This is a genomic window from Phnomibacter sp. (assembly GCF_036803085.1).
In the GTDB taxonomy this organism is placed as follows: domain Bacteria; phylum Bacteroidota; class Bacteroidia; order Chitinophagales; family Chitinophagaceae; genus Phnomibacter.
Genome location: NZ_DAIRUZ010000009.1, coordinates 115,343 through 227,334 on the forward strand (window position 1 = coordinate 115,343; position 111,992 = coordinate 227,334).

General features: G+C 46.3%; 90 protein-coding genes, 1 tRNA gene and 1 CRISPR repeat array (1 of these 92 cut by a window edge). Of the genes, 54 read left to right on the top strand and 37 right to left on the bottom strand.

Annotated elements, in window-relative coordinates; all coding sequences use genetic code 11:
- The 3 genes from V7Q13_RS15945 to V7Q13_RS15955 all read right to left on the bottom strand — a co-directional run.
- Nucleotides 1-4,021, bottom strand: the 5' portion of a protein-coding gene (locus V7Q13_RS15945; protein WP_333801666.1) for a beta strand repeat-containing protein. Its footprint begins 1,190 nt before the window's first position; the window shows 4,021 of its 5,211 coding nt (coding positions 1-4,021); its start codon is at nucleotides 4,019-4,021; the stop codon falls past the left edge of the window.
- Nucleotides 4,022-4,394: 373 nt separating this feature from the next.
- Nucleotides 4,395-6,227 (bottom strand): T9SS type A sorting domain-containing protein, encoded by a 1,833-nt coding sequence (locus V7Q13_RS15950; RefSeq protein WP_333801667.1) that lies wholly within the window; start codon nucleotides 6,225-6,227, stop codon nucleotides 4,395-4,397.
- A 110-nt stretch (nucleotides 6,228-6,337) separates the two neighbouring features.
- On the bottom strand, nucleotides 6,338-7,156 hold the full coding sequence (locus V7Q13_RS15955; RefSeq protein WP_333801668.1) for a hypothetical protein: 819 nt from the start codon (nucleotides 7,154-7,156) through the stop codon (nucleotides 6,338-6,340).
- Nucleotides 7,157-7,436: 280 nt separating this feature from the next.
- On the opposite strand from V7Q13_RS15955, the gene V7Q13_RS15960 reads away from it, so the two are divergent.
- Together V7Q13_RS15960 and V7Q13_RS15965 are read left to right on the top strand one after the other, a co-directional pair.
- Nucleotides 7,437-7,892 (top strand): PaaI family thioesterase, encoded by a 456-nt coding sequence (locus tag V7Q13_RS15960; protein ID WP_333801669.1) that lies wholly within the window; start codon nucleotides 7,437-7,439, stop codon nucleotides 7,890-7,892.
- 61 nt (nucleotides 7,893-7,953) lie between these two features.
- Nucleotides 7,954-9,042: an amidohydrolase family protein gene (locus V7Q13_RS15965; RefSeq protein ID WP_333801670.1), complete on the top strand. Its 1,089-nt coding sequence runs from the start codon at nucleotides 7,954-7,956 to the stop codon at nucleotides 9,040-9,042.
- 2 nt (nucleotides 9,043-9,044) lie between these two features.
- Here V7Q13_RS15965 and V7Q13_RS15970 read toward each other — a convergent pair whose 3' ends face one another.
- The 5 genes from V7Q13_RS15970 to V7Q13_RS15990 all read right to left on the bottom strand — a co-directional run bounded on the left by V7Q13_RS15970 (nucleotide 9,045) and on the right by V7Q13_RS15990 (nucleotide 13,878).
- Complete coding sequence (locus V7Q13_RS15970; RefSeq protein ID WP_333801671.1) at nucleotides 9,045-9,440, bottom strand: DUF6265 family protein; 396 nt, start codon at nucleotides 9,438-9,440, stop codon at nucleotides 9,045-9,047.
- Between the two features lie 106 nt (nucleotides 9,441-9,546).
- Nucleotides 9,547-9,945 (bottom strand): VOC family protein, encoded by a 399-nt coding sequence (locus V7Q13_RS15975; RefSeq protein WP_333801672.1) that lies wholly within the window; start codon nucleotides 9,943-9,945, stop codon nucleotides 9,547-9,549.
- A gap of 122 nt (nucleotides 9,946-10,067) precedes the next feature.
- The gene (locus tag V7Q13_RS15980) at nucleotides 10,068-10,442 is read right to left on the bottom strand and encodes a hypothetical protein (RefSeq protein WP_333801673.1); all 375 of its coding nucleotides are present in this window, start codon (nucleotides 10,440-10,442) and stop codon (nucleotides 10,068-10,070) included.
- A 37-nt stretch (nucleotides 10,443-10,479) separates the two neighbouring features.
- Nucleotides 10,480-12,417 (bottom strand): peptidylprolyl isomerase, encoded by a 1,938-nt coding sequence (locus tag V7Q13_RS15985; RefSeq protein ID WP_333801674.1) that lies wholly within the window; start codon nucleotides 12,415-12,417, stop codon nucleotides 10,480-10,482.
- Between the two features lie 21 nt (nucleotides 12,418-12,438).
- On the bottom strand, nucleotides 12,439-13,878 hold the full coding sequence (locus tag V7Q13_RS15990) for a redoxin domain-containing protein (RefSeq protein ID WP_333801675.1): 1,440 nt from the start codon (nucleotides 13,876-13,878) through the stop codon (nucleotides 12,439-12,441).
- 293 nt (nucleotides 13,879-14,171) lie between these two features.
- On the opposite strand from V7Q13_RS15990, the gene V7Q13_RS15995 reads away from it, so the two are divergent.
- The 3 genes from V7Q13_RS15995 to V7Q13_RS16005 all read left to right on the top strand — a co-directional run bounded on the left by V7Q13_RS15995 (nucleotide 14,172) and on the right by V7Q13_RS16005 (nucleotide 16,899).
- Nucleotides 14,172-14,675 (top strand): Crp/Fnr family transcriptional regulator, encoded by a 504-nt coding sequence (locus tag V7Q13_RS15995; RefSeq protein WP_333801676.1) that lies wholly within the window; start codon nucleotides 14,172-14,174, stop codon nucleotides 14,673-14,675.
- A gap of 101 nt (nucleotides 14,676-14,776) precedes the next feature.
- The gene (locus V7Q13_RS16000) at nucleotides 14,777-15,463 is read left to right on the top strand and encodes a hypothetical protein (protein ID WP_333801677.1); all 687 of its coding nucleotides are present in this window, start codon (nucleotides 14,777-14,779) and stop codon (nucleotides 15,461-15,463) included.
- Nucleotides 15,464-15,876: 413 nt separating this feature from the next.
- Nucleotides 15,877-16,899, top strand: coding sequence for a hypothetical protein (locus V7Q13_RS16005; protein ID WP_333801678.1), 1,023 nt, complete (start codon nucleotides 15,877-15,879; stop codon nucleotides 16,897-16,899).
- A gap of 129 nt (nucleotides 16,900-17,028) precedes the next feature.
- Here V7Q13_RS16005 and V7Q13_RS16010 read toward each other — a convergent pair whose 3' ends face one another.
- The 4 genes from V7Q13_RS16010 to V7Q13_RS16025 all read right to left on the bottom strand — a co-directional run bounded on the left by V7Q13_RS16010 (nucleotide 17,029) and on the right by V7Q13_RS16025 (nucleotide 25,826).
- A complete protein-coding gene (locus V7Q13_RS16010; RefSeq protein WP_333801679.1) occupies nucleotides 17,029-18,996 on the bottom strand; it encodes a DUF3857 domain-containing protein in 1,968 nt (655 codons plus the stop codon).
- A gap of 11 nt (nucleotides 18,997-19,007) precedes the next feature.
- Nucleotides 19,008-20,927, bottom strand: a complete 1,920-nt coding sequence (locus tag V7Q13_RS16015) for a transglutaminase-like domain-containing protein (protein ID WP_333801680.1) — start codon at nucleotides 20,925-20,927, stop codon at nucleotides 19,008-19,010.
- A gap of 4 nt (nucleotides 20,928-20,931) precedes the next feature.
- Entirely contained in the window at nucleotides 20,932-24,252 is a 3,321-nt protein-coding gene (locus V7Q13_RS16020) for a hypothetical protein (RefSeq protein ID WP_333801681.1), read from the bottom strand.
- A gap of 212 nt (nucleotides 24,253-24,464) precedes the next feature.
- On the bottom strand, nucleotides 24,465-25,826 hold the full coding sequence (locus V7Q13_RS16025) for a M20/M25/M40 family metallo-hydrolase (protein ID WP_333801682.1): 1,362 nt from the start codon (nucleotides 25,824-25,826) through the stop codon (nucleotides 24,465-24,467).
- A 143-nt stretch (nucleotides 25,827-25,969) separates the two neighbouring features.
- Between V7Q13_RS16025 and V7Q13_RS16030 the strand changes: the two genes are divergently transcribed.
- From V7Q13_RS16030 to V7Q13_RS16045, 4 genes are all read left to right on the top strand, one after another.
- Nucleotides 25,970-27,313 (top strand): M16 family metallopeptidase, encoded by a 1,344-nt coding sequence (locus V7Q13_RS16030; RefSeq protein WP_333801683.1) that lies wholly within the window; start codon nucleotides 25,970-25,972, stop codon nucleotides 27,311-27,313.
- A 51-nt stretch (nucleotides 27,314-27,364) separates the two neighbouring features.
- Nucleotides 27,365-29,434 carry a M16 family metallopeptidase gene (locus V7Q13_RS16035; protein WP_333801684.1) on the top strand — a complete coding sequence of 690 codons (2,070 nt, stop codon included), beginning with the start codon at nucleotides 27,365-27,367 and terminating at the stop codon, nucleotides 29,432-29,434.
- A 64-nt stretch (nucleotides 29,435-29,498) separates the two neighbouring features.
- The gene (gene selD, locus V7Q13_RS16040) at nucleotides 29,499-30,563 is read left to right on the top strand and encodes a selenide, water dikinase SelD (protein ID WP_333801685.1); all 1,065 of its coding nucleotides are present in this window, start codon (nucleotides 29,499-29,501) and stop codon (nucleotides 30,561-30,563) included.
- An 11-nt stretch (nucleotides 30,564-30,574) separates the two neighbouring features.
- Entirely contained in the window at nucleotides 30,575-31,342 is a 768-nt protein-coding gene (locus V7Q13_RS16045) for a hypothetical protein (RefSeq protein WP_333801686.1), read from the top strand.
- On the opposite strand, the gene V7Q13_RS16050 is transcribed toward V7Q13_RS16045, so the two are convergent.
- Genes V7Q13_RS16050 through V7Q13_RS16060 form a run of 3 tightly spaced genes read right to left on the bottom strand, consistent with a single transcriptional unit; the run spans nucleotide 31,343 to nucleotide 33,718 of the window.
- A complete protein-coding gene (locus V7Q13_RS16050; RefSeq protein WP_333801687.1) occupies nucleotides 31,343-31,576 on the bottom strand; it encodes a 4a-hydroxytetrahydrobiopterin dehydratase in 234 nt (77 codons plus the stop codon). It lies immediately after the preceding gene.
- A 24-nt stretch (nucleotides 31,577-31,600) separates the two neighbouring features.
- Nucleotides 31,601-32,038, bottom strand: coding sequence for an IPExxxVDY family protein (locus V7Q13_RS16055; protein WP_333801688.1), 438 nt, complete (start codon nucleotides 32,036-32,038; stop codon nucleotides 31,601-31,603).
- Nucleotides 32,039-32,050: 12 nt separating this feature from the next.
- A complete protein-coding gene (locus V7Q13_RS16060; protein WP_333801689.1) occupies nucleotides 32,051-33,718 on the bottom strand; it encodes a M28 family peptidase in 1,668 nt (555 codons plus the stop codon).
- A gap of 155 nt (nucleotides 33,719-33,873) precedes the next feature.
- Between V7Q13_RS16060 and V7Q13_RS16065 the strand changes: the two genes are divergently transcribed.
- Nucleotides 33,874-36,357, top strand: coding sequence for a DUF5686 family protein (locus V7Q13_RS16065; RefSeq protein WP_333801690.1), 2,484 nt, complete (start codon nucleotides 33,874-33,876; stop codon nucleotides 36,355-36,357).
- 89 nt (nucleotides 36,358-36,446) lie between these two features.
- A complete protein-coding gene (locus V7Q13_RS16070; protein ID WP_333801691.1) occupies nucleotides 36,447-37,205 on the top strand; it encodes a Bax inhibitor-1/YccA family protein in 759 nt (252 codons plus the stop codon).
- A 79-nt stretch (nucleotides 37,206-37,284) separates the two neighbouring features.
- On the opposite strand, the gene V7Q13_RS16075 is transcribed toward V7Q13_RS16070, so the two are convergent.
- Nucleotides 37,285-38,151 (bottom strand): GLPGLI family protein, encoded by an 867-nt coding sequence (locus V7Q13_RS16075; RefSeq protein WP_333801692.1) that lies wholly within the window; start codon nucleotides 38,149-38,151, stop codon nucleotides 37,285-37,287.
- Nucleotides 38,152-38,291: 140 nt separating this feature from the next.
- Here V7Q13_RS16075 and V7Q13_RS16080 point away from each other — a divergent pair, with 140 nt between their 5' ends.
- Both V7Q13_RS16080 and V7Q13_RS16085 read left to right on the top strand, forming a co-directional pair.
- On the top strand, nucleotides 38,292-39,716 hold the full coding sequence (locus tag V7Q13_RS16080) for a sensor histidine kinase (protein ID WP_333801693.1): 1,425 nt from the start codon (nucleotides 38,292-38,294) through the stop codon (nucleotides 39,714-39,716).
- 9 nt (nucleotides 39,717-39,725) lie between these two features.
- Complete coding sequence (locus V7Q13_RS16085) at nucleotides 39,726-40,412, top strand: response regulator transcription factor (protein ID WP_333801694.1); 687 nt, start codon at nucleotides 39,726-39,728, stop codon at nucleotides 40,410-40,412.
- 16 nt (nucleotides 40,413-40,428) lie between these two features.
- Here the strand turns inward: V7Q13_RS16085 and V7Q13_RS16090 are convergent, their stop codons facing one another.
- Nucleotides 40,429-41,649: a hypothetical protein gene (locus V7Q13_RS16090; protein WP_333801695.1), complete on the bottom strand. Its 1,221-nt coding sequence runs from the start codon at nucleotides 41,647-41,649 to the stop codon at nucleotides 40,429-40,431.
- 84 nt (nucleotides 41,650-41,733) lie between these two features.
- Here V7Q13_RS16090 and V7Q13_RS16095 point away from each other — a divergent pair, with 84 nt between their 5' ends.
- A complete protein-coding gene (locus V7Q13_RS16095) occupies nucleotides 41,734-42,174 on the top strand; it encodes an ABA4-like family protein (RefSeq protein ID WP_333801696.1) in 441 nt (146 codons plus the stop codon).
- A 9-nt stretch (nucleotides 42,175-42,183) separates the two neighbouring features.
- Complete coding sequence (gene murI / locus V7Q13_RS16100; RefSeq protein WP_333801697.1) at nucleotides 42,184-43,014, top strand: glutamate racemase; 831 nt, start codon at nucleotides 42,184-42,186, stop codon at nucleotides 43,012-43,014.
- A 7-nt stretch (nucleotides 43,015-43,021) separates the two neighbouring features.
- Here murI and V7Q13_RS16105 read toward each other — a convergent pair whose 3' ends face one another.
- Complete coding sequence (locus tag V7Q13_RS16105; RefSeq protein ID WP_333801698.1) at nucleotides 43,022-43,519, bottom strand: SRPBCC family protein; 498 nt, start codon at nucleotides 43,517-43,519, stop codon at nucleotides 43,022-43,024.
- Between the two features lie 133 nt (nucleotides 43,520-43,652).
- Between V7Q13_RS16105 and V7Q13_RS16110 the strand changes: the two genes are divergently transcribed.
- The 7 genes from V7Q13_RS16110 to metH all read left to right on the top strand — a co-directional run bounded on the left by V7Q13_RS16110 (nucleotide 43,653) and on the right by metH (nucleotide 51,889).
- Nucleotides 43,653-45,065, top strand: coding sequence for an Ig-like domain-containing protein (locus tag V7Q13_RS16110; protein ID WP_333801699.1), 1,413 nt, complete (start codon nucleotides 43,653-43,655; stop codon nucleotides 45,063-45,065).
- Nucleotides 45,066-45,321: 256 nt separating this feature from the next.
- Nucleotides 45,322-45,939, top strand: a complete 618-nt coding sequence (gene recR, locus V7Q13_RS16115) for a recombination mediator RecR (RefSeq protein ID WP_333801700.1) — start codon at nucleotides 45,322-45,324, stop codon at nucleotides 45,937-45,939.
- A complete protein-coding gene (locus tag V7Q13_RS16120; RefSeq protein ID WP_333801701.1) occupies nucleotides 45,926-46,237 on the top strand; it encodes a hypothetical protein in 312 nt (103 codons plus the stop codon). Before recR ends, V7Q13_RS16120 begins: the two co-directional genes overlap by 14 nt.
- A gap of 224 nt (nucleotides 46,238-46,461) precedes the next feature.
- Nucleotides 46,462-47,373: a DUF5777 family beta-barrel protein gene (locus V7Q13_RS16125; protein ID WP_333801702.1), complete on the top strand. Its 912-nt coding sequence runs from the start codon at nucleotides 46,462-46,464 to the stop codon at nucleotides 47,371-47,373.
- A gap of 342 nt (nucleotides 47,374-47,715) precedes the next feature.
- Nucleotides 47,716-48,732, top strand: a complete 1,017-nt coding sequence (locus V7Q13_RS16130) for a homocysteine S-methyltransferase family protein (RefSeq protein WP_333801703.1) — start codon at nucleotides 47,716-47,718, stop codon at nucleotides 48,730-48,732.
- A gap of 62 nt (nucleotides 48,733-48,794) precedes the next feature.
- Nucleotides 48,795-49,169 carry a GxxExxY protein gene (locus V7Q13_RS16135; RefSeq protein WP_333801704.1) on the top strand — a complete coding sequence of 125 codons (375 nt, stop codon included), beginning with the start codon at nucleotides 48,795-48,797 and terminating at the stop codon, nucleotides 49,167-49,169.
- A gap of 53 nt (nucleotides 49,170-49,222) precedes the next feature.
- Nucleotides 49,223-51,889, top strand: coding sequence for a methionine synthase (gene metH / locus V7Q13_RS16140; protein WP_333801705.1), 2,667 nt, complete (start codon nucleotides 49,223-49,225; stop codon nucleotides 51,887-51,889).
- 57 nt (nucleotides 51,890-51,946) lie between these two features.
- Here the strand turns inward: metH and V7Q13_RS16145 are convergent, their stop codons facing one another.
- Entirely contained in the window at nucleotides 51,947-54,676 is a 2,730-nt protein-coding gene (locus V7Q13_RS16145) for an AsmA family protein (protein ID WP_333801706.1), read from the bottom strand.
- A 138-nt stretch (nucleotides 54,677-54,814) separates the two neighbouring features.
- Between V7Q13_RS16145 and V7Q13_RS16150 the strand changes: the two genes are divergently transcribed.
- Nucleotides 54,815-55,714: a diacylglycerol/lipid kinase family protein gene (locus tag V7Q13_RS16150; protein WP_333801707.1), complete on the top strand. Its 900-nt coding sequence runs from the start codon at nucleotides 54,815-54,817 to the stop codon at nucleotides 55,712-55,714.
- On the opposite strand, the gene V7Q13_RS16155 is transcribed toward V7Q13_RS16150, so the two are convergent.
- Complete coding sequence (locus V7Q13_RS16155) at nucleotides 55,711-57,969, bottom strand: hypothetical protein (protein WP_333801708.1); 2,259 nt, start codon at nucleotides 57,967-57,969, stop codon at nucleotides 55,711-55,713. The two genes, V7Q13_RS16150 and V7Q13_RS16155, sit on opposite strands and share 4 nt — an antisense overlap.
- A 34-nt stretch (nucleotides 57,970-58,003) precedes the next feature.
- Nucleotides 58,004-59,089, bottom strand: coding sequence for a COX15/CtaA family protein (locus V7Q13_RS16160; protein WP_333801709.1), 1,086 nt, complete (start codon nucleotides 59,087-59,089; stop codon nucleotides 58,004-58,006).
- A gap of 125 nt (nucleotides 59,090-59,214) precedes the next feature.
- Between V7Q13_RS16160 and V7Q13_RS16165 the strand changes: the two genes are divergently transcribed.
- The 5 genes from V7Q13_RS16165 to V7Q13_RS16185 all read left to right on the top strand — a co-directional run bounded on the left by V7Q13_RS16165 (nucleotide 59,215) and on the right by V7Q13_RS16185 (nucleotide 63,249).
- Nucleotides 59,215-59,823 (top strand): ribonuclease HII, encoded by a 609-nt coding sequence (locus V7Q13_RS16165; protein WP_333801710.1) that lies wholly within the window; start codon nucleotides 59,215-59,217, stop codon nucleotides 59,821-59,823.
- 77 nt (nucleotides 59,824-59,900) lie between these two features.
- Complete coding sequence (locus V7Q13_RS16170) at nucleotides 59,901-61,388, top strand: DUF3375 family protein (RefSeq protein WP_333801711.1); 1,488 nt, start codon at nucleotides 59,901-59,903, stop codon at nucleotides 61,386-61,388.
- A gap of 217 nt (nucleotides 61,389-61,605) precedes the next feature.
- Nucleotides 61,606-62,235, top strand: coding sequence for a DUF4194 domain-containing protein (locus V7Q13_RS16175; protein ID WP_333801712.1), 630 nt, complete (start codon nucleotides 61,606-61,608; stop codon nucleotides 62,233-62,235).
- A 159-nt stretch (nucleotides 62,236-62,394) separates the two neighbouring features.
- Nucleotides 62,395-62,790, top strand: a complete 396-nt coding sequence (locus tag V7Q13_RS16180) for a hypothetical protein (RefSeq protein WP_157480337.1) — start codon at nucleotides 62,395-62,397, stop codon at nucleotides 62,788-62,790.
- A 186-nt stretch (nucleotides 62,791-62,976) separates the two neighbouring features.
- Nucleotides 62,977-63,249, top strand: a complete 273-nt coding sequence (locus V7Q13_RS16185; protein ID WP_333801713.1) for a hypothetical protein — start codon at nucleotides 62,977-62,979, stop codon at nucleotides 63,247-63,249.
- A gap of 83 nt (nucleotides 63,250-63,332) precedes the next feature.
- A CRISPR array of direct repeats spans nucleotides 63,333-68,524; the repeat unit is 47 nt; unit sequence GTTGTGATTTGCTTTCGATCTTTGAATTACATTCGACTCATAACAAC.
- Nucleotides 68,525-68,702: 178 nt separating this feature from the next.
- Here V7Q13_RS16185 and cas2 read toward each other — a convergent pair.
- The 4 genes from cas2 to V7Q13_RS16205 form a co-directional block, all read right to left on the bottom strand.
- Nucleotides 68,703-69,008 (bottom strand): CRISPR-associated endonuclease Cas2, encoded by a 306-nt coding sequence (cas2, locus tag V7Q13_RS16190; protein WP_333801714.1) that lies wholly within the window; start codon nucleotides 69,006-69,008, stop codon nucleotides 68,703-68,705.
- Nucleotides 69,009-69,145: 137 nt separating this feature from the next.
- A complete protein-coding gene (gene cas1, locus V7Q13_RS16195; protein WP_333801715.1) occupies nucleotides 69,146-70,039 on the bottom strand; it encodes a type II CRISPR-associated endonuclease Cas1 in 894 nt (297 codons plus the stop codon).
- 4 nt (nucleotides 70,040-70,043) lie between these two features.
- Nucleotides 70,044-74,297, bottom strand: coding sequence for a type II CRISPR RNA-guided endonuclease Cas9 (cas9, locus tag V7Q13_RS16200; RefSeq protein WP_333801716.1), 4,254 nt, complete (start codon nucleotides 74,295-74,297; stop codon nucleotides 70,044-70,046).
- A gap of 424 nt (nucleotides 74,298-74,721) precedes the next feature.
- Nucleotides 74,722-74,850 carry a hypothetical protein gene (locus tag V7Q13_RS16205; protein ID WP_333801717.1) on the bottom strand — a complete coding sequence of 43 codons (129 nt, stop codon included), beginning with the start codon at nucleotides 74,848-74,850 and terminating at the stop codon, nucleotides 74,722-74,724.
- 9 nt (nucleotides 74,851-74,859) lie between these two features.
- On the opposite strand from V7Q13_RS16205, the gene V7Q13_RS16210 reads away from it, so the two are divergent.
- Together V7Q13_RS16210 and V7Q13_RS16215 are read left to right on the top strand one after the other, a co-directional pair.
- Complete coding sequence (locus V7Q13_RS16210; protein ID WP_333801718.1) at nucleotides 74,860-78,258, top strand: ATP-binding protein; 3,399 nt, start codon at nucleotides 74,860-74,862, stop codon at nucleotides 78,256-78,258.
- A 4-nt stretch (nucleotides 78,259-78,262) separates the two neighbouring features.
- Nucleotides 78,263-79,450, top strand: a complete 1,188-nt coding sequence (locus tag V7Q13_RS16215) for a Wadjet anti-phage system protein JetD domain-containing protein (protein WP_333801719.1) — start codon at nucleotides 78,263-78,265, stop codon at nucleotides 79,448-79,450.
- On the opposite strand, the gene V7Q13_RS16220 is transcribed toward V7Q13_RS16215, so the two are convergent.
- Together V7Q13_RS16220 and V7Q13_RS16225 are read right to left on the bottom strand one after the other, a co-directional pair.
- The gene (locus V7Q13_RS16220) at nucleotides 79,440-80,309 is read right to left on the bottom strand and encodes a glycerophosphodiester phosphodiesterase family protein (protein WP_333801720.1); all 870 of its coding nucleotides are present in this window, start codon (nucleotides 80,307-80,309) and stop codon (nucleotides 79,440-79,442) included. The two genes, V7Q13_RS16215 and V7Q13_RS16220, sit on opposite strands and share 11 nt — an antisense overlap.
- Before the next feature lie 67 nt (nucleotides 80,310-80,376).
- Nucleotides 80,377-83,694 (bottom strand): TonB-dependent receptor, encoded by a 3,318-nt coding sequence (locus V7Q13_RS16225; RefSeq protein WP_333801721.1) that lies wholly within the window; start codon nucleotides 83,692-83,694, stop codon nucleotides 80,377-80,379.
- A 431-nt stretch (nucleotides 83,695-84,125) separates the two neighbouring features.
- Between V7Q13_RS16225 and rpmH the strand changes: the two genes are divergently transcribed.
- The 6 genes from rpmH to V7Q13_RS16255 all read left to right on the top strand — a co-directional run bounded on the left by rpmH (nucleotide 84,126) and on the right by V7Q13_RS16255 (nucleotide 87,699).
- A complete protein-coding gene (gene rpmH, locus V7Q13_RS16230) occupies nucleotides 84,126-84,281 on the top strand; it encodes a 50S ribosomal protein L34 (protein ID WP_137261727.1) in 156 nt (51 codons plus the stop codon).
- A 97-nt stretch (nucleotides 84,282-84,378) separates the two neighbouring features.
- Nucleotides 84,379-85,662 carry a serine hydrolase gene (locus tag V7Q13_RS16235; protein WP_333801722.1) on the top strand — a complete coding sequence of 428 codons (1,284 nt, stop codon included), beginning with the start codon at nucleotides 84,379-84,381 and terminating at the stop codon, nucleotides 85,660-85,662.
- 25 nt (nucleotides 85,663-85,687) lie between these two features.
- Entirely contained in the window at nucleotides 85,688-86,125 is a 438-nt protein-coding gene (rnpA, locus tag V7Q13_RS16240) for a ribonuclease P protein component (protein ID WP_333801723.1), read from the top strand.
- A gap of 5 nt (nucleotides 86,126-86,130) precedes the next feature.
- Complete coding sequence (gene yidD / locus V7Q13_RS16245; protein WP_442958264.1) at nucleotides 86,131-86,409, top strand: membrane protein insertion efficiency factor YidD; 279 nt, start codon at nucleotides 86,131-86,133, stop codon at nucleotides 86,407-86,409.
- A 33-nt stretch (nucleotides 86,410-86,442) separates the two neighbouring features.
- Nucleotides 86,443-87,360 carry a methylmalonyl Co-A mutase-associated GTPase MeaB gene (gene meaB / locus V7Q13_RS16250; RefSeq protein WP_333801724.1) on the top strand — a complete coding sequence of 306 codons (918 nt, stop codon included), beginning with the start codon at nucleotides 86,443-86,445 and terminating at the stop codon, nucleotides 87,358-87,360.
- Between the two features lie 51 nt (nucleotides 87,361-87,411).
- Nucleotides 87,412-87,699, top strand: a complete 288-nt coding sequence (locus V7Q13_RS16255; RefSeq protein ID WP_333801725.1) for a CDGSH iron-sulfur domain-containing protein — start codon at nucleotides 87,412-87,414, stop codon at nucleotides 87,697-87,699.
- Between the two features lie 69 nt (nucleotides 87,700-87,768).
- Here V7Q13_RS16255 and V7Q13_RS16260 read toward each other — a convergent pair whose 3' ends face one another.
- Nucleotides 87,769-90,303, bottom strand: coding sequence for an ATP-dependent helicase (locus V7Q13_RS16260; RefSeq protein ID WP_333801726.1), 2,535 nt, complete (start codon nucleotides 90,301-90,303; stop codon nucleotides 87,769-87,771).
- Between the two features lie 98 nt (nucleotides 90,304-90,401).
- Between V7Q13_RS16260 and V7Q13_RS16265 the strand changes: the two genes are divergently transcribed.
- Nucleotides 90,402-90,749: a Rieske (2Fe-2S) protein gene (locus V7Q13_RS16265; protein WP_333801727.1), complete on the top strand. Its 348-nt coding sequence runs from the start codon at nucleotides 90,402-90,404 to the stop codon at nucleotides 90,747-90,749.
- A gap of 28 nt (nucleotides 90,750-90,777) precedes the next feature.
- On the top strand, nucleotides 90,778-91,398 hold the full coding sequence (locus V7Q13_RS16270; RefSeq protein ID WP_333801728.1) for a hypothetical protein: 621 nt from the start codon (nucleotides 90,778-90,780) through the stop codon (nucleotides 91,396-91,398).
- A gap of 35 nt (nucleotides 91,399-91,433) precedes the next feature.
- On the opposite strand, the gene pnuC is transcribed toward V7Q13_RS16270, so the two are convergent.
- On the bottom strand, nucleotides 91,434-92,063 hold the full coding sequence (gene pnuC, locus V7Q13_RS16275) for a nicotinamide riboside transporter PnuC (protein WP_333801729.1): 630 nt from the start codon (nucleotides 92,061-92,063) through the stop codon (nucleotides 91,434-91,436).
- Nucleotides 92,064-92,122: 59 nt separating this feature from the next.
- Between pnuC and V7Q13_RS16280 the strand changes: the two genes are divergently transcribed.
- Both V7Q13_RS16280 and V7Q13_RS16285 read left to right on the top strand, forming a co-directional pair.
- Nucleotides 92,123-92,533, top strand: a complete 411-nt coding sequence (locus tag V7Q13_RS16280) for an OsmC family peroxiredoxin (RefSeq protein ID WP_333801730.1) — start codon at nucleotides 92,123-92,125, stop codon at nucleotides 92,531-92,533.
- 187 nt (nucleotides 92,534-92,720) lie between these two features.
- Nucleotides 92,721-93,203 (top strand): DUF4199 domain-containing protein, encoded by a 483-nt coding sequence (locus tag V7Q13_RS16285; RefSeq protein WP_333801731.1) that lies wholly within the window; start codon nucleotides 92,721-92,723, stop codon nucleotides 93,201-93,203.
- Between the two features lie 116 nt (nucleotides 93,204-93,319).
- Here the strand turns inward: V7Q13_RS16285 and V7Q13_RS16290 are convergent, their stop codons facing one another.
- The 3 genes from V7Q13_RS16290 to V7Q13_RS16300 all read right to left on the bottom strand — a co-directional run bounded on the left by V7Q13_RS16290 (nucleotide 93,320) and on the right by V7Q13_RS16300 (nucleotide 95,334).
- Entirely contained in the window at nucleotides 93,320-93,487 is a 168-nt protein-coding gene (locus tag V7Q13_RS16290) for a hypothetical protein (protein ID WP_333801732.1), read from the bottom strand.
- A 142-nt stretch (nucleotides 93,488-93,629) separates the two neighbouring features.
- Nucleotides 93,630-94,235, bottom strand: a complete 606-nt coding sequence (locus V7Q13_RS16295) for a NifU family protein (RefSeq protein ID WP_157480804.1) — start codon at nucleotides 94,233-94,235, stop codon at nucleotides 93,630-93,632.
- Between the two features lie 307 nt (nucleotides 94,236-94,542).
- Nucleotides 94,543-95,334 carry a phosphatase PAP2 family protein gene (locus tag V7Q13_RS16300; RefSeq protein ID WP_333801733.1) on the bottom strand — a complete coding sequence of 264 codons (792 nt, stop codon included), beginning with the start codon at nucleotides 95,332-95,334 and terminating at the stop codon, nucleotides 94,543-94,545.
- A 100-nt stretch (nucleotides 95,335-95,434) separates the two neighbouring features.
- Here V7Q13_RS16300 and V7Q13_RS16305 point away from each other — a divergent pair, with 100 nt between their 5' ends.
- The 6 genes from V7Q13_RS16305 (at nucleotide 95,435) to V7Q13_RS16330 (ending at nucleotide 101,127) form a co-directional block, all read left to right on the top strand.
- The gene (locus V7Q13_RS16305) at nucleotides 95,435-96,049 is read left to right on the top strand and encodes an L-threonylcarbamoyladenylate synthase (protein WP_333801734.1); all 615 of its coding nucleotides are present in this window, start codon (nucleotides 95,435-95,437) and stop codon (nucleotides 96,047-96,049) included.
- Between the two features lie 128 nt (nucleotides 96,050-96,177).
- The gene (locus V7Q13_RS16310) at nucleotides 96,178-96,528 is read left to right on the top strand and encodes an MmcQ/YjbR family DNA-binding protein (RefSeq protein ID WP_157480304.1); all 351 of its coding nucleotides are present in this window, start codon (nucleotides 96,178-96,180) and stop codon (nucleotides 96,526-96,528) included.
- A 133-nt stretch (nucleotides 96,529-96,661) separates the two neighbouring features.
- Nucleotides 96,662-98,185 carry a M20/M25/M40 family metallo-hydrolase gene (locus V7Q13_RS16315; RefSeq protein WP_333801735.1) on the top strand — a complete coding sequence of 508 codons (1,524 nt, stop codon included), beginning with the start codon at nucleotides 96,662-96,664 and terminating at the stop codon, nucleotides 98,183-98,185.
- A gap of 24 nt (nucleotides 98,186-98,209) precedes the next feature.
- Nucleotides 98,210-99,631, top strand: a complete 1,422-nt coding sequence (locus V7Q13_RS16320) for an aldehyde dehydrogenase (protein ID WP_333801736.1) — start codon at nucleotides 98,210-98,212, stop codon at nucleotides 99,629-99,631.
- 43 nt (nucleotides 99,632-99,674) lie between these two features.
- On the top strand, nucleotides 99,675-100,127 hold the full coding sequence (locus tag V7Q13_RS16325; RefSeq protein ID WP_333801737.1) for a DUF1569 domain-containing protein: 453 nt from the start codon (nucleotides 99,675-99,677) through the stop codon (nucleotides 100,125-100,127).
- Between the two features lies 1 nt (nucleotide 100,128).
- Nucleotides 100,129-101,127 carry an MBL fold metallo-hydrolase gene (locus V7Q13_RS16330; protein WP_333801738.1) on the top strand — a complete coding sequence of 333 codons (999 nt, stop codon included), beginning with the start codon at nucleotides 100,129-100,131 and terminating at the stop codon, nucleotides 101,125-101,127.
- A 78-nt stretch (nucleotides 101,128-101,205) separates the two neighbouring features.
- Here V7Q13_RS16330 and V7Q13_RS16335 read toward each other — a convergent pair whose 3' ends face one another.
- Nucleotides 101,206-101,637, bottom strand: a complete 432-nt coding sequence (locus V7Q13_RS16335) for a pyridoxamine 5'-phosphate oxidase family protein (RefSeq protein WP_333801739.1) — start codon at nucleotides 101,635-101,637, stop codon at nucleotides 101,206-101,208.
- A 91-nt stretch (nucleotides 101,638-101,728) separates the two neighbouring features.
- Here V7Q13_RS16335 and V7Q13_RS16340 point away from each other — a divergent pair, with 91 nt between their 5' ends.
- Nucleotides 101,729-102,154, top strand: a complete 426-nt coding sequence (locus V7Q13_RS16340; RefSeq protein WP_333801740.1) for a 6-pyruvoyl trahydropterin synthase family protein — start codon at nucleotides 101,729-101,731, stop codon at nucleotides 102,152-102,154.
- Nucleotides 102,155-102,164: 10 nt separating this feature from the next.
- Here V7Q13_RS16340 and V7Q13_RS16345 read toward each other — a convergent pair whose 3' ends face one another.
- The 3 genes from V7Q13_RS16345 to V7Q13_RS16355 all read right to left on the bottom strand — a co-directional run bounded on the left by V7Q13_RS16345 (nucleotide 102,165) and on the right by V7Q13_RS16355 (nucleotide 106,786).
- Complete coding sequence (locus V7Q13_RS16345; protein ID WP_333801741.1) at nucleotides 102,165-104,150, bottom strand: glycoside hydrolase family 2 protein; 1,986 nt, start codon at nucleotides 104,148-104,150, stop codon at nucleotides 102,165-102,167.
- A gap of 137 nt (nucleotides 104,151-104,287) precedes the next feature.
- Complete coding sequence (locus tag V7Q13_RS16350; RefSeq protein WP_333801742.1) at nucleotides 104,288-106,285, bottom strand: heavy metal translocating P-type ATPase; 1,998 nt, start codon at nucleotides 106,283-106,285, stop codon at nucleotides 104,288-104,290.
- Between the two features lie 213 nt (nucleotides 106,286-106,498).
- Nucleotides 106,499-106,786 (bottom strand): winged helix-turn-helix transcriptional regulator, encoded by a 288-nt coding sequence (locus tag V7Q13_RS16355; RefSeq protein ID WP_333801743.1) that lies wholly within the window; start codon nucleotides 106,784-106,786, stop codon nucleotides 106,499-106,501.
- A 127-nt stretch (nucleotides 106,787-106,913) separates the two neighbouring features.
- On the opposite strand from V7Q13_RS16355, the gene V7Q13_RS16360 reads away from it, so the two are divergent.
- Nucleotides 106,914-107,369 carry a DoxX family protein gene (locus V7Q13_RS16360; RefSeq protein WP_333801751.1) on the top strand — a complete coding sequence of 152 codons (456 nt, stop codon included), beginning with the start codon at nucleotides 106,914-106,916 and terminating at the stop codon, nucleotides 107,367-107,369.
- A gap of 35 nt (nucleotides 107,370-107,404) precedes the next feature.
- Entirely contained in the window at nucleotides 107,405-108,319 is a 915-nt protein-coding gene (locus tag V7Q13_RS16365; RefSeq protein WP_333801744.1) for a ClpXP adapter SpxH family protein, read from the top strand.
- Nucleotides 108,320-108,418: 99 nt separating this feature from the next.
- Here V7Q13_RS16365 and V7Q13_RS16370 read toward each other — a convergent pair.
- Nucleotides 108,419-108,490: transfer RNA gene (locus tag V7Q13_RS16370), tRNA-Arg, on the bottom strand.
- 89 nt (nucleotides 108,491-108,579) lie between these two features.
- Here V7Q13_RS16370 and V7Q13_RS16375 point away from each other — a divergent pair.
- From V7Q13_RS16375 to V7Q13_RS16395, 5 genes are all read left to right on the top strand, one after another.
- The gene (locus V7Q13_RS16375; protein ID WP_333801745.1) at nucleotides 108,580-109,029 is read left to right on the top strand and encodes a VOC family protein; all 450 of its coding nucleotides are present in this window, start codon (nucleotides 108,580-108,582) and stop codon (nucleotides 109,027-109,029) included.
- A 49-nt stretch (nucleotides 109,030-109,078) separates the two neighbouring features.
- Nucleotides 109,079-109,738: a tetratricopeptide repeat protein gene (locus V7Q13_RS16380; RefSeq protein WP_333801746.1), complete on the top strand. Its 660-nt coding sequence runs from the start codon at nucleotides 109,079-109,081 to the stop codon at nucleotides 109,736-109,738.
- A gap of 189 nt (nucleotides 109,739-109,927) precedes the next feature.
- Nucleotides 109,928-110,953, top strand: coding sequence for a phenylalanine--tRNA ligase subunit alpha (pheS, locus tag V7Q13_RS16385; protein WP_333801747.1), 1,026 nt, complete (start codon nucleotides 109,928-109,930; stop codon nucleotides 110,951-110,953).
- A gap of 185 nt (nucleotides 110,954-111,138) precedes the next feature.
- Nucleotides 111,139-111,375 (top strand): hypothetical protein, encoded by a 237-nt coding sequence (locus V7Q13_RS16390; RefSeq protein ID WP_333801748.1) that lies wholly within the window; start codon nucleotides 111,139-111,141, stop codon nucleotides 111,373-111,375.
- 10 nt (nucleotides 111,376-111,385) lie between these two features.
- On the top strand, nucleotides 111,386-111,661 hold the full coding sequence (locus V7Q13_RS16395) for a type II toxin-antitoxin system RelE/ParE family toxin (RefSeq protein ID WP_333801749.1): 276 nt from the start codon (nucleotides 111,386-111,388) through the stop codon (nucleotides 111,659-111,661).
- Nucleotides 111,662-111,992: the final 331 nt, after the last annotated feature.

The window sequence follows — 111,992 nt, forward strand, 5'->3', positions numbered from 1 at the left end:
GCCCGTTTCCGGTAAGATCGAGTTGATCATTTACCCCCACAGTACAGTTCATGGTAATTTCAGCATCAGGGTTTGATTTTTGAACAAATACATAAGGGAATATTTCATCGATAGTGGTGCCAGATGATGCAGGTTGTGGAGGCAATACACGAATGGAACTGTTGTTTGAACCTCTCAAAAAGACAGCTCTATTGTAGCCAGAAAAAATGCTACCTATATGCCTGGTATAATTGCCGTGTAAAATTAAATCACCACCTGGCTGAGAATCTTCGAGGGCTAACACGCTGGTGTTTGCTGCGGCAATTCCATTACCGATTGTTACATCGCCCAGCACTTCCAGCGGCTTGTTCATATTGTTGTTCAGGTACATTCTGCCATAGCCATTGCTACTGCCTAACTGAAGGTTACCACCAATAGCCAACGTAGCTGGAGTTATGCTATTGGTAAACAAATCAACAATGGTATTTCCATCAACTGTAACGTGATGCGGATAGCCGGGTAAGCCAGCGGTATTACCCCACTCAACATTGCGGGCATAGGTTCCATTGGTTCGGTAAATGAGCGTTGAGCCAGATTGATAAGTGGGTGCATTGGTTACAAAGCCATTGCTGCCGATAATGCACTGGTGATAAATAGGGGCATTGTTGGTAAAAGATACGCCTGTGCCACTGTTACCAATGGCTACTATCCAGAGTCTTGGTGTACCAGTAATATTGCCTGCACCCAACATTTGAATGGTACCGCCTTCGCCATTGACGTCGGTAGATACATGGCCGCCACTTCCATTTACCGTACCGCCGGCAGCTATGCGTAAGGTATTGCCGCTACCTGCTCTAAAAATACCCGCCTGCATGTTGAAGGTGGTAGCGGTAGTATTGTTGTTGGAAAGCGCAACAAAATTGTTGCTGGCCGTGCCACTGTTGTTGATGGTGAGCGAACCCACTGTGCCCGCCATTAGGGTACCGGTTGTTTGATTCACCGAGCCATTAAAAATGTAGTTGCTGCCAGAGACAAAAGATTTTGTATCAGTTACTGTAATATTTCCATTTACACCATTGACATGGGCAGAACTAAATGTGGCGCCGGCATTCAAAGTAAAAGAGGCACTACCACTCATGACATAAGTACCAGCCACCAACGTAGAGCCATTGCTCACTGAAACCGGACCACTGTTTGTAATTGTATTATTGAGTATGGTGCAAACGCCGCTTTGAATCACAATTCCACTTCCTGGATTGTTGCGAAGGGAAAGCCAGGAGGTAACACCTAACACAGAGGTATTTCCATTTATTACATATCTGCCACAGTTGCCTGAGTTTTGAATTAATGTACCAGATCCCTGAATACCATTTCTGAAAACTTTATCTCCGGCATTGTTCCAGGTAAATGTTGCACTGCCGGCAATTTCCAATATACCATTGATAGTAGTGGTACCACCAGCTCCGGCATTGGTACTTGCAGATATTCTGAATATGGGAATAGTGCCTTCGGGTGTATTGGGGAAATAAGTAGCAGCCGATGTTTCAAAGGCATTAGTTGTATTCCAATTGTAAAGTGAATTGTGCTGCCAAGAAATAGAAGTATTTCTGGCAAAGTCATCACTGGTACCCGGAGAACCAAAGTTGTCATTTGCTCTCACCTCTGCGTTGGTGTAAATGATTCCTGTGGCTCCTGAATTAAGAGTTGGCTGCTCTCCGTTTATTTCATATCTACCTTGTACCACAATGTCGTGATTGGCGCTGCCATCATCTGCAATGGTAAAAGTGGTTCCAGCATTATGTACTAACACAGCACCAGCTTGAATCGTTAGTAATTTGGCTGATTGTGAAGTACTCACTGTAACGGTACCTGTACGAATGGTAACGCTGCCAGCCGCACTGTTAGGTATTTGTGTAGCCGCCACCCATGTGCTATTGTCGGGCGATGACTCCCAAGTGCTTGTTGAATTCCAGTTGCCTGTGCTAAATCCAGCTGCTGTGCGAAAATGGTCGGTAGTGCCAGCTGTAACAGTAATATTAAAAGGATTACTTACAACACTCGTAAGGCCTGCATAACTTGCTGTGAGTTGTACACCACTTTGGACTGCCGTATGTACTACAGATGTGTAGGTAGATAATCCACTGCCGGCATTTACGCTGATGGGTGCGCCAGTCATGGTACCATAAGAAGTAAGTACAATGCCATTGGCAAAATCAAGATCTCTTTTTCCGTTGGCATCTATGGCCTGTACGGTGGGGTTGGGTGTCATGGTTTGGCCAAAACCAGTATTGCCCGGCTGTTGCACAAATGCCAATGCCGTGGCAATTACTTCGATGCGGTTACGATCGTTTCCGTTATCATTATCTGTTTGAGCACCTCCGCCATTTGGATAATAAAAAGCAGAGCTCCCGGCACCTGTTGTGGCAGAAGCGACGGTAAATACCAATTTTTCATTATCGATGACATTAGCTTCATTGAAGGAAACGCGAAGATGGAGATTGGAGGCAGATTCAGAGTTGTCGGGTACGGTAAATGCAGCATCTGTAAGACCCGTGAAAATAATTTGTGATGCGTTGATACTGGACGTACCAATTACTGTACCGCCACTGGTGGTAAGTATGGCTTGTTTGATAAAATTTATACGATTCGTACCAGATGTATTGGTCACATTGAATGCAATACCCGTTAAAGTAGTGGGTAAATTATCTGCATCATTAAGCATTACTCCGCCATCCCTTATTTTGAATTTCATAGGGATTATTTTGCCAGCTGTTGTAGCAGTACCATCTGTAAATAAAATGTACGATGGGTTACTGTTGAATTCTGCAGAACCGGTTGCATAACTTGTATTATCAATGATGTCGCTGCTGTTACTGGCCGCACCAGGCAAGGCAACTACGTTGCCGTTGAGGGTGAAATCATCAATACGTAGGTTTGTACCCGCTGCAGTAGTGGCAGTTAAATTTAGTACTATAGTTATGTTACCAGAAAGACCATTCAAAGCAACGGAGGGATTTAAGTTTCCTGTATTTGCTCCCGCTAAAGGTGCAGTAATAGTAGCGCCTGTAATAGAGGTACCGTTTACTGTAATAGAACTTATTTGTGGTCCATTATTGCTACTTCTTTGGCGCCAAAAACTATAGGATGTAATACTCAAGGAATAGCCTGATGCAACAGTAAGTGAAAGAGAAATTGTACTTGCTACTCCATTTGCCGGCTGAATAACCATCGACTGTCCGGACGCCCCGCCATAATTTGTGAATGTTCCAGTACTACTTGTCCAAGACGAATTATTCAAATTTGTAGCGAGTACTCCTGTTGGTGTTCCGGTACTTGTAAGTGGACTGACGTTGTAGGGATAGTTAGCACTACTTGGAGGCGGGTTATCGAAATTGTGCACATAAACTGCACTCGGGTTTAATACCGTATAGCTATAATTACTACCGCCATTATTGTTGAGGTTGATGGTAGCTAAATCGGCATCAGCATTGGATGGAGTGTTGGTGCCACTTGTAAATACATAATAGCTTTGAGTACTGCCAGCTGTATTTACAGTACCGGGTATGGTGGCTGTATAATCGTTGCCACTGGTGTATGTCATTTCCAACACCACGGCTGAACTATAATTTCCTCCCGGAGCATATCGTAGATATACTTTTTGACCGCTTGGCAGTGCAGCACCTGTAGTTGCTGTTACAACTACTGCTTGTCCTGCAGTTACAGAACTACTTATTGGTGCCTGTGTTACATTCGTTACAGAGGTTGGCGTTGCACTTGTTTCAAATACATAGCCTTCGGCATTGGTACCAGATGGGCGATCGCTACTGATAAAAGTGTAATAACTGCCAGATGTTTGATTGTATATGCCATCTGAGCCATTGTCATACCAAATGCTCTTAGTATTTAATGAAACACTAGCGCCATTGGCCCATTTCGGATTAAAAGAGGCTCCTACAGGGCTGAATAAAAAACCAGCATTGGCATTGGCAGATCCCGCCTGAACGGTTACAATCCAACTATCAAAACCAGAACGGTATGTCATGGCTGCTTCTGCAAACCCATTTATGCTGCCCCTCAGGGCCATTGAGACATTATCTTGAGCTTGGACAGCGATGGAAGCAGCCAGTGCTACACAATAAAATAATCCAATAATTTTCCGGAGCATGATCAGTGCTGGGGGTTTAAGGGTTGCGGGCTGCATCAAAAAGGAGGCAGCTAAGGGTGGAAATCAACAGGGGTAAGTAACAGGTAAGGACTCTTTAGGAGTCCTTGTTTTTGGGTAGTGATAAAGATAATGGTTGAACCCGGATTTTTACTGCTGTGTAGAAGGGTTATTTTTTTGTAACCTTCTTTCAAATGGAAAAGCCGCTCCACAGGGGAACGGCTTTTACCTCAAAATCAAATCACCAATTGTACTATTCTTTTACAAACCGAAGGCTGCGCTGTACGCCATCCCGGGTACGTACCAGTACTATATAAAGGCCTTTTTGCAGATTGTCCACGGGCAGTAGTATCTGGTTAATTCCCATTTGCAGGACTACTGATTTGCTCAGCAGTTGCTTGCCGCTCAGGTCTATCAGCATTACTTCGGCCAATTGGCTGCCGGCAGACTGAACCAATGCCGTAGCTGTTTGCTGTACCACCGTTTGTTGCATCCCTACTATTACGGTGGCTGCCGCACTGCCATTCAACAGCAGCACCGGGCTGTAGTAGCTGTTGCCAGATTTTTCCTGCACTTTCAGGCGGAGGTAATTGGTACCGGGCTTCAGTTGTACGGTTTGGTTGCTGTAGCTGATGCCCTTGGGGCCAATGGTTTTTGCTGGCAGATACTGCCGGCCATTGCTGCTTTGCTCCAGTACAAAACCGCTCAAATCTTTATCGCTATCTATGCTCCATTTGAGTATGCCCTGCTGGCCCTTGGCACTGCCGGTGAAGCTGAGCAGCTTTACGGGCAGGCTGGCACGACCCAATATATAGTCGTAAGAAAAACCAATGGTAAAGGGGCTAAAGCTCGATAACTCACCGCTGATAAGGTAGCCGCTTTCGGTGGTGGGCCTGGCTTCGGGTGGATTGCCATACACGTCGAATGAATTTGGCATTTTGGTAAAGTTCCAGGTACCTGCACCAATATCGGCACTACGCTTAACCACGGCTACATAACATGTTGGACATTGTACTGCTGCATCTAACGTAGCAGGAGAAGTTATACCATTGGCCGCATCTCTCCAATGATTTCCTGCTCCCGGAAAAGTATAGGCTATGGCTATTTTTCCTTTAGCTGAGTCGCTTCCTTGTATTTTGTCGAATTGCCAGTATTCATCTTTCAAAATGCCCTGAAGGGTATTCAAAAAATACTCACTGGCAATAGTGCTTGGTGTGGTATTGCTTGCTCCAAAAAATTCAGCTTTGTACACCGCACCCGGCGATAGATACAAGGGTTCTGTGGTACTGGTAAATGTAACGGGCCTGTATTTGCTTGCGTCACTCTTACCAATGGGAAAATGATAAGCCCCGGTAATCAGCGGAGAGGTGTACCGGTACAAAGCACCATTTATAAATGAGTTTATGCTTCCACCGGTAGCTCCATCGGCAGCACCATCCGGAGCCGGATTTTTAATGTAGAGCGGATAGGCAATGGCATCCACAATACCATTGATTAAAGTTAATTTTTTATCGATGCCGGTAGAGGTATTTAAAATGACTTTGTAGCCAGCATTTTTGTTTACAACGGCTACGCCAAAATCTTTCACTGTAGGATTACTACCGGAGGCAGGTAGTACAAGGGGCGTATTAATTTCGCTGTGCTTGCTTCCGTTAAAGGTGGTAGTGCGGTTATTATCGTTGTAAGTGCCCTTTACATAGCGGTTAAAATTGCCGTGTAAATCCAGGTTGGCTCCGGGGGTCATGTTCAAATTAAACTGACCATACATAATAGTGAGGTTGCCTTGTATGGTTTGCAGGCCCGTATTGGTTACCGATACATTGTTGTTGCTACCCTCAGTGCCACTGTTTTCAATGAATACATCGCCTACTGTAGCGGGCATACGTGCACCGGTTATTTGGTTGGCAGCACCGTTGAAGGTGAAATGGCAGTAGTTACCATGGGTGTAGGTGTTGTTTTGAATGCTACCCGAAACGCCATTGGCATGTGCTGTTTTTAAATGCGCATTGTCTTGCTGGTGAAAAATGGCAGTGCCGCTCATTTCAAATGTTTGAGCTATAAGGGTGGCATTGCTCATGAGGCGCATGGTGCCATTACTTCCGCTGGTTTGATTAATTGTTTTATTGCTGATAAGGGTGCAGGCTGCCGAAGAAACATCCAGCCCGTTGGCATTGAGTATAATGCTGCCAGTTCCACCTATAACGGAAGTGGCTCAATGATCAATATTTTACCACACCCGGCATTCATGGTGAGGTTTGCGGTACCAATGATGCCGTTGCGGAAAGTTTTTTGACCTGCCAGTTGTAACTGCACCGCTTTGTTTACTTCTAATAAGCCATTTATAACAAGTGGATTTCCCTTACCAATCATACTGAAAGGGTCAGTGCCGGAGCTTCCTGTAATGCGAAAAATGGGAATGGTCCCTTCTGCAGCATTTGGAAAATAGATGGTATTATCATCTTCGAAAGCGAGGTCTACAGCCCAATCAAAAATGGAGCCATGCTGCCAGTTAATTTTCTCTTTCAGTCCATCGTTAATATTATTACTGGCGTAACCATCTTTTTTGTTTTTTTCGACAATTACTCGCAATATTCCACCTGGCGTTACAACAATTCCCGAAGGAGATGTTACTGAGGGAAGGCCAGCACTGTTGCTGGCATCTTCAAACATGCCGATTATAGTTAGTCCGTTATTTGAACTTCCAACTACATTAAGGTTTCCCTTTACCCATCTTAGCGTTCCGCCGATTGCTACCGTGGTTTCATCTATAGAAACACTGCTTTCTATAGTAACTGTATGGCCATTCTGTATGAGAATGCTATTGGCTGTGTTATTAGGCGCAGCAGTTGCTATTGTATAGGTGCCATTAATGGCATTGCTCCATTCCCAGGTACTGGCTACAGCCCATTCTCCGGTTACACGAGAACGATAAAATTGACCCGTTTGGGCTTGGATGATATTCGATTGCAGCAGCAACAGCACTGCGACCAAGCCACCGAAAAATGACTTTGTCATGAGGTTTAAGGGCATGCAACATATACGTTGGCAGCATCATGTACAGATGAAGCTCTCGGATACGTCTAGGGTTTACAGATAAGGGGTTGGTTTAGGGACAATCTACGCTGTGTAGGCGTTGGGTAAAGGGTGTGGTCTACTAATTCAGAAATTAAAGGTATAATATCAAAAGCGCAACAATGAACTTTTAGTGCTAAAATTTTGGGGTGGGTTCCCAACCAATTCAGTTTCATCCTGAAAATCAATGTATTTTTAAAACCGATTCGAAAAAAAATTTGCCATGAACCTTACCCAATTGTATAAATATCGTACGCTGGCCACCACGGGAAAGTGGAAAGAGCTGGAAGAACTCTTCAATAAATCCATTCAACTGCAGCATATTGGTGCCAGCATCAGCCTGAGCAATCCCGAGCAACCTCAGGTGCACATTGCCAAAGTAGAAGACTATCATTTGGGGGGCATTGGCAGCGATGCGGTACACGGCGGCACCATTGCAGCCATTGCCGATTTGGCCCTGGGCCTGCTGGGTTTGCTGCACTATAAAGATGGCATGACGGCCACTGCACAGCTTACCGTTCATTACCTTAAGCCTTTTCGTACCAGCAGCCTTACGGCTACCGCCATTACGCAAAAAGTAGTGGGCAACCGGGTGTTTGGCACAGTAGAACTGTTCAACGATAAAAATGAAATGTGTGCCATTGCTTACGGTGCTTTGGCCAAAGGCATCAGCATGTAAATGAGGATGCTTGTTTTATCAGCGGTTTGCTGTACAGGTAAGCCATATCTATTTTAGTACTATGATGAAGCCATTGTTTTTTGCCGCCCTGCTGTTGGGTTCGGCACTACCGCTTGCTGCACAAACCATCGATTTTGAAAAATACAATCCACCATCAACGCTTGTGGTGCCCGGCCAACCGTTGCAGCGGGCTAAGTTCCCGTTTATTGATGTACACAATCATCAGTGGAATATGGGCGAAGCCGATCTGCAGCAATTGGTGGGCGTGATGAACAAGCTCAACATGCAGGTAATGGTAAACCTGAGCGGTGGCAATGGTGATGCTTTGAAAAAGAAAACCGATGCCATCAGGACCACACAACCGGGACGGTTTATTGTGTTTGCCAATATCGATTTTAACGGTGTTGGCAGTGCCAACTGGACCGAAAAGGCAGTAGCACAATTGAAAGCCGATGTGGCTAATGGAGCTAATGGTTTGAAGATTTTTAAAAACCTCGGATTTAGTGTAAAAGATACCGATGGAAAAAGAGTAACGGTAGATGATGTGCGACTGGATGCCATTTGGCAAACCTGCGGCCAGCTTGGCATTCCGGTGCTCATACACACAGCCGATCCGGCTTCGTTTTGGGAACCGATGGATAACAACAACGAACGGTTGCTGGAGTTGAAAACACACCCCAACCGTAAGCGGGCCGTTGATAACCCCGCACCATGGCAAACACTGATAGACGAGCAACACCGCATGTTTGCCAAGCATCCGAAAACCACTTTTATAGCAGCACATTTTGGTTGGTATCCTAACAATTTGGCCAAGCTGGATTCAATACTTACCAGGCTGCCCAATGTGGTAGTGGAGTTTGGTGCGGTGATAGCAGAGCTGGGCCGCCAGCCACGCATGGCCAAGGCTTTTTTCGATAAATATCAGGACCGCATTTTGTTTGGCAAAGACAGCTGGGTACCTGAGGAATACGCCACTTACTTTCGGGTGTTAGAAACCAACGACGAGTATTTTCCTTACCATAAAAAGTACCATGCATTTTGGCCAATGTATGGCATGGGACTGAGTGATGCAGTGCTGCGAAAAGTGTATTATAAAAATGCGTTTCGCATCATTCCCAACATCGATAAAAGTTTGTTTCCGAAAGAGTAAGTTTACTGCACTCTTTTGTAGTAATAATGCTGCTGCTGAAGGCTGCCATTGATGGGTCCTTCTATCAAAGCATGCAGCGAATCGGTACCGATGAAGTTGTACACAATCCGTTGCGGAAAATCGTGTTGCAGGTTTTCAAATTCAAACCGCATGGCAGTTTGTTTTACAAGTGTGAAATACACCCGTTTCGATTCAGCATCGCCACTGGTGCGGGGTGCATAACTGAGTTTGCCATTGTGTATGCCCAGTATTACATCTTCCAATTGAGTGGTGTCTTTTGCTTTTACAGAAAAACTAACGCCCTTCAATTGCTGTTGTTCTTGCTGCCAGCGTTCCCAAATTTCACCCTTCTGGGTTTGCATTTTCCAGCTGCCTGTAAGTACTCGTAACGCTTGCATTGGTTGCTCAGTTTGTGCTTGTATTGCTTGGTTTGTAACCAGCAACACAAACACAAGACAGATAGCGTGTTGAATTTTCAACTGTATTACTTTTTACAATGAAAAATTAAATGGCCATACCTGGAGGTACCGAGTGCAATGCTACGCGGTTGCCTTCCGAATCGATGAGCACCGCCATATGACCAATCTCTTCTGAGATAAGGGTTTTGGGCACTACAATGCTACCACCTGCGGCAGCTACTCTATCGAGTACCAATTGTACATCGGGGTTGGCATTCAGGTACACCATGCTGCCAATTGCTGCGGGTTCATGAAAACCGGGGGCATGCACCAGGGCGCCGCTTACAGCATGCGGATCCATAGGGTCGTCAACCGGAAACATTCGCATGGGCATACCCGGCATGTTCATGTCTACAAGCTTGGTTTGCAAAATGGTTTCGTAAAATAGTTGGGCACGGTCGAGATTGCTGGCAGGAATTTCAAACCAACTGATGGCGTTTTTCATGTGGTGGCAGATTTAAGTAAAATGGAATGTAGAAGATATAACCTAATAAGCAAGAGCGGTAACCGCTTACATAAAAAATGCCGGACAATTCTGTTGTCCGGCATTTTTTATTCAGTAGCCCTTTATGGAACGTTTTTTCTTTGAGCATCTTCCTCGAGTGCCTTGAGTTTTGCAAACTGAGTGGCTTGCAAAATGGTTTTCAACTTTGCGTCTCTTTTGTCTATCAATTGGGTTCTTTCTTCTGCTGTGGGTTGTTGTACGTTGCTACGCAGTTTATCCATATCTGTATAAAAGTTGCGGTACACCGGTGTCATGTCTTTTACCTGTTGAGGGTTTAAGTATAGTTCTGGTTTTAATCGTTCCAGCGTACGTGAAACTCGCTCTGCCACTGGCAATTGCTGGCCTGGCTTAGGTTGTGCCTGTGCAGCAAATTGAATGCAACAGGCCGTGATGATCAGTATCCATATTTTGGCTATCCGCATGTATAATTTTTTCATGAAACAATACTGAATACCAGCAGTAAGGTATGCATGTTCATTTAGTTTTCAGCAGTGTTTGCCAAACTGCGTCGTTTATTTTTACGGGGTATTTTTTGCGCAAATTGCTAAGCCATTGTTGCTCCAGCACCTGCTGATAATCGTTAATCACCCATCCTTTGACTTCGTCAAAACTTCTGATATCGCCGCCGGGCATGGCTGCAAAAATGTACACAAATGTGTAACTGTTATCCATACTATTGTAAAGCAAGCTACTGCAAGTACCCGGCTTAAAATTGCTGTTTGCCATAGATGGCAGCTGGCTTGTTTCAAAGCGGCTACTATCGGTAATGATTTGCTCATTCATGCTTTCTGCCAATGCTTTCCAGTTGGAAGGTTGCTGCATTAGTTTTGTTTGATAGGCTACGGCTGCTGCTGAATCAGTAGCTGTTATCATCAATGCTGCTGCACCAGCTTGCCATACATATTTTGCCTTATTGCTGTTGTAGTATTGTTGCAGAGCCAGGGTATCGTTGGCGGCCTTCGACCATACTTGTTTTTCCATGGCAGCAAACAGCAGGTTGGCGTCTTTAAACTCCTGCAATTGTTCTGCAAAATCTGGTTCGTACTGTGTAATGTTTTCGCGGTAATAGTTGTTGGCGGTTTGTTGTATGTAAGCCTCGTAACGGGCAGCATAAGCAGCCGTTGGTACAATGCCCGCAGCCCTGTTGTACATCACCCAGTTTTCGGCAAGGGTTTGTTCTTTGCCAATACTAAATAACAATGTGCTGTTTTGAACAGGCATACCCTTGGTGCTACCGTTGCGAATGGCCGAATCTGTAAATAGCCATAACGCATTTTTATTGATGTTTTCTTCGCGGAGCTGCATTTTCTTCATCACCGTTTTCAAAAAAGCCTGACGGGCAATGTCTGCCCTGTCTGTACTGAGTAGTTTTTGTTGTAAGGCCGTTACCGCTTCTTCATCATCGGGGCCGGTGGGTGCAGCAATGCTTTCGAGCAGTTTGAGTATATGCAGGCCATGCGCTGTTTCGAAAGGTGCAGAAAGCTGCCCCGGCCTGGTAAGGGCAAAGGCCTGTTGTTCAAAGGCGGCATCGTATTCGCCTACACCAAATACTGGCAGTACGCCACCGGTGGTATATGAGGTGCGGTCGTTGCTAAAGAGCAGTGCGGCTTGCTCAAAAGATAGCCGCCCATGCTGAAGTTCCCGATGTATGGAATCGGCCCGTTCCCGGGTTGCTTTTTTTTCATCGGCAGATGCAGATGCATGCTGCCATAATAGAATCTGGGCTACTTTTCTTTTGCCTAATGCAGGTCTTTCTTTTTCTACCCAAAACAAGTGGTAGGCATCTGACCCTTTGATGGGAGATGTAGTGGTGCCGGGTTGTATGCTGTAAATTTCTTTTTCGTAAATGTATGGTAGTGAAAATGCGGTAATCCAACCGAGGCTGCCCCCTTGTTGCAAGGTTTCGGGGTCTGTTTCGTATTGCTGCAACACTTTTGTAAATGGTGCTTTGCTTTGCAATTGCTGGCGGGCCGCAGCCGATTGCTGCTTTGCTTTTTGCTCACTTATTGCATCGCCTGGCTGGTAGGCAAATGCAATATGCCGAACCAACCTGTCGTGCTGGCTGTGCCGGAGTGCCTCTGCCACTAACTCATTGGTGTTGCTTTGCCTGTTTATAAAACTTTCGGTGAGTTGGAGTTGATATTGATACAGTTCATCTTGCTGCATGGGCAGTGTGTCTAATTGCTCATCGTAGGCATACTGCACTTTTAGTTTGTAGTTTATGTACAGTGGCAGGTACTCTTGCATGGCTTGCACCACCGGACCATTGCTGGGGTTTTTGCGAAAGGCTTTGAGAAACTCCTGCTGCGAAACGGCTTTTTTACCATAGGTAAAAAGCGTTTGCCCTACGGCTACCTGGCTGGCTGTGCATACTATTGCGGCAGCAATCCATGTTGTCAATACGTGTTTCATAGTTGGGCGTCCAATCCTTATTTACTTCAAAAATTTTTGCTCTAACAATTTATCGAGATCGTTGAGGCCAATGTTTTTAGCAATGATTCTTTTATCGGCATCCAGCAAAAAGAGGGTAGGTGTGCTACGCATATCATACAACTGCCTGAAGTTGGGTGTACCTGCTTTTTCTTCGGCAGCCCGCATGTCGGCAGGCTGGTGTACATGTATCCACTTGCTGTTGAGCTTTTCTATAAAGGGTTTCCAATCGTTCAGGCTCGATTCATTGACCATTACAGCATATACCTGCACATTTTTGGCTTTCCATTTTTGCTGAAAAAGGGTATCCATTTTCGGCATGTCTTCTTTGCACTTGCCGCAGTGCACATCCCAAAAGGCAACAATGGTGTAAGCTGCTTTCAGGTTGTACATACTTTGCATTTTTCCGGTGGGGTCGGGCAGGTTCATATCCCAGGCTTTGGTGCCTAGTTGGTTGGCCATGAGCATGTATGCCCTGTCGCGAATGATTTTCATTTGCTGAGCATTTAAAAAATCGGCCTTTGGTTTATCGCCACTCAGGTACTGCTCGTATACATGCAAAAACACTTTGTCTTGTCCCATTATTTTGGGGTACATGTAGTGGTCTACAAAGTAGCTGATGAGGTACCGGAACATTTCATCGTCGTTTCTGCCGAGGGCAATCATCCAGTTAAATTCGAAGATGACGCTGTCTGCTTCAGGCGACACCCAGTTTTCGAGATAGTCGGCCAGCTTGTTTTCAAACACAGGCGTTCTCACCAGTCGTCCGTCCATAAAGTCTACATCATCCCAATAGTGATCTTTTCCAAAGCGGTATTGGGCTATGGTATCTTGCCGGGTAAGCGGCTGTGCCAGCTTGGGTGGGTAGTTTACGTTTTTGAGTGTTTTAAACATGAGGGCCAGCAGCGATTGCGGGTGTTCATCCATCAGCTTTTGCCGGTATTGCATTATTTGCTGATTGAGCTGCTGCAGGGTATTGCCTGCCTGCTGCGCTGCTTGCGGCGATAAGCTGCCCATTGTTCGCTGCAAGCTGTCGGCCTGTTTGGCACGGGGAGCCAAAAAATTGGTGTAGCTGGCAAACAAATCGTTTTCTGAACTGCCGCTAAACTTAAGTGAGCCTTCAATATCGCTGGTATCGGCTTGTACAGAAAAGGTTTGGTCTTCGCCCATCATCATTTCAAACAAAATGCTTTTGTTGGGAGAGGCCAGCAGGTAAATGCCCTGAGGCAAAGGTTTGCTGGTTTTAATGACGCCTTTGCTGTCGGCATTTAAAAAAGCACTATCAGCCAGCGCCTTGATGCCGCCATAATAGTACGCCAGGTACACCCATTGGTTTTTGTAGGGCTTTACTTCGAAACTAATATGCGTAGCCGGTGCCGGACTTTGCGCCTGTACCAAAGCCACTGCAGCCATACCGGCCACGAATAACACAAATTTTTTCATACCTGTAAACGGATAATTAATACGTCGGGTAAAAATAGCCCGTTGGTTGTTAAAACCTTGGCAAGGTGTAATTAACCATGTGGTGATAACTCATCTTGCAATTCGGCATAGTGTTGGCAGTAACAATTTTGTATCTTCCTTGTATCTAATCAACAGGATTTGATAAAATGTATCTCCATGAGAATTACTGAAAATGTATTTTTAGCCCCATAAAATTATTGAGCGTGATAAACAACCAACTTATCCAGTTGCTTAATTCCATAGTACCCCTGTCTGAGGAGCTACTGGATTTTTTGAATACCAAACTGGAAACAAAGACTTACGAAGCCGGTGAACTGCTGCTGAAAGAAGGGCAGGTGAGCAGCTTTATTGGTTTTGTAGAAAAAGGTATTGTACGGTCTTACTACTACAAAGACGGCGAAAAAATCACCTCATGGTTTATGAAAGAAGGTGATGTAATTATTTCTGTTGCCAGCTTTTTTAGCCAAACGCCATCCAACGAAGTAATAGAAGCATTGGAACCTGTAATGGTGCATGCAATTACATACGATGATTTGCAATATGCCTACCAGTATTTTCCTGAATTTAATATTTGCGGCAGGGTTATTACAGAGAAGTATTATGTAATGAGTGAAGAGCGTTTGTTTATGCTTCGTAAACGCACTTCAAAAGAAAAATATCACTACCTGTTAGAGAAGCATCCCGACATTATGCAACGGGCCAGACTGGGCGATATTGCTACGTTTATCGGCGTTAATCTGGAAACACTGAGCCGCATTCGCTCAGAAAAAATTTGATAATTCGCAACAGGTTTTTTTGACTTTTCTCAACCACCGATTTTGATTTATAACAAGTATTTGTAACCAAGTTTTTACTTGCTTTGATTAAAATTTAAAGCATGCGAAAACTGGTATACATACTCTTGTTGGGGGCACTTACAGCCTGCCATAAAGAGCTGGTGAAATACCCGGTTAATTCGCTGGAATCAAAGGTGGTTCTTACGCTCAAAAAGCAAATCCCCGTTGCTGAGTTCGACCAACTTGATTTTAGTCAACTTGAAAAAATTGCCCATCCTTCGGCCGACATTGTAGCCTGCAAAATTCCTTTTTACAATGAGCAAGACTCACTGTACTCATTTGTGCTGGTAAATGTGAGCAACAACGTAGTGGGTTCGGTTTTTCGAAACGACATTGCTTACACTACCCTGCATGGCGGCAACTTTCCGGTAGCAGTGCGCAACCTCAACTATGCCACCGGCGTGTTGCAGGAGTACTCGCTGCGTGGCGGCCTCAACCCCTCGGCCCCCTCCCAATCTATCATTAACCGGTTGGGCATACCTGCTGTTACCACCAGCGGCGTATACAGCAAAACGGCCACCGGCGGCGCTGAGCGGCTTACCAGCATCGAATCGTACATTTTTTGCGGCCTGCTGGGCATGGCCACCTTTGATGCGGCACTTACCGATTGGAAAACACCCAAAACAAAACTTAAAGTGCAGTACTATAACCCCTATTGTAAAAATGAAGAGCTTCATGATGAAGGCAGTTCCAATTCATTTTTGGAGTGGGATGTACAATTAAAATAAAAACCCCAATTAAGCACTGTATTCATTGGCTGGATGACTACAGAAATATGTAAAAACACTAAACTCTTCGACCAAATGGCCTTTTGGCACCTGCCTGTTCCCCCTGTTGATTTCCCCTCCAACAGCTGGCAGTAACCGCCCGAAATTCCGTATCTGGTCTCTGTTGAACCCCGAAAAAGCTGACAATTTCCAAAATTGATCAGCCTGGAGGCGTATTATCCACACGATTTTGACATTTGTCAAATTTTTGAATGTATATCATGGCGTTGCTTTGAATAAAATAACTCGCCATGCAGAGAGTGGTAGTAATATTACTGTTCTTGCAGGCCGCAGCGTGGTTTACGGGGAAAAAGCCAACACTTGTAACAAAGGGAGCAGAGGGGAAGAGGGGAACGTGGCAGCAAGCAACAAAATTGGAGTACCTCCAGCACAATATTGTGGGGGTACATTTTTATGTTCCTACACCTGCTGTTGGTACCACCACATCTGCTGCATCCGTTTCTGCTGTTTCTACTCCACTTACCACTTCCGCTTCACCTCGTTTACGCCAGCCATCGCCTCGTAGCATTCGGGAAAAGAAACCGGCAGTATTGCTTACCGCCAGTAGTGTAGCAAATACCGCCGGACAGCTGCAAGAAGTAGCCAGCATTGCCAGTCAATTGGTAAATCAGTTTTCCGGTATGGCCGGGGCAAATGCTGAAATGGTTGCAATAGCCGATAGCGCTGCTACCATAAATGATCAATCGGGCCTTGAAGAAATAGAAGAAGAGGACGACGAGGCAGAAACGAATAAAGCTGGCATCAATATAGAAGACTACCTGAAATGCTTTGATAACCTGCCCGATGCCGGCGCCCAGTTTACCATTAAAGTAATGGTAGATATTCCGGTGGATGCCAACCCCAACTCATTAATCAACCTGGCACAAACGGGTTTGAGTGTAGGCCATGTGTTTGTGACCATTTCTAAAACGGTTGGCACTCAAACCATCAGCCAAACACTGGGCTTCTATCCGGCCAGCGATTATAAGTCGGTGTCGCTGTCGCCGGTTACCAGCAAGCTGGCCGACGATGGTTCTTCTGCCACCGGACATGAGTACAATGCCTCCATTACCCTGGATGGTTGGAACGCTGCTGAGTTCAAAGCCTTCCTGAATCAAATTCGGTTCAATGCCCGGATGCGGTATGAAATTGATGCCTTTAACTGCGCCAATTTTATTGGTTCAAGCCTCAATGCAGTACGGCCTAATTCGCTTGCTTCAGTATCTACTACGGGCATCAATCCACTCAATCCTACAGAGCTCATCAACATCCCTTGGTCGCCCAACGGAGTGTACAAATCACTGGTTGATTTGAAAGCCACCAACCCACGGTTAGCGCCAAAGATTGAAGTAAACGTGATTAAATATTGCAAGCCCAGCAAGGGCCCTTGTTCTTAATGTACTTACCGAAAAGCATCGTTAAGAACACTGTATAAAACAGTGTTTTTTTATGCCCCTACTTCTGTAAAAAGAGGCTTTGCAATCGTTATTGCAAAGCCTCTTTTTATGTAAATAATGAAGTGTGGATTACTTCTTTTTTTCCAGCACCAGCACCACTTTATTAAAGTCTGCAGCGGCATTTATCACTTTCTGAAATGCATCAAACTGCTCCATGCTGTACGCTGTTTCTTTGTAATATTCATGTATGTCTATCAGCAGTTTTTGTCCTTCTATTTTGTAGGTAGAAATGAAACCCATGGTACCTTCTTCATTTGCTTTTTCAGTAATGAAAAATTTCAGGTCATCCGGATTTTTGATGCTGTAGCCATCTGGTATGGTGAGTTCAATTTTGCGGTCTAGGGCATGAGGGTACTCTACTGAAACCGGCAACTGGCGTGGCTTTTCCTGATACATCTGCACTTGTGGCCCTATCACATCACCTATTTTCAGTAGCAATTTATTACCGGCTATTTCAAACAGTTCTGCACTACTGATATCGCCTTCAATAGTAAGTGGCTTATTGCTGTATCCATCGGCAAATGCGTCGTTGGCTACTTTAATATTACGGATGTTTTTGCTGTTCGACACACTCTGCATCAGCTCTTGAGTGAAGTCTTGAATTTTATCTTTTGGCAAAAAATGAAAAGCAGGCCGATACATGCTGGCACCATAGCCTGTAAAAATTTGTTTGCTATGCATCAGTACCGAATCGAGGTTGCTGTTAAAGCGTAGTTTAACCTCCATGTTGTGGCTGCTTTGCTCGTACGGAAGAATAGCAATGTTTTTAAAAGATGCATATGCTGTATTGAAATTGCCAATGCTGGTATTTTGCAAAAACAATCCTTTGGTGGCAGCCCAGTTGGGCTGTATGTAAGGGTAGCGAAACGAAATATTTGTTGGCTCCAGATACTTGCCCGTGCCAGGAAAATAAAACACCGGGTCTTCAATCAACCGGTAGTTTTCCAGTTTTTCATCCAGCGGTATGTCATCTCTTTTGCTGGGAAAAACAATTTGATACTTGATATCCATTTGCTGCAAGCACAGGGCAAACAGTTTGGTAAAGCCTTCGTTGCTGGCTACTTTGGTTTTTACTATTTTTTCTATCAGCTCAGCATCATCACCAATACCTTGTTCGTTGATGCTGATGTTGTTTTTCAGATAATCTTCGAGGGCAATGATTTTTGCTTCTTCTGTTTCGCCATTTATCTTACTCGATTTGAGAAAAGCAGCAATGGCCTTCACTTCTTTTTCTTCGGGCTTACTGTAGCGGTCGAAAATGTTTTTTGCCAACTGATTCCAGGTAAACAAACGAACGTCTTTGTCTTTGCTCAGATTGTACGACAGTTTGTACTGCACATTTTTTAAGTGTTGTGCTGTTTGCGCATACTTTTCATTTTCTACTACTGCTATGTTGCTGCAACTGCCATAGCTAATGCGCTGCTCACCAATTACTGTATCGGCGGCCATTTCAAAACCATTGTACCCTTTGCAGGTAAAAACGAGATAAGCCGGAATAGTAAGTGTAAAACGGGCTTCTGCACAGGGTACCGGCGATTGAAATACTTCCAGTCCGAAAAATGAAGCATTGCGTTTGATGCGGGCAATGTATTCCACCTCGCTGCCTTTCTCTACGCCTTCCAGTGCAAACTTTTTGTAGAGCCTGCCATCTTCTTCTTCGTCTAATACTTTATCGGCAGGCAGGTTGATGACTTTGCCAGCAGGCGTAATTACACGGGCTTGTATTTCTTGTACTTCGGCATCGTAAGCCACCGGCACATACACTTTGTTGAACATTTCTACACCCTGCTCCTTGTTTACCCTGATGATTTTATGCAGCGTGGTATACAACAGCAAGCCTTCTTTTTCGTCGGATAAAAATGTGTGTAGCCGCTGATCCATAATGATCACAGCATTTTCGTTGGCATACTGTGCGGGTAGCTCATGCAGTGCTGGAGTGGCTTTCCATTGGTAGGGTTGGCTTTGTGCCACTGCCTGCTGAGTGGCGAATAGTAAAACAGTACAAGTAAATAATGCAAGGATTGCAGATCGTATCATGATGAACGTGTTTAATTTTTTTCGAGAACAATTTGTTCTTTGTAATGTGCTTGTATGCGGGGCATTTGGGTATTCCACTCGGCAAACTGTGCTGGTTCCAGCAGCAGCACTTTTGTGGTAAGTTCTTGTGTGGCAATAATGCTGTTTTGCTGTTTGGTATACCGCACTTTCAGTTTGTAGAATTTCGTTTCCGCTTCAAAGTTTTCAGGATGATAACTTACCTTATACCCCTCCGGAATGCTAAGTATGTGGTGCGAAATAACATGGCCCTGATATTCAAACTGCTTGGGCACTTTACGCTTGGCAGTATCAATCAGTTGGTTTTCAAAAAGCTTTTCCAAATGGAGGTTAATGTAATACTCATTGCCTACTTTTTTACCATAGCCCGGCACTTCAAAATCGGCCACAATACTGGCTTCAAGTGTAGGTGCATCTTGCTTGCTTACCTTGTATTCGCCCAGCATAAACTTATTGCTGGCTTTGCCCATGCGGGTTTTTACATACTCCTTCAGGCGTTTTTCATCGCGGTATAGCAGGGCGTTGTGTACGTCTTCGGCATAGTAGCCTTTGTACAATACTTTTTCTTTACCGGCAATACCATCGGGTGTAAAATGAAAAAACGTGCTGTCTTCTACCATAGATACAACGGGCTCTGCTACGGGCACTGTTAATATTTCATATTTAGTATCGCTGATGCCCACCAGCGCCTGTTTGTTTTGTATAGAACTGGGTGGCAGGTAAATGGTGCTGCTGGGCGATGTGCCATCAATAAAATACCAACGACCATCTATACGGGCAACTGAAATCATGTGGTTATCTACAATGGGTAGCGGCACATCATGATAGGTGTAAGGAATATCTCTGGTGCCTATCCATGTGTAATAAGCTTCTATACCCGCCATACGCAGCATTTGCGTAATAATGCTGCTCATGTCTTTACAATCGCCATAGCGTTTGCTGCATACTTCAGCAGCCTGCCGTGGCCGAAAGCCTTCAAGCCCGTTTTCAAAAGCTACATACCGAATGTGGTTTTGAACCCACTTATAAATGGCTTCTGCTTTTTGCAGAGAAGAGCTCAATGGTTTTACCAGCGAATCGGTAATGGCTTTGAGTGCAGGGTCTTCTGTTTGGTTGAGGGTTTTGGTAAACGATGCATTCCAGCGGTATAAATCATCAACCGATTGTACAAAGGTTTGCTGGCCGGCGCTGTTGTTGTATTTGCTGATGTAAACAATTACATGCGGTTCGTAATAGCGGTCGTCAGGAGCATCGCCATAACTGTCTTCGTTTTTTACATGCTGCATACTCCATGTATAGTAAGTAGTGCCCCGCTTTTTTTCCGTGCTTAATTTCAGCAGGCCTTTGGGGTCATTTTTTACGATGTATTTTATCTCGATGTTTTCCGGCACAATGGCAGTAAACGTTACGTTCCAGCCAGGAATGCCGGCACCATAACTAAAAGGCGTAATGAGATGCGCTTCTTTTAACAGCTGTGTGTATTCGATATGTGCAATGGCTCCTTGTGTAAGTGCCGGATAATCGAAGCTGGTTTCTTTTACATCATCATAAAAAACGGAACGGCTGGTGCTGCTTTGTGTTTTCGTTTGCCCAATGGGTATTCTCTTTTTCGATCCCGGCAGCAAGGTGTACGCCTCCATACCGGTGAGCTCATTAAAGCCACTGTGGTACACTGCGCTTCGTGCAAACAGACCGGCATTTTTTTCGCTCAGAATCATCAGGTCGTTTACCTGCTTGCGTTCGGCAGCGGGGGTGTCGTTTTGCAAAAACAGCCGTAGCTCGGTTTTGTAATTAAGAAATACAGCGGCTTCGTTGGGATAACGGGCCTGCACCTCTTGCAGGGATTGCGCCTGGCTCACACCGGCCATGCTGCACAGCGCTGTGGCCAGTATCCATTGTTTCAATTGCATCATACGTTTATTGTACTGATAAAAGCAGGCCATGAAAATACACCCGTGTTTCGGTTACTAAACCTGCTTCCGAGTAATATTTCCAGGTGCCGTGGGGGTCATCGTTTACAAATGTTTTTTCTGATTTCAACTTGCCTGATGGAAAGTACTCTTTGAGCGGACCTTCATTCCGGCCATGGTAAAAAGATTCTTCTTTCTGCAGTTTTCCATTGGCGAAGTAGGTTTTTCTTACACCATGTACATAACCAATGTGTCGCTGTTCAACGGAATATACGGCACCTGTATTGTGGTACAGCGTTCTTTCGCCATGCTCGTCTTCATTTTCAAAATGCAGCACCGCACTTTTTACGCCGTTTTTGTAGTAGCCAATGGCTGAATCTTTTTCAGGATTGATGTTGATAGCGGGTACCAGTTTGCCATCTTTACCGGTGTAGCTATAGCTTACTACATAGCCATTTTCGTAGTGAATTTGTATCATCAGTTCGCCGGCTGCATTGTACAGGTTGGTGTTGCCGTGCAGGGCACCTTCTTTGTATACCGATGATTTATCGATGCTGCCATCGGGGTGGTAAAAAATATTTTCGCCATGCAGTTCGCCATGTTTGTTGAGCTCGGTTTCTCTTAGCTTGCCATCTTCAAAATAGTACTGCCACTTGCCGTGTTTTTCGTTGTTTACCATCAGTCCGCGGCTTTCAATTTTTCCATTGAAATACCGGGTAATGGCCGAGTCGTATGATTTGCCATAGCGGTACTGCATGCTAAGCCGGGGCTTGCCATTGTAGTAAAATGATTCGTATTTGCCGTGCAATTGATACGCTTCGTAGGCAGCACGAACCATTACACTGCCATTGAAGTGCCTGGTTTCGTAAGCGCCTTTACCAGCCGGAAAATTGGCGGTGCTCAACAGCTTGCCGCTGCTATCGTATTGCTCCCAGCCCATCAGCCAGCTGTGGTCGTAGCGATACACAAACGAAGGCTTATTGTTTGGGTAATACGAAGTGCTGAAACCATTCAGATCATTGTCTAAATAATACTCGTCTACATCGTAGCTGCCGTTGATGTTGTAAAAGCGAAACAATTGTTGTTTTTCATCGGCCACCATCCAGCCTTCGGAAGACAGTTTGCCGCTGGTGAAATAGCTTTTGTAATAGCCATCCTGTTTGCCTTTTTTGTATGTAAGTTCCTTCCAGGGCTGGCCGGTAAACAAGCGTTCTGTACTCAGCCCGTCGAGTTCGCCTTCGCTGTAGGTGGATTGCTCCCGCACTTTTCCGTTGGGAAAAAAAGTAGTGTAACTACCATTGCGATAGCCTTCTTTGTTATAATACCCTTCTGCGTATTTGTAGCCTTTGGCCGAATAAGATACAATCAGGTTTTTATCGCCCTTTGTATTGGTGCTGCTGATCACAGCTCCGGCTTTGTTATAGTAAGTTATTTCACGAAGCCTGCCGTTGTCAAACAAGCTCATGCTGTACAGCTTGCCGTCGCTGGCATAATCGTAGAGTAGTCCGTCTAGTTTTTTCTTACTGTAATTGCCTTTGCGGCTTATGTTGCCGTTGTCGAAGTATTCGCTGAAAGGCCCTGTTACTTCATTATCGCTGTAAGTGGTGCTGTCTTTGGGCTTACCGTTTTCGTGTAGCGAAGTCCAGAGCCCTGTCCGTTTTCCGGCTACATAAGTGCCGGTTTCAAATGGTTGTCCGTCTAAGTAAAAAGACTGGTATTTGCCATCTTCTACACCATCGGTATAGCTCAGATGTTCCCGCACTTTTCCACCCGGATGATACAAGGTGGTTAGGCCCTGCTTTTTGCCTTCTTTGTAATTGGCCTTGGCAAAAAGAATGCCCTGATAGGTGTATTCAATTTCTTCACCGTCTTTTACATCGTTCTTGTATTGCTGCTCACTGCGTGTAAGGCCGTTGTAAAAATAGGTAATGGCTTTGCCTTCGGTTTTGCCCATATGCAGTGTGTATTCAAACCATGGGTTGCCGTTTTCGTGCCATCCTTTAGAAAGGCCATTCAGTAAGTTGTCTTTGTATTGCGATACTTCTTTGAGCTGTCCATTTTCGTGATAGGTTACCCACTCGCCTTGGCGGTTTTGTTGTTCATCAAACTGGCCTTTCTCTTTCAGTTGTCCGTTTTCATAATACAACTGCCAGCTGCCATGGTACTGGCTCAAATCTTGGTTATTGCATGGGCCTTTTCCATTTATGTAGCCATCTTCATACAAGTAGCATTGGGTGCATTGTGCCCGCTTGCTGTACATCATTTCTTGTGTGGTGCGAATGAGGCGTAGGTAATCGTTGGCAAAAGCAAAATAGGGTTCCGTTACTTTTTTGTTGCGTTTGTTCCAGTTTTGAATGTCGGCAATATCGAGCCCGCCAAACATGGTGTACACATGTGGTTCAAAGAAGTTTTTTTCCATCAACTGCTTCAAAAAAGGGACGTATACCTGCTGCGCAAAATCATCGTTGCCGGCATCGTATTGCAGCTGTTCATTTACCACCTGCACCTGCCGCACTATGTTGTCTTCTAAACTTGTTTTGAGCTTATAACTCTTGTCCAGTGCGGCTTTCGAGAGTAGCACCGCTTGTATAGGGGCAAAACTACCCAGCTGGCTATCGTCGGCTTTAGCAGCATATTCCATTACATCGTCTGATGCCTTGGCTATTTTACTCAGCCATTGTATGCTGCTGTTGAGGTAGCGGCCTTCGGGGGCAATGATGAGGTAGGATTGCAGGGCCAGTACACTGGCTACAACATTGCCATTGCGCAGGTAGTGCATGGCCATGAGGTAGTGGCCCGATGCATAAAACGGATTGATGAGCAGGCACTTTTTTAAATCGGCAAATGCACTGTCGTATTGCTTCGTTTGATTGTAAGTAACAGCACGGTTGTAATAGGCGGTGTAGTCAAACACATTGAGCTGAATACATTGTGTATACATTTGAATGGCTTCAGTTTTCTTATCCATATCATCGAGCACACTGGCTTGCAGCAACATAAACCTGCCCTTCATTTCAGGAAAAAGCCGGATGCCTTCTGCTGCAGTTTGCAACGATTTATCGTACTGGCTATCGGCATAGTAAGCGTAGCTCAACTCATACAATGCGTTGTTGTAATTGGTATCGCTTTTAGGAATGCTATTATACAGGCCAATGGCGCCTTTGTAGTTTTTTTCTTCAAACTGCTTGCTGGCATCTTGCATAATATCACCGCTGTTGAAGAGTGCAACGGGGCCGGGCGCTTGTTGTGCAATGGCAAAAAAGGGAATGAAGAAGCAACTGAACACGAGAAAGCACAGCGACCGCCATGCGCAGGAAATTATATGCATAGTTTGACTATAACGGGTACGTAAATGGTCTTGCTAAAGTAGCTGTTATCCCTTCAAAGTACCCGAATAAACAAACCCTGTGCGGCATCTTTTCATAAACCGTGACCAACCACGTATCAATAGTGCCAAAATGTATAAAATATGTGCAGGCAATACAAGCAAAAAGCCACCCCTTGCAGCGTGGCTTTTTGTATAGAAAAAAAGAAAATGGTTTACAAACCATATTCGCTGACCAGCCAGCAAATGGCAACCATGCTGAACGCACCCAACTCCAGCTCCCGTTTATGTACTGCTTCAAACACATCGTTGGCAGCATGGTGATGATCGAAGTAGCGCTGTGTGCCCGGGTTTACACCACTCAGCACTGTGCCCAATGGTTTCAGCGGACCAATATCTGCACCGCCACCACCTTCACTCAGTTCATAAATACCAAAGGGTTTGAATAATTTTTCCCAGCTTTTAATTTTTGCATACTGATGCGGCTGGCCGCTGATACCAAGGGTTTGCACACCAAAACCACCGGCATCGCTTTCTACTGCAAAAATGTGATTTTCATTCAGCTTTTTGGCAAACTCAGCATAAGCATTGCCACCCCGCAGGCCATTTTCTTCGTTCATAAACATTACAGCACGAATGGTGCGTTTGGGTTTGAGCCCCAACGCTTTTATAGCACGTATCACTTCAATGCTTTGTACACAACCTGCCCCATCATCGTGAGCACCTTCGCCCAGGTCCCAGCTATCGAGGTGGCCACCTGCGGTAATAATTTCTTCGGGTTTTTCGCTGCCGCGAATTTCGCCTACTACGTTGTAGCTCAGCACATCGGGGCCTTGCTTACAATTCGATTTTAAAAACAGTTGCACCGGCATGCGCAATTTCAGTTGCTTGCTCAGCCACTCGGCATCCATGGTGCTGCAGGCAAAGGCCGGAATTTTTTTTACGGCATCATCGTAGCGGGTGGTGCCGGTATGCGGGTAATTGTCCAGCGAGTGGGTTACACTGCGAATCATCACGGCTACGGCGCCTTTTTTGGCGGCCGCCACGGGGCCATTGCTGCGGTAGCGAACGGCATCGCCATAGCCACCTTGTATCAGCTCGGGGCGCATGGGGTAGTTAAAGAAAACAATCTTGCCTTTTACGGTAGCATCGGGCAGCTTTTCGAGTTCTTCAAAATTGCGCACCTCAATTACACCGGCTTTGATGCCGGCGGTTGGTGTGCCAATGCTCATGCCCAGTGCACACACATTAAGCGCTTTTTGTTTACCGCCATACGTAACCACGCCTTGCTCTTTGGCGCCCCGCTCCCAATGCGGCACCATGCAGGGCTGCAGGTACACCGTATCTGCACCGGCTTCTTTGAGCATACGGGCAGTGGCTTCTACCGACTTTTGCGCCTGTGGCGAGCCGCTCAGGCGTGGACCAACCTGCTTGCACAAGTAGCGGAGATTTTCATAGGCTGTGCTGTGCAGCATAATTTCGTCAGACAATTGTTTGAGCTTGGCAGCGTCGTCTTGTGCAACTGCTGCGGCAGCCATGCCCAGGCATAACCCAAGCGAATAAATTTTTCTGTTCATGGTAGCTAACCTTTAATAGAATTGGCTGTTTGATAAAAGAGGCTGTTAATGTACCGGTTTTTGTGATGAGTGACATCAGTATTCAGCCGCTTCTACCTAATTTTCGCACCGCTAATTGCACATTATTTAAAACCGGGATATATATGAAATGGAAAAAAGGAGTTATGGCTACTGCCCTGCTCGCCACAACAGCTCTGGCCATTGGCCAGGCGCCTAATATTGCTTTTGAAAAATACACCCTACCCAATGGCCTGAAAGTGATTTTGCATCAGGATAAATCGGTACCCGTTGTGGTGGTATCGGTATTGTACCATGTGGGTTCTAAAAATGAAGACACAGCCCGTACCGGCTTTGCGCATTTCTTCGAGCACCTGTTGTTTGAAGGCAGCAAAAACCTGAAGCGTGGCGACTTTGATAAGTACATTACCAATGCCGGTGGCGATAACAATGCCAACACCAGCCAGGACAGAACCTTTTATTACGACCTGCTGCCAAGCAACCAACTCGACCTTGGCCTGTGGCTCGAAAGTGAACGCCTCATGCATGCAGAAATCACCGATAAGGGTGTAGAAACACAGCGCCAGGTAGTGAAAGAAGAAAAACGCCAGCGTATTGATAACCAGCCATACGGCACCATGGTAGAAAACCTGTTTAAGCGAGCCTTTACCAAACACCCCTACCGCTGGCAACCTATTGGTAGTATGGACCATTTGGAAGCGGCCAAGCTCAATGAGTTTGTATCTTTTTACAAACGTTTTTATGTACCCAACAATGCCGTGCTGAGCATTGCCGGCGACTTTGACGTAGCCAGCACCAAAAAGAAAATCGAACAATACTTTGGCCCCATACCCCGTGGCGCCGAAGTGCCCCGCCCTAAAGTACAAGAGCCACCATTGGCCAAAGAAGTGCGGGATGTGATTCAGGACAATATTCAACTGCCTGCTGTTATTCAGGGTTACCGTGCTCCCAAGCAGGGCTCCGATGAATATTACGCTTTTAATGTACTGAGCACTTTGCTGAGTGGTGGCGAAAGCAGCCGCATGAACAAAGTATTGGTAGATGAAAAAGAAGAAGCCGTAGCGGCAGGCGCCTTCCCTTTCTTTCTGGAAGATGCCGGCCTCTTCATCAACTTCGCCATTACCAATATGGGTGTGAAGCCCGAGGTGGTAGAGCAATCCATCGACTCACTGGTGGCAGAAGTACAAACCAATTTGGTAGACGAACGGGAGTTTGAAAAAGTACGCAATCAGATAGAGAGCAATTTCATCCGGCAGAATTCATCGGTAGCTGGTATTGCTGAAAGCCTGGCCAACTACGAAGTATATTTTGGCGATGCCAACCTCATCAATACAGAAATAGAACGCTACCGCAAAGTAACACGGGAAGACCTGCGCAATGTGGCCAAAAAGTATTTGGTAAAAGACAACCGTGTGGTATTGTACTATGTACCAAAATCGCAGCAGGGTAGCACCAATCCAAAGCCGTAATCTATTTGTGTTGACTTTGTTTTCTTTCTATACTTTAATTGAACTTCAATCATGAAATATACTTTTCTATCGTGCATTGCTTTATGTAGCACCATGCTCCTGCAAGCACAAACCATCGACCGTACCAAAGCACCCAAGCCCGGTCCTGCACCGGTTATTAATATTGGCGATCCGGCCAGCTTTACGTTGCCCAATGGCCTTAAAGTTTTTGTAGTAACCAATACCAAGCTGCCACAGGTTTCTGCCACCCTCACCATCGACCGCGACCCGCTGGTAGAAGGTGATAAAGCAGGGATGCTCAGTATGGCCGGTTCGCTGATGCGCCGCGGTACCAGCAAAATGGACAAAGCCACCCTCGATGAAAGTGTTGACTTTTTGGGCGGCGAACTGGGTGCCAGTGCCACTTCTGTATCTGCTTCATCACTCAAAGGCAATTTTCCCAAACTATTGCAGCTAATGGCCGATGTGGCATTACGTCCGGCATTTAGCAATACTGAGCTCGAAAAAATTCGCACCCAAACACTGAGTGGTTTGGCTCAAGCCAAAGACGACCCAAACAGCATTGCCGGCAACGTAAGTGGCATGCTGGTGTATGGCAAGAGCCATCCTTACGGCGAGTTTGAAACAGAACAAACCGTAAAAAATGTAACCGTTGCCGACATTAAAAACTACCACAGCACTTATTGGAAGCCCAATATTGCGTACCTCATTTTTGTAGGTGATATTACTACCAACGAAGCCATGAAGCTGGCCACCGAACACTTTGGCAGCTGGACCCGTGGCGACGTACCAAAAAAACAATATGCCGAAGTAAAGCAGCCTGCTAAAACCTTGATTGCTGTGGTAGACCGGCCAAGTTCGGTGCAAAGCGTCATCAGCATCAGCTCACCGGTAAACCTGCAACCCGGTACTCCTGATGCCATTCCGACTAGCGTAATGGGCAATGTATTGGGTGGTGGTTTCAGCAGCCGCCTCAACCAAAACTTGCGGGAGAAATATGCCTTCACTTACGGTGCCGGTGGTGGTGTAAGCACCGACCGACTGGTGGGTAGTTTCCGTGCTAGTGCTTCGGTACGCAACGAAAAAACGGACAGCGCCGTTGGTCAGTTTTTGTATGAGTTCAACCGCATACGCAACGAAGCAGCCAGCGATAGTGAAGTGACCGCCTTGAAAAACTACATGAGCGGTGGCTTTGCCCGCAGCCTCGAAAATGCTGGCACAGTAGCCAGCTTTGCCTTGAACGTAGCCCGCTATAATTTGCCCAAAGATTACTACCGTACTTACCTCACCAAGCTCAACGCCGTTACACCGGCCAATGTGCAGGCTATGGCCAATAAGTATGTGCCTGTAAACAATTTGGTGATTACCATAGTAGGTAACGCAAAAGAGATTGCTGCAGGCCTGAGCAAGTATGGCGAAGTGAAATTCTTCGACATCAATGGCAACGAAGTAGCACCACCTACTGAAAAGAAAGTGGACGCAAACGTAACTGCTACCAGTGTTTTACAAAAAGCCATTGAAGCTTACGGCGGCGAAACAGCCATTGCTGCTATTAAAGATGCCACACTCATAGGTAGTGTATCAATTATGGGACAAGCTATGCAGTACGAACAAAAGCATGTAATGCCCGGTGGTTACAGTGCAGCTGTAAAAATGGGCCCCATGGAACTGATGAAGCAAAGCAAAAACGGCACAGAATATACGGTGGCTATGCAGGGCGCCAAACAAGATGTAGGTGCCGATGGAAAAGCACAACTGGATGCTAAAGCCGCGATGTACGAAGAACGTTACTACCTGAGCAACACCGCGGTAAAACTGAACCTCAAAGGCATTGAAAGCGTTGATGGTAAAGATGCTTACGATATTGAAATAGTAACACCTGAAGGTGCCAGTTTCCATGCGTTTTACGATGTACAAACAGGATTGAAATTGAAGGATGTTCGCCAGCAGGATGGCGGCCCCATGGGTAAGCTTAATGTAATTACATTTTACAAAGAGTACAAGGAGTACAACGGCGTGAAAATTCCGGTACAAATTGTGATTGACCTGGGAGTAATGAAACAAGACATCAGCATTACAGAAGTGAAAATTAATGCAGGACTTTCCGCATCGGAATTATAAATAACACCAATCATGTAAAAAGAGGCTTCGGCCTCTTTTTCTTTGCGTCATAAAATCGGTTAACATGAGTGAACAGGAAGCAATCAAACTAACGGCCTTTGCCAGCGGCGCAGGCTGCGGCTGCAAAATAGCACCTGCTGTGCTGGAAGAAATGTTGCAAAGCAAAACGGCTACTACTGCTTTTCCAGCCTTGCTGGTAGGCAATAGCAGCAAAGACGATGCAGCTGTGTACGACCTTGGCAATGGCGATTGCCTCATTAGCACCACAGATTTTTTTATGCCCATTGTTGATGATGCATTCGACTTTGGCCGCATAGCTGCCGCCAACGCCATTAGCGATGTGTACGCCATGGGTGGCAAGCCTTTGATGGCGATTGCAGTGCTGGGTTGGCCCACGCAAAAACTACCTGCAGCAATGGCCGCTCAAGTGCTCGAAGGTGGCCGTGCTGTTTGCGAGGCCGCAGGTATACCGCTGGCTGGCGGCCATAGCATTGATAGCCCCGAACCGTTTTTTGGGTTGGCCGTAAATGGGTTGGTGGCAAAGGCCAACATCAAGCAAAACAACAAGGCGCAAGAAGGCGATGTATTGTTGCTCACCAAACCCTTGGGCATTGGCATTTTATCTACAGCGCAAAAGCGGGGCTTGTTGCAACCAGCACATTATGACTTGCTGTTGCAAACCATTACCCAACTCAACCAGGCGGGGATGGCTTTGGGAAAAATAGACGCAGTACATGCTATGACCGATGTAACGGGTTTTGGATTGCTGGGCCATTTGATAGAAATGTGTGAAGGCAGCCACCTTGGTGCAACGATACAGTACCAACAGCTGTCAGTATTGGAAGGTGTGCCAGCATACCTGCAGCAAAATGCAGTGCCCGATGCTACCTATCGCAACTGGAATGCCTACAGCACACAGGTAAAATTTGAACCCGGTGTAAATGTGATGGAGGCATTCAAGCTGCTGCCCGATCCGCAAACCAATGGCGGTTTGCTGATAGCAGTAGCACCCGATGCGGTAGCACAAGTACAGGAAGTATTAACTGCAAACGGCTTAGCTGCTGCAGTGTTGCAACCCATAGGTGAGCTTACTGCTGCAGGTGAAAAACGAATAGTTGTACAACCATAAAATGAATGGCTATGATGAAGAAAGGTTTGTTGATTGTTACGATGGTTTTTTGTGCTGCTTCAGTTACATGGGCACAATGGAAACCCGTAGGTATTGAAGCCGCCTTTGCACCATCTATCGGTATTCACGCCTACGAAACCAACAACAAACTCATCTTCGACAGAAGGCAGGGCAATGGTACCATCTCATTTTCTATGCACTTGCCGGCGATGATTGAATGGAGCAATGGCAGCCGCCACCGCTTGTACACGGGGCTTGGTTTGCGCTACGATGCTTTTTCTATGAACAGCTCCAATTTGGGTGATGCTTTTTTATCCATACTCATCATTCCGTTTGGTGGTCGGCCGCTGCCCGATACTTTTCGTATCAGTAGTGTGAGTAATAACGTGCTGGCATTAACGATGCCGCTGGCTTACGATTTTAACCTCAATAAAAATCCGAAAACGGCCATACAATTTCATGTGCGGGCCTTACTGGCACCGGGTATTGCTATACACAAGCGTAGCCATGCCGATCCCATTGGTGTGCCGGGCAGTAGCGGTGCACCCACTGTAGCCGAACTACGCATGTTGGAAAATGAATACGAAAAGGAATTGAAAACCTTCAGCTGCCTGTTTGCTCCGGAAATCAACATGACGATTCCTATCATCAAACAAAAGTTCGGTATTAGCATGGGGCTGCAGCCTTTTGCTGTAGACCTGGCTTCTCCGTTTGCCAATTTTTACAACGGGGCTTTGCAGTTTAGAGGCAGCACCAATCTTTACTATCGTTGGAAATAATTACGCCAGCAACGCATCTATACGTGCTGCCAGCGTACGGTCTTTATCCGTTACCACATTGCCCGCATCGTGGGTGCTGAGCCAAATTTCTACCGTGTTCCATACATTGGTCCACAGTGGATGATGATCCATTTTTTCTGCTTCAATAGCCACACGGGTCATAAAGGCGAAGGCTTCACTAAAGTTGGCAAATTGAAATTTGCGGTAGAGTTGATGGTTGGTTTCTTGCCACATACGCTAGTGTGTTGAGGGAAAAGGTTATTGCAGCAGTTGCAGTTTGTTTTTAAACTTATCGTTATTGAGCAAGGTCACCAATTGTACCTGATTTACTTTTCGGAGTTCAGTTCCCAGCAATTCTAAAAATCCTGCGTTGTTGCTTTCATTGATTACCAACCATAAAAAATCGGTGTGTTTCAATTCAGGTAGTAAATACTCACCGTCCGATTTGTTGGAATAGATAAAATGCCTCGCTGCCAAAAATTGTTCGTTGTATTCGTAAAGTGGAAAATTGAATTTCTTAGTTTTTTTATCTACAGTAATGTCTGTGTCTGTTTGAAGTCGAAAGTCGTAGCCAAAATGATTGTTGATGAGCCACACAAATTTATGTGGCGACACGGGGCATTGAATGCCGAATAGCCGGGCGTGTTCGAAAAAGTCTTCCGCAACCTGGTCGTTATCTAAAATCAGCTTAGCCACAGCGAAAAGGTATTAAAAACTAATGGCAAACTCTTTAATCTCACTGCCCCGCTTGATGGTTACCGTGGTTTGCTGTCCTTTATCAAAACGGTTTAGGGCTTGCATGTATGTTTCTACACTGGTAATGAGGTGCTCACCCAACTGAATAATCACATCACCTGCTTGCACACCTGCTTTTTGTGCCGGTCTTCCATCTATAATGCCATCGGCTTTTACTCCTTGTCCGCTAAAAGTATAGTCGGGCATAATGCCGATAGAAACCTTGAAACGGCCACCACCCATTTGTTGTTCTTTGGTTTTGGTAAATGCCAGTTTTTCTGCCACTGGTGTATTATCAATGATGCGGCTGATGTATTGTACAATATGGCGCATACCACTATAGTTAATCAAATGCGCATCGTCGCTGGGCTTATGGTAATCGGTATGCAATCCGGTAAAGAAAAACAGCACAGGCAGATCTTTGCGATAGAAAGAAGTATGATCGCTGGGGCCGGTGCCGCTGCTGTCTATCTTGATGCTGAAATCTGTTTGCTCATTCATTTTTAAAACTGATGACCAGGCAGGCGAAGTACCAATACCACCAATGGTGAGCACTTTGCTTTCGGGGTTGAGGCGGCCCACCATGTCCATGTTTATCATGTAATTCACCTGCTTAAAATCGACCAACGGATGCTCGGTGTAAAATTTACTTCCGTACAGGCCAAGTTCTTCGCCACTAAAGTGCAGCAGCAAATAGTTGAATGATTGATTAGGTTTTTCTTTCAGCAAACGGGCCACTTCCATCAGGGCTGCCGTACCGCTGGCATTGTCATCGGCACCGTTGTGTATAGCGGCATCGCCGGTGTGGCGGCTGTTAGCATCTTCTCCATACCCCAGGTGATCGAGGTGTGCACCTAGTATAATGGTTTGTGCTGCATTGTTGTTGATGAACGCAGCTACATTGGTGCCATTTCTTTTTTGCTGAGTAAATACAGCTTTTGCTTTTACATGAAATGAAGCGTCGGTATCTATTTTGTATTTATGCACCGCCTCTTTTTGAATGTAAAACACAGGAATGGCTGCGGCATCGGAGCGGTCTTTGGCATTGTATTTAATTACTTCTTCACCTACTGCAGTGTTATATACCAGCAGCGCAGTAGCGCCAATTTTAGCAGCAGCTGTTGCTTTATCTCTAATGAGTTGCTCCGGCAGTAAGTGCGGATTGTTTTTGTTGGCTTCGAGGTCTTCTTTCAAATCGTACCACCAAGGGCTACCAATTTCTTGCAGGGCGGCAGCACTTTCTGCATCAATATTTTGTAAGCCACTCCATGGTAGCGGAAAAAAATCTACGCCTGCTTTCAGCACATGGTCATCCAACTGAAGCTGGCTGGCGTTGGGCGTTTTGCCCTCATCTACTACAAATGGCTGCAGGTAGCTGCCATTGTTGGCGCCGGCTATACCCAATTGTTTGTAGTAGTTTTCGATATATGCTACTGCTTTTGCCTCGCCGGTGGTACCGGTGCGGCGGCCTTCGAGGCTATCGCTGGCTAAAATGCCTACAAAGGTTTTGAGGTTATTTTCAATTTGTGTGTTGGCGGCGGCAATGGCCTTGCGTTGTTTTTTTGATTGCGCCTGCACTTGTACGGCAGCAAGCAATACAACTATGCAGGTAATAAGCCGGGCAAATCGGACAATTTTCATGATGAACATCCAGTGATTTTATTGATTGCAAATGTACAGTGGCGCAACTGCAGCTGCTATAGTGGTCTATTTTTTTCAAAACTTTGACTAAACAAGCGGCTTTCCTGTGTGTTTGGTTACAAGTCGGCTTCACCATTCGGTTAATTTTGCACCCTATGAAAATTTTTGGCGCAAAGCTGCTGCTGCTTTTGTGTGTAGGATTTGTTGCACAAGTAGCCTTAGCGCAAACCACACTCATTCGCGGCATTGTGAAAGACAGTCACAATGAAGAGCCCATCCCCTTCGCATCGGTCGAAGTGTATCCTGCCCGCAAAGGCGCAGTTACCGATTCGTTGGGTACATTCAGCATCGACATCACCGGCTTTGCAGCCGACTCGTTGTTTATAACCTATGTGGGCTACTTCCGCAAAGCATTGGCTATTGCGGAGCTCAATTTGAGTAAACCAATCATTGTCAATTTAGAAAGAGAGGTTTCGGGTGGAGTACTGGTAAAAACCAAGGCCAACTGGGGCCTCATTTTGTGGCGTAAAGTTGTGCGGCGCAAACCCTACAACGACCGAAGCCGCTTTAGCAACTTCAGCTACGAAGTACACAATAAACTAGAGCTCGACCTCAACAAGATAAATGCCGACAAGCTCAAAGAAATGAAGCTGCTGAAACCGTTTGCCTTTGTGCTCGATAATTTAGATACCACCGAAGACGGCCCGCCATTTTTGCCCATTTATCTGGCTGAAACCATCAGCGATTATTGGTACAGCAGCAATCCTAAACGCAGAAGAGAAGAAATAAAAGCCAGCAAAACCAACGGCATCGACAATGAAAGTGTAACCCGACAACTGGGTAGCATGTATCAGAATGTAAACGTGTACAACAACTTCATTCCGGTGTTTGATAAGCAGTTTGTAAGCCCGCTGAGTGATAATGGCGATGCGTATTACAACTACCGCATAGCCGATACGGTGATGCTCAATGGCAGGCGCTATTACCACTGGCTGTTTTCGCCAAAGCGCAAAGGCGAAAGCACTTTTGAAGGCGATGCCTGGATACACGATTCCACCTTTGCCGTGCAGCGTATCCAACTTCGTATTGATGCAACTTCTACTGTCAACTTTATAGAGAACCTGAGCATTTATCAGGACTACCGGCTTATCAATGATTCGGTGTGGTTTTTATCGAAAGATAAATTCATTGCCGATATATATCCCATTGGCAAAAACAAAAGCGGCATGAAGGGCCGCAAAACCACCACATACAGAAATGTGCTGGTAAATAATGATGCGGTACTGCAACAGCTGACCAAAAATACCTTGCCCGAACAGGTGATTGTATTGCCGGGTTCGGAAGCAAAAAACGAAGGTTTTTGGACCGATGCCCGACACGAAGAGCTTAACAAAAATGAGCTGGCCATTTACAAAATGATTGATACGCTGCAGCAAATGCCCATCTTCAAACAGTATTACAACACGGTGTCGTTTCTTACCACAGGTTACAAGCCCCTTGGCAATTTTGAAATAGGCCCGTGGTTTAACTGGATAAGCCTGAATGCCTGGGAGGGCCTGCGTACCCGCTTTGATTTGGGCACTACGCCGGGCTTCAATAAAAACATGTATCTGCACGGCTATCTGGCTTACGGCTTTGGCGATAAAAAACTCAAGGGCAAAGCGGAGATGTATTATTTCTTCGAAAAAAATCCGCGGAAGATGCTGCATGTATCTTACCTAAATGATTTGGACAACGGACAGAATTATTACGATGAAGTAAGCCTCGACAACATTTTTACACTGGCCATTCGCAAGCCCGATATTCCCATCAAGTTTATGCAGGTGGAGCGGCAGGAAATTGAATATTTTACCAGCAACGAAAAAGGTTGGTCGCTCAAACTGGAAGCCCGCCGCACCAAGTATGAACCGCTGAAAAACATTCCGCTGAAAAGTAATTTTACAGCTGGCAAAGGCGAAGCACTCAACAATTTTGAAACAACGGTAGCAGTTCGTTTTGCTTACCTCGAACGGTTTTTGAATGGCAATTACCTGCGTACCAGCCTTGGCAGCGATTATCCCATAGCCGAACTCCGTTATTCAAAAGGCTGGGCTGGTGTGCTCAACAGTAATTACGATTACCACAAACTCAATTTCAGGGTAAATGGTTTTCATAAAGTGGCCCCATTTGGCTCCATTGAATACTCGGGGTATGTGGGCAAAGTATTTGGCACCCTTCCTTACATGCTGCTGGATGTAGCGCCGGGCAATGAGATTTATTATTACAACAAATATGCCTTCAACCTCATGAATCGTTTTGAATACATCAACGATCAGTATGCGGGGTTGGGCTTTGAGCAAAACTTTGGCAGCGGCTTGTTTAAGTACATTGGCTTTACCCGAAAAATGAAACTGCGCCAGTTTTGGAACATCAAAACTTTGTGGGGCAGTTTGAGCGATGCTAACCGCCAGCTCAATTTTGTGCAGGGCCATCCTTTTCAGGAGCTGCAAGGAAAAACCTATGCAGAGGTGGGCACGGGTGTCGACAATATTTTTAAAGTGCTGCGCCTCGATTTAGTGTGGCGAGTGGCACCAACACCATTGCCACAAAACCGTACCAGCCGGTTTGGGGTTTTTGGCAGTTTCAGGCTGGCGTTTTAAGCGCCATCGGCTTACGGTGGCATTCGGTTACATTACAGCAGGGTTAACAACAAAACCATTAGTTTAGCAATCTTAAAATTGAAGTGATTATGTCTTTATTCAAATCGGGTAATCCCACTCTGGGCGAAAAATCTTTTCAGGGCTTGTCTATTGCCGGCTCCGGCGGTGGTGCCATGACGGCCCGTGGCACTATGAACAAGCTTGGCTTTATGCTGCTGCTCTTATTGGGTGCCGCATTATTTACCTGGAATGCCTTTTACAAACAGCAAAGCGTAACCACTTACTTGTGGGTAGGAGCTATTGGCGGTTTGGTATTGGCACTGGTTATGACGTTTAAAAAAGAATGGTCGCCATACCTGGCACCGGCATACGCTATACTCGAAGGCCTGTTTATTGGCGCCATATCTGCCATGTACAATTTTGCTTTTTCAGAAAACATGCCCAACATTATAACCAACGCTGTAGGCCTCACCATGGGCACTGCATTGGCTATGTTTTTGCTGTACAATTTCCGCATCATCAAAGCCACAGAGCGTTTCAGGTCTATCATTTTTACTGCTACTGCCGGCATTGCTATTTTTTACCTTATTGTAATGGTAGTACGCATGTTTGGTGTAGAAGTAGCCTTCATGCATAATAGCTCTATGTTGGGCATTGGCATCAGCCTGTTTGTGGTAGCCATTGCTGCGCTGAACCTCATCCTCGATTTCGACATGATTGAACAAGGAGCTGCACAAGGCGCACCCAAGTACATGGAGTGGTACGGTGCATTTGGTTTGATAGTAACGTTGGTTTGGTTGTACCTCGAAATCCTGCGTTTACTGAGTCGCTTCAGCAGCAGAGATTAAGAAAAAAATAAGTCCCATTTAAAAAAAACGGTCGCTCTACATGAGCGACCGTTTTTGTATACAGTGAATATGTAGCAACTTATTGGTTGATGATGATGCGCTGACCGCCGCCGCCACCGCCTGGAGGACGCATGCCCTGAAACTGCTGTTGCATCATTTTCATGTATTCCTGACGGGTAATTTTTTTACCTGAAGTGGGTGTTTTCACATTTGCTTTTGCTTGTGTGTTTACACTCAATGCCGTGTAGGTAATGGTACCTTCATCTACCACTACTTTCAATATTAAACCGGGCAGGCCAAAGTAATTATCGGGGCCGGCGCTGGTTTCAATATCCTGTGTAAACCAGGCTTCTACTTTTTGCTCAGCAGGTATGTTGAAACGGCGCTGCTGATTGCCGGCTTGTGCACTATCGCCACCGGGGCGCTGTTGCCCGGCACCTGCGGGCCGCATACCGCCCATGCCAAAGGCACTGGTTACTGTAGTGGCTTTGTAGCACAGGTACCCGTTAATGGTCATGGTATCTTGCTCCAGCTTCCACTTCATGGGGCGAAGCGTATCGTCAATCAAATATTTTTTTGGCCCCAGCTCACGGCTTTCTACAATCAGTTCTTTATCGTAGTCGCGAAAAGTTTCATCGTTGGGGTTGCCGCCACCAAAGCGAAACATCATACCACCACGCATGCCACCGCCACCTGCACCATCGCCGGTAGGTAGTTCGTTGGTTGGCTCTACCACATTTTTATACAGCGATTGAGTGGTGTTAAAACTCAGCTCCATTTTGCTGGTCTGAAATTCGGGTATCATGGCCCGCATTTGCTCGGCTTCTGGTGGCAGGCGTTTGTGCATGTTTATTTTTCTTTCATAAATCACTGTGCCTTCTTTTACCTGTGCCGTGGCCGATACCGACACAGCCAGTAAGGCAATGCCTATCCAATTACATTTCATAGAATCAATTTTTACCAAAGCTACAGGGCTGCCCCGCACAAACGGGTTAAGAGTGATGAGTGCGTAGTTAATTTAGGTTAAAGGAATGTGCAGCAGGATAACCGGGCGAAATACATTTGAATGACTTAACCTTTTATCAATTGACGCAACAACGAAAAATACGCACTGCCGGCTGGCTGATGGTACTCAGCATTGTACTGCTGGTATTGTTTCAGGGGTATTGGCTACGCAAAACCTACCGCGACGAATACCAGAGTCTGCGCAGGGAGCTGGGTATTGTGCTTCGGGAAACTTCGGTGCGGAGACAACTGCAGTTTTTGTCGAACGATTCAACGCGAAGCAGATTTGTGTTTGCCGACTCCGGCAGCAAAGAACGACGGGCCATTTTTGTTACCGATACTGTGTTGGGTAAAAAAAATGATGGACAAATTCAGGTAAGCATCAACATACCGCCACCCGATACGGGCCGCCGTACAGGTGGGGTACGTATGGTAGCGTTGGATGCGGAGCGGAGAAATGATAACCGCGATGATCTGTCGAAGCTCGTAGTACAGGCCCCTTTTTTTGGAACAGAAAAAGACTTACCGGCTTTGCAAAAATCTTACAGCAAAGCGTTGGATGAAAATGATTTGACTTTTCCATTCAGCATTCGTTTGCTCTCGGCCAAAGAACAACAGCGTCGGGAAAATGACCCCTCGCCTGGTATGCGGCGTGGGCCTTCTATACCGGGAATGAAAATTGTAGCCGCCAGCTTCGACAGTGTTTTTTGGATGGTTATTCCCAAAATGATGTGGCCTATCTTTTTTTCACTGGCCATGCTTGGCATTACCATTACTGCATTTCTGTTTTTGTACAAAAGCTTGAAAACACAACAACGGCTGGCCTTGCTGAAAAACGATTTTATCAGCAACATGACGCATGAGTTGAAAACGCCGATAGCCACCGTAGGTGTAGCCATCGAAGCATTGAAAAGTTTTCATGCACTCAACGATCCGAAACGTACACAGGAATACCTTGATATATCGGCAGGCGAACTGCAACGGCTTAACCTACTGGTAGATAAAGTGCTGCGGGTATCGATGTTTGAGCAAGACAAAATGGAGCTGCAACAAACAGTAACAGACCTGACTGCGCTGGCACAACAGGTAGTGAGCAGCATGCGGTTGCAATTGGAAAAAGCACATGCACATTGTGAGCTGCATGCCGCACCTGCAGTTATGGTAAAAGCAGATGCACTGCACCTGCAAAGTGTGCTGTACAACCTGCTGGATAATGCGCTTAAATACAGTGGCGATCATCCTTCTATCGACATTCACATAACGCAAACCGACGGCCGTGTGCAGCTACGTGTAAGCGATAAAGGCGAGGGGATACCTGCAGAGTATAGCGATAAAGTATTCGATAAATTCTTTCGGGTGCCGCATGGCGATACGCACAACATTAAAGGCTATGGCCTTGGCCTGAGCTATGTAGCCGAAGTGATAAAAAAACATGGCGGTAGCATTCGGGTAGAGCCGGTGCAACCACACGGAGCTTGTTTTGTGATTGAACTGCAGTCGGCGTAAATTCATACCATGATGCCAACCATTTTATATGTAGAAGATGAAGTGTTTCTGGGCAAGATTGTAAAGGAAACACTCGAGAGCCGCGGCTATGCCGTGGTGATGGAAGACGATGGTGCCAAAGTAATGCAGGCTTATCTAAAAGCTCAGCCCGCTATTTGTGTGCTGGATGTAATGCTACCCAACAAAGACGGATTTACGCTGGCACGGGAAATACGCCAGCAAAATGCCACCGTGCCTATTTTGTTTTTAACGGCCAAAACCCAAACCGAAGATGTAGTAAAAGGTTTTGGCGAAGGTGGCAATGATTATTTGCGCAAGCCCTTCAGCATGGAAGAACTGATAGCGAGAATCAACAACCTGTTGCAATTGACAGGCCAGCAGCAAACAGAAAAAGCAGATGCTGATACCATTGCTATTGGTCAGTATCAATTCAACAAACCTAGGCAGGTATTACACTTTCAGCAGGAAGAACGTAAACTATCGTACCGCGAAAGTGAGTTGCTGTTGTACTTGTTTGAGCATCGCAACCACATCATCGAACGACGGGATTTGCTCAATGCCATCTGGGGAAACGACAGCATTTTCAACAGCCGTAATCTGGATGTGTACATCACCAAAATCCGTAGCTATCTCAAAGACGATCCTGCATTGGAAATACTCACCATAAAAGGTGTGGGCTACCGGTTTGTAACGTAAGTGTAAGCACGTTAGGTTATTGTTGTATTAGAATGCCCTGACGGATTGGGCGGTTGCTTTTTAGTTGCGAGTTTTTCATTTTTACCTGCCCCTTTCCAGAGTTGCCATCCACAATTCCGCCAACGGTGCAGCGGTCAAGTTCAAGTGTATAGTCGGCGCCTTTGTCACTCAGATAAATCATATCAAACTGCGAATTGTCTGCCACCACTTTTCCACCGGGCCGCATGATAAGATCTTTAAACCTACTGTTTTTAATGAGTAGTTCGCCTTTGCCGCCGCTCCAAATATCTCCGGTACAGTTTTCAATTATTCCGGAAAACATAATGCCATTTCCGCTATTGTAAAAAGTGCAATTGATGGCCGAAACCTTTGGTACTTGAACACCGGCTGTTGTATAGGGCGCTAGTTGACTGTTGCTGATTTGAATATATCCGGATTTAGGATTCACCATTTCCCAAGCAGCCTTACTTGGAGCAGACACCTTGTTCATTTCTAAGTAACGGGCGGTGTAATAAAACTGCTCATTGCCACCACTAAAATGATGCATGGCCAGCTTGCCCGCTTTTACACTCACCACACTATCAAAACGTAGGCTCACGTTGGGATGAATATAGAGGTTGTGTGATTCGGCAGTGCTCATTTGTACATTGCGCATATGCAAATATTTGCAGGGCCCGTCTTGCGAAAACACAGCAATGGCAATGTACCGTACATTGAAGGTGCTGTTGAGAATAGTAGTGCCGCTCCACGCCAATACACTGTCTTGTTTTTCGTCGTACAAGCCACCGCGGCTGCTGTTGTAGCCATACTGCCCACCGTTGATGTGCACATCATCCAGTGTATTCGTCCACACCAGTTTGGGTTGAATGTTCGATAAAAAAGCACTTGCCTCTGCATGCGATTGTTGCACTGTAAAATGACTGAAATGATGTACACCACTACCTACCACAAACAGCTGCTTGTGCTTATTGTAAATAGTAACGCCAGTGCCCTTTAAGGTAAGGTTGCCTTCAATGATTACAGGTTCGGGCGGTGTTACATCTTTATCTACAATAGCCACCGCATTTTGCCGGATGGCCTGCTGTATAAACTGCGTAAACGAACCCCGGTAGTTGCTCCAACGGATTTCACTTTGTGAAGAAGCTGTTGTAGCTTTTTTATTGCGCTGCGCCGCACAACCCAGCGTGGCCATCAAACCCAATAAAAAGAAAACCTGACGAATGCGAAGGAGAACCATCTGTTGAATATTTTGCATGAATGACAGCCACCTATCTTTACCAGAACTACCGTTGGCTGTTTGTTCAAAGTAAACAATCCTTCCATGAATTACGAATTGGTTTATCAAGTCGTTAACCTGCTGGCCCTTGTGGCATGGCTGTACCTGCTGCTCATGTATCGCCGGCCCGAAACGACTACTGTGCTGGCAGGCAGTGTAGTAGTAGCATTGTGTATTACGTATGTTGTTTGCTTGTATCAAAACCTCGGCCCAACCGATATGCAATCTTTTCAAACGCTGGCGGGCTTGCAGTCGTTGCAAGGCTCAGCAGGTGCGGTACTCACCGGTTGGATTCACTACCTCGCCTTCGATTTGCTGGCTGGTTTATGGATGGTGGGCAATGCGCAGCAGCATGCCGTTTCAAGATGGCAGTTGTCGCTGTGTTTGGTATTTACTTTCATGCTCGGTCCGGTGGGTGTATTGCTTTACTTTGTGGTGCGTTGGTGGCGTACCGGTCAGTATTGGTCGGCGCATACGGCGCAGTAAACAGCAGGTATGCAGGCAAAATCTCCCATTGGTATTTTCGATTCTGGTTATGGCGGGCTCACCGTGTTTAAAAGCATTGTGCAGCAACTGCCGCAGTACGATTACCTCTACCTCGGCGACAATGCCCGAAGCCCTTACGGCCCACGCAGTTTTGATACTGTGTACGAATACACCTGGCAGTGTGTACAGTGGTTTTTTGCACAAGGTTGTCCGTTGGTGATATTGGCTTGCAACACCGCCAGTGCCAAAGCATTGCGTACCATACAACAACAGGATTTGCCCAAAATGCCCGACTCCGGCAACCGTGTGCTCGGGGTAATAAGACCAACCACTGAAATCATCGGGCAGTTTTCGCAAACCGGAAAGGTGGGTATACTCGGTACAAAGGGTACTGTTACTTCCAACTCATACCCAATAGAAATTGAAAAGTTTTGGCCGCAGTTACAAGTATTTCAGCAGGCCTGCCCCATGTGGGTACCACTGGTAGAAAACAATGAACACAACAGTGCCGGTGCCGATTTTTTTGTGCAAGAATATTTGCAGCAACTGTTAGCTCAAGACGCAGCCATAGACACACTGCTGCTGGCTTGTACGCATTATCCTTTGCTGCAACAAAAAATACAACAATACGCACCAACCGGAACACGTATTGTATCGCAGGGCGATATTGTGGCCAATAGTCTGGTGGATTATTTACAACGGCATCCGCAGATGGAGCATCGTATTTCAAAGCATGCGCTGCGGCACTTTTACACTACCGACGATACCCGCAGTTTTGATGAACAAGCCTCTGTTTTTTACGGCACCGCCGTGCAATCGCAGCACGTAAGCTTGGTGTAAAACAGCATTAAGAAAATTGTACATCCATTTTCTGGCCGGGCCATTCGCCAAACAGTTCTGTTGTTTTTTGAAAACGGTGGGCAAAAATTTGCCGGAGCTGTGCTTTTACAAATAAGCCATGCGCTATATCGCCCAGCACCCACATTGGTAATTTGTAATGTACAATGTCCGTCATTTCTACACCACCATCTATGGGTGTAAAATGATGCTGATGATGCCACAGGCTGTAAGGGCCAAAGCGTTGCTCATCTACAAAAAAACGTTGGTCTTGTACATGGGTAATTTCGGTCATCCAGTAGAGCGGTATGCCCAGCACGGGGCTCACGGTGTATTCAATAATCTGGCCCGGATACATTCGCACCCCATGGTGTTTGCTGCGAATAACAAAGCCCAGGTTGGAAGGCGTAATGTCTTTCAGGTTGTCGGGTTTGCTAAAAAAATCCCATGCCTGCTCCAACGAGATAGGCATTTTTTGCACGGTTTTCAGTGAGTATACTTTAGACATGATAGCAATACAAACCAGCGATGCTGAATGTTGAACGCCCGGAAGAATAAACGGGTCATTTAACGCCCGTAAAACATTTTCACACTTTGCTGCAAGCCTTGGCATTGTGTACACCTGTAAGTTTGCAACCTGCATGAACAAAGCTTTTTCTTATTACAAATGGCTGCTGGTGCTGCCGACACTTGCGTGGTGGGCTACATTGGTGCCGGGTTGTGCCAATATTATACCACCTACGGGTGGGCCAAAAGATACACTGGCCCCTGTACTTATAAAGGCAACCCCCATCAACCAAAGCACCCGGTTTGATGGTACAAATATTACCCTTGAGTTTGATGAATACGTGCAACTCGATAACCTGCAACAAGAGTTAATTGTAAACCCGCCGTATGAACGCATGCCCGACATTTATGGCCGGCTGCGCCATGTGTATATTAAAATAAAAGATACTCTGCAGCCCAACACTACCTATAGTTTTCAGTTTGGCAATGCCTTAAAAGATGTAAACGAAGGGAACCCGCTGCGCAATTTTAAATATGTGTTTAGCACGGGCAGTTACATCGACAGCTTGCAGCTGAGCGGTATTGTAACGGACGCAGAAACGGGCTTGCCCGACAGCACTTTATCCATACTGTTGCACTCCGACCCGGATGACTCGGCAGTGGCCAAAATAAAGCCCCGCTTTGTAACCAAACCCAATGGAAAAGGTGAGTTTTTGTTTGAGCAACTGCCAGCCGGTAGCTTTTATCTTTTTGCACTGAAAGACGAAGGCCTGCGCCGCTACAGCAGCAACCGCACCAAGTTTGCGTTTCATGGTAGCCTTGTAACAACTGGCACCAATACTACACCCATAGCATTGCGGGCTTTTGAGGCAGAAAAAGAAGTACCGAAAAAAGCCACCCCTGCTGCCACAGATAACAACAACCGTAAGAAAGAAGACAAGCTGGTACAAGTAACAACTACTGCAAATGAAAATGCGCCACAAGATTTACTGACCAATTTGGAGTTTCGGTTTTCAAAACCCATTGCCACTATTGATAGCAGCAAATTACTATTGGCTGATACCAACGGCGTAGCCAAAACCAACTACCGCCTAACGCTAGATACTGCAGAAAACCGGGTGGTACTGAAATACCCCTGGAAGGAAGAAGAACACTTTTTTTTGCGCATAGGTCGTGGGTTTGTAACCGATACTTTAGGCAACATCAATACAAAAACCGATACGGTGCTGTTTAAAACCAAAAGCGAACGGGAATACGGTTCGCTGAAAATGAATTTTACCAACCTCGATCTTTCGTTGCACCCTGTGCTGCAGTGGGTAGAAGCCAACGCAGTTGTAAATACCACGGTGCTTACCAGCAATAAAGTATCCATTAAACTGTTTAAACCCGGGGAGTATGTGCTCCGTATTTTGTACGACGCCAATCAAAACGGCAAGTGGGATACCGGCGATTACTGGAAAAAAATGCAACCCGAAGTAGTGCTGGCCATTGAGCAAAAATTCAGTATCAAGGCCGGCTGGGAAAATGAGTTTGATATTGAGTTGTAGGCTTAAGGCCGAAGGCTGAAAGCGAAAGGCCAATCGCCAAGGTTAAGGTCAAGGAGTATGCAGTTTGTGGTTGGCAAGAACTCCGTGTTCTTCTGCTCTTACCTCCATTTCCTCTGTGGTAAAAGCTTTGTGCTTCTTGTGTAATCTTTGAGAGTTAGTGGTTCAAAAAAAATCCTCCATGTTCCGCTGTGCCCGCCTCCTTTCCCTCTGTGGTTAAAAACTTGCTATCAATTCAACTTATCTTGCGCCCCAATTCATGAACTTCTCTTCTACCTTATTAGAAAATGCAGTGGCCGAGTTTTCGAGGCTGCCGGGTATTGGCAAAAAAACAGCCCTGCGGCTGGTATTGCATTTACTAAAAACCGACCCCGCACAGGTAGACATGTTTGCCGAAACCATCAGCAAAATGCGGCGGGAAATTCAGTTTTGTCAGCAATGCCACAATGTAAGCGACCATGCCTTGTGTAACATTTGTGCTACACCTGCCCGCAAGCAAGAGTTGATTTGTGTAGTAGAAAGCATCCGCGATGTAATGGCCATAGAAGCCACGCAGCAATACAACGGTACCTACCATGTATTGGGCGGTGTTATTTCGCCACTCGATGGCATTGGGCCTGATCAGTTGAACATTGACACCCTCATACAACGGGCTACCAACAACCACGTCAGCGAAATCATTTTTGCCCTCAACCCCAACATACAGGGCGACACCAGTATTTATTTCATCCAGAAAAAACTGGCCCACTTGCCGGTTAAAGTCACCGCTATTTCGAGGGGCATTGCCTTTGGTGGCGAACTGGAATATGCCGATGAAATGACCTTGGCCCGCAGCCTGCAAAACCGCCTGCCGGTCGAAAACTTTGTTCGGCAGTAAGTTCCTGTTCGGGGCCGTTTTTTCCCTGTTGGGCAAAACAGCCACAGTTACTTACAGTAAATCTGTTGCGCCTATTATCAACACGGCCTGCCTTGGTTGCCATAGCAGTGCCCTTGCCAGTGGTGGTTACAACTTCTCTACACATGCCGGTGTAAAAGCTGCTGTTACCAACGGTCGGCTCATGGGTTCCATCAATTACCTCACTGGCTTTTCAGCCATGCCACAGGGCTACAAGCTCATCAGTTGCCAGCTGGCCACAATAAAAAAATGGGTGGCTGCCGGCGCCCTCAACAACTAAACGATAGCGTATTTATGAAGTATAAATCTTTAATGTTCCTGATGATGGGGTTGGTTGCACTTTTCCTGCCATCTTGCTACTACGATTAGGCAGATATTGTATATCCTCCGGCTACTGCCTGCGATACAACAGGTGCTACTTTCAGCGCCAAAGTATTGCCCCTGTGTACCTGCTTTTGCCCGTATCTCTTCTATACTTTTTTCAAGTCTGAATTGCCCCCGACAATGAAACACATATTGTTAGCTGCTGCTGTATTGCTTACTGCACCTGTATTTGCTCAAGATGTAGACCTGGATAAACTGCTGGAGCAGGAAACTAAAAAGGAAGAAAAGAAAGGACCAGAAGTGGTGTTGGCAACAATTAAAACCACCCGTATTTCCAACGGTCACAGTGTAGAATCATTGCCCGCTGGTGTTCTCGATTTTAAAATTCAACACCGCATTGGTAAGCTCAATAGTGGCATTAAAGAAATGTTCGGTCTCGATCAGGCTTTTATTCGTTTAGGTCTCGATTATGGCATTACTGATAAATTGATGGTGGGCATTGGCCGCACCAGTTATCAAAAGCAACTCGATGGATTTGTGAAGTACAAATTTTTGGAGCAAAAATCTTCGGGCATGCCCGTATCTGTGGCCGTGGTAGTAGCGGGCATGATTCGTACGGATGACTATGCCGCCTCGCTGCCGTACAAACCCAACTTTACCGACCGTATGGCATACACCATGCAACTGTTAGTGGCCCGTAAGTTTACCGAAGGTTTGTCGCTGCAGTTGATGCCTACATTTACGCACTACAATATTGTGCCTACATCTACCGATCCCAACGATATTATTTCACTCGGTGCCGGTGGCCGCTTTAAGCTCACCAAGAGCACCAGCCTCAATGTAGAATACTACTACAACCTGAGCGACTACAAATTTGCCAATACCCGCAACTCACTGGCCATTGGTTTTGATATTGAAACTGGTGGTCACGTTTTCCAATTGATTTTTACCAACGGACAAGGGATTGCTGAAAAGCCCTTCCTGACTGAAACCACCGGCAACTTTTTCGGTGATGATACTCATTTTGGTTTCAACATCAGCCGGGTATTTCAAATTGGCGGCAAAAAGAAATCGAAGCCCCCAAAATGGTAACCTAACTTATAAAACCGTTGTCGCAAGGCAGCGGTTTTCCGTTTTTAGCAAACCCGCCCATTCAGCATTTTGCAATACCTTTGCCATCCGGCAGGCGGATTTGTTTATTGTTCGGCCTGCTGGGTAAGTAGTTTGTTATGCTGAGCTTGTCGAAGCACCACAAACGAAACAGCATCTTCACCGAACTAATAAACGATGTGTACTTCCACTCCGGATTTTCCCTCGTTTATAGTTCAGCATTTTAATACTGTGGTCACAAGCAGTGGTACTACTTTACAGCACCGGTTGTGTCTCCCGATAGCTATCGGGACACTTCAGCTGCAGTGCAAACCTGAACATACTATGAGCAACATACGCGAAGAACTCAGCAAACGCATTTTAGTCATTGATGGCGCCATGGGCACCATGATACAGCGTCACAAACTCGAAGAAGCCGACTATCGCGGCGAACGTTTCAAAGATTGGCCCAGCGATCTCAAAGGCAACAACGACCTGTTGTGCCTTACGCAGCCGCACATCATTGTGGGCATTCACAAGCAATACCTGCAGGCCGGCGCCGATATTATTGAAACCAACACCTTCAACTGCCAGGTGGTATCACTCGCCGATTACGGCATGGAAAGCCTTGCACATGAGCTCAACGTAGCCGCTGCCCAATGTGCCCGCCAGGCCATTGAAGAGTACCGTGCCGAAACCGGCGACACCACGCCCAAATTTGTAGCCGGCGCCATTGGCCCCATGAACAAAACCTTATCGCTCAGCCCCGATGTGAACAACCCCGGCTACCGGGCCCTCAGGTTCGACGAAGCCATGGAAGCCTATTACACACAGGTGCAGGCATTGGTAGAAGGCGGCGTAGACCTGCTCCTCATCGAAACCATTTTTGATACCCTTAATGCCAAGGCGGCTATTGTAGCGGTGAAAAAATATTTCCGCGACAGCGGTAAGCCCGAGCTGCCCATCAGCATCAGCGGTACCATTACCGATGCCAGCGGCCGCACCCTGAGTGGTCAAACGCTGGAAGCTTTTTACACCAGTGTGGCGCATGCCCGTCCGCTGAGTGTGGGCCTCAACTGTGCCCTGGGGGCGCAGGAAATGCGCAGCCACATCGAAGAACTGAGCCAGATTGCCAGCTGCTTCACCAGTGCTTACCCCAACGCCGGCCTGCCCAACGCCATGGGTGAGTACGACGAACAACCACACGAAACGGCTCACTTTATAGAAGAGTGGGCCAAAGAAGGGTATGTAAACATTGTAGGCGGTTGCTGCGGCACCACACCCGACCACATCCGCCACATTGCCCAGCACGTCAAAAGCCTGAAGCCGAGAGAAGTGCCGGTAGTGGAGAAGGCTTTGTAACCATAAAGACATTTAACCACAGAGGCAACTGAGGTTCACACAGAGTCACACAAAGTATTTACATGGAATTCATCAATCAGCTAACAGAAGAAATATTGGGTTGTGCATTTAAAGTACACACAGCATTAGGGCCAGGTTTGTTGGAATCAAGTTATAAAGAGTGCTTGTATTACGAGTTAAACAAAGCAGGTCTTTATACTGAAAAGGAAAAAGGACTACCGCTGATGTATGAATCTGTGAAACTGGATGTAGGATACAGACTAGATCTTTTGGTTGAAAACAAAGTTGTAATAGAAACAAAAGCTGTAGAAGCATTAACGGATGTTCATGTTGCGCAAGTCATCACTTACCTGAAACTTTCTGGTTGTAAGGTTGGTCTCCTGCTCAACTTTCATTGTAAACATTTAAAAGATGGAATCAAACGAATTGTGTATTAAGATTTGCTCTGCGCAACTCTGTGCCAACCTCTGATTCCTCTGTGGTAAAAAACATGACTGTCATCAAACCATACCTCCGCTTAGCCGGCCTCGAACCTTTGGTGGTTCGGCCCGAAACGAACTTTGTAAACGTTGGTGAAAGAACCAATGTAACGGGTTCCAAAATGTTTGCCCGTCTCATACGGGAAAACAAATACGAAGAAGCCCTGAGCGTAGCCCGCCAGCAGGTAGAAAACGGTGCCCAAATCATCGACGTAAACATGGACGATGCCCTGCTCGATGGGGTACAGGCCATGGTTACTTTCCTCAACCTGTTGCAAAGCGAACCCGACATAGCCCGCATTCCCGTCATGATCGATTCTTCTAAGTTTGAGATTATTGAAGCGGGTTTGAAATGCGTACAAGGCAAGTGCATCGTCAACTCTATTTCGATGAAGGAAGGCGAAGCCAAGTTCATAGAGCAGGCATACATCTGCCGCGACTATGGCGCTGCGGTGATTGTAATGGCATTCGACGAAGTGGGCCAGGCTGATACCGAAGACCGCAAAGTGGAAATCTGCCACCGGGCGTATAAAATTCTCACTGAGCAAGTGGGCTTCGATCCGCAGGACATCATTTTCGACCCCAACATTTTTGCCGTAGCCACCGGCCTCGAAGAGCACAACAACTATGGGGTTGATTTCATCAATGCTACCCGCCGCATCAAACAGTTGATGCCTTTGACCAAAGTAAGTGGTGGTGTGAGCAACCTGTCGTTTTCTTTCCGTGGCAACGATCACGTTCGTGAAGCGATGCACAGTGTGTTCTTGTATCATGCCATTAAAGCCGGCATGGATATGGGCATTGTAAACGCCGGCCAGCTGGTGGTGTACGATGAAATAGAACCAACGCTCAGAGATTTATGCGAAGATGTCATCCTGAACCGCAACAACGACAACAACGAAGCCACCGAAAAACTTATTGCTTTTGCCGAAACAGTAAAAGCAAAAGGCAAGGAAGTAAAGAAAGATGAAACCTGGCGCCTGGCTCCTGTGGCCGAAAGATTGAAGCATGCACTCGTAAACGGCATCACCGATTATGTGGATGCGGATACAGAAGAAGCCCGCCAACTGCTGCCCCGTCCGCTGGATGTAATTGAAGGCCCGCTGATGGATGGCATGAATGTGGTAGGCGACTTGTTTGGGGCTGGCAAAATGTTTTTGCCACAGGTGGTAAAGAGTGCCCGTGTGATGAAGAAAAGCGTGGCCTACCTCACGCCTTTTATTGAAGCAGAAAAAGCAGACAACGCCGATACTTCTGCGGTGGCCACCATTTTGTTGGCTACTGTAAAAGGGGATGTGCACGACATCGGTAAAAACATAGTAGGTGTAGTACTGGCATGTAACGGTTATCGCATTGTTGATTTGGGTGTGATGGTGCCTACCGATAAAATATTGGATGAAGCACAAAAAGTGGGTGCCGATATCATTGGCTTGTCGGGGTTGATTACGCCATCGCTGGATGAAATGGTACACGTAGCCCACGAAATGAAACGCCGGGGAATGAAGCAGCCGCTGCTCATTGGTGGCGCTACCACCAGCCGCATGCACACTGCTGTAAAAATTGCCCCGCAGTACGACAATGGTGTAATTCATGTGTTGGATGCCAGCCGCAGTGTAACCGTTGCGGGCAGCCTGCTCAACAACGATACCAAATCTGGATTTTTGAATACCCTGCGCAATGAATATGATAAACTCGCTGAGAGCTTTCATGCCAAAAAAGTGGTGAAGAATTATTTGCCACTGGCTGCAGCGCAGCAAAACAAAGTGGCCATCAACTGGGAAGGCTACACACCACCTACTCCAGCATTTACTGGCACTAAAACAATTACAGATATCACGGTTGAAACACTTCGTCCGTACATCGATTGGAAACCGTTTTTCATAGCTTGGGAAATGCATGGTAACTTCCCCGAAATACTGACGGATAAAGTAGTGGGTACTGAAGCCACCAAGTTGTACAACGATGCCAATGCATTGCTAGATAAAGTAGCAGCAGAACAATGGCTCACACCTAAAGGAGTGGTTGGTTTTTGGCCGGCTATCAACGAAGGCGATGATGTGTTGCTGCAGCACAACAATCAAACCACCAAGCTCAACTTCCTGCGCCAACAGGCACAAAAAGCAGCAGGCCAGCCAAACTTTTCATTGGCGGATTATATTTCTCAAGAACCCGGAGATCATATCGGTGCTTTCGCAGTAACCATTCATGGCCTTGAACAATGGATCAAAAAATTTGAAGCCGAACACGACGATTACAACAAGATTATGCTGCAGGCACTGGCCGACCGTTTGGCAGAAGCATTTGCTGAATACCTGCACGAAAAAGTAAGGAAAGAATACTGGGGCTACCAGCAGCAAGAAAGCCTGAGCAATGAGGAATTGATTAAAGAAGAGTACGTGGGTATTCGCCCTGCGCCAGGCTATCCGGCCTGCCCCGATCATACAGAAAAATACAAGCTGTTTGCATTGCTCAATGCAGGAGAAGCCACGGGCATTACCCTCACCGAAAGCATGGCGATGTATCCGGCATCATCGGTGTGTGGTTGGTATTTCAGCCATCCGCAAAGCCAGTACTTCGGCATTGGCAAAATACAACGCGACCAACTGGAAGACTATGCCAAACGAAAAGGTGAACCGATTGAGTACGCAGAAAAATGGCTTCGTCCAGTGCTGGAATAATAAAAAGCCGCTTCATCATCGAAGCGGCTTTTTTATTAGAACACAAATCAGCACACGTTATTCTATTTCTTCTTCATCCAACTCTTCTTCCAGTTCATCGGCCTCTTTGCCACGGCGCAGTTTTACCACAGGCTTGTCGTTGGTGCCGGTAATGGTCATGGGTATACCAATGATGCCGAAAGGTGGCAGGCCCAATCGAAACTTCAGGTTCATGCGGCCATCTAGCGACACCTGTCCTTCGAAGCGTGGCCGAAAGCCAAACACTTTCATTTTGGTGCGTTCGATGGTCATGATGTTGTTGGCAATGCTGCTCTTGATGACCACTGCTTTGATATTACCCTGACTCAAACTATCCTTACCCGTTTTTTTGCTGATGGCACCCAATATCTTTTGGCCTTTTACTTTCACATTTTCCAGCTTGAGGTAGCCACTGCCTTTGAGGCTCGGCATCACCGGGTACATGGTTTCGTTTAAACGGCCATCGAGTGCATAATCGAGAGATACCTGGCCCTGCACACCCTGCGCCGCACTGGCCATTTCCCGAAAGAGTGGTATTTCGTCGTAAGCTTTTTTTACATCAAAAGAATCGGCTTTAAGCTTGACAGCAAACAAGGCGCTTTTAGTGTGCTGCGGTGAGTAGTTGCCTTCCATTTGCACATTGGCACCGGCAATGCTAAAGCGGGTTTGCCGCATATCGAGCTTGCCTTGCTGCAGTTGCAATTGCCCGCCAAAGTTGCGGATGGTAGATTGGCCGTACACAATTTCATCTACCACAGCGTCGAAGCTAAGCTGCAGGTTGCGGGGCAACAAAACTACACCCGTGCTGGCTGTGGTGCTATCTGCTGCAGCACTGCTGTCGGCTGGCATCAGCTCCATAAAATCATCAACCACCAATTTCTTACTGCGTACACTCAGCTTGCCGGTAAGCGGACTACCCTGCAAATAGTAACCAATAAAATTGCTGGCATATCCCGTGAGCATCATACTGTTGCCACGGTATTGTATTTGTGTATTGCTGAGCCAGGCTTTTTCTCTATCGAAACGAAGTGATGCGGTTGGTACTTCAAACGGATAGGGGTAATCGCGGCTGCGCAATTGCCAGTTGATGGCTTCCAATGTGCCCTTGTTGTTAAGTGCCTGATAGCGGCCTTCCATCAAATCTGCTTGTGTGCCTTGCAACGCAAGATCAGCTTTCAGCATGCCCTTAAAACCATAGTCGGGAATAGCAAATACCTGATACAACCTGCCGAGGTTAAGCGTTCCTTTGGCTGCAATATTATAGGCTACATTGTTGAGGTTGCGTAAATCTGCAGTGAGTGAAAAAGGCTGCTGTTCAAACTGAAAAGAAACCGGTTTCAGTTGAATGTGTAAATCGTTGTAGGTGCCGCTTTGTCCATTAATCGCAACATCTAAATCCAAATTAGAAACGGGCTGTGGGTAGTAGCTGGTTTGTACAAAACCATTGCGGAGCGTAATGCTGGCATTGGTGGGTGGAAACAGTTGATTGTCGCCATCAAAACGGCCATTGATATTGGCCCGCATATTCAGCAGCCCTTTTAATTCCATATTACTAAGGCCCAATGCCTGATCCAGCAACGACAAATCCAGTTGGCTGTTGAGCTTCCCCTTCACCATGGGCTTATGAACGCCCTTGCTGCTGAGGGTGAAAAAAGTAGGGCTTCCTTTCAGCAAAAATTTCAACGAGTCGATACGCAGCTCCATGCTGTCTGCATTCAGCGAGGGCATGCTGAAATCGATGCCGGTATAAAAATGTTCTAGCGGGGCAGGTGCTGCTTTGTGTTGTATCAGTCCGTCATTCACCCACATGTGCATGTGCAGGTTGGGTGCCAGGTGTTGCGCTGCCCGGTATTTGCCTTCTAAATCCAGTTTGATTTGTGAGCGGCCTTTGAATGTAGTGCTGGCAAACCATTCGTTATACTCCGGCGGCAAGGCAGAAAAGATGTTGCCAAAATCGGTAGTGCCCGATATCACATGCATGTCAATATCGTAGCCATCATCTACAATGGTTAAGCTACCCGAAAAATCGACCGGCAGTTTGTTGATGAGAATATCGTTTTTGGCAAAACGGAAACTCAGCGATGAGGTATTGATGCCGGTAATGAGTTCTGCCCGTAGCTGCTTGCGTTGTATATACGGTGTGCCGTCGTATATAAAATCCACACTATCTGCCTGCAATTCAGATTCCAAATCAAACTGGCTGTAGTTAAGGTCGCCCTTGCCTTCATAGTTGAGGCCATCCATTTGAAGCAACATGGGCAATGACTGATCGTTGTAGCGCAGGCTACTGTTGCTGATTACAATGCCTTCAATATTGAGGTGTGCCGAAGCGCTGTCGCCGGTATTGACGGCAGCAGTGGTATCGCTTTTGTAAATGTTATAATTGGCGTTGCCTTCTTTGTCAACCAAAATATTGAACCTCGAAGCATCTACATAAAACTTGTTGACTTCAATCGACTCTTTAAACAACGAAAACAGATTGATGCCCATGGCCAGCTCTTTACCTGCAGCCAATGTGTCTTTGGCAAAGGGAGCACTACCCGTAAGTGAGTAATCATACAAGCTTAGTGTAAGGTTGGGAAAATGCCGGAAAAAAGACAACCGCACTTTCGAAAAGTTGAGTTCACCTTCAATGCTTTGATTGGCCCAGCTCTTGATTTGTGTGGCTACTTTTTCAGGGAAAAGCATGGGCAATAAAAACATGAGCAGGAGCAGTGCGGCTACACTGATGCCAATAATTTTAAACCCTTTGATAAATGTATTTTTCATGTGCTATGGAGTTGCAAGGTACAACCGTATTGCAGCACTCTGAACGGTACGGTCTGGTGAAAATTGACATGATTTTGTCATTTCAGCTGTATGCACAGGCTTACCTTTAAACCCTTCGTAAATAATAGTGGAGCAGGTATGATACGTAGATATTTTTTTGTGATTAATCCGAAGGCCGGTACCCGATCAAAAGACGGGCTGGAAACTTTTTTACGACAACAAGCCGATGCCGATGGAATTGAACATCACATTTTTCATACCTCACCAAACACCAACGCCTACTCACTGCAACATTTTGCCGAAGAATTTGATGCTACCGATGTAATAGCTTGTGGTGGCGATGGTACTGTGAACATGGTAGCTGCTGCAGTGCGCAACACCCGCATGAACCTTGGCATTATTCCGGTAGGTAGCGGCAATGGTTTGGGTAGAACTGCTGCACTTCCACTAAAGCCGAGGCAGGCTTACGAAGTGATACGAGCCGGTAAAGTTGCCAAAACAGACAGTTTTAATGTGAACCGGCATTTTGCCTGCATGCTGTCGGGCATTGGTTTTGATGCGGCCGTAGCCGAACGATTTTCGCATAGCAGCCGGCGTGGGTTAATGACCTATACCACACAAACATTGGTGGAGTTTTTCAAAGCCCATCCGTATCAGTTTGAAGTGTGTATCGAAAATTTCTGCTTTTTTACCGATGCCTTTTTTATCAGTGTGGCCAACAGCAATCAGTTTGGCAACAACGTAACCATTGCCCCACTGGCCAGCATCAGCGATGGCTTGCTCGATATTGTGATTGTACAAAAAATGCCCAAGGCGGGTTTGCCTTTTGCATTGATGCGCCAGATAAGAGGCAACAACAAACTGCGTTCACTGGCAGAAACCATTGGCAAAAATCATGTGCTGTATTATCAGGCCAAAAGCATACAGGTTCGCAACCTGCAACTGGCACCACTGCACATTGATGGCGATCCTGTGCAAACTGAAGAATCGCTTGACTTTACCATGCAGCAAGGCAGCATCAATTTGCTGGTGCCTTAATTTGATTGCATGCTTTGAATGGCTTGTTGCACCCGCTGCAAATGCTCATTGTGTTGAATGCTCAGCACAATATCCTGCTGCTCGCTGCGGGTGAGGTGAAAGCTCAGTGATGCCGCACTTTGCTGGTTGTTCGGGGTGTATTCAAACAGCCATCGTTCAATAAGGCCGGGTTGTTGCTGTTGCAACAATTCCAGTCGTTTTAGCTGGTCGTACTCCTGAAAGCGAAACAGGTTGTTTTGAGTAAGCAAGGCAGGCTTTGTTACCAGATCAAACATGTTGTTGCTTTCATAGGGCATGTCCCAACCACCTTCGGGTTTATCCCGTATTTGCAGTATGAGCACTTTGCTACAGTTGGCTTGCAGCCACTGTCGAAAAAACTGCATAAATCTGAGAGCCGTTTCCAAGCCGGTATTGTCTCTAAAGCCAGCATCCATTACATCAATTACAGGAGAAGTAGGCATCCATACATTCGGCAGCACATACGGGAAAGTGGCATTCATACGCAGGGCCGATAAAAACCGCAAGCTATCGGCATGTTGAGCATCAAAAAAAGAATGGAAATCGATACCATCTGGATGAACTTGCTGCCCGGGCATTTGCCGCTTGGTAAAAAACCGAACCGGATGATTACTAAAATACACGGTGCGACCATCACGGGTAATGACGGCGTTTAAAATCATGTGGGGCAGTTGGCCGCTGGCTTCTGCTGTTTTGTACGCCAGCATGGGTTTGTCGAGCCAGCCCATGGTGTTGCTGTTGAGCTTTTGCTCAAAAGCATACCCACGGTCTTTGATGTAACGCTGCCCGGCATACGAAAAGAATTGTGCAGGCGCCATCAAATCTCGTGTAACGAATGAAGAGAACAACGGATTGAGCAGGTCTTGCCACACAGCCGGCACCAGTTGTGCAGCGGCACTATCGCTGAGTATTTTCTGCTGGCGCCGATGGTACAATTCCCGAATCCATGCAGCACCGAGCATGCCACCCGAAGCACCCGTCATGAGAAAAGTTTGGCGCAACAACCGGCCGCTGCTGGCACTATCCAGCTGCTGCAATACTTGCGAGGTAAAGGTTGCAGCCCTCATGCCGCCACCACTGCTGGCTATGAGTATCATCACGGGTTTGTCGGTGCCTTGTTGTTGTTTCCAGTTGTTGAGCAGCTGTATGTATTGTAAAGAATCGCCGGAAATGTGTTTGGCATCGCTGGCTTGCATCAATGCCTGCTCGTTGTAAGCGGCATGAGTGGTATCGTTGTAGGCAATGCCGTACGCTTTGTTGCGGGGGTCAAATATGTTTTGCTGATACAGGTAATTAAAACCAAGAAACAACAGGCCCAACACAGGCAGCGACCAAGTGCCCATGAAATAAGAAAACCCACCCACCAAGGCTATGAGGATGGCAAAGAAAACCATGATGCTACCGGCTGCTGGCAATTGCAAATAGGCATTGTCTTGCAAAAAACCAGCTACTACCAGCAAGGCAAACACCAGCATGATGGAAAAGATGGCGGCCAGGTGATGCTGACTGAAAATGCGTTCGAGAAAAGCATCGTCATAATGCGACACATTGCGTGGCTGCCGCAACCGCAACGTGGCCGAAAAATACCAGTCTACCCGAATGCGCTGCTTATTGCGCCGCCGAAAATTGTGCAGGCGGTGTTTCTTTACCGCCAGCGTTTCTTTGGCTTGCGGCGTCAGGCGTTTGTAAATGGTTTTATCCGCACCAAAGAAGTATAAAAAGCTAATCAGTAACACCAAGATAAGACCGGCTAAAAACCCACCCGACAAGGCCAGAATATTAGCAGTAGTCAACAACTCTTGTGTACGGGTAAACTCAATGGCCTGCACCAAATAGAATACAATAAACAGCAGCGGCAGTATGGCATTGTTGATGCAATACTTCAGAAAAGGCTGTGCCGTGGCCGCTAAAAATTTAAACTCCCGGCTGTGCAAAATAAAGGTGGTAATGTTCCAGCACATCAGGAAAACAGCAAAGCCGCAACCCACCCAAAAAGTAGCAACCGCATTTACCTTACCCAAATACTCCGGGTACAAAAAGAGCATGTGGGCACCAAACTTATTCATGAAAGAACCACCCACGGTGGCAAACAACATGTACCAGATCAACAACAGTGCCTGATACTTTTTGAAGTGCAGCAAAAACAACTGTACCGGCAATGAAAACCAGGTACCGAGTGCATAGCGTCTCAGCTTTTTTTTAGCGGTGTGTCTGGTGGGTATGGTTGTAGTTGTCATGTTTGTACTTCCTTACACACAAAGACAACCAGCGTTATGCATGTGCTGCCTTGCGTATGCCGCTGGTAAGGTACAGCATCCGCACCATTGCCAGCAGCAAGAGCATGCCGGTGAGCTGGTGCAGCTGAGCCAACCACTCAAAAGTACCCCAGCTTTTGGGCACAATGTCTTTGCTGCTGAGCACGGTAAAAATACCGAGCAGCACCTGCACCAATACAAGTACCATGGGCCACCACGATTGGCGGCGCAGCAAGCCATACTGGCGGCTGGCTTTCCACCAAAACCACACAATCAGCAGCAGCAGCAGGTAGGCAAGGCCGCGGTGCACAAAGTGTACCATTATTTTATTGTCGATGAAATTGAGCCAGCCATGATCGGCTTTGTACAAGCCCGGTGGTTTTAATAAATAGCCATTGATATCGGGCCAGGTAGCAGCGGCGGTGGCTGCTTTGTGCCCGGCCATGAGGGCTCCGTAAATCAACTGTATGGTAAGCACAGCTATAATGTACAAAGCCGCTTTTTGTAACGCAGGGCAATTGGTGCGTTTTTTTTCATCCACACTCAGCTGCAGCGCAAACCAATACACATAGCTCAGCAGGCCCAGTGCAAAAATGAAATGCAACGCCAGCCGGGTGGGCTTTACATACACGGCATCACCCTCCAGGCCACTGGCCACCATTATCCAGCCCACCAAGCCTTGCAGGGCACCCAACACAAACAAAATCACCAATGGCCGAATGATGTTTTTTTCAAATTGCTTTTTTACCAAAAAGTAAATAAAGCCTGCGGCAAACACTACGCCAATGAGGCGGGCCCACAAGCGGTGAAACCATTCCCAGAAAAAGATGAATTTGAAATCACTCAAATCAAAATCGGTATTGAGCAAGCGAAACTGTGGCGTGGCTTTGTACTTATCAAACTCTTGCAACCATGCCGCTTCGTTGAGTGGCGGCAGGCTGCCGGTTACTACATCCCATTCGGTAATGCTGAGGCCGCTACCCGTGAGGCGGGTAATGCCACCCAAGGCAATTTGAATGATGGTCATGCCGAGGCCTATCATGAGCCAACGGTACACGGCTTTGTTGTTGTTGCGCTGTATTTCTTGCTCTATTACTGACATATACTTGGGTAAAACAAATTCGGGCAAAAGTAGTTCTATTAACACAGGCCTTTTTGCAATAAATGCAAATGGACAAATGCTGATGCCTTTGCACATTGACAATGCATTGCCATTACTTTTAACCCGTGTTGCTCCCTTATCATCAGCCAAACAGTATTGAAGCCGGCATCGACGAAGCCGGGCGTGGTTGCTATGCCGGGCCCGTGTTTGCGGCAGCCGTTATCTTGCCCACAGGCTTTACCCACCCGTTGCTCAACGACAGCAAAAAGCTGAAAGAAAAAGACCGCAATCTGCTGCGCCCCATTATTGAGCAGGAGGCACTGGCCTGGAGTGTGCAAATGATGGATCAAACGGTGATAGACAACATCAACATTTTGCAGGCCACTTACCGGGCCATGCATGCGGCGGTGGCAGCTTTATCCATTATGCCGCAAGTATTGCTGGTAGATGGTAATCGGTTTACACCTTACCCCGGCATACCGCACCAGTGCTTTGTAAAAGGCGATGGCACTTATGCCAGCATTGCCGCCGCCAGCATACTGGCCAAAACCCACCGCGATGCCTACATGCTGGCACTGCACCAGGAGTATCCGCAGTACAACTGGGCCCGCAATAAAGGCTACGGCACCGCCGACCACCGGCAGGCCATTGAAACACATGGATTGTGCCTGCACCACCGCAGGAGTTTCAACATTGTGCCGGCGCAGCTCAGGCTGTTTGAGAAAAAGCGTTGAGACCGGGTTTTGCACATTGGCAGCCAAAGCCCTTTATACAACGGCTGCTCCCCTTACTTTGTACCCCCGCTTTTTTCATGACGGATACTTTTTTTCAATATCGTTCGCTACAGCATTTGCTGCACCAGTCGCTCAGTATGAAGCTGCTGCGCAGTGGCCATGCGGCCATGAGCATTTCGTTTTTACACAAAATGTTTCGGCAGCAAAATGTGTTGCAAATTGATTTGGCGGAACTCACCCAAAAGCTGGCCGATTATTTGGCCAACCTTGGCTTTTTGGAAGACAGCGAAGAGCAGCAAACACTCAGCTACATCAGCAGCGATTATTACGAACGGGCCGATACCTACCTCAAGCGTTGGGCCGATGAAGACAACCGGTTCATCTTCATCAACCTTCACGAAAAAACGCATGAACCCTATGTAACGCTTACTCGCCATACCGAAAAAGTATTTCAGGCACTGGAGCTGCTGCGGGAAAAAGATTTTGTAGGCACCGAAAGCAAACTGCTCGATTTGTTTACCAAAGTGCAGGAGTTGGTGCAGCAAACAAACGAAGATCCGGATGAACGCATTAAAGCACTGCAGGAGAAGCGCAGGCAGATGGATGAAGAAATAAAACTCATTAAACAATCCGGTAAAGTACGGGTGTACGAGCCATGGCAAATTAAAAGCCGCTGGGCCGAAATAGAACGGCTGAGCAAAGAGCTGAGTGGCGACTTCCGCGAAGTGGAAGAAAACTTCAAAGAGATTTATAAAACCATCAGCCACCGCCATGCCGATGCTACGCTGAGCAAAGGCCAGTTACTGCGCCTTACGTTTGATGCACTCGAAGAGTTGAAAACAAACGATCAGGGCAAGAGCTTTTATGCCTTCTGGGAGTTTTTGATGGATGATGAAAAGCAGCAACAGTTTACCGACATGTTGCAACAGGTGTACGACCTGCTGGACCATACCGACATTACCTACGAAAGCCGCCAGCTGCTGCAACTGAAATACATGCTGCATGCGGCGGGCATCAAAGTGTTAGAAACCAACCAGCTGCTGGGGTACAAGCTCAGCCGTATTGTAGTAGAAAAAGAAAGAGGCAACCGGCGCAAAACCAGAGACATCATCAACCAGATATTACAGCAGGCCATACAGCAAGCCGACCGCAACGAAAAGAAAGCCCCCATGGCCTATGTAGATGACCGGCCAGACATAAGTCTGCCCATGGACAGGCGCCACGGCGACCGTCCCAGCGACAATGAATTTGGCACAGCACCCAATGCAGCAACCCTCAGCATAGACCAGCTGACGGAATTGCATAAATTGATGGACGATGGCAGCATAGACAAAGCGGTGTTGCAAAGCAACATCAGCAGTATGCTGAAGAAACACAAACAAGTAACACTCAAACAAGTGATAGACAAACATGGCTGTACCCGAGGATTGGCAGAGCTGCTGGCTTACGTGAGCCTGGCCGTACACCTGCGCAACGCCAGCATACAACCCGACACGATTGAAGATATTTTGTTTGACAAGGCACAACAGAAATACCTGCAGGTGCCGCAGATTGTATTTAGTTGATAAAAGGCTGAAGGCGAAACGCTGAAGGCCGAGGTTAAGGAGTTTGCAGTTGGCAGTTTGTCGTTTGCTCCCGATAGCTATCGGGACTCCATTGCCTCTGTGGTTAAAAATTGATGACAGATGATAGTTGACAGTAAATAAAGAAATAAGAACCTGAAAAACACTGTGTTCCTCTGTGTTTACCTCTTTCGCCTCTGTGGTTAAAAAAAATTCTTTCATGAGCAACCTATTTACTGAAGCACACCAAAGCGGCACTGCCTACATGCCGCATGTAGCCCGGGTACAGCCCTGGGCCCGTTGTGCTGCCCGCTTGCTGCGAGGCCCATTATTTGATGATGAAGAAGAACTCTGGCACAAGCTGAGCATTTACAAAACGGAGCTCATCATGTGGTTTGAGCAAATTGCTGTGGAGCTCATCATTGACCAGCGGGATGGCTACGCTTATTTAAAACAACTCGAACTCGATGACAAAGGCAACACCGTAGGTTTGGTGCAACGCCGTCCGTTGAGTTATGAAGTCACGTTGCTGTGTGTGATTCTGCGCAAAATGCTCGACGAGTTTGAGCTCAACGATACCAGCAACCGCAACCTGTACATCACCCGCAAGCTGCTACGGGTAGAGCTCGAAACTTTTTTTAAAGAGAAGGCCAACCGCATGAAACTCATCAAAGAGCTGAACCGCTATATAGAAGAAGTAGGCGAACTGGGCTACCTCAAAAAACTAAAAACGGACAGTAGCGCCAGTGAAGACGATCGCTTTGAAGTACGCCGTATTTTGAAAGCTCGTTTTGATGAAGACACGTTACAATATTTTTTAACACAAATGAAAGGCGATATCGAAGCATAAGCCAGATAACGATACAATATCCCGCAAACGGCCGGCGTTAGTACCACAGTGCAAACGCTGGCCGTTCGGCTGTTTATTGTATTCCAATGCTGTATCACTATCTGTGCAGTTGTGCAGTAGGCGTTTGTATGTATCAAAAACTATAAACCCCTGTATTGCATGAAACAATGGCTGCTGTGCTGTGCCCTTTGCTGTGGCACCCTTTCGTATGCGCAAGTGTGGCGCAAACCCCCTTACAATGCCCAACTCATTTTTGATGTACCCGATGCGCCCAAGCTCACCGCCAAATCGGATACGGTGTATCAGTATTATAAAAACAAAGAGCTACAAGAATTTATGTTGCAATGGGTATTGGTAAAAGATGCATTAGCACAACTCACTGTTTTCTTTCTCAAAGATGGCGACGGCGATGATTACAAAATACGAGGCATTGGCCGGGTGGCTATTGCCGTGTCTAACCCCTTCACCTATGTGTACGAGCCCAACAACCCCGATAACAAACGTGAAGCGGTAAATACCGCCATTCAGCTGTTTCGAAAGGAAGGGCAGGAGTAGTACGATCACAACTGAAAGCATACCGCATACATAGTGCGGATGAGCACTACCTTCATGCCGTAGGGCCTTGCAGTATCCCGACTACGCTTCGACGGTTTGTATTTGCAGCGTCTTATGCTTTTGGTAAAAGTTGGGGATATCAATATTGCTTTGCTGGATATTAACTTTGCCCATGAATAAAAAGGGATGAAAATATTGTCAAAATTAATGATCCCACAAAGTGCCAATCGGCAAATTGAATACGCAAAAATAATGACGGAGAGGGTTAATGAATATCTGGCAAAAACTGGGCAGACCTTTCAGGAGCTGATGGCAGGATCTGTACAATATGGCTCCGAATTTATTCTTACTGAATTAGTAGAACAAGCACTCCAGCAGCACAAGAAAATTGTATGGATACCACATTTAATTGAAGGAACAGATGTTGGATTGTTGAATTATGTATTAGAACCCTGCTGAACTACAAGCACTTCAAAAGAGTTAAGTGTTATGTTAAAGATGCGGATTCTGTGCCAAGGCTCGTGTCACACGAAACTTGTCCTGTTGTGAATTGCTTTCGATCTTTGAATTACATTCGACTCATAACAACGGTTACGTAGGACGGTCTTTCGGGGTCGTGTTGTGAATTGCTTTCGATCTTTGAATTACATTCGACTCATAACAACCAACTGTACCAGCTTTGCTTCGCCATTTACGTTGTGAATTGCTTTCGATCTTTGAATTACATTCGACTCATAACAACGCTGGCCAATAACACCATCAATTGGGAAAGGTTGTGATTTGCTTTCGATCTTTGAATTACATTCGACTCATAACAACAAAGCCGAGCTGGAAGACTGCATTGTTCTCGTTGTGATTTGCTTTCGATCTTTGAATTACATTCGACTCATAACAACAGCGATAAGCGGGCCATCATGCCATTTTAGTTGTGATTTGCTTTCGATCTTTGAATTACATTCGACTCATAACAACAACCCGAAAGTTTAACCAAATACCCTTAGAGTTGTGATTTGCTTTCGATCTTTGAATTACATTCGACTCATAACAACACATCCTGCATGCCAAAGCACCCCGCTTCAGTTGTGATTTGCTTTCGATCTTTGAATTACATTCGACTCATAACAACTTGTTTTAATGGGTTAACACCTTATTACTGTTGTGATTTGCTTTCGATCTTTGAATTACATTCGACTCATAACAACCTGTAGCCATGCCATACCGGCCCAGCTTTAGTTGTGATTTGCTTTCGATCTTTGAATTACATTCGACTCATAACAACCAAAGTGGGCGCCTTTATGACCATCAACTAGTTGTGATTTGCTTTCGATCTTTGAATTACATTCGACTCATAACAACAGTTGGGCAGCTCAATGGTTTCTTTCAGTTGTTGTGATTTGCTTTCGATCTTTGAATTACATTCGACTCATAACAACATGCAGCCAAAATGGATGCAGATGTACTCGGTTGTGATTTGCTTTCGATCTTTGAATTACATTCGACTCATAACAACAGAAAGTGCCGGTGCAAAGCCAATGCAGTTGTTGTGATTTGCTTTCGATCTTTGAATTACATTCGACTCATAACAACTCACCGAAGTAAATGCCGCATTTACCGCCGGTTGTGATTTGCTTTCGATCTTTGAATTACATTCGACTCATAACAACCCAGCGAAGCATACCCGGCACATAGCACCAGTTGTGATTTGCTTTCGATCTTTGAATTACATTCGACTCATAACAACTCAACGTAACCATTAACCAGGGTGTGCCGGTTGTGATTTGCTTTCGATCTTTGAATTACATTCGACTCATAACAACCCTTACCCGTGCATCCCTTACGGGTGAAAGGTTGTGATTTGCTTTCGATCTTTGAATTACATTCGACTCATAACAACTGAAGGCGAAGTTTTAGTGATCGACATCAAGTTGTGATTTGCTTTCGATCTTTGAATTACATTCGACTCATAACAACCCGCTACCGGCACCACCGCCATAGCTGCCAGTTGTGATTTGCTTTCGATCTTTGAATTACATTCGACTCATAACAACCATCTGCACGTTATTCAGGTATCATGGCATGTTGTGATTTGCTTTCGATCTTTGAATTACATTCGACTCATAACAACCTACTACTACTCCCCCTACGAAGTAGCAGGTTGTGATTTGCTTTCGATCTTTGAATTACATTCGACTCATAACAACATTGAAGAAAGCATCTATCAAAACAACCTGTTGTGATTTGCTTTCGATCTTTGAATTACATTCGACTCATAACAACTGATTACCCGTTCTTACGGTATCGCCACAGGTTGTGATTTGCTTTCGATCTTTGAATTACATTCGACTCATAACAACAGGATGGGTTGGCAATGTTTTTATCTCTGTGTTGTGATTTGCTTTCGATCTTTGAATTACATTCGACTCATAACAACGCCGCCTCAAAAAGTACGCCACAGGCCCAAGTTGTGATTTGCTTTCGATCTTTGAATTACATTCGACTCATAACAACGTAAGTCAAGGTCGCATCGTTCACATTCCAGTTGTGATTTGCTTTCGATCTTTGAATTACATTCGACTCATAACAACTATGTTTCTACACCTTTCGACTGGCATCAGTTGTGATTTGCTTTCGATCTTTGAATTACATTCGACTCATAACAACCTATATGTGATTCCAAATTTCCTTTGGTATGTTGTGATTTGCTTTCGATCTTTGAATTACATTCGACTCATAACAACCCGTGTGGGTATTAAGCACACAGTCCTTCAGTTGTGATTTGCTTTCGATCTTTGAATTACATTCGACTCATAACAACTATCGAAATCAAGTTTGTTGCAACCGTTAAGTTGTGATTTGCTTTCGATCTTTGAATTACATTCGACTCATAACAACTCTGTGGCGGCAACGGCGCAAACGCCAAAGGTTGTGATTTGCTTTCGATCTTTGAATTACATTCGACTCATAACAACCGTCAGCGATCTGTTGACAGCTTCCAGCGTGTTGTGATTTGCTTTCGATCTTTGAATTACATTCGACTCATAACAACTATGGTGATCCATATGAGTACATGGCGAAGGTTGTGATTTGCTTTCGATCTTTGAATTACATTCGACTCATAACAACTAGAGGGCTGAATGGTATATGCATTATAAGGTTGTGATTTGCTTTCGATCTTTGAATTACATTCGACTCATAACAACCTGCCGGAAGACTTGCATAACCCGGTTGACGTTGTGATTTGCTTTCGATCTTTGAATTACATTCGACTCATAACAACCGTAGTGCCAGGGTTTTAAACTTGTTGATGGTTGTGATTTGCTTTCGATCTTTGAATTACATTCGACTCATAACAACCCGCAGATGCCAAAACGCAGGTGCTGTGTGTTGTGATTTGCTTTCGATCTTTGAATTACATTCGACTCATAACAACAAGGCAAGTGTGCGGGTTGATACTTTAGGGTTGTGATTTGCTTTCGATCTTTGAATTACATTCGACTCATAACAACATCTACAATCTGTTCGAAAATGCTGCTATCGTTGTGATTTGCTTTCGATCTTTGAATTACATTCGACTCATAACAACCAGTCATCGTTGGCAGTGGCATTGCTAAACGTTGTGATTTGCTTTCGATCTTTGAATTACATTCGACTCATAACAACACCATTATCCCACAGGCTTTCACTCAGATAGTTGTGATTTGCTTTCGATCTTTGAATTACATTCGACTCATAACAACTTAATCGAGCTAGGCAAATGGGCCAAGATGGTTGTGATTTGCTTTCGATCTTTGAATTACATTCGACTCATAACAACCAAGCTGCACCTAATGTGCCAATACCTGTAGTTGTGATTTGCTTTCGATCTTTGAATTACATTCGACTCATAACAACATATGGAACTACGCTACTGCCTGCGTAGCAGTTGTGATTTGCTTTCGATCTTTGAATTACATTCGACTCATAACAACATATCCAAATGACACAAATCAGCAGCACCGGTTGTGATTTGCTTTCGATCTTTGAATTACATTCGACTCATAACAACCTGGCTCAGGTAACCACGCCTGCCGTGGGTGTTGTGATTTGCTTTCGATCTTTGAATTACATTCGACTCATAACAACCATAGACGATCTGCAAACGCATTAACCGCAGTTGTGATTTGCTTTCGATCTTTGAATTACATTCGACTCATAACAACCTACTTCTTGCCGGGCTATGAGTGCTACTGTTGTGATTTGCTTTCGATCTTTGAATTACATTCGACTCATAACAACAGTAGTTGTTGCGGATAATGCTTGTGCCAGTTGTGATTTGCTTTCGATCTTTGAATTACATTCGACTCATAACAACTTTTGTGAACGATACAACACCACCAAACAGGTTGTGATTTGCTTTCGATCTTTGAATTACATTCGACTCATAACAACGCTATATGCCTGCGGAAGTACATCACTCGTGTTGTGATTTGCTTTCGATCTTTGAATTACATTCGACTCATAACAACAGGTGAGGCAATGCACAGTGCTATTGAAAGGTTGTGATTTGCTTTCGATCTTTGAATTACATTCGACTCATAACAACAAAACTGGTCCACGTCTTTCCGTGTTTAGTGTTGTGATTTGCTTTCGATCTTTGAATTACATTCGACTCATAACAACTGTGGATAGCGGACTACAAAGGCAGCAATGGTTGTGATTTGCTTTCGATCTTTGAATTACATTCGACTCATAACAACACCAGCGCATTGCAGCAGCTTGAGCCACCAGTTGTGATTTGCTTTCGATCTTTGAATTACATTCGACTCATAACAACTATTTAGCTTTTCGGTTCGGCAACTTCGCCGTTGTGATTTGCTTTCGATCTTTGAATTACATTCGACTCATAACAACTTCTTCATTGTTATCAATAATCATTTTTCTGTTGTGATTTGCTTTCGATCTTTGAATTACATTCGACTCATAACAACCAAAAGGCCTCCTCCCACCCAGCATGACCAGTTGTGATTTGCTTTCGATCTTTGAATTACATTCGACTCATAACAACTTTTTGTGAACGATACACCACCACCAAACAGTTGTGATTTGCTTTCGATCTTTGAATTACATTCGACTCATAACAACACCGATTACCAGAAAACGGATGGCACAGTGTTGTGATTTGCTTTCGATCTTTGAATTACATTCGACTCATAACAACACTCTATGCATCACTCACCGGCGGTTATGCGTTGTGATTTGCTTTCGATCTTTGAATTACATTCGACTCATAACAACATAAAAAAGCAGCCTTCGGGCTGCTTTGGGTTGTGATTTGCTTTCGATCTTTGAATTACATTCGACTCATAACAACGGGTAAAGAAATGGCCGCAACTGGTGCATGTTGTGATTTGCTTTCGATCTTTGAATTACATTCGACTCATAACAACGGTTTCCGGCAAATGCTGCTTTACATCTTTGTTGTGATTTGCTTTCGATCTTTGAATTACATTCGACTCATAACAACTTCAACATACGGCACCCGGAAGCTGCCACCGTTGTGATTTGCTTTCGATCTTTGAATTACATTCGACTCATAACAACCGACAGCTGTAATGCGACCATGTTTGTACGGTTGTGATTTGCTTTCGATCTTTGAATTACATTCGACTCATAACAACCAGCGATAAACGGGCCATCATGCCTTTTTAGTTGTGATTTGCTTTCGATCTTTGAATTACATTCGACTCATAACAACAGGCTTGGCCAAAAGCCTTGTGCCACAGGGGTTTGCATGAGTTGAACAGGATAAAAAATCCGGCCCCTTTTTTCGCCTGTTGGCGGTTAACAAGGCCGGATTTTTTATTGTGAGGTGGCGGAGAAGAAGAACCCACCCCGGCCTGCGGCCACCCCTCCGCAGGAGGAGAGAAGACCGTTTAAAACATTTCCAACTGCTGGGCACCCGCTGGTGTTTTTTCGGGTTCCTTACCCCTAAAAATTTCCATCATGCCAAACTGCTTATCGGTGATAGTAATGATGCCCACATGCCCATGGGGCGGCAGCAGGCGCTTTACCCGCTTTACATGCACTTCAGCATTTTCGCTGCTGGGGCAGTGCCGCAGGTACATGCTAAACTGAAACATCTGAAAGCCGTCTTTCAGCATGTCTTTTCTAAACTTAGCGGCATTTTTACGGTCGGCCTTGGTGTCGGTCGGCAGGTCGTACATCACTATTACCCACATAATGCGGTAGGCGTTTAAACGATGGCCCCCTCCAGCTCCCCCATAGGGGGAGAGCTGGAGGCTGCATGTTGAAAATTGACTCAAAAAGGAGACCACTTCACCTGTCTTGAAAATTATTGTATGCTATCTGCGAATCACTATCCGTATTGCGGATAAATAATTTTGCGTTGCTCACCGGCAAAGCATTTGGCCAGGCTGCTGGTAGTGCGGGTAACGGCATTCATCAACGGGCTGGTTTGCCCGTCTATCTGCACATCCATGGCGGGTATGGCCAGCAGCTGTTGTTTCATGCCGGGGCTGAGTTCTAAAAAGCGGCCATGGTTACGTACCAGTTGGTAAACCACGCTATCTACATAAGGGCGGTATGGCTCCATAATATCATCGGCCAGGCAGTAGGCATTGTATTGGTTGCGGTGGTGTATGCCCATTACCGGCAGCAGGCCGCTGCTTACCAATGCACGGGCTACTATTGCCCGCAGTATGGCATAGCCATAGTTGAGCAGGTTGTTGGGTGGCGGGCCTTCGCGGTGGCGGGTAAAGTCTAAAAAATCAGGGAAGAAACGGCTCCAATAGTATTGGGCGGCTTTGGCTTCGTTGTTGCCAGTGTCGCCACTTTTTACCGTATCGGCCAGTGTGTGCAGGTATTTGTGTTCTATGCGCCGCTCGGCCAGCAGTGCTGCCTGGTTGCGTATTTTGGCTTCAATGGTTTGTGCCCATAGTTGTTTTTTTAGCGGCACACTGCAATCGAGCTGCTGCTGAAATCGCTGGCTGTGCAGGGTGTGCCCATCCAGCGGAAGCAACAAACCCACCGGATGGTGGGTTTCGTTGCAGGTAATGAGGGCCACATTATTGGCCAGCAGTTTAGCCATAAGTGCCTGGCTGATGGTAATTTGCTGATGATCCAATACCACCAGTCCCACATCTTCAATAGGAATGCTTTTGGGCGCCTCGTCTTTCCGCTCTATCACCAGTTGTTCATTAGTGGTTTTGAGGTAAGCGAGATTGCCGAAGTAGAGGGTGCGTTTGATCATTTGTTCAAAATTTCCAACTTATACTTCCATCTAGGAGTAATGTAAAATCTTTGTCCTCAATTGCCATGTTCAATGCGTTTTTACTCAATCTCAATTTTTGAAAAGGATGATCATAATCCAAAAAAGAAGCTCCCTTTTTAAATCCACGATTTTCCATTTCAGTGGTAATTGATTCTTGAGGAAGAGAACATAAATGATGTATAAAGACAATTCGATCACCATCAAAGTTGTTAATGGTATACATTCGTTTAGACAGTTCTGAATATGAATTATTATTAGATAAGTCTAATAACTCGGCAACAGATTCTTTATAGAAAATCACTTTTTGTCCAGGCCTCAAAATCGCTTTTAACGGTAAGATTAATTTTGTGCCTTTTTTCTGGTAGGCCTCTACAATCCCTGTCGGACCATTAAATTTGAAATTGTGAGCTATTTCAAGAATTGGATAGCTTACTAGTTCTCTTTCAACTTTATTCATTCCATCTAACTCATACAATGCACAAAACGGAATTTCGCCATTAATTGCGTAATACATATTCTTATATGGCTTCAAAGACTCATAGTTTTTCCTAATTCTTATTTCAGCAGGATTATTGATATATGCACCACTACCTTTTGCTTTTACACGAAGGTGTCTAATAGGCGAAATTGGATTCCCATTTTTGTCAAATTTTTTACCGAATGCCCAAAAAGGCTCTGAAATAGCTGCCTTGAATGATTTCCCTGAGCTTATCCTTTCTTTGATTAGATTCTGTAGATAGACTCTGAGGTTAGGATCGATTACTATTTCTAAGTCTTCAAGCTTTGTGAAATTTGAGAGGTTTATTTCCCTCTCTACAAAAAATATAGAGTCATTTCTCTTCTCATTTTCTTGAAAAAGGAAATTACCCTTGCCATCAGATTTTGGAATGTACTTGCCATTTTTTAGCTCATAGATTGGCATTTTAATCGCTCCAAAAAAACTTTCTTTATGTAATTGACCTCTGATGCTATCCCCTTTTGCGATGAGTGGTATTTTCTTGCCATTGATATCATGCTTAAATTGCCACTTCCCATTGGGTAATTTTTCTTTTACATATTGTACTTGACCACGTTTCCTGACTTTTTTGAAAGTAGGCGTAAGCGTACGATGGTCTGGCAAATAATTGATCAGAATGTCTTTTTCTATTGCCTGTATATATTGCTGATGAAAGCTGCTCCAATGGTCTGGCTTTGCATGGTAAGCTTGTTTAGTTTCTTTTGATTCATTGTAACGTAGTAAAATCTTATCCCTTTTTGCAGCCGGAGGAATAAGTGTTAATACGGCAGCATCAATTGCGTGGTGACTATGCTTTGTACGTTCCTTTTTTTCAAGTGGTTGTTGTATTTGATAAATTCTTCGAAAATCTGCAGTAATCGTTCCTTTCTGTACCTCAACTTTATGAAAAACTGTTTTAAGAAAGGGTAAAGCGTATTTCGTAATTGTTTGAGTATCTCTTAATTGACTATTACGCCAGCTGGCTTTGTATTCAGTAGTTGTAAACGTATTTAGTTTGTAACGCCAATAGTCAAGTTCCATTTTAATCAGATGACGCTTGATAATGATATTATCTTTTATTTGTTTGTCATCTGATGTTTTAGCTTTCCACTCCAAATATTGTTTTTCTAATTGTTCGATTTTTTCAAACGATTGCTTGATAATAATTTTACCCTTAATATCAACTTCATTTTCAACCATCCGACCAAAGATGTTTTGCAGTGTTGATAATATTGGAGGATAAGTTTTGCCATCAAAGACAAATTCATCATTATAGTTTGGGCATTCAGAAGGCAGACGTTTTTTCTTTATTTCTCTGTTGTAAAAGCTATCCGCTACGGTTAAATTCTTTAGTTCATTATCGAAGCTCATACTGGCAGGTATGCTGTGCTCAAAGTCATACTTATTGCCACTCAGCAAATCACTAAGTGAAATCGTCTTTCCTGTATAAATGCAAAGTCTGTTTTGTTCTTCCCACAATCTGATTTTGTCAATCAAACTTTTATCTGAGCTATTGAAGGTTGAATTGGTTTTTTCATTTAGCTCATCAATCATTTTCTTATAGTCAGCATTGTGCTTTTCTCTCTCTCTTTGCCACCGTTCAATAGCCTTTCTTTTATTCGCATCATTCAGTTCACGGGCTATTTCAATTGCCACTCTGGTATCTTCATCAATCTTACCAACCTTGATTAAGTAGTTAACAAGTCTTTTCAATTTATGAAGAGTCTTTAAAGCCATTGGATTTTTAAAGCCTTTGCTAATTGGTTCTGGTGTTCTTAAGTATGCTTTCCCGTTTTCGACAATTGCTGGCAAATAGGATTCTTGTTCAGATGGGTGCCAAAGGTGTTTAATATTCTCATCAGGTACATCATAGGTTTCTTTAAGCCAATTAAAAATCTTGGCATGCAACCTTTCCGTTTTTTCAAACACATTTTTTGTGTGTATCCTTTTCCTCAAAAAAGAAAGATATTTTTCACTGACTAATTTCAAAGCTGCGTTCTTAGAATCCGCTTCTAAATTTTGCCAACTGTATTTGCCAAAAACCTCTTGAAATTTGGCATCTATGTCATCGAAATCACTCTTATCTAATTCGTAAGCCGGATCCATTCCAAACCTCGAATCGGAATTAAGTTGATCGTTGATTAGTTCGTTTACTACTTGAATCGTTTTCTTATCGATACTATTCTGCTTGTGTATTCTCTTTACTTCCTCTGCAAAGTGCTCTATTGTGGTATTGTCAACGGTTGTAATACCCAATATTTTTGGAAGATTTGCCAAGTAAACCGCCTCACTATAAAGGAAGCCTTGTTGGAGGTAAGGCAAAATTTTTTTGATTGCATTTAGACTCAAAGTAGCATAACCTTGCTGAAGTCGAATTTTAGAAAATGCTATTGCCTTTTCTTCATCCAATTCAAGCTTTTCCAAACCAAAGCGATGTAAGAAGTCATTACTGCTTTCTCCGCTTTCTTTGTTATCCTTTTTTGTAAAATGTAAATGCCACAAATCTTCTATATCGTACGGAACAACTTTAGACTTTCCCTCTAAACTATCAGTCCATCCAACTTTTTCTTGCCATTCTTTCCCAAATATTTTACCTATTTGATAGATAAACGAAAGACTTAACACCTTAGTGTCTTCAGGGAATTTGGCGGATATTTCAAATCCTTTTTCTTTAAGCTTTGCAATGATGCTTGATAGTTTAAAGTCTGATCCGGCTTTAATAAATTGAGGATACACAACCTGATGTAAAGCATCATTAAGAGGCATCGAATTGATTTCTTTGCCATTCTTTACAATTGGCTTAATCTTAAGGTTGTTGATGAAAACCCAAGTTCTGTATTCTTCATAGAAAGGATGGCTAATTGGACAGCGTCTTTTGTTTTGTTCAAAAGTGCAAACACCTACAAGACCTTTTTGTCCCCTTAATGGTCTTTGCCAAATTATTGCACCCCAAAAAGCTTTGTATAAATGATCAAGCTTTTGAATCCTGCATATTTCTTTTATCTCATTTTGAAAATGACTTCTTAGGTTATATCTCTTGCGGATTCTTGTCTTTTGTTCTTTTTGTAAATAGTACAATGCCGCTCCAAGCGTTTTGTGTTTTTCGAGGTAAGGCAGTATTTCATTTACGCCAACTGCACCAGCCTCTCCGCCACCTTTCATAATTGTTTTACTCAACTCATCTTTCTCAGCTTCATCTATATTCTGTCCATCGTTGTATCCTCGGCGTTGCACCAATTGATACAGTACTCTTCCAATAATGCTTGGTTCCTTTCGAAATATGTCAACTTTGCTTTCATCAACAATTAATGCTCTAAACAAGTAATAACTTTCATGTTTGCTAAAACCCAGCCGTTCAAAATCTGGTTTACCATCTCCATCAAAGTCGAATCTTAACCATTGAATAAACTTTTCGTTTTTTGGATATTTTCTTCCCAGCCTCTTGGTGTAGTAGCGCCATTCGTTTAGCTCTTCAATTGATAGTGGACACATTTGGTTATGAATTAGGCATTCCAGAAGTTCCCATTTTCTATATTTTTCAGCCTGATAATTTCTTCTTTTCCCCCTGCTTTCAGTTCTTTTCTGAACCATGGGGTGTTCTCCTGATTTATCTTCAGCCACTCCCTTATCAAACGTGAGTACCCCTTTATCAATAATTTGATTTTCCAATTCAGGATTAACTTCTCTTATTGCCCATCCGATAGAATTTGTGCCTAAGTCAAGACCTAAAATTTTTTCCATGATTACTTTTTATGTAGATGAATCTTATATTTGAAATTCGAAAGCTTATCACAATAAGGCTATAAGCCGAAGATTTTTCTTAAATCCTGCGTACTCCGTGGGATTTTTTTTAGCGCCTCGCCTATCTGCGGGGCATTTTTTTTATCCGTTTGTTGTTGTGTTGTTGTCAGGTGGATCATGTAGTTACATAGCTTTTATACATGGTGTTGCCACCATGTTGTTTGTTCACGCTATTTCTCACCCGCTCATAGTAGGCCATGGCTATTGCCAGGCTATTGTTTTCCTGTGGGGCAAGCGCATTACTATCGCCATGCTACTTACCAGGAAAGAAATACTAAAATAAGTGCTTTACCAATACAAAATGCCCTGCTGGAGTTCTTTCCAAGCAATCATTTGTTTTCATGTTTATCGCAACATCATTTGTTCAACTGCCGGCATTGTTTATAAATAGCCCGCTGCAACTGGCATATTTGATGGCATGGGCAATATATTCGCCCACTTGCCATACACGCTCTGCATGCACACCCATTATCCCATTAACTGATACACTCATTGCCGATATATGAACCTGAGTTTATTTAGCCTCAATCCTGCCGAAGCCGGCTTTCGCCTGCAGCGGATGGAACTCTGGAACTGGGGCACCTTCGACGAAAAAATTTACCACATAGAACCCGGTGGCGAAAACAGCCTGCTTACTGGCGCCAATGGCAGCGGCAAAACCACGTTTGTGCATGCCTTGCTCACCTTGCTGGCGGCAGAGCGAAGAATGCGCAGCTTCAACATGAGTGCCGAGGGCAAAACCAAAAACGAACGCACCGAAGAAAGCTATGTGCTGGGCGAATACGGCCTTACCGAGGACGACAGCGGTAGTAAAGCTCAACGGCTACGGGAAGACAGAAGCAAGGTGCGCAGTGTGATACTGGCGGTGTTCAAAAGCGAAGATCAATATGTAACGCTGGCACAAATCCGCTGGTTTGCCGGCACCGATCTCAAACGCAGTTTTATTGTGGCTCACAAGCCGCTCAGCATCGAAACAGACCTGCGGTATTTTGATACACAGGGCGAATGGAAAAAGCGGTTGCGCAAAGATTATCCCAAACAGGGCAGCCGCGAAATGATTGAATTTTTTGACGGGCCAAAAGAATACGGCACACGGCTGCGCAGTGTGTTTGGTATGCGCAGCGAAAAAGCACAAAGCCTCTTCAACCAAACCATCAGCCTCAAAATTTTGGGCAACCTCGACGATTTCATCCGCACACAAATGCTGGAAGAAACCGACATGGAAGCCGATTTTGAAAAACTGAAAGACCATTTCAAAACCCTGAGCGATGCACATCGTAATATTGAAAAAACCATCACGCAAATTGCCTTGCTGCAACCCGTACGCCAGCATTGGAACGATTGGAAAAACATTGAAGCCGATAAATACATAGTCGATCAGCACCGGCAAACTTTGCCAGCATGGTTTGCTACGCACCAGCGCAACCTGTTGGAAAAAGACATGAAGCAGCTAGAAGAAACACTGCAACAAACCCGCCTGCGCAAACAGGAAATTGAAGCGGTGATTGATGAAGAAAACCAGCAGCTCATTGCTACCGAAGTGCAAATACAAAGCAGCCAGCCGGGTCGCTTGCTGGCCGAGCTCGACCGGCAAATGAAAGAGCTGGAAACAGAAAAAGAAAAGCGGCAGGCAGCTACACAACGCTACAACGGCTTTGCTGAAAAGCTGGGTTGGGATACGCAGGTAAACGAACGGGAGTTTGATAAAAACCGCCGCAAGGCAGAAGAGAAAGCACAAGAGCTGCGCAAAGACCTGGATGAGAAACGTACCGCCAAAGTACGGATGGAAGATGCCCGGCACCAGGCAGAAGACGATATGGTGCTACTCGAAGGCGATATAGAACAACTGAAAAAACAAAAGAACAATATCACCGGTCGTATTGCACAAATACGACAAGAGATACTGGAATACTGCGGCGCCACTGAAGCTGAAATTCCTTTTGTAGGCGAACTGATACAACTGCGGGAAGGCGAAGAGAAATGGGAATACGCCATTGAAAAACTGCTGCACAATTTTGGTCAGCGGTTGCTGGTGCCCGAGCAGTATTACAAAATGGTGAACAAGTACGTGCAGGGCACCGACCTCAAAGGCCGCATTGTGTACGAACGTTACAAAGAGGGCAACTACCTCACCGATTTGCTGCCTTTGGAACCTGATACGGTGCCCGACAAACTCGACATCAAACACGACAGTGAATATGCCGATTGGGTGGAGTTTCAGCTGCGCAAATACTACAACTACTACTGCACCGACAACCTGAACGAATTTGCCAAAACAGATTATGCCATTACTTCCAGCGGACTGATTCGCCATGGCAACCGGCATGAAAAGGATGACCGCAACAAGGGCAACAGCCGCCAGCATTATGTGCTGGGTTGGGACAACAGCGCCAAGCTTCGCATGCTGATAGCAGAGCTCACCCAACGGGAAGAAAAAGTGCAGCAGCTACGCAAAGAAGAAAGTGTTTTGCGCAGTAAAATAGACAACCTCGAACGGCAGGAAAAAGCACTGGAAGAACTGTTGCGCTTTCAATCTTTTGCAGAGCTCGATTGGGAAGCAACAACAGCACACATTGCTGCCAAAGAAAAAGAGCGGCTAAAGCTGGAAAAAGGTGACCCCACGCTGAAAGAACTGCAACAGAAGAAAGAAGCCCTGCAACAGCGGCTGAAAGAACTGCAGCAAAAGAAAGACGAAAAAATAAGGGAAGAAGAAAAGCAACACAATCAACTGCAGCAGTGGCAGAGTGCACAGCTACGTTGTGATGAAATATTAATGGCTTACGAAGGAGTTGACATCACAACAAAGCTGGCCGAGTTTCAGTTGGAGTACATCAACAAGATTGAGTACAGCATTGATTTGGATGTGATTGAGAAAGTCCGCAATCAGGTAACGGATATCATCCGCAAAAAAATGGATGAGCTCAACAGCAAAACTGAATCGGCCAAGCGGCAGCTGAACACAGCTATCAACCGGTTCAAATATCCAACGGATGAAAAGTTGCTGCAGCGGTTTCCTGACTGGCGGGGCGATACACACCGCCTGCCCGAAAGCGTAGACCTGGCGGGTGAATACATGGACCTACTCGAACGCCTGGAGGGTGAAGAACTGGCCGAGCAGCGGGATCGTTTCAAGAAGTACCTGAACGAAGAAATGATTAACCGCATGAGCAGTTTTGGTGGCCGGTTGGATGAACATTTACAACAAATACGTCGCAGGGTAGATGAGTTGAATATTAGCCTTTCTGGTATCAGCTATCGCCAAAACCCAAAGACATATATTCAGTTGGATGCCAGAGAAGAACTCAGCCCCAACATCAAAGATTTCCGCCATCGGTTGGTGGCATGGAAGCCGAATATTGCCGAGTATCACCGCAGCAAAGACGACTCGATACTCGAAGCCAGCTATGTAAAAATCAAAGAGCTGATTGAGGATTTAGAAAGCAAGGAAAGCTGGCGCCGCGAAGTGATGGATGTGCGGCAATGGTTGCGGTTTGTGGCCCGTGAAGTACGTGCCGAAGACAAGAGTACGTACCGCAGCTACACCGGTACCGAAAAGCTGAGCGGTGGCGAACAGGCACAGCTCACCTACACCATTTTAGGCAGTGCCATTGCGTATCAGTTTGGCATTACCAGCGATGGCCTCAGCCAGCGCAGCTTCCGCTTTATATGTGTGGATGAAGCCTTTAGCCGGCAGGATGAAGAGAAGGCCAGATACCTCATGAATTTATGCAAGCAACTCAACCTGCAGATTATGGTGGTCAGCCCCGATAAAACAGAAGAGTTCAGAATAGTAGAACCATTTGTGGCCCGCATACACTATGTGCAGCGCAGGGCCAACCGCGATAGTTTGATGTACGATATGCCCATCAAACAACTGAAGGAAGCGTTGGAAAAAAATTAGCGTTATGATTTCCTTTGTTGATTTACAAAAGAAGATTACGAAGCTTTATCCTAAAGTGTTGCAAGCACATGTGGAGCAGAAGTCTATTTTTCCACTTATTGTTCCTTTTGATAAAACTTTTCCCAAAGAGTTGTCGCAATGGCATGATTTAATTGAACCCATTATTGCGCATAGCCGAGAGCATCATCAATTTGGCTACAGCATTGCATACACTCAGTTACACATGCGTAAGCATGGTGTGCAAACTGTTATAAAGGAAATAAGTTTTGATAATGAAGCACAGTTGATTGGCTATCTCAACAAACAGGAAGAGTATGCATCCTTTACCAGCAACGTGGCTAAAATATTGCAACATTATCCTGTACTAAAAACATGGATGAGCAATAATACCAGCAGCATACTGGAGTATGAACTTGACTGGGATAGCCTGTTGGCGGTAGTTAGTTATTTTGTTTCCAATGCTTCACCGGGCATTTTTATCAGAGAAATTCCGGTGCCGGTGCATACCAAGTTTATTGAGCAGCATAAAGCTGTGCTGTATGAGCTGCTCAACGAAGTGCTGCCGCCAGCTGCTATTCAACAGCAATACAGTGGCGTAAGCCAGTTTGAATTACGCTTTGGCTTGAAGATCATTCCTGCCCGTATCCGTATTCGTTTGTTAGATGCAACCTTCGCACGTTACTATAACAACGGAATGACTGATATAGAAGCACCCGTAGATGAATTGGCAAATCTTGAGTGGCCATTGCAAAAAGTAATTGTGCTGGAAAACAAAAAGAACTTTGAAAATGCCGAAGTGTTTTTAACGCTTCCCAACATGGAATCCACCGCAGTAATCTTTGGTAGTGGTAAGGCTGTTAGTTTATTATCAAAACTGAAATGGCTGGCGCCAATACCTATCCTATACTGGGGTGATATTGATGCCGAAGGTTTTGAAATGTTGCATCAACTCAGATTGCTTTTTTCGCAAACCATTTCTTTTTGCATGAATGAGGAAACATATCAAGCTTTTAAGGAATTTGAAGTAAAAGGTTCTGGAGCTAAGGAACGAACATTGGATTTGCTTACGGCTACAGAAAAAAAGTTGTATCAACAATGCTGTACCAAAAATATGCGGTTGGAGCAGGAGCGAATTGCACATCCTTTCATGTTGGAGTTACTACGAAAGCACATCAACCACTTTAATGCTTAATCAACCGCATCATGCGGTCAAGGCTATCGGTACAAACAATATCTCCGGCCCGTTGCATCATTTCCTGAAAGGCTGTAGGTAACGCTTCGTTTGATAAGGTATCCATTCCGCCAAAGGCACTGAAGGAGGTGGGAATGTTTTGCTGATGAATACCGCTGTAATAATCGGCAGGTTGTAAGGCTCTGGGTGTAAGGGCAATTAATCGATCTGCATGAATACCACTTTGATGTACCTGTGCTATTTGTGCTGCATCGTTGAAGCCCAACGCTAGCATGAGGTTGGGATACAGTTGATGCAGCCGTTGTGCTTCAGCAATGGTATAGCATATCACCATTACCTGCTCCAGCATGTTGTGTTTAGCTACTTGTTGCATCATGCGTTCGGGATGAGTGCCGGATTTCATATCCAAAGCAAGAAATGCATGGCTGCTGGCCGCAACACGTAGAGTGGCATCTAAAGTAGGGATATGTTCCTGCAGCACATGGCCACGGCTATCCTTTAGCCACAAACCTTGTATTTGTGCAAAAGATTGTTGGTGTAGTTTGCCAGTACCAGTAGTGGTTCTGCTCAGCGTATCGTCGTGCAGTAGTACCAGTACACTGTCGGTTGTCATGCGTACATCAAGCTCAACAATGGCACATGGATAATGGGTGACGCTTCTTTGCAAGGCAGCCAAAGAATTTTCGGCATAGCCCACCGCAGGTGGTGCCATGCGATGCGCCATCCAAACGGGTTCGGTACGGTTAGGCGCATAGGCTACCAACTGTGCCATGGTTTTTTTGCTGCAGGTAGATGAAGATGGTTGCTGTAACCACGCAGTACAAACAATGCTGAGGAAAAGAAGAACGGATAAACGCATGTGTAAAGGAATAAAAAAAGTCGCTTCCATTTCGGAAGCGACTTTTTTTGTAAGAAAGAAACAACGATTAGTTGTTGAAGATGTAACGGATGCCGAGTTGAATTTGGTATACATCGTCGATAGTGCTCGACTTGATGAAAGGATCTTGCAGCAATACAGTGGTACCATTTACAACCTGAGTAGCCAGGCGGTAGATAGGTGCACCAGCTGCAGTGCGACCACGGTAGTTGAGCGGCTGAGAAGTGGTGCTCAGGTTACCTACACCCCAGTCTTTGTTCAGTATGTTGCCTGCATTCAGGATGTCCATACGGAAACGGAAGGTGTTGGCTTTTTTGCTCTTACCAATTTTTACAATCAGGTCTTGCTCTACGCTAAAGTCGAAACGAGTGAGCCAAGGCAATTCAGCACCGTTGCGTTCTGCATAACCACCTCTGCGTTCGCTCAGGTAAGGATGCTTATTGATGTAAGCATCATAAGCAGCCTGCTGCTGTGCAGCGGTAAAGGTAGAAGAACCACTGGTGTATGTCTGGAAGGTCATTTCGCTGGCAGCCTTCGGAACATAAATCAGGTCGTTGATTTGACCGTCGCCGTTCATGTCGTTGCTGGCTGTATAGCTGAGCTTAAAGCCGCTGGCACTTACCATACCCAAGGTAATGGTGGTAGCACCGGCAATGCCTTTGCCATACATGAGGCGATAGCTGATGTTGCCCACAATGCGGTGACGCAGGTCGTTATCGCTAAAGCTGTTGCGCAGGTAGTTTACACCATAAATAGTAGGAACGTTAGCATTTACAGTGCTGGCTACAAATGAGATGTCTTTGGCTACACCGTAAGTATAACCGAGTAATCCACCCCAGTTTTTGGTGATGGGCTTTTCCAACTTAGCAGTAAGAGAGTAGTTGTACCCTTTATTGTTGTTGGTGAGCATAAACAAGTTGCCAATCTGAGGATTCACAAAACGGGCGTTAGAAGCTGCAGCACCACTGAGGTCCAGTGCAGGATAAATCATACGACGATCAGAACCATCTGCAAAGCTGCCGTTAGAGGCACGCATGTTCAGGTCTACATAGTTCAGCGCATTCAGGTTCTTGTTGTAAATGGCTTCAACAGTAGCAATTACACCGCCAAAAGGAAGACGCTGGTCGATGGCCAGGTTGGTACGCCATACCTGAGGGAACTTCAGGTTAGGATCGGTATAGTTTACGTTGTAAGCGGGCAGTGCTGCAATGTTGGTAGTTGCAGGTGTATAGCGGGTAGGATCGAGGGTAAACGGATAGTTGTTGGCGGCAGAACCGGTGAGGTTGAGGCGACCAATGTTTACACCGTTGTTGCCCAGTTGGTTGCTGATGAGTACATAAGGCATGCGGCTCAGGAAGATACCGGTACCACCACGTACTTGTGTTTTGCGGTTGCTGAATACATCCCAGTTGAAACCAACACGGGGAGAAGCATACAAGCGACCCTTAGGCATTTCACCGGTGTTTACTTTAGTGCCGGTACCATCAGGGTTTTGGAAAGTCAAACCACCTACTACAGGATTGGTGTAATCAGCCGCAGTGTTGGTTACGTTCAGGTAATCCAAACGTAAGCCAAATGTGAGGCGCAGGTTGTTGGTGGCTTTAATTTCATCCTGAGCGTATACACTGTAAGTCTGTGTTTTAAACGTTTGCCAAGGCAGCTTACCATCAGGCAGCAGCGTATAGGCATAGTTGAAACGGTTGAGCGTAACAGGAGAAGTAGTCAGGTTAGGGTTGTTCTTATAAGCAAGAGCGGCTGTTTTGAAATCGTCAATGCTGTTGAACGTCCATACACCGTTAGAAGCGTAGAAGAACAGGTTGTTCGACTTGAACGCTTCGAAAGAAGCACCTACGGTAATGGTATGCTTACCACGCAGGAAGGTGAGGTTATTGGTGATGTTAAACGTAGCGTAATCCAAACGGTTGTTGGGTGTAAAAGGATCCATACCCAGGCTGGTATAAGTGCTACCATCTTTCAAAATGTCGATGGTGGGGAACACACCGGCTGTTTTATAGCTGCGGTCTTCAATTTGCTTGTTGTAAGTAACCAGGAACTGGTTAGATACTTTGTTCTTCAGGTTGCTGTTCAATTCAGCTACAATAGAACGGGTATTGTCCTGAATACCATAACCGGTATTTTGACCAGACAAAGCCAGCGCCAGGTTTTGGCGGTTACCGTTACCGGCAGTGTTGCCAGAGTTACTGTTGCTCACAATTACATCACTCTCACTGTCGTGGTGAGAATAGCGAACGGTCAGCTTGTGACGGTCATTGATGTTCCAGTCTACACGGGCCAGCATTTTATTACTGTTCGACTCGTTGTTGAAGTTGTCGATAGCACCGAGGTCGTAGCTGAAGTTGTCCATCATAAACTTCTTCAAGTCTTCCAGATCGGCAGCAGTGGTACGGCTTACACCACCGGTTACACCGGGGCGGTTGGCCTGCCAGTCGAGGGCAGGGCGGGTACCTTTGGTAAATTCACCGTTGATGAAGAAGAACAATTTGTTTTTGATAATGGGGCCACCAAAACGGAAACCATTGGTTTCTACGCTAAAAGGAGTGGCAGGCACTTTGTTTTTACCAGCTTCGGTACCGGCCAGGTCGCGGTTGTTCCAAAAGCGGAACACAGAACCAGAAAAGTCGTTGGTACCACTGCGGGTTACGGCGTTCAGCGCAGCTCCGGCAAAGCCGCTCTGGCGAATGTCGAAAGGTGCAATGTTGATTTGAATTTCTTCGAGGGCATCCAAAGAGATGGCGCCAGAACCGGTACGGCCACCAGCTTGTGCCTGACTACCCAAACCAAAACCGTTGTTGAACACAGAACCATCAATGGTAAAGTTGTTCAGGCGGCTGTCTTGGCCACCAAAAGAACGACCATTGCTGTACGCATTGTACTTGGTAATGTCGTTTACGGTACGGCCAATGGTAGGGGTGCGGTTGAGGGCTTCGCGGCCAATGGTAGCAGAGGCACCGGTAGCTTTTGAGTTCATGATAGAACTGCGGTTGGCTACAACAGTGGCGGTTTGCAATTGGCTGTCGTTGGTACTCAACACCACATCCACGTTGGCGGTGTTACCCAGCGGAGCAAACACGTCATTTTCTACACGCTCCTGATAGCCGGTGTACGAAATGGTGATGCGATAAGGACCACCTACCCGTACAGCTGGCAGTGTAAACTGGCCACCCTTGCCGGTAGTGGTTACATAGCGGGTACCCGATGGTACGTGTACCGCAGTGATGGTAGCACCTTCCAGTGCTTCCTTAACAGGACCTTTTACCATACCTGTAATGGCACTGGTGGTTACCTGGCTAATGGCCATCAAACAAAAAAGGCTTGCCATGGCAGCAAGCAGCAATCTTTTTCCCATAAATGTTTAGTTTTTTGTTGTTCCGAAAAACGCTGCAAAAGTACTGGACACACAAATATGTTAAAAGAATAATAAGGAACCAACAAAATGGCCGTCTAAGCATAGAGCTTCGCAAAAAAGCAGAGGATTTCTTAGTTATAACCAAATGGAATAAAGCATTCGTTTGATGAAACGCAAAAGGCAAAACCATTGCATAACTGAACACATATTAATAAATTGTTACCCGAGTGTGGATGGCTGCTCAGCTAAAACACTTGTTGAAGAAAGCAGCACAGAGATTTTTCCACGCATTATCCTCAACTTCCCTACTTTTGCCGTCCTTTCACAAAACGGCAGGCATGGTGGCCTGTTGGTGAACTTGAAATAAACCGCTGCGCTTCTCCCGCAGCACCTTATTTTAAACCAACCAAAGGGTATAAAAAGTATTAGTCATGAAACGTACATTCCAACCGCACAACCGTCGTCGCAAAAGCGTACATGGTTTCCGTAAGCGTATGCAAACCGCCAACGGTCGTAAAGTGCTGGCCAGCCGCCGTGCCAAAGGTCGTCATAAGCTGACTGTAAGCGACGAACGCAAACTGAAGTAATCCGCTGCCCCGCTGGGGGTACGCCGACAAACGCATATAGCCCTCCCGAAACGGAGGGCTTTTTTGTGCCCATGCCCCGCGGCTGTATCTTTCAGCCGTGCGTATTGTTTTATTCAGTTGTTTGTTGTGGTTGGGGGCTGCGGCCCAGCCCCGTACCGATTCGTTGCTGCACCACCTGTTGCTGGCCAATCCCGCACAGCCACTGCAGCAGGTATTGGCCAATCCGGCCGAATACCGCTGCCAAATCATTTACACTCAAATCAACCGCGACGCTCAAAACCAGCCCCGCTTTACCCATTATTATTTCAACTACGATCCTCAGCTATACTTCAACCCGGCCAGTATGGTAAAAATGCCGCTGGCTTTTTTGTCGTTGGAAAAACTGAACGACCTGAACATTCCCGGTCTTTCGGCGCAAACGCATATGCGAATTGATAGCAGCCAACCCTGGCAGCGGCCCTTTTACAAAGACACAACAGCCACTGATGGATGGCCCAGCATTGCCCATTTTATCAAAAAGGTGTTTCTCATTAGCGACAACGATGCTTACAACCGCCTGTACCAATGGGTGGGCCAGCAGCGCATTCACCAGCAGTTGCGGGCCAAGGGCTATCCCACGGCGGTCATTTCCCGCCAATTTCTGGGCCTTACCCAAGAGCAAAACCGCCATACCAATCCGGTAAGTTTTTTCGATGCCAAAGGCAAACGATTGTATAGCCAGCCTGCACAATACAACCCCGATACTTTCGATTTCAGCCGTAAGATTTTGATTGGCAAAGCTCATCTGAATAAATACGACAGCCTGGTAAACGAGCCTTTCGATTTTAGCTGGCACAACAATATTTCGCTGAAAGATTTTCAGCAAATGCTGCAATCAGTGATGTTTCCGCAGTCGGTACCAACGAGTCAACGCTTTCGGCTTAAGCCGGCCGACTATACCTTTTTACGCACCTGGCTGTCGGCCTACCCCAGCGAAACCGACAATCCCAAATACGACACCGCAACGTACTACGAAAACTATGTGAAGTTTTTCTTTTACGACGGCAGCCACCGAATGCCGCCCGGTGTACGGGTGTTCAACAAAGTGGGCTGGGCCTATGGCTTTCTCACCGATGTGTCTTACGTGGCCGACTTCAACCACAAGGTGGAGTATATGCTGAGTGCTACCATTTATGTAAACAAAGACGGTGTGCTCAACGATGACAAATACGACATCGAAGATATTGGCCATCCGTTTTTGTATCAACTCGGGCAAACCATTTACCAATACGAATTGCAACGCCCCCGCAAGCAGCAGCCCAATTTGGATGCGTTTAAACTGACCTACGGTACCCGCAATGCCAACGATAGCCGGCCGGCCATCAAAATAGCGGACAATTAAGGGCTACCTTTGCGCCGCAATCATTATGAGTACTTCGGCTGTAAAAAATACATTGGGTAAAAAAGAAAAGCTGAAAAGCCGCAAGCAGATCGACAGCTTGTTTGCTAACGCACAGGCATTTACGGCGTTTCCGGTGAAAGTGATTTTTACCATTGCAGACAGCAGTACAGATGCAGCTGCTGTGCAAATAGGTGTAACGGCCAGTGCCCGCAACTTTAAGCATGCTGCCGACCGCAACCGCATTAAGCGATTGCTGCGGGAAGCGTACCGCTTGCAAAAGCATGAGTTGATAGCTACTGCCACCGCCAAGAGCAAAAAGGTTTCCGTATTTTTTTTATACCTCGATAAGCAAATGCCTACGTATGATTTGCTGTACGATAAAATGCGCTACTGCCTCAAAAGACTGCGCAAAAAACTGGAAGAAGAACAAAGCACTGATGTGCCAACAAACGAAACCAAATAAGTGGTATGAAGAGTTGTTGTAAAGAAGCGATGGGTGATGCACCGGTGCAAAAAACCGCCTGGTGGAAAACCGTGCTGGCATTTCCATTTATTGTGCTCATTCGTTTATATCAATTGGTCATCAGCCCATGGCTGGGGCCAAAATGCAGGTACACACCCACCTGTAGTCAGTACGCTTTGGAGGCGTTTAAAAAATTCGGTCCGTTCAAAGGATTTTGGTTGTCGCTCAAGCGGGTGAGCAGTTGCCATCCTTGGGGTGGCAGTGGCTACGATCCGGTACCGTGAGTGATGTTGCCAACACCTAACTTTACCCAGTTCATGAGTGCACATCATTTCAACACATCATTATTGCCGCAGTTGCAGCAGGGCCAGCACAAAGCGGTGGCCCGTTGTATATCGTTGGTAGAAAATGATGTGCCCGGCACAGCTGAATTTTTGGAAGCATTGCCAGCATCGGCTACACCCGTTATCGGCATTACCGGTCCGCCGGGTGCTGGTAAAAGCACACTGGTAGATGGCCTCATCCACCATTGGGTAACGGGTGGCAAAAAAGTAGGCGTACTCTGTGTCGATCCATCTTCGCCTTTTAACCTGGGTGCTTTGCTGGGCGATCGCATCCGCATGAGTGAATGGTACAATCATCCGCAGGTATTTATTCGGTCGCTGGCCAGCCGCGGTTCGCTGGGCGGTCTGCATCCGCACATTGTAGAAATTACAGATGTCATGAAAGCCGCAGGCTTCGACTATGTGCTGGTAGAAACAGTGGGTGTGGGCCAAAGCGAAGTGGAAATAGCGGGCCTGGCTGATTGTACCGTGGTAGTGGTAGTGCCCGAAGCCGGCGATGAAATTCAAACCATGAAAGCCGGCCTGATGGAAATAGCGGATGTGTTTGTGGTCAACAAAGCCGACCGCCCCGATGCGGATATGTTTGTAAAAAACCTGCGCCAAATGCTGGCCCCGGCCTTTATGACCAGGCAGCATGAAATAGCGGTAGTAAAAACCATCGCCCAGCAACGGGAAGGTATTGATGCGCTGACTATAGCCATAACGAATGTGCTACAATTAGGCGCCACCAACGAACGCCGCAGCTGGCTGCTGGCCGAAAAAGCATGGCACCTGATACAGCAGCAACGCATGAAAAACTTGAGCAAGGCGCAACTAAAACAAGCCATTGCCGAAAGCCTGCACAGCGAGTTTAATTTGTATCAATTTGTACGGCAGTACGTGCAGGCATAAACATTCCGTTGCTATCAATTGTATTCACAATAACCAAAACATAAACACAACATGGATTATACTCAATTGCCCAAAGTAGCCAAATGCGAACCCACCGCTGTACAAGTGGAAGCCGGTAAAACCTATGCCTGGTGTACCTGCGGCCTCAGCGAAAAGCAACCGCTTTGCGATGGTGGCCACAAAGCCTGCTGGACGGAAGACGCCAACGGCGAATTGCAAAAGCATTTTGTAAGCCTGAAGTTTACTGCCGAAAAAACAGAAGAAATATGGCTGTGTAATTGCAAGCAAACCAAAAATCCGCCTTTCTGCGATGGCAGCCACAAGCATGTAAAAGCCTGATGAAATTTTTCAGCAATAAAAAAGAGGAACTGGTTGCAGTTCCTCTTTTTGTTTCGGTATACATGCCAATTACAAAATCCTCAGCTTGGCATAGTTCAGCATGATTTTCTTTTCACCATTCTGATCAAACTTCACGGTGGCAATGGGGTTGTGTGCCGCCCCTTCCATTTTGATGACCACGCCAAAACCAAACTTCTGGTGCTCTACTTTATCGCCTTCTTTAAGGCCGCTGGTATCGCTGGCTACAAAGTCGGAGGATGGTGTATGCTCCACCACTTTGGGTGGTTGTGCTGGTCCAACGTAGCTTGGCTTTGTGCTGGCGGCTTGCTTGCCCGGAGGCGCTCCGTAACGACGCTCTGCAGCAGCGGCACTGTTGCTGCCGCCACGGCCGCCACCATGCAATCGTTCAAAGGCACTGGCACCACCAAAGCCCATGCCGCCCTGATTGCGCAGGCCACCACCGGCCATAGTACGATCGGCATATTGGCCGGGTACTTCTTCCAAAAAGCGGCTAGGCTCATTGGCCACCACCTGTCCAAATTTGTAGCGGCTTTGCGCATACGTGAGCCACAGTTTTTTCTTGGCCCTGGTTACGGCTACATAAAACAACCGACGTTCTTCTTCCAGCTCTTCTCTGGTATTGATGCTCATGCCGCTGGGAAACAAGGTTTCTTCCATGCCGCCCACAAACACACAGGGAAACTCCAGCCCCTTTGATGCGTGGATGGTCATGAGCTTTACGACGTCGGCATTTTCATCATCGTTTTTATCGGCATCGGTCAGCAAGGTTATTTGTTGCAGGTAGGTACCCAATGATGCGGTAGCAGCTGCATCTTTTGCAGGGCTGTTGCTATCAGGGGTTGATGCCATTTCGAACAAAGTGCCGCCAGAAGTGGTAGCTGCTGTAGTGTCACGTTCTGGTATTGGTGCAGTCTCTGGTGCCACATAACCTGCGGTTGGTTGGGTAATGCTGTCTTCAATCAGCGTACCGTCTTCATCAATCATGCTGCGGTTTTCGGCATCGTCTACCCATTCTTTAATAGAGTTGAGCAACTCCTGAATGTTTTCGTAGCGGGCCAAACCTTCGGCACTTTTATCGTTGAAGAGTTCTTTTACCAAACCTGTGTGTTTGCCCACCTGAAAGGCTACTTCATACGCATTGCTGGTTTTGAGCATGCTCTGGAAATACTTGATCATTTGCACAAAAGCTTGCATGCTCTCGAGGCTGCCACCACGAATGCCTACGTTTTGCGCCTGCTCCAGCACCTGCCACATCTGCATGTTTTTTTCATTGGCCACAATCACCAGTTTTTCAATGCTGGTTTTGCCAATGCCCCTTGCCGGGTAGTTGATGATGCGCTTCAATGCTTCTTCATCACGGGTGTTCACTATCACCCGCAGGTAGGCAATAAAATCCCTGATTTCTTTGCGCTGATAAAAACTGATGCCACCATAAATGCGGTACGGAATATTGGAACGACGCAGGCATTCTTCATAAGCCCGGCTTTGCGCATTGGTACGGTACAAAATGGCAAAATCGCCATTGCTGAAATGATTGCGCAGTTTGTTTTCCTGAATGGCATCGGCCACATACCGGCCTTCATCGTTGTCGCTAATGACCCGCACAATTTTCACTTTGTCGCCGGCTTCGGCTTCGGTCCACAGCTCTTTGGGTAATTGGTTCTTGTTGTTTTTGATGACCTCGTTGGCAATGTTCAAAATGGTGCCGGTGCTGCGGTAGTTGCGTTCCAGCTTCACCACTTTTACATCTTCGTAATCTTTTTGAAACTGCAATATGTTTTCGATGGTAGCACCACGGAAGCTGTAAATACTTTGTGCATCATCGCCCACCACGCAAAGGTTTTCGTGGGCTGCGGCCAACAGTTTGGTTATCTGGTACTGAGTGGTGTTGGTATCCTGATACTCATCCACCATCACGTATTTGAATTTGTGCTGGTACTTATGGAGCACCGGCGGAAAATCCCGCAGCAGTTCATACATCTTCAGCAGCAGGTCGTCAAAATCCATGGCGCCGTTTTTAAAACAGCGTTTGCAATAGGCATCATAAATGCGGCCGATAGCAGGGCGGTTTTGGCGGGCATCTTCTGCCTGTATGTGGCTGTCGCTCAGGTATTCCTCCGGGGTAATGAGGGCGTTTTTAGCAGCGCTGATGCGGTTGCCCACCACGTTGGGCTTGTATGTTTTATCATCAAGGTTCAGTTCTTGCACCACGGTTTTAATAACGCCGCGGCTATCGTCGGTATCGTAAATGGTAAAGTTGCTGGGGTAGCCCAGGTGTTGTGCTTCGCCACGCAGTATGCGGGCAAACACACTGTGAAATGTACCGATGTACAAATTGCGGGCTTCGCCATTACCCAGTATTTTCTGTATCCGTTCTTTCATTTCGGCGGCGGCCTTGTTGGTAAACGTAAGGGCCAAAATGTTGAACGCATCTACCCCGTGATGCCCCATGAGGTAGGCAATGCGGGTGGTGAGTACTTTGGTTTTGCCACTGCCTGCGCCAGCCACAATCATCAGCGGTCCGTCTTTGTGCGTTACTGCTTCCCGCTGCTGCTCATTCAATCCTGCTAAAATATCCTGCATAAGGGGTGCAATTTACACTGCCTGCATGGGCCCTGCCAGCGGGTGGATAATTTTTTACGCCAAAGGCACGACTGGCATAAAAAAGCTTTCTTTGGTGCATGTCTGCTGTTGATAAACAATACCGCTGGTTTAAAGTAGCCGAAAGTACCGCCGAGTTGTTCAATACCGGCCGCAGCCTGGTGCAGGTATCGGTGGCTGGCAAAGACATTTGCATAACCCGCCACCAGCAAGCATTGTATGGCTGTGCTGCCAAATGCCCGCATGCCAGTGGCCGCATGGCCGATGGCTGGGTAGATGCGCTGGGCAATGTGGTGTGCCCGCTGCACCGCTACAAGTTTTCGCTGAGCACGGGCCGCAATACCAGTGGCGAAGGTTATTTTTTGCGCACCTACCCCGTAAAAGAAACCGATGATGGTTTGTTTGTAGGCATTGAAGTAGTGCTGTAATCGTTGCATTCTGTGCTACCTTTCTACCATGCTGCGTATAGTTTTCTTTTTGTTGGCTAGTGGTGTGGCATCTGTGTCGCTATCTCAAACAGATACAGGTTACTCCCGCCAATGCTCGGCCATTCGGGAAGTGATGTATTTGTTTACCCAACAACACATAACCGAACTGCTCGATACCAAACTGCGCAGCAGCAACGGCTACCAAACCAATGGTGTATGGACGTTTAGCCACGAACGCTACAGCACCCGCCTGCCCTGGGCCGATGCACAAACCACCGAAGTAGAACATGCTACTGATTGTAGAGATACGCTGCAAACAGACAGCTGGCAGTACATCGCCAACTTTGCACCACTAACAGATTTGCAAAATGCCAACCGCCAGATGAATCGGGTACTACAACAGATTAATGGTTGCGTGTTACCATTTTCCGACAGTGTGAGCATTGCACTGCTGCCGGTGGACCCTGCTGAATTGCCGCCCAACAAACCGGACAATCTCGTAGATGCTTTTTTGTTTGCACTGCCGCCCGTACCCCGCACTGCGTGGCAACTCAGCCTGATGATTGGGTTGGAAAAAATGCGTAACGGATACCGTACTGTGCTGATTGTGGAATGGATGGAAGAACTGCGCAAAGCCGCAGGGAAATAGGAAATCTATTGTTTTTTCATTAGCACATTTTCACATTAGCTAATTGGCACATTGTTCTTCGCTTTTGCCCTCCACGCCCACCAGCCGGCTACCGCCAGTAGTAGCAACACCACATATTGCACACTGGTAAACACCAGCCCTTTTACAAAGTACAAGGGTATGCTGGCAATGTTGGTAGCCATCCACCAGTACCAGCTTTCCACTTTCTTTTTGGCCATGAGCCACATGCCGGTAAATGCAGTGGCACTGGCAAAAGCATCAGCCCATGGAATGGCTTCTTTGGCAAACCACTGGCGCATCAGTAATATAAAACCGTAGAGAGCCAAATAGCAAACGGTGGCAAACAACAACTGCTGTTGCCACTCTTTGCGGCTGCTGAAACTCACATGCATTACGGGTTGCTGTTGCTGGTCTTTTTTGGCCCACAACCACCAGCCGTAAATGCTCATGACCGTGTAGTAAAAATTGACCACCGCTTCGCCGGGCAAGTGGTATTTGAAAGAGAGGTAAATGAAAATGATGGTGTTGACCAAACCCACCGGATACACAAGGATGTGCTCTTTGCGGGAAAAAAACACACTGGCTATACCGGCTATCACGGCCACAAATTCGAGGGGCGTGGTTTGCTGCAAACCGCTCCAGACTTGTTGAAATAGTTCCTGCATTCGGCACTTGTTGGGGCACAAATATGCTATCTTACTATTCCTTAAAAAAATGACTTCCCATGAAAAGAAATGCAACTGCCGTTTGGAACGGTTCTGGTAAAGAAGGCCATGGCCACCTCACTACACAAAGCACCGTGCTGCAACAAACGCAATATTCATTCAACAGCCGTTTTGCAGAAGGCGTAGGCACCAACCCCGAAGAGCTGGTCGCCGCTGCCCATGCGGGCTGCTTCACCATGAAGCTCAGCTTTGTGCTCGGTGGTATGGAACTAACGCCCGAATCGTTGGAAACGACCTGTACCATTACGCTGGATAATGGCACGATTACCAACAGCCACCTCGTTGTAACAGGCAAAGTGCCCGGAGCTATAGCAGAGCAGTTTGCTGCCGCCGTAAAAGATGCTGAAGCCAACTGCCCCATCTCGAAGTTGTATAACTGCAGCATTACTTCGGAAGCAACATTGGTATAAATTGTTAGCAACGCGGTGACACGAAGACGTGGAGTTTTTTGCTGACAGATTTTACCGCGGAGATGCGGTGGTCGCATCGATAAATACAAATGATGTATAGTCTGATTCTTCAATCTTCTTCGTGAGCTCTGTGCCCTCCGTGCGAAAAAAACGAAGGCAACCTCATTTTTCAAAACAACCCTTGCGTATGAAAAACATAGCACATGAAATAAAATGGGCCGTCATTTTTATAGTGGCTGGCATGGCATGGATGCTGCTGGAAAAACTAACCGGCCTGCACGACAAACACATCGACATGCATCCCATTGTTACCAACCTGTTTATGATTGTGGCCATTGCGGTGTATTGGTTTGCTTTGAGTGCCAAGCGTAAAGCCAATGGCGGCACCATCACGTTTAAAAAAGCTTTTGTCAGCGGTCTGCTGATGACCTTGTTTATTACAGTACTGACGCCGCTGTGGCAGTATGTGTCGGTAGAAATTATTTCGCCCGGCTATTTTAAAAACGTAACGGACTACAGTGTGGCGCAAAAACTAATGACAGCTGAAGAAGCTGCTGCGTATTTCAACCTGCGCAACTACATCATCAGTTCGCTGATGTTTGCACCAGTTACGGGAATTGTTACCTCGGCATTAATAGCGTTGATTGTCAGCCGCAAGAAATTGGTGTAATAGAGGTCAACGCAAAGGCGCGGAAGAACCAGTAATAGAAGCCAGCACTGTGGTTACATGCATGACAGTTACAATGACAAGGCTGTATGTCATTAGCATGTTAGCACATGAGCATTTTATCTTCCTTGCTTGCGGCGTTTGCGCATGATGATGATAACCACAATAAGTGTGATAAAGAGTAACACGATAAACGGCAACCAGGAGCCAACCTGATAACCGAACTTATACTCAGCACTGGTGGTATCTATCTGCAGCAGCAGCGAGGAGAAAGTAGATTGTAACATGGCACAAAAGTAAAAGTCCTGCGGCAAGTATAACTGCCACAGGACTTTTTATGTAACGCAACGTCCTCTGCGAGAGACGTTGCTGGAAAATACGAACTGTATTGCATTAGCTAATTAGCACATCATCCAATTAGCACATTGCTTATTCAGCATCTGCCACTACTTCTTGTACTTCAGGAATCATGCGCTTCATCATGCCTTCGATGCCGGCTTTGAGGGTAATCATGCTGCTGGGGCAACCGCTACAGCTGCCTTGCAGGGCCAGGTTTACCACGCCGTCGGTATAGCTTTTAAACTGGATGGCGCCACCGTCCATTTCTACAGCGGGCTTCACGTAGTTTTCCAGCAGTTCCTTGATGCGTTTTACCACGTCATCGTCATCGGCAGCCACGGTGTTGCTGGCTACTTTCTGGGCTTTGCTGGCGGCTAGTTCTTCTTCGTTTACCACCACACCGCCGTTTTCGAGGTATTCTTTCAAAAACTGCTTCACGGTAGGGATGACGTCCATCCACTCTTCCGTTTCGTTGGTTTTGGTGAGGGTAACGAAGTTGCTGGCGATGAAAACGCTTTTGATGAAAGGAAAGGTAAACAGCTCTTTGGCCAGGGGCGAAGGAGCGGCGCTGGCTTCATCAGGAAAATCGATGCTTTTGCCCGGGTACAGGAGTTTGTTGGCCACGAACTTCATGGTTTCGGGGTTGGGCGTCATTTCGGTATAAATGCTGATTACGGGATTGCCTGTCTGTATCATAATGAGGTCAAATTTCGAAGGTTTGGCGCAAATGGCCGAAAAATATACGGCGGTAAAGGTAAAACCCTGACCGGCTTGGGCGTGGTAAAGCTTGGTTAAGCTCCCCATTGCGGGGGCTTTTTTCCTGTTTTCGAAAAGAGGATGAAAGAAGATGCACGGCTGTGGTACTTACTTATCAGCATGATGCTGGCAACCAGGAAGTCCTCCTCGGGAGACGATGACCATTCACATCGTCCCCGACTCCTGTCGGGGATGCCGTGCTGCAGCGACAACTGTCGCTAAAAAACTGGATGTGCATGAATGCAGCTCAATAAGTCAGCTTCAACTGATTCCTCGCGGTTCTTCTTTTTTCTTGCTGCTTGTACACCCAGCTGCTGATGGCAGTGCCCATAATGGCGCCCATTACCACATCGCTGCTCCAGTGTTTTTGCTGCTGCATGCGGCTGATGCCCACAGCAGTAGCGGCACCAAAACTCAGTACGCCTACCCACCATTTCTTTTTGCTGTGCAAAAAAATCATGTTGGCCGTACTAAAAGCCATGGCCGTGTGGCCGCTGTAAAAGCTTTCGTTGCCCCAACCGTTGATGGGCCCGTACCAGCGAAAAGCACCACTGCCGGTTTCGGGGCGGGCACGGTGAAAAAGATTTTTGATCAAGAGTGTAACACCGCCGGTCATGGCTTGTGCCTGCAGGTTATCGAGGCCAAATTGCAGCAGGCCGGGTTGTTTGGCCACCGACCCCAGTAAAATGGCGCTGCCGCTAATGCCCAGCTGCACAGGCAATCCTCCGGCCAAATCGCCGGCTTTGCCAAAGTGTACAGCATCGGGGCCATTCCAGGTTTGCAGGGGTATATTAATGGGTTCATCCAAGGCAATCATAGAGCCTGCAAACACCAGTGAGCCACTGACAGTAATCCATTGCTCGGCGTTGTAGTGCAAGGGGCGTTTCAACAGGCCAATGCCATTGTACCAATACGATTGAATATAGTTGGCAGTGTCGCTTTTGCTGAGCTGTGCATGGGCAGTTTGCTGCCAGCCTAGCAGGGCCATGGGCCACAGCAGCCATTTGCTTAAGGGTGCTATCAGGTTGGTTGTAATCACGACCCAACTAATATACAGGCATACCTGCATACCGACCAAAAATTGCCACAGCTTAGGTACAAACGGTTGTAAACCGGGCATTTGAGCTACCTTTCCGGCTATGGCTATTCATGTACGCATTCATCCCGATAATCCGCAGCCCCGGTTGATAGCACAGGTGGTGGAGTGCCTGCTGCGGGATGGCGTTATTATTTATCCCACCGACACGGTGTATGCCATTGGCTGCAGCATGCACAGCCGGGAGGCACTCACCCGAATTGCCCGCATTAAAAACAGCGATCCGGCCAAGGCGCTGCTCAGTTTTGTGTGCCACGATTTGAGCGACCTGAGCAAGTATGCCCGCCAGTTGGATACGCCCACTTTCCGCTTGCTGAAGCAGCACCTGCCCGGTCCGTTTACGTTTATTTTGCCGGCCAGCAAAGAAGTGCCCAAAATGATGCAGAGCAAAAAATCGACTATCGGTTTGCGGGTGCCCGAAAACAACATTGCTCTCGCCATAGCCGAAGCATTGGGGCATCCTATTTTATCGGCCTCCGTACCGGCCGAGCTGCCCGAGGACCTGGCCGACCCCGACCTGATTTTGGAAAACTTTGAACGTTTGGTAGACATGGTAGTAGATGGCGGCATGGGTGAAATAGAACCATCAACCGTAGTAGATCTCACCTCCGACAGCCCCGTGGTAATACGGAAAGGAAAGGGCGATTGGGAAGAGTGAATGTAAACGGCAATAAGGAATAAGAAATAAAGAATAAGAAATAAGGAATGAGGAAGTGGTAAGGCGCCATCTAATTTTTACCAATCAACTTGTGAACTAGTGAACACGTTAACCTCCCAACCTCCAAAATGCACCTCGAACAATTTCGCCAATACTGCCTCTCGCTACCGGCTACAGAAGAAACCCTGCCATTTGATGAAGACACGCTGGTGTTTAAAGTAGCTGGCAAAATGTTTGCCCTCGCCAACATGACGGTGTTTGAAAGCATCAACCTGAAGTGCGACCCGGAGCAGGCCATTGAGTTGCGGGAACGATACGCCGCCGTACTGCCCGGCTACCACATGAACAAGCAACACTGGAACACGGTATTGATAGATGGCAGCATATCCAATCAGCTGCTGCTCCAATGGACCAAAGACTCCTACGATTTGGTGGTACAGTCGCTACCCAAAAAACTGCGGGCTATGCACGGCCTTTGAGAAAGTCAGCAACTTTCTTCCACAGGTTTCATCAGGAAATTCATGTTTTTGATTTCCCTTGAACTAGTCAAGTAGTGAACCCGTAAACTCTGAAACTTGTTCCATAGCTTTCCGCAAATTTTCACCAACCGTGATGAAGCGAAGCCTGCCTCTTTTTGTTCTGCTTTTGTGCAGCCTTTTTGCACAGGCACAAGCCGATAAAGTACGTCAATTGGTGCAGCAGCGCCAGCAGCAATTGTTGCAGGAGTACATGCAGTTTGTGGCCATTCCCAATGTGATGGGCGATAGCATCAACATTCACCGCAATGCGGCTTTCATCCAGCAAATGATGGAGCGGCGGGGCATTGCTACGCAAATTCTCACCTTGCCCATAAAAGGTGCCAGCCCGCTGGTAGTGGGCCAGGTAAAAGTGCCCGGTGCCACCACCACCATGGGTTTTTATGCGCATTACGATGGCCAGCCCGTGAACCCCGCCCAATGGGCCAAGGGTTTGTCGCCATTTACGCCACAGCTCACCACCGACCGCCTCGACCGTGGCGGCAGTTTTGTACCCGGCAATGCGGTGCCTGCGGTCATTCCAGAAAAAATGCGACTCTATGGCCGCGGCAGTGCCGATGATAAAGCGGGGGTGTTTGCCATCATTGCGGCCTACGAGTTGATGAAACAATCGGGTCAGCAACCCAAGGCAAATCTCACGTTCATTTTTGAAGGCGAAGAAGAAGTGGGCTCCATACACCTCGACGATTATTTTACCCAACACAAAGCTTTGCTGAAAGCCGACCTATGGATGATATGCGATGGTGCCCGCCATGTAACGGGTCGTAGGCAACTGGTGTTTGGGGTACGGGGCGATATAAACGCCGAACTGAAAGTGTACGCTTCAGCACGACCCTTGCACAGTGGCAACTATGGCAACTGGGCGCCGAATGCCGCCATGCGATTGGCGCAACTACTGGCCAGCATGAAAGATGACAAAGGCATGGTCACCATCCCCGGTTTTTATGACGATGTGCAGCCGCTAAGCAAAGCAGAAAAGGAAGCCATTGCACAAATACCCGATGTGGTGCCTACGCTGCAAACAGAATTGATGATGATTCATCCGGATGGCGATGGCCGCAATTTTCAGGAGTTGCTGAATATTCCTACGCTCAACATCAACGGTTTTGCGGCTATGAATGTGGGCAGCATGGCCAGCAACATCATTCCTGCCGAAGCCACGGCAGCATTGGATTTGCGCCTGGTAAAAGGGAATACGGTTGAAGGGCAATTCAACAAAGTAAAACGCTACATCGAAAGCAAGGGTTATACCATACTCGACCATGAGCCCACCGCAGAGGAGCGGAAAAAATATCCGCTGATTGCCAAACTAACGATGAACGATGGTGCGTACCCAGCACAGAAAACGCCGATGGATTTGCCCATTGCTCAACAGGTGATTGCGGCCATTCAATCTACCACAACAGATGCGGTGATTAAAATACCAACCGTGGGTGGAAGCCTGCCGCTCTACATGTTTGAAACCATTTTACAATCGCTGCCGGTGAGCATTGGCATTGTGAACTACGACAACAACCAGCATGCCGAAAACGAAAACCTGCAGATCAGTTTTTTGCTGGAAGGCATTGTAACCATGGCAGCTGTCATGGGTGTGCATTAATTGATAAATAACGATTGCTGATTTATGACAACAGAAATATATCCTGGTGCAGTAGCCAGCCATACGGCTGAAGAGTTGCAACAATTGTACGCACAGCAGCAGGCATTTTTTCAGTCGGGTGTAACCCGCAGCTATGGTTTTAGAAAAGCCCAGCTGGGCGTGTTGCGCAAAGCCATAGGCCGTTACGAGCAGCCTTTGCAGGAAGCACTGTACAAAGACCTGCGCAAAAATGAATTTGAAGCTTACGGTACCGAGCTCGGGCCTGCCTATAAAGAGCTCACACATACGCAACAACACCTGCGTGGTTGGATGCAGCCACGGCACCGCAGTACGCCGCTCATGTTTTTTCCTTCTACCAGCAAAGTGGTACCAGAGCCACGGGGTGTCAGCCTCATTATGGCGCCCTGGAACTATCCTTTTTTATTGCTGATACAACCCTTGATGGCCAGCATCGCCGCAGGCAATACCAGCATCCTCAAACCTTCAGAAGAAGCACCGCATGTAGCTGCTGTGCTGAAGCAAATGATTGAGGAAACCTTTGAACCGGATTACATCGCCATTGTTACCGGACCTGGCCATCAGGTAAGCGAGGAACTGATTGCCAAACATCACCTCGACCTCGTATTTTTTACCGGCAGTACTGCCGTAGGCAGAAAAATTATGCAGGCCGCTGCTACACAGCTTACGCCAGTAGTACTGGAGCTGGGTGGTAAAAGTCCATGCGTGGTAGCTGCCGATGCCAGTATTGATTACACGGCGAAAAAAATCATTTTCAGCCGCTTTCTCAATTGCGGGCAAACCTGTGTGGCTGCCGATTATGTGTTGGTTCATTATAGCGTAAAAGACAAACTGATAGCGGCATTGAAAAAACATTTGCTGCAGATGTATGGCGATGATCCGCAGCAAAGCCCCGACTTGGGACGCATCATCAATCTGCGTCAGTTCAACCGGCTGACGGGCTATTTATCGCAGGGCAATATTGTGCATGGCGGCCAGCACGATGCTGCAGATTTATTTATTGCACCTACCATCATCGATGATGTGGCAATGGATTCGCCCATTATGCAGGAAGAAATTTTCGGCCCCATTTTGCCCATCATTGGTTTTGATACACATGAAGAAGCCAAGGCCATCATTTCGAAAAACCCGTATCCGTTAGCGTTGTATGTGTATACCAACAGCAGCAGCACCGAACGCTATTTTATGGAAGGCATTCAGTTTGGTGGAGGCTGTGTGAACAATGGTGTTATTCACCTGGGCAATACCGACCTGCCCTTTACCGGTGTGGGTTTCAGCGGCATGGGCGGCTATCATGGCAAATATGGTTTCGATCAGTTTTCACATTTGAAAAGCATCATGCGCAGCCATCGCTTGGGCGATACACCACTCTGGTATGCGCCATACAAAAAATGGTATGTGCAGGTGTTGCGTAAACTGATGCGGTAACCGAATCTTTATTCATCTTCCTGCACAACAATACCTTTACCACATGACCAATAGCATTTTGCAGCCTGCAGCATTGCAGCAAATAGAACAGCGACTTGTAGCCCTGCAAGAAACCTCCGCAAGGCAGTGGGGCACCATGACCATTGCCGAAATGTGCTGGCACTGCCGGCAACAGCTGGAATTTGTGTTGCAACCAACTGATACCAAAGTACTGAATACCATGTTTCGGTATCAGCCTTTTACATGGCTGGCTATTTATGCTGTTCCTTGGCCCAAAGAATCGCCCACGGCACCCAGCCTCGATGTAAAAAAAGCAAAGCCCGAAGTGGGAACACTACCAGAAGAAAAAGCAAAACTGACAGATGCGCTGCAAGCTGTGTTGCAAAAAGAATATATCGAAGCTACGCATCCGCTGTTTGGCAAACTGGGCCGCAAAGACTGGGGCCGCCTCATTTGGAAACACCTCGATCATCATTTAAGACAATTCAGCTGCTGATATGGCAAGACCAACACACAATCCGGCTTTACCTTTTATCATCGACAACTGGAGCGGCAATCCGCTGAACGATAAACATCAGTACATCAATCTCGACGGGCCTTCGCAGCGCAACTATTGGGACGTACTGAAATGGCAGGCAGAAAAAAAACCATTGAAGCCGCTGAAAAAAAAGCAGCAGCATGGTATTGAGGTCATTCATCAGCCCAAGCTGACGAGCAATACCGACAATGGCATTACCTGGTTGGGTCACGCATCTTTTCTTATCAGTATCAATGGCAAGCAAATTATTACCGATCCCATATTGGGTAAGCTGCCCGTGGTAGTGCATCAGATAAAACGCTACACGTCGCTGCCCATGGATGCGGCCGATTTAAAACATATCGACTACATATTGCTGACGCACAATCACCGCGACCATTGTGACCAGCGCAGCCTACAAATACTCAGCAGCCTCAATCCCAAAGCCATTATTTTAACCGGCCTTGGACTGGCACCACTATTGCGATCGTGGAAAATCAGCAACCCCATTGTAGAAGCGGGTTGGTTTCAGCGCTACAATATCGAAGAAGATTTTTCGGTAACCTACTTGCCGGCCAAACACTGGAACCGCCGCGGCCTTACCGACCTCAACGAAATGCTGTGGGGCAGCATGATGCTCGAAAGCAGTGCCGGCAATATTTACTTTGGTTCCGATAGCGGATTGGGTATTCACTTTGAACAAATTGCCCAACTCTTTCCACGTATTGATTTTGCCATTATTGGCATTGGTGCGTACAAGCCCGAGTGGTTCATGCATCCATCGCATACCAGCCCGGCCGATGCACTGCAAGTGCTGCACACATTGGGTGCCCGCCAGCTTATACCCATGCACTACGGCACGTTTGATTTGAGCGATGAACCCATTTTTTACCCCAAGCAAGAAATGCTGCGCCTGCAGGAAACACACAACATTGACAATGTGCTACACCTGAGCATTGGCGGTAAGCATTATGTATAACGGATGGGTGTTGTAGCAGATGAAAAGAATCAATTACCCTGTTGTTGTACTTTTCTATTTGCTGATTTTTGATTAACTCTATTCCCCTCTTTTCCAATGCACTTTGCTGCCAAAGCCCAGGCTGTTGTCGGTCATTTTGAGGATATCGAGGCGAATGGTACGTACCGTGCCGGGCATGGCCAGCGCAAACGGATATTTTAGGTGGTACTGCTTGCCGGCATGTGCCGCCAGCGGGTCGTTTTCGGCCAGTAGTACGCCCGACCATTGAATGCCTTTTACCACCAGCTTCTGCAGTTTGTCGGGCAAAATGCTGCCCGCTGTTTGCTTCATGGCCTGCAGCCATTGCATGTGTTGGGTATCGGCGGAGGTTTTGAAGTAGAGCAGCGTTTGGCCGGCGTCGAAAGCGTAATAGCAACTAAAGCAATGCAATTGTTGATCGGCATTGGTGCAACAAACCGTGGCCACCGTTTGGGCTGCTACAAAGGCAGCAATATGTTCATGCGCATTCATCCTTGGCCAAAACTAACCCATTTCAAATACTTTTGCGGCGTTGCAGCGCCGGCACAGCCCGGCCATTGTTTGATTTTTAAGTGTTGATGTTATGTTACGTGTGACCAAAATTTTCCGGTTCGAAACTGCCCATGCCATTTTTGGCTACTGCGGAAGTTGTAAAAATATTCATGGCCATTCCTATGTGTTGCACGTAACGGTGCAGCAGGCCAACCCCAACGAAGGTTTTCTGGATGGTACCGGCTTTGTAATGGACTTCAAAGATTTGAAGCGCATTGTAAAAGCGCAGGTGGTAGATAAAATGGACCACTGCATTATATTAAGTGAAGCGTACCTGGCGCAAAACCCGCACCTGAGCAGCCTCGAAAACCTCGACATCTGGCCCATTGAACCCACCGCAGAAAACATTCTGCTGAAAGTAAAATCGGCCATTGAAGGCGCCATGCCACCCGAGGTAAAACTCTGCCGCCTCAAGTTGTACGAAACAGCCGACTCATACGCTGAGTGGGAAGCGTAATTTTCCTTGCTTATTGATGCACCACATCGTACAGCGACCAAATGCGCAACGCTTTTCGTTGGCTCACCGGTAAGCCTTTGATGCTGATTACTTTTGTTTCGCCGGGCTGCAAATCGAAGTAGTTGTCGCTGAGCTGCAGGTTGATGCCCGGCACATGCAGGTACACATATTTAGCGGACACACTACTTTTCAGCAGCAGTGTATCTGCATTTTTCCATTGCAGTGTGTAGCTGGGTTTGGATAGCTGCAAGGCCTTGGGCCGCACAGCATCCCGTTGGGGCAACACATCATCGCGGTAAGCTTCTTTTACGGCATACCACGCTGCCTTTGGCTGTCGGCTGTAATCGGTAATGGCCCAGGAAGCTACGGGCCAGCAATCGTTGAGCTGCCACAGCAATGTGCCCATGTTTACCGGGTATTTACTACGGTGTATGGCTATGCTGTTTTTAAATGCATAATACTGCAGGCACTGGGTGAGGTACGTATACTGCTCCAGCGATAAATGTTTGATGCGGGCTGAGTCCATGAAATACTGGTGCAGGTAGCCATTCATGTTTTGAAAACCTGTGGGATGTTTTTGGTGCGTCTTCAACACATCGGAATAGAGATAACGGTCTTGCGGTAATGTAACCGAAGCCGTAGTATTCATATTGGGCATGGCCATCATGCCGTATTCGCTTACAAAGCGGCCGGTCTTTTTTTCAAACATTTCTATTTCCTGCATGCCCCACCAAATGCCCCAGTAATGGCTATCGCCTTCCGTAATGCTCGCCGCTCGGCCCCAGCCATGCATGGGTGATGTGCTTACATAGGGCCGGGTGCCATCGTATTGCTGCAGCCATGCCGGTATGCTGTCTTTAAACAAACGCTTGTAGGCATGCCATACTTTGGCAGAGTCTTGCCCGTGCAGGTTGAATTGGTTTTGCCAGCCCCAGTTGTGCCAGGCTTCTTCCACTTCATTGTTGCCGCACCACACAATGATGCTTTTGTGGTGGCGCAGTCTTTTTACCTGCTGTATCACTTCTTCTTTTACGTTCAAGAAAAATGCCTCATCCAGCGGCACCATGCCACCCGCAAACATGAAGTCTTGCCACACGTAAATGTCCAATGAATCGCACAGGTCATAAAAGTCTTCGGTTTCGTACACGCCGCCACCCCAAATGCGCAGCATGTTCATGTTGGCATTTTTGGCGGCCATCAGTATTTGCCGATAATCGTTTTTGGTAAGACGGGGCAAAAACATATCCGAAGGAATGTAGTTGGCACCTTTCATGTACACGGGCTGGCCGTCTATTTTGAAGTAGAAAGATTTGCCGATGCTATCGGGCTCTTGCACCAGTTCAATCTTGCGGGGATTGTGAAAAGGCTTTTCTGCAGCGGGCTGGTTGTAGCTGTCGAGGTACACATTTTTCCAAATGCCGGCGGTAACAAAAGTGGGGCCCCAGTCCCAACCAAAATGGTACTGTGCCTTGCGGGCATATACCCGTGGATTTTCGGCTGGTATTACGAGTGGCGAATCGGCTTTGGCAAAAGCAGCTACTTGTTTTTTGGCCGAATGAAATACAATGCGCAGCTCGTTGTTGGCTTTCAGCAAATGCTTCACTGGTATGCGCCACTGCCGGAACATGTTGTTGGCCTGCAGCAGCAATTGCCCGTTGAGGTACACATCGGCGTAGGTATCGAGGCCATCAAAAACCAGGTCGGTGTGTTGATGATTGCGCTGTGCGGTGCTGCTGGCAAATTGGGTTTTGTACACCCAGTTTTTATCATCTACCCATTGCACGGCTTTTTCGTTGCTGCGGTAGTACGGGTCGGGTATCACTTGCTGTTTCATCAAATCGGTGTGGACAGTACCCGGCACCGAAGCAGGCCGCCACTGTCTGCTGCCCTGCTCAGCAAACTGCCAGCCTTTGTTTAACAATTGAATGTGTTGCTGAGCGGCAGCTTTTCCCAAACCCATCAGCAATACGGCGAAACATAACAAGCAACGAATCATACCAATTGGTGCATGGCGAATGCAAACACATGCTGCCCGCAAGTTCCTGATGTTTGTGAATGGTTCCTACTGGAGGCAATAAAAAAATAATTGCACAACTGTGCAGCGCAGTACTTCAGTGCCATGCATGAAGCCAATTACGCTCCGATGTTTTTTTGCTTGTACACCAGTAATCGTAAGGCATTAAAAACAACGACGATGGTAGAGCCTTCGTGGCCAACAACTGCCGGTCCTATTTTAGCAATACCCAATATGGTAAGCGGTATCAGCAAAACCACCATGCCCAGGCTGATGGCCACATTTTGTTTGATGATTTGCCGGGCTTTTCGGCTCAGGCCAATGACAAAAGGAAGGTTGGTAAGCTTGTCGGCCATCAACGCTACATCTGCAGTTTCGAGGGCTACATCGCTGCCTGCTGCACCCATAGCTATGCCTACAGTACTTTTGGCCATGGCGGGGGCATCGTTTACTCCATCGCCTACCATAGCAATTTTTTGTTCGGCGGCTTTCAGTTTTTCAATGGCTGCCAATTTTTGCTCGGGTAGCAGGTTGCCCCAGGCATCGGTAAGCCCTATTTCTTTTGCAATGGCTTCGGCTACCTGTTGGTTATCACCGGTCAGCATAATCATTTTGCGGATGCCGATCCGCCGCAGTTGTGCAATGGTCGCTTTAGCTTCCGGTCTTGCTACATCCATCAGGGCGATGATACCAATAAATACATTGTCCAGTTGTACCAGCATGGTGGTGTTACCTCCACTTTCAAGCGATACAGCTTTGGAGATAATGTCTTCCGGAATGTGTTGTCCTTTATCTGTAAAAAGTTCTTTGTTGCCAATCAATACCGGCTTGTTGTTATAGATGGCTTTTACACCTCTGCCGCCTATTGCCTGCAGCGATGTAGCCGGTGCAATTTCTTTTTTCAGCTTTTCTTTACCATCTCTTACAATGGCTGCAGCCAATGGGTGATCACTTAGCTGTTCTACAGCTACAATAATTTCCAGCAGTGACGCTTCGCTGCAGTTATTGAATGCATAAATACCTGTGAGTGTTGGCTTGCCTTCGGTGAGAGTACCGGTTTTGTCGAAAGCAATGGCAGTAAGCGAACCGAGGTCTTCCAAGGGTTTGCCGCCTTTTACCAATACGCCACCCCAAGCTGCTCTGGCCACGCCACTCAACACAGCACTGGGGGTAGATATAGCGAGTGCACACGGACTTGCGCCTACCAATACAGCCATGGCTCTGTAAAAGCTGGCGCTAAATGGTTCATCTATCACGAGGAAAGCAAATAATAAAAGGGTCACCAACAACAGCACTGCCGGTACATAATATTTTTCGATGCGGTCGGTGAAATGTTGCGTAGGAGATTTTTGGGTTTGTGCTTCGTTCACCAGTTTTACGAGTCGTGAAATGGTGCTGTCGGCAGCTACACGGGTCACATACACTTCAATATTTCCGCTGCCATTGATAGAGCCTGCAAACACACTGTTTTGAGCCGCAATTTTCTCTGTTCCTTTTTTGGTCACTTTTTCCAGAGGCATTGGCGATTTATCAACGGGCATGCTCTCGCCGGTAATGGGTGCCTGATTCACACTGCTGTGACCTACAATCACAATGCCATCTGCTGCAATTTTAGAGTTGGGTTTTACCACCACCACGTCGCCAATTTGCAAAGCGTCGATCGATATTTCTTGTAGCAGATTGCCTTGCCGTACCAGGGCAGTTTTTGGCGCCAATCCCGATAGGGCTTCAATTGATTTTTTTGCCTTGGCCAACGCAAAATGTTCCAGCGCATGGCCCAGGCTGAACAAGAACAGCAAGAGGGCACCTTCGGCCCATTCGCCTAGTGCTGCAGCACCCAGCGCCGCCACAATCATCAAAAAATCAATTTCAAATTGCCCTTTAAAGATGTCTTGAATGGCCTGCTTGCTGGTATAGAAACCGCCGGTAATAAAGGCGCCTATATAGCACAGTATGGATACAAGCGGGTTGAGCTCTTGTACAAAAGAGAGACTGAAACCTGCGATCAGAAAAATACCGCAGGCAATGGCCAATATCATTTCTTTTTTCACAGCCAAACTAACCGGAGATTGATTTTCTGTAGTCTCTATGTTTGGTTTATCTGAAACAACTGTCATATAAAAGCTTTGGCAACTGTTGGGCTGCTTGCCGTAAAGCTATGTATAGCATGGTTTGATTTGAATGACATTGGTTAGCCGGGCCGATGTAGAAAAGAGGTTAGGGAACACCGCAGGCTACAGCGGAAAACGAATGAAGTAAAGATCCTTTTCAATAAATCAGCACGGCCATCAACGGAGCCTGCATTAATGAATGAACGGAAGGGTTGGCGGTTACAGCAAATTTTCCAACTGATGAAAAACAGGAATGAGCATTTTTCCTTTTGCTGACAACATGTATTCGATGTGCAATGGCTTGAGCCTGACAGTGGTTTTTTCCAGCAAGCCCTGCTCTTCCATTTCTTTTAAGGCTACAGCAATAGACTGTTTGTTGGAGCCATTGATTTGCCTAACGAGTGCATTGAAACGCAACGGCCCATCCACCGCCATGCGAAAGATTTGCGGCTTCCATTTGCCGGATAGCATTTTCAATAAACCCTCTGCCGGGCAACTGTTTTCCATTCTTTTTTTGATTTCAGCCAGTCAAGTTTTTCTGACTAATTGTTTCCACCAGTAGCCTTTCGAAACTTTGCATTACAAAACTAATCATAAAACAATGATTCCTCAGTTAGTTTAAACCCTCAAACGCATTTATAACTACAAATCAATCTTTAAAAAAATGAAAAAACTATTTAAGGTTCAGCCCGATAGCAACCAAACCGCCATCGGTATTTTATTGGCCAGAGTGGGCATTGCTGCACTCATGCTTACCCATGGTGTGCCCAAAGTGTTGCAGCTTTTTTCATCAGCGCCAGTAGAATTTCCGGCTGTAATGGGTATGAGTAGTCAGTTATCATTGATATTAACTGTCTTCACCGAAGTTATATGTTCATTGCTGGTAATGGTAGGCCTGGGTACAAGAATTGCTTCTGCCCTGTTGGCGGCTACTATGTTGGTGGCTGCTTTTTACATCCATGCTGCCGACCCGTTTGCAGTACAAGAAATGTCGTTGCATTTTCTGCTGGTATATCTGGTACTGATGATTACCGGAAGCGGAAAGTTTTCTATCTATTATTTGTTGCAGCAAAAAGGCCTGAGCAAATAAAACAAATCCTCATTTTACAATAAACAAACACAGATATGGACACTACAAACAACAACCCTTTATTGTGCGATATAGAAACCGGCATGTGTGCTGTGCCTGAAATAAATGATACAACAAATAATAGCACGATTGCTACAGCTCCTTCTACCATCAAAGTATTGTATTTCACCGATCCTATTTGTTCTTCTTGCTGGGGCATAGAGCCACAGTTGCGCAAGTTGAAACTGGAGTATGGCCACCTCATTGATATTGATTACAAAATGGGCGGCCTCTTGCCCGACTGGAAATACAACAGTGGTGGCATCAGCAAGCCGGCTGATGTAGCACATCACTGGGATGAAGTAAGTGCCTACTACAATATGCCTATTGATGGTGATGTTTGGTTAGAAGATCCTTTGTCTTCATCCTATCCGCCTTCTATTGCTTTTAAAGCGGCACAAATGCAGCATAAAGAAAAGGCCGTTGTATTTCTTAGGGTGATGCGGGAAATGCTGTTTTTACAAAAGAAAAATATTTGCAAATGGGAGCATTTACATAAAGCAGCACAGCATGCAGGATTGGATGTAGTGCAGTTGCAAAAAGATGCCGATGGCGAAGCCAATAACTTGTTTGCCGAAGACTTGCAGCTGGCACAGCAACTTGGGGTGCGGGGTTTTCCCACCTTGTTTTTTGCAGACAGCAATGGCAACCAGGAAAAAGTGTACGGCTACAAGCCGTATGCAGTGTTTGAAAATGTGATATCCAAACTGCAACCAACAGCCGAAAAGCAACCCTATGCATCCGATTGGCAAAGCTTGTTCAGTAAGTTTGCTTCGCTTACGGCCAAAGAGTTTGCCGAGTTATCTGCTGCGCCAATAGAAGCAGCAACAGCTTTGTTGCAAGAGCTATCTACTAACGGCCAGCTCGACATCATCGAAACTAAGAATGGCCATTTGTGGAGGAAGAAGTAAGCGCCAATTTGGCGGCAATGGCAACAGCGCATACTGCCTTATTGGTTGGAAAGAATAAAAAAAACGCTACCCAATATTCGATAGCGTTTTTTATTGCAGTAGCCCGGACAAGAATCGAACTTGTATCTAGAGTTTAGGAAACTCCTATTCTATCCATTGAACTACCGGGCCGGTAACAGCCTTACAGCTTGCGGCGAAATTAATAGAAATGCAGAAACTGCTGCCATTGGGCTTACTTTCATTGCAAATCCAATTGTTGTATGTACCGTTTTTTATTACTCTGTGCTTTGCTCTACAGCCAGTTATTGCCGGCGCAAATTACGCCTGCCAATAAGCCCACCCACTTCAACCACATAGCTTTTACGGTAAAAGATTTGGGCAAAAGCGCCGCCTTTTACCAGCACCTGCTGGGGCTCGATACCATTCCCGAGCCCTTTCATGATGGCAGGCATGTATGGCTCATAATATCAGAACAGGGGGCTTTACATCTTATTCAGGGCAGTAAAATTCCGGTGAGCATCAAGGAAAGCCACTTGTGTTTTTCAGTAGCGTCGGTGGATGCATTCATTGCCAAACTGCAAAAAGCAGGCATGGCTTTTGAAAACTGGGCCGGAGAGAAAAACCGCTATACCCTGCGCCCCGATGGCGTAAAGCAAGTGTACCTGCAAGACCCCGACGGCTACTGGATTGAAGTAAACGATCAGCACTGAGCCCACAAGTGGTGCAACCTGTTATCTTTGCCACCCCAAAAGAAAAAATATGAAGTTTTATAATTGGCTGTTGCGGTATCGGTTTTGGTTGGGTTTGGTAGCCTTGGCGCTGGCCATTTTCGTCAATGTGTATTCCGGCTTCTGGCCATCTTTTGTGTTGTATTTGTTGGCGGTAATTGCTATTGCCAGCCACTTCTTCATTGGTCCCATGCGCCTTATTCAGGAGTACATTGAGGCCGGCGATATGGAAGGTGCTGAAAAAGTGCTGGGCATGATTTGGTTTCCCAACCTGCTGTACAAGCCCATTCGCAGTGCTTACTATACGCTGAAAGGACAAATGGCCATGATGCGCCAGGATTTTAAAGGTGCAGAAGAACACATGAAGCGCAGCGAACAGCTGGGCATGCCCATGGCCGAAGCCGAAGGTGCCAACAAGTTGCAGCTGGGCATGCTGGCCATGCAGCGTGGCGATTTGAAGCAGGGCGAAAACTACATTCGTGCCGCCCTCCGTGCCGGTATTCCTGATGCCGATGGTGCTGCCATGGCCTACCTGCAAATGTGCCAGATATACATGAATAAAGGCGACATGCGTAGCCTGCGGGCCGCCAAAGACATGTATAGAAAAGCCAAAGAACAAAAGCCTACCAACAAAGACGTGGTAGAACAAATCAAGAAACTCAATAGCTACATCAGCCGCATTCCGGGTTAATTGTAACTGCTGACAAAACACCAAAATGGTTTGAGGTAATATTTGCCTCAAACCATTTTTTTTGCACCACTGTTTGGCAGGTTCACAAAATCATCGGCTTACTGTGGTCCTGGCAATTCGCTCCTCATCAACAAATCAACTCCTTCAACTCAATTCCCTGTAAGCTACCGCTTATCTTTGCCGCCACCTATGACAGACATTGTAACACAAATAGCGCAACATCAGGCCGATATAGCCGCTGCCGAAGCGCCCAACGCCGAAGCACTGGAGGCATTCCGTATTCAATACCTCGGTACCAAGGGGTTGGTAAAAACCCTGATGGGTGAAATGAAAAATGTGCCCAACGAACAGAAGCGGGAGTTTGGCCAAATATTGAATGCCTTTAAACTGGCCGCCGAAGAACGCTACGAAACGCTGAAGGCAGCACTGGAAAGCAATACTGAGTTTAGCTTCGATTACGATATCAGCCTGCCCGGCGATCCGTTGCCACTGGGTAGCCGCCATCCCATCAGCATCGTTCGCAACCGCATTGTCGATATTTTCAAGCGGCTCGGTTTTGCGGTAGCAGAAGGCCCCGAAATTGAAGACGACTGGCACAACTTTGGTGCCCTCAACCTGCCCGAAGATCACCCGGCCAGAGACATGCAGGATACGTTCTACATCAGCCAGGACCCAGCGTGGTTGCTGCGTACGCATACCAGCAATGTGCAAATTCGGGAAATGGAAAAAGGCAAGCTGCCCATCCGCCTGATTATGCCCGGCAAAGTGTACCGCAACGAAACCATCAGCGCAAGAGCACACTGCTTTTTTCATCAGGTAGAAGGATTGTATGTAGCCGAAAACGTGAGCTTTGCCGATCTGAAACAAACGCTCTACTTCTTTGTGAAAGAGATGTTTGGGCAGGATGTGAAAGTGCGTTTCCGCCCCAGCTATTTTCCCTTTACCGAGCCCAGTGCCGAAATGGACATCAGCTGCCTCATTTGTGGTGGCAAGGGCTGTAACGTGTGTAAGCACACCGGTTGGGTAGAAATTTTGGGTTGCGGTATGGTGCATCCCAATGTGTTGCAAAATTGTGGCATCGATCCTAACAAGTACACCGGCTTTGCATTTGGTATGGGTATCGAACGCATTACCATGCTCAAGTATCAGGTAAAAGACCTGCGCCTGTTTAGCGAAAACGATGTGCGTTTTTTACGACAGTTTACAGGAGCGTAATACAAGTTTGACAAGTTTGAAAGTTCCAGTGTTCACGGGTGGTGGGCACTGGATTTTTATTTGAACCACCAAGGCACGAAGGCAAATAAGGAGCACAAAGGCGGGTAAACCATTGCCATAGTTGGTTGATAGGCTAATAAAGGCGAAAAGTTTTTTATCTTCATATCATCATTCAAACTTTTGGTATGTCCATTGCTGAAATCAGAAATCAACTTCACTTATACATCAATAATGCAGATGAAGATTTGCTCGCATTGCTGTATAAAATAGCCAGTCAATATCCGGATATGAAGCAGGCAGAGCACAGTTTTTCTGCAACAGATATGGCTGAATTTGAACGCCGCCGCCAAAGTAGAATGGCTGGCGCTTCGGCTATATTCTCTTTAGAAGAAGTAATGCAAAAACTGAAACCTGAAAACTAAGGTTTGGTGCATGTATAACCTACAAGTACAGGCAGAAGCTTTTCATGAATTGCAAGAAGCTTTTCAATGGTACGAAACGCAGCAAGAAGGATTGGGATGGAAATTTATCAGCGCATTTGAAGAAGCCTGTGTGAAGCTACAGCATCATCCGCAACACTACACTGCCCTCAATGAACACTTCAGGCGGTACAGGTTGCAGGGCTTTCCGTATTTGCTGGTATATGAAATTGAAGCTGGCAACGTCATTATTATAGCTGTTAGGCATGCAGCCATGAGGCCTTTGTGAAAGCGTAAGCATACAAAGCCTGGTAGATTATTTTGCCATTGTTGGTTGGGCCACCAGCAAAGGCGGAGCATCTGATTTCAGATTTACAAGAAATTGCATATTTGGACTGGGAGGCGTTCCTGTACAAAGCATTCAGCATAAGATGAGGTACGCTGTTGTTACCGTTCGTCATGCAGCAAAGCGGTGTTGCAACCAGACAAATCATCAACACCATCCTCCGGGCTTTCACATGCTTTAAAAAGAGTATTTCCTTTTTCACCAACTGCAGTGCAGATGGTGTAGGCGGACCCAAAATTCGGCAGTTAATAATTAGAGTATCTGTCTAATTTTA

Bases quoted from the DNA above. Each gene is read 5' to 3' on its own strand.
- V7Q13_RS15950 (WP_333801667.1), bottom strand. From the start codon at position 6,227: ATGCGCCTCATGAGCAATGCCACCCTTATAGCTCAAACATTTGAAATG.
- V7Q13_RS15955 (WP_333801668.1), bottom strand. From the start codon at position 7,156: ATGACAAAGTCATTTTTCGGTGGCTTGGTCGCAGTGCTGTTGCTGCTG.
- V7Q13_RS15960 (WP_333801669.1), top strand. From the start codon at position 7,437: ATGAACCTTACCCAATTGTATAAATATCGTACGCTGGCCACCACGGGA.
- V7Q13_RS15965 (WP_333801670.1), top strand. From the start codon at position 7,954: ATGATGAAGCCATTGTTTTTTGCCGCCCTGCTGTTGGGTTCGGCACTA.
- V7Q13_RS15970 (WP_333801671.1), bottom strand. From the start codon at position 9,440: ATGCAAGCGTTACGAGTACTTACAGGCAGCTGGAAAATGCAAACCCAG.
- V7Q13_RS15975 (WP_333801672.1), bottom strand. From the start codon at position 9,945: ATGAAAAACGCCATCAGTTGGTTTGAAATTCCTGCCAGCAATCTCGAC.
- V7Q13_RS15980 (WP_333801673.1), bottom strand. From the start codon at position 10,442: ATGAAAAAATTATACATGCGGATAGCCAAAATATGGATACTGATCATC.
- V7Q13_RS15985 (WP_333801674.1), bottom strand. From the start codon at position 12,417: ATGAAACACGTATTGACAACATGGATTGCTGCCGCAATAGTATGCACA.
- V7Q13_RS15990 (WP_333801675.1), bottom strand. From the start codon at position 13,878: ATGAAAAAATTTGTGTTATTCGTGGCCGGTATGGCTGCAGTGGCTTTG.
- V7Q13_RS16000 (WP_333801677.1), top strand. From the start codon at position 14,777: ATGCGAAAACTGGTATACATACTCTTGTTGGGGGCACTTACAGCCTGC.
- V7Q13_RS16010 (WP_333801679.1), bottom strand. From the start codon at position 18,996: ATGATACGATCTGCAATCCTTGCATTATTTACTTGTACTGTTTTACTA.
- V7Q13_RS16015 (WP_333801680.1), bottom strand. From the start codon at position 20,927: ATGATGCAATTGAAACAATGGATACTGGCCACAGCGCTGTGCAGCATG.
- V7Q13_RS16020 (WP_333801681.1), bottom strand. From the start codon at position 24,252: ATGCATATAATTTCCTGCGCATGGCGGTCGCTGTGCTTTCTCGTGTTC.
- V7Q13_RS16025 (WP_333801682.1), bottom strand. From the start codon at position 25,826: ATGAACAGAAAAATTTATTCGCTTGGGTTATGCCTGGGCATGGCTGCC.
- V7Q13_RS16030 (WP_333801683.1), top strand. From the start codon at position 25,970: ATGAAATGGAAAAAAGGAGTTATGGCTACTGCCCTGCTCGCCACAACA.
- V7Q13_RS16035 (WP_333801684.1), top strand. From the start codon at position 27,365: ATGAAATATACTTTTCTATCGTGCATTGCTTTATGTAGCACCATGCTC.
- selD (WP_333801685.1), top strand. From the start codon at position 29,499: ATGAGTGAACAGGAAGCAATCAAACTAACGGCCTTTGCCAGCGGCGCA.
- V7Q13_RS16045 (WP_333801686.1), top strand. From the start codon at position 30,575: ATGATGAAGAAAGGTTTGTTGATTGTTACGATGGTTTTTTGTGCTGCT.
- V7Q13_RS16050 (WP_333801687.1), bottom strand. From the start codon at position 31,576: ATGTGGCAAGAAACCAACCATCAACTCTACCGCAAATTTCAATTTGCC.
- V7Q13_RS16060 (WP_333801689.1), bottom strand. From the start codon at position 33,718: ATGAAAATTGTCCGATTTGCCCGGCTTATTACCTGCATAGTTGTATTG.
- V7Q13_RS16065 (WP_333801690.1), top strand. From the start codon at position 33,874: ATGAAAATTTTTGGCGCAAAGCTGCTGCTGCTTTTGTGTGTAGGATTT.
- V7Q13_RS16070 (WP_333801691.1), top strand. From the start codon at position 36,447: ATGTCTTTATTCAAATCGGGTAATCCCACTCTGGGCGAAAAATCTTTT.
- V7Q13_RS16075 (WP_333801692.1), bottom strand. From the start codon at position 38,151: ATGAAATGTAATTGGATAGGCATTGCCTTACTGGCTGTGTCGGTATCG.
- V7Q13_RS16085 (WP_333801694.1), top strand. From the start codon at position 39,726: ATGATGCCAACCATTTTATATGTAGAAGATGAAGTGTTTCTGGGCAAG.
- V7Q13_RS16090 (WP_333801695.1), bottom strand. From the start codon at position 41,649: ATGGTTCTCCTTCGCATTCGTCAGGTTTTCTTTTTATTGGGTTTGATG.
- V7Q13_RS16095 (WP_333801696.1), top strand. From the start codon at position 41,734: ATGAATTACGAATTGGTTTATCAAGTCGTTAACCTGCTGGCCCTTGTG.
- murI (WP_333801697.1), top strand. From the start codon at position 42,184: ATGCAGGCAAAATCTCCCATTGGTATTTTCGATTCTGGTTATGGCGGG.
- V7Q13_RS16105 (WP_333801698.1), bottom strand. From the start codon at position 43,519: ATGTCTAAAGTATACTCACTGAAAACCGTGCAAAAAATGCCTATCTCG.
- V7Q13_RS16110 (WP_333801699.1), top strand. From the start codon at position 43,653: ATGAACAAAGCTTTTTCTTATTACAAATGGCTGCTGGTGCTGCCGACA.
- recR (WP_333801700.1), top strand. From the start codon at position 45,322: ATGAACTTCTCTTCTACCTTATTAGAAAATGCAGTGGCCGAGTTTTCG.
- V7Q13_RS16125 (WP_333801702.1), top strand. From the start codon at position 46,462: ATGAAACACATATTGTTAGCTGCTGCTGTATTGCTTACTGCACCTGTA.
- V7Q13_RS16130 (WP_333801703.1), top strand. From the start codon at position 47,716: ATGAGCAACATACGCGAAGAACTCAGCAAACGCATTTTAGTCATTGAT.
- V7Q13_RS16135 (WP_333801704.1), top strand. From the start codon at position 48,795: ATGGAATTCATCAATCAGCTAACAGAAGAAATATTGGGTTGTGCATTT.
- metH (WP_333801705.1), top strand. From the start codon at position 49,223: ATGACTGTCATCAAACCATACCTCCGCTTAGCCGGCCTCGAACCTTTG.
- V7Q13_RS16145 (WP_333801706.1), bottom strand. From the start codon at position 54,676: ATGAAAAATACATTTATCAAAGGGTTTAAAATTATTGGCATCAGTGTA.
- V7Q13_RS16150 (WP_333801707.1), top strand. From the start codon at position 54,815: ATGATACGTAGATATTTTTTTGTGATTAATCCGAAGGCCGGTACCCGA.
- V7Q13_RS16155 (WP_333801708.1), bottom strand. From the start codon at position 57,969: ATGACAACTACAACCATACCCACCAGACACACCGCTAAAAAAAAGCTG.
- V7Q13_RS16160 (WP_333801709.1), bottom strand. From the start codon at position 59,089: ATGTCAGTAATAGAGCAAGAAATACAGCGCAACAACAACAAAGCCGTG.
- V7Q13_RS16170 (WP_333801711.1), top strand. From the start codon at position 59,901: ATGACGGATACTTTTTTTCAATATCGTTCGCTACAGCATTTGCTGCAC.
- V7Q13_RS16175 (WP_333801712.1), top strand. From the start codon at position 61,606: ATGAGCAACCTATTTACTGAAGCACACCAAAGCGGCACTGCCTACATG.
- V7Q13_RS16180 (WP_157480337.1), top strand. From the start codon at position 62,395: ATGAAACAATGGCTGCTGTGCTGTGCCCTTTGCTGTGGCACCCTTTCG.
- V7Q13_RS16185 (WP_333801713.1), top strand. From the start codon at position 62,977: ATGAAAATATTGTCAAAATTAATGATCCCACAAAGTGCCAATCGGCAA.
- cas2 (WP_333801714.1), bottom strand. From the start codon at position 69,008: ATGTGGGTAATAGTGATGTACGACCTGCCGACCGACACCAAGGCCGAC.
- cas1 (WP_333801715.1), bottom strand. From the start codon at position 70,039: ATGATCAAACGCACCCTCTACTTCGGCAATCTCGCTTACCTCAAAACC.
- cas9 (WP_333801716.1), bottom strand. From the start codon at position 74,297: ATGGAAAAAATTTTAGGTCTTGACTTAGGCACAAATTCTATCGGATGG.
- V7Q13_RS16205 (WP_333801717.1), bottom strand. From the start codon at position 74,850: ATGAGTGTATCAGTTAATGGGATAATGGGTGTGCATGCAGAGCGTGTA.
- V7Q13_RS16210 (WP_333801718.1), top strand. From the start codon at position 74,860: ATGAACCTGAGTTTATTTAGCCTCAATCCTGCCGAAGCCGGCTTTCGC.
- V7Q13_RS16215 (WP_333801719.1), top strand. From the start codon at position 78,263: ATGATTTCCTTTGTTGATTTACAAAAGAAGATTACGAAGCTTTATCCT.
- V7Q13_RS16220 (WP_333801720.1), bottom strand. From the start codon at position 80,309: ATGCGTTTATCCGTTCTTCTTTTCCTCAGCATTGTTTGTACTGCGTGG.
- V7Q13_RS16225 (WP_333801721.1), bottom strand. From the start codon at position 83,694: ATGGGAAAAAGATTGCTGCTTGCTGCCATGGCAAGCCTTTTTTGTTTG.
- rpmH (WP_137261727.1), top strand. From the start codon at position 84,126: ATGAAACGTACATTCCAACCGCACAACCGTCGTCGCAAAAGCGTACAT.
- rnpA (WP_333801723.1), top strand. From the start codon at position 85,688: ATGAGTACTTCGGCTGTAAAAAATACATTGGGTAAAAAAGAAAAGCTG.
- yidD (WP_442958264.1), top strand. From the start codon at position 86,131: ATGAAGAGTTGTTGTAAAGAAGCGATGGGTGATGCACCGGTGCAAAAA.
- meaB (WP_333801724.1), top strand. From the start codon at position 86,443: ATGAGTGCACATCATTTCAACACATCATTATTGCCGCAGTTGCAGCAG.
- V7Q13_RS16255 (WP_333801725.1), top strand. From the start codon at position 87,412: ATGGATTATACTCAATTGCCCAAAGTAGCCAAATGCGAACCCACCGCT.
- V7Q13_RS16260 (WP_333801726.1), bottom strand. From the start codon at position 90,303: ATGCAGGATATTTTAGCAGGATTGAATGAGCAGCAGCGGGAAGCAGTA.
- V7Q13_RS16265 (WP_333801727.1), top strand. From the start codon at position 90,402: ATGTCTGCTGTTGATAAACAATACCGCTGGTTTAAAGTAGCCGAAAGT.
- V7Q13_RS16270 (WP_333801728.1), top strand. From the start codon at position 90,778: ATGCTGCGTATAGTTTTCTTTTTGTTGGCTAGTGGTGTGGCATCTGTG.
- pnuC (WP_333801729.1), bottom strand. From the start codon at position 92,063: ATGCAGGAACTATTTCAACAAGTCTGGAGCGGTTTGCAGCAAACCACG.
- V7Q13_RS16280 (WP_333801730.1), top strand. From the start codon at position 92,123: ATGAAAAGAAATGCAACTGCCGTTTGGAACGGTTCTGGTAAAGAAGGC.
- V7Q13_RS16285 (WP_333801731.1), top strand. From the start codon at position 92,721: ATGAAAAACATAGCACATGAAATAAAATGGGCCGTCATTTTTATAGTG.
- V7Q13_RS16290 (WP_333801732.1), bottom strand. From the start codon at position 93,487: ATGTTACAATCTACTTTCTCCTCGCTGCTGCTGCAGATAGATACCACC.
- V7Q13_RS16295 (WP_157480804.1), bottom strand. From the start codon at position 94,235: ATGATACAGACAGGCAATCCCGTAATCAGCATTTATACCGAAATGACG.
- V7Q13_RS16305 (WP_333801734.1), top strand. From the start codon at position 95,435: ATGGCTATTCATGTACGCATTCATCCCGATAATCCGCAGCCCCGGTTG.
- V7Q13_RS16310 (WP_157480304.1), top strand. From the start codon at position 96,178: ATGCACCTCGAACAATTTCGCCAATACTGCCTCTCGCTACCGGCTACA.
- V7Q13_RS16315 (WP_333801735.1), top strand. From the start codon at position 96,662: ATGAAGCGAAGCCTGCCTCTTTTTGTTCTGCTTTTGTGCAGCCTTTTT.
- V7Q13_RS16320 (WP_333801736.1), top strand. From the start codon at position 98,210: ATGACAACAGAAATATATCCTGGTGCAGTAGCCAGCCATACGGCTGAA.
- V7Q13_RS16325 (WP_333801737.1), top strand. From the start codon at position 99,675: ATGACCAATAGCATTTTGCAGCCTGCAGCATTGCAGCAAATAGAACAG.
- V7Q13_RS16330 (WP_333801738.1), top strand. From the start codon at position 100,129: ATGGCAAGACCAACACACAATCCGGCTTTACCTTTTATCATCGACAAC.
- V7Q13_RS16335 (WP_333801739.1), bottom strand. From the start codon at position 101,637: ATGAATGCGCATGAACATATTGCTGCCTTTGTAGCAGCCCAAACGGTG.
- V7Q13_RS16340 (WP_333801740.1), top strand. From the start codon at position 101,729: ATGTTACGTGTGACCAAAATTTTCCGGTTCGAAACTGCCCATGCCATT.
- V7Q13_RS16345 (WP_333801741.1), bottom strand. From the start codon at position 104,150: ATGATTCGTTGCTTGTTATGTTTCGCCGTATTGCTGATGGGTTTGGGA.
- V7Q13_RS16350 (WP_333801742.1), bottom strand. From the start codon at position 106,285: ATGACAGTTGTTTCAGATAAACCAAACATAGAGACTACAGAAAATCAA.
- V7Q13_RS16355 (WP_333801743.1), bottom strand. From the start codon at position 106,786: ATGGAAAACAGTTGCCCGGCAGAGGGTTTATTGAAAATGCTATCCGGC.
- V7Q13_RS16365 (WP_333801744.1), top strand. From the start codon at position 107,405: ATGGACACTACAAACAACAACCCTTTATTGTGCGATATAGAAACCGGC.
- V7Q13_RS16375 (WP_333801745.1), top strand. From the start codon at position 108,580: ATGTACCGTTTTTTATTACTCTGTGCTTTGCTCTACAGCCAGTTATTG.
- V7Q13_RS16380 (WP_333801746.1), top strand. From the start codon at position 109,079: ATGAAGTTTTATAATTGGCTGTTGCGGTATCGGTTTTGGTTGGGTTTG.
- pheS (WP_333801747.1), top strand. From the start codon at position 109,928: ATGACAGACATTGTAACACAAATAGCGCAACATCAGGCCGATATAGCC.
- V7Q13_RS16390 (WP_333801748.1), top strand. From the start codon at position 111,139: ATGTCCATTGCTGAAATCAGAAATCAACTTCACTTATACATCAATAAT.
- V7Q13_RS16395 (WP_333801749.1), top strand. From the start codon at position 111,386: ATGTATAACCTACAAGTACAGGCAGAAGCTTTTCATGAATTGCAAGAA.